At 39.3% G+C, this 115,343-nt stretch carries 101 protein-coding genes, 1 tRNA gene and 3 pseudogenes (1 of these 105 running past the window's edge); 60 read left to right on the forward strand and 45 right to left on the reverse strand.

What is annotated here, in order from left to right:
* Positions 1-1,630 precede the first annotated feature (1,630 nt).
* Positions 1,631-2,059: a hypothetical protein gene (locus SJ312_RS11585; protein ID WP_165119629.1), complete on the forward strand. Its 429-nt coding sequence runs from the start codon at positions 1,631-1,633 to the stop codon at positions 2,057-2,059.
* 266 nt (positions 2,060-2,325) lie between these two features.
* Here SJ312_RS11585 and actP read toward each other — a convergent pair whose 3' ends face one another.
* From actP to acs, 3 genes are all read right to left on the reverse strand, one after another.
* Positions 2,326-3,975 (reverse strand): cation/acetate symporter ActP, encoded by a 1,650-nt coding sequence (gene actP, locus SJ312_RS11590; RefSeq protein ID WP_004263246.1) that lies wholly within the window; start codon positions 3,973-3,975, stop codon positions 2,326-2,328.
* Positions 3,972-4,283: a DUF485 domain-containing protein gene (locus SJ312_RS11595; protein WP_004263244.1), complete on the reverse strand. Its 312-nt coding sequence runs from the start codon at positions 4,281-4,283 to the stop codon at positions 3,972-3,974. The genes actP and SJ312_RS11595 overlap by 4 nt, the downstream gene beginning before the upstream one ends.
* Positions 4,284-4,478: 195 nt before the next feature.
* Complete coding sequence (acs, locus tag SJ312_RS11600; protein WP_096863473.1) at positions 4,479-6,434, reverse strand: acetate--CoA ligase; 1,956 nt, start codon at positions 6,432-6,434, stop codon at positions 4,479-4,481.
* A gap of 417 nt (positions 6,435-6,851) precedes the next feature.
* On the opposite strand from acs, the gene sodA reads away from it, so the two are divergent.
* From sodA to SJ312_RS11625, 5 genes are all read left to right on the forward strand, one after another.
* A complete protein-coding gene (sodA, locus tag SJ312_RS11605; protein ID WP_004906628.1) occupies positions 6,852-7,478 on the forward strand; it encodes a superoxide dismutase [Mn] in 627 nt (208 codons plus the stop codon).
* A gap of 194 nt (positions 7,479-7,672) precedes the next feature.
* Positions 7,673-9,379 (forward strand): Hsp70 family protein, encoded by a 1,707-nt coding sequence (locus SJ312_RS11610; protein WP_036958621.1) that lies wholly within the window; start codon positions 7,673-7,675, stop codon positions 9,377-9,379.
* Positions 9,379-10,797, forward strand: coding sequence for a J domain-containing protein (locus SJ312_RS11615; RefSeq protein WP_319867777.1), 1,419 nt, complete (start codon positions 9,379-9,381; stop codon positions 10,795-10,797). The genes SJ312_RS11610 and SJ312_RS11615 overlap by 1 nt, the downstream gene beginning before the upstream one ends.
* A 55-nt stretch (positions 10,798-10,852) precedes the next feature.
* Positions 10,853-11,530, forward strand: a complete 678-nt coding sequence (gene yiiM / locus SJ312_RS11620; protein ID WP_110592749.1) for a 6-hydroxyaminopurine reductase — start codon at positions 10,853-10,855, stop codon at positions 11,528-11,530.
* 284 nt (positions 11,531-11,814) lie between these two features.
* Entirely contained in the window at positions 11,815-12,720 is a 906-nt protein-coding gene (locus tag SJ312_RS11625) for a LysR substrate-binding domain-containing protein (RefSeq protein ID WP_110592748.1), read from the forward strand.
* A gap of 44 nt (positions 12,721-12,764) precedes the next feature.
* On the opposite strand, the gene SJ312_RS11630 is transcribed toward SJ312_RS11625, so the two are convergent.
* The gene (locus SJ312_RS11630) at positions 12,765-13,640 is read right to left on the reverse strand and encodes a pirin family protein (RefSeq protein WP_004263218.1); all 876 of its coding nucleotides are present in this window, start codon (positions 13,638-13,640) and stop codon (positions 12,765-12,767) included.
* Positions 13,641-13,906: 266 nt separating this feature from the next.
* On the opposite strand from SJ312_RS11630, the gene SJ312_RS11635 reads away from it, so the two are divergent.
* Positions 13,907-14,584: a hydrolase gene (locus SJ312_RS11635; RefSeq protein ID WP_004906617.1), complete on the forward strand. Its 678-nt coding sequence runs from the start codon at positions 13,907-13,909 to the stop codon at positions 14,582-14,584.
* Positions 14,585-14,679: 95 nt separating this feature from the next.
* Here the strand turns inward: SJ312_RS11635 and trpS are convergent, their stop codons facing one another.
* From trpS to SJ312_RS11690, 11 genes are all read right to left on the reverse strand, one after another.
* On the reverse strand, positions 14,680-15,720 hold the full coding sequence (gene trpS / locus SJ312_RS11640) for a tryptophan--tRNA ligase (protein WP_004263211.1): 1,041 nt from the start codon (positions 15,718-15,720) through the stop codon (positions 14,680-14,682).
* Positions 15,721-15,736: 16 nt separating this feature from the next.
* Positions 15,737-16,429: a phosphoglycolate phosphatase gene (locus SJ312_RS11645; protein WP_140171897.1), complete on the reverse strand. Its 693-nt coding sequence runs from the start codon at positions 16,427-16,429 to the stop codon at positions 15,737-15,739.
* On the reverse strand, positions 16,426-17,100 hold the full coding sequence (gene rpe, locus SJ312_RS11650; RefSeq protein WP_004263207.1) for a ribulose-phosphate 3-epimerase: 675 nt from the start codon (positions 17,098-17,100) through the stop codon (positions 16,426-16,428). The genes SJ312_RS11645 and rpe overlap by 4 nt, the downstream gene beginning before the upstream one ends.
* 15 nt (positions 17,101-17,115) lie before the next feature.
* The gene (gene dam, locus SJ312_RS11655; protein WP_004263205.1) at positions 17,116-18,018 is read right to left on the reverse strand and encodes an adenine-specific DNA-methyltransferase; all 903 of its coding nucleotides are present in this window, start codon (positions 18,016-18,018) and stop codon (positions 17,116-17,118) included.
* Positions 18,019-18,100: 82 nt separating this feature from the next.
* The gene (locus SJ312_RS11660; RefSeq protein WP_096863477.1) at positions 18,101-19,006 is read right to left on the reverse strand and encodes an SPOR domain-containing protein; all 906 of its coding nucleotides are present in this window, start codon (positions 19,004-19,006) and stop codon (positions 18,101-18,103) included.
* 261 nt (positions 19,007-19,267) lie between these two features.
* Complete coding sequence (aroB, locus tag SJ312_RS11665) at positions 19,268-20,356, reverse strand: 3-dehydroquinate synthase (protein ID WP_004263201.1); 1,089 nt, start codon at positions 20,354-20,356, stop codon at positions 19,268-19,270.
* A gap of 45 nt (positions 20,357-20,401) precedes the next feature.
* The gene (gene aroK, locus SJ312_RS11670) at positions 20,402-20,923 is read right to left on the reverse strand and encodes a shikimate kinase AroK (protein WP_004263200.1); all 522 of its coding nucleotides are present in this window, start codon (positions 20,921-20,923) and stop codon (positions 20,402-20,404) included.
* Between the two features lie 507 nt (positions 20,924-21,430).
* On the reverse strand, positions 21,431-22,495 hold the full coding sequence (locus SJ312_RS11675; RefSeq protein ID WP_405029951.1) for a transporter: 1,065 nt from the start codon (positions 22,493-22,495) through the stop codon (positions 21,431-21,433).
* A complete protein-coding gene (locus SJ312_RS11680) occupies positions 22,488-23,036 on the reverse strand; it encodes a hypothetical protein (RefSeq protein ID WP_110592746.1) in 549 nt (182 codons plus the stop codon). The genes SJ312_RS11675 and SJ312_RS11680 overlap by 8 nt, the downstream gene beginning before the upstream one ends.
* The gene (locus tag SJ312_RS11685) at positions 23,029-23,574 is read right to left on the reverse strand and encodes a PilN domain-containing protein (RefSeq protein ID WP_153673303.1); all 546 of its coding nucleotides are present in this window, start codon (positions 23,572-23,574) and stop codon (positions 23,029-23,031) included. The genes SJ312_RS11680 and SJ312_RS11685 overlap by 8 nt, the downstream gene beginning before the upstream one ends.
* A 3-nt stretch (positions 23,575-23,577) precedes the next feature.
* Positions 23,578-24,408, reverse strand: coding sequence for a hypothetical protein (locus SJ312_RS11690; RefSeq protein WP_036958620.1), 831 nt, complete (start codon positions 24,406-24,408; stop codon positions 23,578-23,580).
* Positions 24,409-24,524: 116 nt separating this feature from the next.
* On the opposite strand from SJ312_RS11690, the gene mrcA reads away from it, so the two are divergent.
* Positions 24,525-27,041, forward strand: a complete 2,517-nt coding sequence (gene mrcA, locus SJ312_RS11695) for a peptidoglycan glycosyltransferase/peptidoglycan DD-transpeptidase MrcA (RefSeq protein ID WP_110592744.1) — start codon at positions 24,525-24,527, stop codon at positions 27,039-27,041.
* Between the two features lie 156 nt (positions 27,042-27,197).
* Here the strand turns inward: mrcA and nudE are convergent, their stop codons facing one another.
* Positions 27,198-27,749: an ADP compounds hydrolase NudE gene (gene nudE / locus SJ312_RS11700; protein ID WP_094962884.1), complete on the reverse strand. Its 552-nt coding sequence runs from the start codon at positions 27,747-27,749 to the stop codon at positions 27,198-27,200.
* A 325-nt stretch (positions 27,750-28,074) separates the two neighbouring features.
* On the opposite strand from nudE, the gene SJ312_RS11705 reads away from it, so the two are divergent.
* From SJ312_RS11705 to pckA, 4 genes are all read left to right on the forward strand, one after another.
* Positions 28,075-30,168, forward strand: coding sequence for an IgaA/UmoB family intracellular growth attenuator (locus SJ312_RS11705; RefSeq protein ID WP_110592743.1), 2,094 nt, complete (start codon positions 28,075-28,077; stop codon positions 30,166-30,168).
* A 64-nt stretch (positions 30,169-30,232) separates the two neighbouring features.
* The gene (hslR, locus tag SJ312_RS11710; RefSeq protein ID WP_004263168.1) at positions 30,233-30,643 is read left to right on the forward strand and encodes a ribosome-associated heat shock protein Hsp15; all 411 of its coding nucleotides are present in this window, start codon (positions 30,233-30,235) and stop codon (positions 30,641-30,643) included.
* A gap of 39 nt (positions 30,644-30,682) precedes the next feature.
* Positions 30,683-31,555: an Hsp33 family molecular chaperone HslO gene (gene hslO, locus SJ312_RS11715; RefSeq protein WP_004263166.1), complete on the forward strand. Its 873-nt coding sequence runs from the start codon at positions 30,683-30,685 to the stop codon at positions 31,553-31,555.
* A 203-nt stretch (positions 31,556-31,758) separates the two neighbouring features.
* Entirely contained in the window at positions 31,759-33,378 is a 1,620-nt protein-coding gene (gene pckA, locus SJ312_RS11720; protein WP_004263163.1) for a phosphoenolpyruvate carboxykinase (ATP), read from the forward strand.
* Between the two features lie 67 nt (positions 33,379-33,445).
* On the opposite strand, the gene SJ312_RS11725 is transcribed toward pckA, so the two are convergent.
* Both SJ312_RS11725 and SJ312_RS11730 read right to left on the reverse strand, forming a co-directional pair.
* Positions 33,446-34,144 (reverse strand): pirin family protein, encoded by a 699-nt coding sequence (locus SJ312_RS11725; RefSeq protein WP_272574802.1) that lies wholly within the window; start codon positions 34,142-34,144, stop codon positions 33,446-33,448.
* Between the two features lie 478 nt (positions 34,145-34,622).
* The gene (locus SJ312_RS11730) at positions 34,623-35,831 is read right to left on the reverse strand and encodes an NAD(P)/FAD-dependent oxidoreductase (RefSeq protein ID WP_110592742.1); all 1,209 of its coding nucleotides are present in this window, start codon (positions 35,829-35,831) and stop codon (positions 34,623-34,625) included.
* A gap of 375 nt (positions 35,832-36,206) precedes the next feature.
* Here SJ312_RS11730 and pitA point away from each other — a divergent pair, with 375 nt between their 5' ends.
* On the forward strand, positions 36,207-37,697 hold the full coding sequence (pitA, locus tag SJ312_RS11735) for an inorganic phosphate transporter PitA (RefSeq protein WP_004263157.1): 1,491 nt from the start codon (positions 36,207-36,209) through the stop codon (positions 37,695-37,697).
* 132 nt (positions 37,698-37,829) lie between these two features.
* Here the strand turns inward: pitA and uspB are convergent, their stop codons facing one another.
* A complete protein-coding gene (uspB, locus tag SJ312_RS11740; protein WP_004263154.1) occupies positions 37,830-38,165 on the reverse strand; it encodes a universal stress protein UspB in 336 nt (111 codons plus the stop codon).
* Between the two features lie 450 nt (positions 38,166-38,615).
* Here uspB and uspA point away from each other — a divergent pair, with 450 nt between their 5' ends.
* Together uspA and gdhA are read left to right on the forward strand one after the other, a co-directional pair.
* Positions 38,616-39,050 carry a universal stress protein UspA gene (gene uspA, locus SJ312_RS11745; RefSeq protein WP_004263149.1) on the forward strand — a complete coding sequence of 145 codons (435 nt, stop codon included), beginning with the start codon at positions 38,616-38,618 and terminating at the stop codon, positions 39,048-39,050.
* Between the two features lie 266 nt (positions 39,051-39,316).
* Complete coding sequence (gene gdhA, locus SJ312_RS11750; RefSeq protein ID WP_004263145.1) at positions 39,317-40,651, forward strand: NADP-specific glutamate dehydrogenase; 1,335 nt, start codon at positions 39,317-39,319, stop codon at positions 40,649-40,651.
* 83 nt (positions 40,652-40,734) lie between these two features.
* Here the strand turns inward: gdhA and rsmJ are convergent, their stop codons facing one another.
* The gene (gene rsmJ, locus SJ312_RS11755) at positions 40,735-41,505 is read right to left on the reverse strand and encodes a 16S rRNA (guanine(1516)-N(2))-methyltransferase RsmJ (RefSeq protein WP_094962881.1); all 771 of its coding nucleotides are present in this window, start codon (positions 41,503-41,505) and stop codon (positions 40,735-40,737) included.
* Positions 41,498-43,540 carry an oligopeptidase A gene (gene prlC, locus SJ312_RS11760; RefSeq protein ID WP_136135269.1) on the reverse strand — a complete coding sequence of 681 codons (2,043 nt, stop codon included), beginning with the start codon at positions 43,538-43,540 and terminating at the stop codon, positions 41,498-41,500. The genes rsmJ and prlC overlap by 8 nt, the downstream gene beginning before the upstream one ends.
* A gap of 309 nt (positions 43,541-43,849) precedes the next feature.
* On the opposite strand from prlC, the gene SJ312_RS11765 reads away from it, so the two are divergent.
* Both SJ312_RS11765 and rhuM (SJ312_RS11770) read left to right on the forward strand, forming a co-directional pair.
* Positions 43,850-43,944 (forward strand) — tRNA-Sec (locus SJ312_RS11765).
* 164 nt (positions 43,945-44,108) lie between these two features.
* A pseudogene (rhuM, locus tag SJ312_RS11770) lies at positions 44,109-44,372 on the forward strand (RhuM family protein); the annotation flags it as partial.
* 68 nt (positions 44,373-44,440) lie between these two features.
* Here rhuM (SJ312_RS11770) and SJ312_RS11775 read toward each other — a convergent pair.
* On the reverse strand, positions 44,441-45,337 hold the full coding sequence (locus SJ312_RS11775) for a LysR family transcriptional regulator (protein WP_096863483.1): 897 nt from the start codon (positions 45,335-45,337) through the stop codon (positions 44,441-44,443).
* Positions 45,338-45,448: 111 nt separating this feature from the next.
* On the opposite strand from SJ312_RS11775, the gene SJ312_RS11780 reads away from it, so the two are divergent.
* The 3 genes and pseudogenes from SJ312_RS11780 to rhuM (SJ312_RS11790) all read left to right on the forward strand — a co-directional run.
* The gene (locus SJ312_RS11780) at positions 45,449-46,651 is read left to right on the forward strand and encodes an MFS transporter (protein ID WP_319867787.1); all 1,203 of its coding nucleotides are present in this window, start codon (positions 45,449-45,451) and stop codon (positions 46,649-46,651) included.
* Between the two features lie 67 nt (positions 46,652-46,718).
* A complete protein-coding gene (locus SJ312_RS11785) occupies positions 46,719-47,834 on the forward strand; it encodes an alpha/beta hydrolase (protein WP_413776559.1) in 1,116 nt (371 codons plus the stop codon).
* Between the two features lie 32 nt (positions 47,835-47,866).
* Positions 47,867-47,983: pseudogene (gene rhuM, locus SJ312_RS11790) on the forward strand (RhuM family protein); the annotation flags it as partial.
* A gap of 95 nt (positions 47,984-48,078) precedes the next feature.
* Here rhuM (SJ312_RS11790) and SJ312_RS11795 read toward each other — a convergent pair.
* On the reverse strand, positions 48,079-48,441 hold the full coding sequence (locus SJ312_RS11795) for a YibL family ribosome-associated protein (protein ID WP_112308019.1): 363 nt from the start codon (positions 48,439-48,441) through the stop codon (positions 48,079-48,081).
* 338 nt (positions 48,442-48,779) lie between these two features.
* Here SJ312_RS11795 and SJ312_RS11800 point away from each other — a divergent pair, with 338 nt between their 5' ends.
* The 10 genes from SJ312_RS11800 to SJ312_RS11845 all read left to right on the forward strand — a co-directional run bounded on the left by SJ312_RS11800 (position 48,780) and on the right by SJ312_RS11845 (position 58,334).
* Positions 48,780-49,337, forward strand: a complete 558-nt coding sequence (locus SJ312_RS11800) for a tyrosine-type DNA invertase (RefSeq protein ID WP_187710670.1) — start codon at positions 48,780-48,782, stop codon at positions 49,335-49,337.
* Positions 49,338-50,278: 941 nt separating this feature from the next.
* Positions 50,279-50,668 (forward strand): helix-turn-helix domain-containing protein, encoded by a 390-nt coding sequence (locus SJ312_RS11805; protein ID WP_004263121.1) that lies wholly within the window; start codon positions 50,279-50,281, stop codon positions 50,666-50,668.
* Positions 50,669-50,750: 82 nt separating this feature from the next.
* Positions 50,751-51,314, forward strand: coding sequence for a fimbrial protein (locus tag SJ312_RS11810; protein WP_094960889.1), 564 nt, complete (start codon positions 50,751-50,753; stop codon positions 51,312-51,314).
* 66 nt (positions 51,315-51,380) lie between these two features.
* On the forward strand, positions 51,381-51,926 hold the full coding sequence (locus SJ312_RS11815; RefSeq protein ID WP_232062925.1) for a fimbrial protein: 546 nt from the start codon (positions 51,381-51,383) through the stop codon (positions 51,924-51,926).
* Between the two features lie 29 nt (positions 51,927-51,955).
* Positions 51,956-54,487 (forward strand): outer membrane usher protein, encoded by a 2,532-nt coding sequence (locus SJ312_RS11820; protein ID WP_136134154.1) that lies wholly within the window; start codon positions 51,956-51,958, stop codon positions 54,485-54,487.
* Positions 54,488-54,500: 13 nt separating this feature from the next.
* The gene (locus SJ312_RS11825; RefSeq protein ID WP_110592737.1) at positions 54,501-55,250 is read left to right on the forward strand and encodes a fimbria/pilus periplasmic chaperone; all 750 of its coding nucleotides are present in this window, start codon (positions 54,501-54,503) and stop codon (positions 55,248-55,250) included.
* A gap of 8 nt (positions 55,251-55,258) precedes the next feature.
* Complete coding sequence (locus SJ312_RS11830) at positions 55,259-55,876, forward strand: fimbrial protein (RefSeq protein ID WP_110592736.1); 618 nt, start codon at positions 55,259-55,261, stop codon at positions 55,874-55,876.
* Between the two features lie 39 nt (positions 55,877-55,915).
* The gene (locus SJ312_RS11835; RefSeq protein WP_094960885.1) at positions 55,916-56,482 is read left to right on the forward strand and encodes a fimbrial protein; all 567 of its coding nucleotides are present in this window, start codon (positions 55,916-55,918) and stop codon (positions 56,480-56,482) included.
* A 13-nt stretch (positions 56,483-56,495) separates the two neighbouring features.
* Positions 56,496-57,497: a fimbrial protein gene (locus tag SJ312_RS11840; protein WP_228677335.1), complete on the forward strand. Its 1,002-nt coding sequence runs from the start codon at positions 56,496-56,498 to the stop codon at positions 57,495-57,497.
* A gap of 297 nt (positions 57,498-57,794) precedes the next feature.
* On the forward strand, positions 57,795-58,334 hold the full coding sequence (locus SJ312_RS11845; RefSeq protein ID WP_096863489.1) for a DUF2058 domain-containing protein: 540 nt from the start codon (positions 57,795-57,797) through the stop codon (positions 58,332-58,334).
* A 32-nt stretch (positions 58,335-58,366) separates the two neighbouring features.
* Here SJ312_RS11845 and SJ312_RS11850 read toward each other — a convergent pair whose 3' ends face one another.
* Positions 58,367-59,065, reverse strand: coding sequence for an RluA family pseudouridine synthase (locus tag SJ312_RS11850; RefSeq protein ID WP_272574803.1), 699 nt, complete (start codon positions 59,063-59,065; stop codon positions 58,367-58,369).
* 182 nt (positions 59,066-59,247) lie between these two features.
* Here SJ312_RS11850 and SJ312_RS11855 point away from each other — a divergent pair, with 182 nt between their 5' ends.
* The 4 genes from SJ312_RS11855 to SJ312_RS11870 all read left to right on the forward strand — a co-directional run bounded on the left by SJ312_RS11855 (position 59,248) and on the right by SJ312_RS11870 (position 63,716).
* Entirely contained in the window at positions 59,248-59,730 is a 483-nt protein-coding gene (locus SJ312_RS11855; RefSeq protein WP_004263097.1) for a cold-shock protein, read from the forward strand.
* A gap of 110 nt (positions 59,731-59,840) precedes the next feature.
* Entirely contained in the window at positions 59,841-60,581 is a 741-nt protein-coding gene (locus tag SJ312_RS11860) for a MurR/RpiR family transcriptional regulator (protein WP_094960882.1), read from the forward strand.
* Between the two features lie 193 nt (positions 60,582-60,774).
* The gene (locus SJ312_RS11865) at positions 60,775-62,331 is read left to right on the forward strand and encodes a PTS transporter subunit EIIC (protein ID WP_153673297.1); all 1,557 of its coding nucleotides are present in this window, start codon (positions 60,775-60,777) and stop codon (positions 62,329-62,331) included.
* A 14-nt stretch (positions 62,332-62,345) separates the two neighbouring features.
* Positions 62,346-63,716, forward strand: a complete 1,371-nt coding sequence (locus SJ312_RS11870) for an adenylosuccinate lyase family protein (protein ID WP_110592733.1) — start codon at positions 62,346-62,348, stop codon at positions 63,714-63,716.
* Positions 63,717-63,786: 70 nt separating this feature from the next.
* Here the strand turns inward: SJ312_RS11870 and ytfE are convergent, their stop codons facing one another.
* Positions 63,787-64,449 carry an iron-sulfur cluster repair protein YtfE gene (ytfE, locus tag SJ312_RS11875; RefSeq protein ID WP_110592732.1) on the reverse strand — a complete coding sequence of 221 codons (663 nt, stop codon included), beginning with the start codon at positions 64,447-64,449 and terminating at the stop codon, positions 63,787-63,789.
* Between the two features lie 62 nt (positions 64,450-64,511).
* Positions 64,512-65,705, reverse strand: a pseudogene (gene norV, locus SJ312_RS11880) (anaerobic nitric oxide reductase flavorubredoxin); the annotation flags it as partial.
* A 181-nt stretch (positions 65,706-65,886) separates the two neighbouring features.
* Between norV and norR the strand changes: the two are divergent.
* Positions 65,887-67,401 (forward strand): nitric oxide reductase transcriptional regulator NorR, encoded by a 1,515-nt coding sequence (gene norR / locus SJ312_RS11885; RefSeq protein ID WP_096863493.1) that lies wholly within the window; start codon positions 65,887-65,889, stop codon positions 67,399-67,401.
* Between the two features lie 50 nt (positions 67,402-67,451).
* Here norR and SJ312_RS11890 read toward each other — a convergent pair whose 3' ends face one another.
* Positions 67,452-69,272, reverse strand: coding sequence for an FUSC family protein (locus tag SJ312_RS11890; protein ID WP_004263075.1), 1,821 nt, complete (start codon positions 69,270-69,272; stop codon positions 67,452-67,454).
* A 108-nt stretch (positions 69,273-69,380) separates the two neighbouring features.
* Between SJ312_RS11890 and SJ312_RS11895 the strand changes: the two genes are divergently transcribed.
* A complete protein-coding gene (locus tag SJ312_RS11895; RefSeq protein ID WP_004263073.1) occupies positions 69,381-69,842 on the forward strand; it encodes a MarR family winged helix-turn-helix transcriptional regulator in 462 nt (153 codons plus the stop codon).
* A gap of 117 nt (positions 69,843-69,959) precedes the next feature.
* Here SJ312_RS11895 and SJ312_RS11900 read toward each other — a convergent pair whose 3' ends face one another.
* The 9 genes from SJ312_RS11900 to SJ312_RS11940 all read right to left on the reverse strand — a co-directional run bounded on the left by SJ312_RS11900 (position 69,960) and on the right by SJ312_RS11940 (position 75,479).
* On the reverse strand, positions 69,960-70,406 hold the full coding sequence (locus SJ312_RS11900) for a YbaY family lipoprotein (RefSeq protein WP_004263072.1): 447 nt from the start codon (positions 70,404-70,406) through the stop codon (positions 69,960-69,962).
* Positions 70,407-70,432: 26 nt separating this feature from the next.
* Positions 70,433-70,861 (reverse strand): winged helix-turn-helix domain-containing protein, encoded by a 429-nt coding sequence (locus SJ312_RS11905; RefSeq protein ID WP_036958633.1) that lies wholly within the window; start codon positions 70,859-70,861, stop codon positions 70,433-70,435.
* A 318-nt stretch (positions 70,862-71,179) separates the two neighbouring features.
* Positions 71,180-71,659: a hypothetical protein gene (locus SJ312_RS11910; protein WP_110592730.1), complete on the reverse strand. Its 480-nt coding sequence runs from the start codon at positions 71,657-71,659 to the stop codon at positions 71,180-71,182.
* Complete coding sequence (locus SJ312_RS11915) at positions 71,649-72,299, reverse strand: hypothetical protein (protein ID WP_187710665.1); 651 nt, start codon at positions 72,297-72,299, stop codon at positions 71,649-71,651. The genes SJ312_RS11910 and SJ312_RS11915 overlap by 11 nt, the downstream gene beginning before the upstream one ends.
* A complete protein-coding gene (locus SJ312_RS11920; protein WP_110592728.1) occupies positions 72,271-72,828 on the reverse strand; it encodes a hypothetical protein in 558 nt (185 codons plus the stop codon). The genes SJ312_RS11915 and SJ312_RS11920 overlap by 29 nt, the downstream gene beginning before the upstream one ends.
* Positions 72,812-73,561 carry a type III secretion system inner membrane ring lipoprotein SctJ gene (sctJ, locus tag SJ312_RS11925; RefSeq protein WP_187710664.1) on the reverse strand — a complete coding sequence of 250 codons (750 nt, stop codon included), beginning with the start codon at positions 73,559-73,561 and terminating at the stop codon, positions 72,812-72,814. Before sctJ ends, SJ312_RS11920 begins: the two co-directional genes overlap by 17 nt.
* 3 nt (positions 73,562-73,564) lie before the next feature.
* Positions 73,565-73,861 carry a type III secretion system inner rod subunit SctI gene (sctI, locus tag SJ312_RS11930; RefSeq protein ID WP_165879127.1) on the reverse strand — a complete coding sequence of 99 codons (297 nt, stop codon included), beginning with the start codon at positions 73,859-73,861 and terminating at the stop codon, positions 73,565-73,567.
* Positions 73,862-73,914: 53 nt separating this feature from the next.
* On the reverse strand, positions 73,915-74,223 hold the full coding sequence (locus tag SJ312_RS11935; RefSeq protein WP_110592727.1) for an EscF/YscF/HrpA family type III secretion system needle major subunit: 309 nt from the start codon (positions 74,221-74,223) through the stop codon (positions 73,915-73,917).
* 47 nt (positions 74,224-74,270) lie between these two features.
* On the reverse strand, positions 74,271-75,479 hold the full coding sequence (locus SJ312_RS11940; RefSeq protein ID WP_319867800.1) for a PrgH/EprH family type III secretion apparatus protein: 1,209 nt from the start codon (positions 75,477-75,479) through the stop codon (positions 74,271-74,273).
* A 226-nt stretch (positions 75,480-75,705) separates the two neighbouring features.
* On the opposite strand from SJ312_RS11940, the gene SJ312_RS11945 reads away from it, so the two are divergent.
* The 22 genes from SJ312_RS11945 to SJ312_RS12050 all read left to right on the forward strand — a co-directional run bounded on the left by SJ312_RS11945 (position 75,706) and on the right by SJ312_RS12050 (position 99,938).
* The gene (locus SJ312_RS11945) at positions 75,706-76,485 is read left to right on the forward strand and encodes a helix-turn-helix domain-containing protein (protein ID WP_004263035.1); all 780 of its coding nucleotides are present in this window, start codon (positions 75,706-75,708) and stop codon (positions 76,483-76,485) included.
* Positions 76,475-78,178 (forward strand): type III secretion system outer membrane ring subunit SctC, encoded by a 1,704-nt coding sequence (sctC, locus tag SJ312_RS11950; protein WP_319867803.1) that lies wholly within the window; start codon positions 76,475-76,477, stop codon positions 78,176-78,178. Before SJ312_RS11945 ends, sctC begins: the two co-directional genes overlap by 11 nt.
* Positions 78,169-79,269 carry a type III secretion system gatekeeper subunit SctW gene (sctW, locus tag SJ312_RS11955; RefSeq protein WP_110592724.1) on the forward strand — a complete coding sequence of 367 codons (1,101 nt, stop codon included), beginning with the start codon at positions 78,169-78,171 and terminating at the stop codon, positions 79,267-79,269. The genes sctC and sctW overlap by 10 nt, the downstream gene beginning before the upstream one ends.
* Before the next feature lie 21 nt (positions 79,270-79,290).
* Complete coding sequence (locus SJ312_RS11960) at positions 79,291-81,357, forward strand: EscV/YscV/HrcV family type III secretion system export apparatus protein (RefSeq protein ID WP_153673289.1); 2,067 nt, start codon at positions 79,291-79,293, stop codon at positions 81,355-81,357.
* A 95-nt stretch (positions 81,358-81,452) separates the two neighbouring features.
* Positions 81,453-81,857, forward strand: a complete 405-nt coding sequence (locus SJ312_RS11965) for a type III secretion system protein (RefSeq protein ID WP_110592722.1) — start codon at positions 81,453-81,455, stop codon at positions 81,855-81,857.
* Between the two features lie 6 nt (positions 81,858-81,863).
* On the forward strand, positions 81,864-83,156 hold the full coding sequence (gene sctN / locus SJ312_RS11970; RefSeq protein WP_110592721.1) for a type III secretion system ATPase SctN: 1,293 nt from the start codon (positions 81,864-81,866) through the stop codon (positions 83,154-83,156).
* Positions 83,156-83,611, forward strand: a complete 456-nt coding sequence (locus tag SJ312_RS11975) for a hypothetical protein (protein ID WP_047756416.1) — start codon at positions 83,156-83,158, stop codon at positions 83,609-83,611. The genes sctN and SJ312_RS11975 overlap by 1 nt, the downstream gene beginning before the upstream one ends.
* A complete protein-coding gene (locus tag SJ312_RS11980) occupies positions 83,583-85,367 on the forward strand; it encodes a hypothetical protein (RefSeq protein ID WP_319867805.1) in 1,785 nt (594 codons plus the stop codon). The genes SJ312_RS11975 and SJ312_RS11980 overlap by 29 nt, the downstream gene beginning before the upstream one ends.
* A 2-nt stretch (positions 85,368-85,369) precedes the next feature.
* Positions 85,370-86,302, forward strand: a complete 933-nt coding sequence (locus SJ312_RS11985) for a FliM/FliN family flagellar motor switch protein (protein ID WP_110592719.1) — start codon at positions 85,370-85,372, stop codon at positions 86,300-86,302.
* Between the two features lie 10 nt (positions 86,303-86,312).
* Complete coding sequence (locus tag SJ312_RS11990; protein ID WP_172412213.1) at positions 86,313-86,969, forward strand: EscR/YscR/HrcR family type III secretion system export apparatus protein; 657 nt, start codon at positions 86,313-86,315, stop codon at positions 86,967-86,969.
* 13 nt (positions 86,970-86,982) lie between these two features.
* Positions 86,983-87,255, forward strand: a complete 273-nt coding sequence (gene sctS, locus SJ312_RS11995) for a type III secretion system export apparatus subunit SctS (protein WP_004262998.1) — start codon at positions 86,983-86,985, stop codon at positions 87,253-87,255.
* A complete protein-coding gene (sctT, locus tag SJ312_RS12000) occupies positions 87,252-88,046 on the forward strand; it encodes a type III secretion system export apparatus subunit SctT (RefSeq protein ID WP_153673286.1) in 795 nt (264 codons plus the stop codon). Before sctS ends, sctT begins: the two co-directional genes overlap by 4 nt.
* Positions 88,047-88,066: 20 nt before the next feature.
* On the forward strand, positions 88,067-89,173 hold the full coding sequence (locus SJ312_RS12005; protein WP_187710659.1) for an EscU/YscU/HrcU family type III secretion system export apparatus switch protein: 1,107 nt from the start codon (positions 88,067-88,069) through the stop codon (positions 89,171-89,173).
* A 111-nt stretch (positions 89,174-89,284) separates the two neighbouring features.
* Entirely contained in the window at positions 89,285-89,806 is a 522-nt protein-coding gene (gene sicA / locus SJ312_RS12010) for a type III secretion system translocator chaperone SicA (RefSeq protein ID WP_110592716.1), read from the forward strand.
* Positions 89,807-89,816: 10 nt separating this feature from the next.
* Positions 89,817-91,718, forward strand: a complete 1,902-nt coding sequence (sctE, locus tag SJ312_RS12015; protein ID WP_153673284.1) for a type III secretion system translocon subunit SctE — start codon at positions 89,817-89,819, stop codon at positions 91,716-91,718.
* A 20-nt stretch (positions 91,719-91,738) separates the two neighbouring features.
* Entirely contained in the window at positions 91,739-93,067 is a 1,329-nt protein-coding gene (locus tag SJ312_RS12020) for a type III secretion target, IpaC/SipC family protein (protein WP_110592714.1), read from the forward strand.
* Positions 93,068-93,070: 3 nt separating this feature from the next.
* Entirely contained in the window at positions 93,071-94,216 is a 1,146-nt protein-coding gene (locus tag SJ312_RS12025) for a hypothetical protein (RefSeq protein ID WP_319867809.1), read from the forward strand.
* Positions 94,217-94,288: 72 nt separating this feature from the next.
* Positions 94,289-95,989, forward strand: coding sequence for a hypothetical protein (locus SJ312_RS12030; protein WP_165879121.1), 1,701 nt, complete (start codon positions 94,289-94,291; stop codon positions 95,987-95,989).
* 3 nt (positions 95,990-95,992) lie between these two features.
* Positions 95,993-96,244, forward strand: coding sequence for an acyl carrier protein (locus SJ312_RS12035; RefSeq protein WP_110592711.1), 252 nt, complete (start codon positions 95,993-95,995; stop codon positions 96,242-96,244).
* A 231-nt stretch (positions 96,245-96,475) separates the two neighbouring features.
* A complete protein-coding gene (locus SJ312_RS12040; RefSeq protein WP_153673281.1) occupies positions 96,476-97,861 on the forward strand; it encodes an MFS transporter in 1,386 nt (461 codons plus the stop codon).
* A 76-nt stretch (positions 97,862-97,937) separates the two neighbouring features.
* Positions 97,938-98,939, forward strand: coding sequence for a LacI family DNA-binding transcriptional regulator (locus tag SJ312_RS12045; protein ID WP_109912339.1), 1,002 nt, complete (start codon positions 97,938-97,940; stop codon positions 98,937-98,939).
* A gap of 24 nt (positions 98,940-98,963) precedes the next feature.
* Positions 98,964-99,938: a nucleoside hydrolase gene (locus SJ312_RS12050; protein WP_110592708.1), complete on the forward strand. Its 975-nt coding sequence runs from the start codon at positions 98,964-98,966 to the stop codon at positions 99,936-99,938.
* 40 nt (positions 99,939-99,978) lie between these two features.
* On the opposite strand, the gene SJ312_RS12055 is transcribed toward SJ312_RS12050, so the two are convergent.
* The 7 genes from SJ312_RS12055 to SJ312_RS12085 all read right to left on the reverse strand — a co-directional run bounded on the left by SJ312_RS12055 (position 99,979) and on the right by SJ312_RS12085 (position 108,879).
* Positions 99,979-101,367: an amidohydrolase family protein gene (locus SJ312_RS12055; RefSeq protein ID WP_165879120.1), complete on the reverse strand. Its 1,389-nt coding sequence runs from the start codon at positions 101,365-101,367 to the stop codon at positions 99,979-99,981.
* Positions 101,368-101,508: 141 nt separating this feature from the next.
* On the reverse strand, positions 101,509-102,459 hold the full coding sequence (locus tag SJ312_RS12060) for a carbamate kinase family protein (RefSeq protein WP_004262965.1): 951 nt from the start codon (positions 102,457-102,459) through the stop codon (positions 101,509-101,511).
* A gap of 76 nt (positions 102,460-102,535) precedes the next feature.
* The gene (locus tag SJ312_RS12065; RefSeq protein ID WP_110592707.1) at positions 102,536-104,098 is read right to left on the reverse strand and encodes a xanthine permease; all 1,563 of its coding nucleotides are present in this window, start codon (positions 104,096-104,098) and stop codon (positions 102,536-102,538) included.
* 261 nt (positions 104,099-104,359) lie between these two features.
* Positions 104,360-105,775, reverse strand: coding sequence for a DUF1116 domain-containing protein (locus SJ312_RS12070; protein ID WP_110592706.1), 1,416 nt, complete (start codon positions 105,773-105,775; stop codon positions 104,360-104,362).
* Positions 105,775-107,325, reverse strand: coding sequence for an acyl-CoA synthetase FdrA (fdrA, locus tag SJ312_RS12075; RefSeq protein ID WP_004262956.1), 1,551 nt, complete (start codon positions 107,323-107,325; stop codon positions 105,775-105,777). Before fdrA ends, SJ312_RS12070 begins: the two co-directional genes overlap by 1 nt.
* Positions 107,315-108,238, reverse strand: coding sequence for a DUF2877 domain-containing protein (locus tag SJ312_RS12080; RefSeq protein WP_165879119.1), 924 nt, complete (start codon positions 108,236-108,238; stop codon positions 107,315-107,317). The genes fdrA and SJ312_RS12080 overlap by 11 nt, the downstream gene beginning before the upstream one ends.
* Before the next feature lie 35 nt (positions 108,239-108,273).
* Positions 108,274-108,879 carry an ankyrin repeat domain-containing protein gene (locus SJ312_RS12085; RefSeq protein WP_036958612.1) on the reverse strand — a complete coding sequence of 202 codons (606 nt, stop codon included), beginning with the start codon at positions 108,877-108,879 and terminating at the stop codon, positions 108,274-108,276.
* Positions 108,880-109,480: 601 nt separating this feature from the next.
* Between SJ312_RS12085 and SJ312_RS12090 the strand changes: the two genes are divergently transcribed.
* The gene (locus SJ312_RS12090) at positions 109,481-110,413 is read left to right on the forward strand and encodes a LysR substrate-binding domain-containing protein (protein WP_319867815.1); all 933 of its coding nucleotides are present in this window, start codon (positions 109,481-109,483) and stop codon (positions 110,411-110,413) included.
* Between the two features lie 2 nt (positions 110,414-110,415).
* On the opposite strand, the gene SJ312_RS12095 is transcribed toward SJ312_RS12090, so the two are convergent.
* Positions 110,416-111,273, reverse strand: coding sequence for an alpha/beta hydrolase (locus SJ312_RS12095; RefSeq protein WP_319867817.1), 858 nt, complete (start codon positions 111,271-111,273; stop codon positions 110,416-110,418).
* A 61-nt stretch (positions 111,274-111,334) separates the two neighbouring features.
* The gene (locus SJ312_RS12100; RefSeq protein ID WP_110592703.1) at positions 111,335-113,389 is read right to left on the reverse strand and encodes a TonB-dependent receptor domain-containing protein; all 2,055 of its coding nucleotides are present in this window, start codon (positions 113,387-113,389) and stop codon (positions 111,335-111,337) included.
* Positions 113,390-114,284: 895 nt separating this feature from the next.
* Between SJ312_RS12100 and emrA the strand changes: the two genes are divergently transcribed.
* Positions 114,285-115,343 carry the 5' portion of a multidrug efflux MFS transporter periplasmic adaptor subunit EmrA gene (emrA, locus tag SJ312_RS12105; protein ID WP_004262941.1) on the forward strand. 114 nt of this gene lie beyond the right edge of the window, so only the first 1,059 of its 1,173 coding nucleotides appear in the window; its start codon is at positions 114,285-114,287; the stop codon falls past the right edge of the window.

Here is a 115,343-nt window from a genome sequence, read left to right on the forward strand (position 1 = left end):
TGTTTAGGGTAGTGAAATTTTAATAAAATCAAATAAATATTGTGGATTGGATGCTTGCCCATCACGGTGATGAATGACATCGCTTGAATCAAAGATATCAGTAACAACTCACCTCTTTTTTGACCGGGACGAGGTGGGTAGGAGGAAAAACTCAATTCCTTGTATTTAAATGATGGATGCGATTAATAAACATAAAGTAGTCAGTAACAACTCACTTGTTGAAGGAGACGGTGGCTGTTGGTGAAGGTGTGATAACAGGGGTAGGAGAAGTAATGGAGGGGGAGCGGTTGTATTGGTGCGCTGAATGGATATTGTGAATGCAAAGTAGTGAGTAACAGCTCACAGATTATTTAGGGTAGCGAAATTTTAATAAAATCAAATAAATATTGTGGGTTGGGTGTTTCCCCATCACGGTGATGAATGACATCGCTTGAGCCAAAGTAGTCAGTAACAACTCACTTGTTGAAGGAGACGGTGGCTGTTGGTGAAGGTGTGATAACAGGGGTAGGAGAAGTAATGGAGGGGAAGCGGTTGTATTGGTGCGCTGAATGGATATTGTGGATGCAAAGTAGTGAGTAACAGCTCACAGGTTGTTTAGGGTAGCGGAATTTTAAGAATATCACGAGAGTACTGTGGATTGGATGTTTGTCCATCACGGTGATGAATGACACCGCTTGAGTCAAAGTAGTCAGTAACAACTCACTTGTTGAAGGAGACGGTGGCTGTTGGTGAAGGTGGGATAACAGGGGGTAGGAGAAGTAATGGAGGGGGAGCGGTTGTATTGGTGTAATGAATGGATATATTAAATGCAAAGTAGTAAGTAACAACTCACCTCTCTTTTTAGCCGTATAGAGAATGGGTGAGGAGGGTAGGAGGAAAACTCAATTCCCTGTATTTAAGTGATAAATGTGATTAAGAAACATAAAGTAGCAAGTAAAAGCTCATAAATTGTGATGACAAAGAATATATATTTAGTGATGACTATATTTCAGGTTTCGTAATTATTGTATTGGGATATTGAGATGGTAAATGTAATTGAAGGGGGTAAAATAGTAAATAACAGCTTTACAGCAAAGGTAGTAGAGGTAGGTTAGATAAGTTTATATCTCCGAGTGCAATTGCTGTGTGATTTGACTCTCTGGTTGATAGATAATCTATGATCTATTAAAAATAATAATGACTTAATGAAACTATCTGACGGGATTACTCTTAACTTATCCTATAATGTTTATAGTTTTAATGGTTTTTATGGTGTTAATTAAGTAACGCAAGTAAGTCATTATTTGAACAATAAATTCATTAATATCAATAGATAAAAATAAAATAACCAATTTTACTCATAAATAAATTAACTATTTTGTTTGCATATTTTTAATGAATAAGCGCACTATTGTTTATTTTTTTATATAAAAATTGTTAAATTGATGTTTCAATTTCTTACATTTATACTGTGTTAGGTAGTTAATGGTATATCTAGCTATCACGTTACCGATGAAGTTTGCTTATAAGTGAAATTTTCAAAGGAAAGAAACTTACATCCAGATATGAAAGATAGGCCAGCTAAGCAAGTTATACCTTTTAATGAATGGTATTTCGTGTAAACAATATTTGTATAGCAAAGGTGGGTCAGATGAATAAATCAAAAAGCGCTAATCATCGAATTTTCGACCAAATTATTTCTGTAAATAAACAGAAAGAAAATGAATTTAATAATGGGCAAGACGGTGCAACGATTCTTTCTTTATTAGTGATGTTTTTTGTTCCTTTTTTACTGTTAAATACAGTGAGAAATACCCTTGGCATTGACTATAGCTTTGTCACTGTCATTGGAATGCTCGCTATCAGTGGGTTGATTACAGTAGTGCTGTATAAAAAATTAAAACTAGGTTCCCAATTCGCAGATAAAAATATTGTATTAGGCCAGTTACTTTCTCGTTATACGCCGAAAAACAAGCAAGAATTTAAAAAATTACAAGAAGAAAGAAAAACAAGTTCAGCAGAGTTTTATTCATTAGTAGAAAATTGGGTTGATGTAGAAAGACAACACTATGCAAGATAGTATCGAATAACGAAAACAAAAATAAGTTCTTCAATATTATTAATATCCTTCTTTTCTCTACGTAGAAAGAAGGATTTTTTTTATATAAAACTTCTGATAATAAGAGTTAAATATACTATCAACTCCTTTATGTGATTTTATTTATCATATTGATTTATAAGATAATATAAAGAGAAATAATGATGAAACTAAAAGAGGTTTAAATAAACTATTAATAAAAAACGGCTCGATACACTGAGCCGTTTGGTGTGGCAATAAAGTTAGGTTTAGTGTGATTTACCCTGCTCAATACCGAGTCCAATTTGTGAACGAACAAATTGCTCTTTAAAGCGCTCTCTTTCCATTTTTCCTTGTTCTGAATTATCTGTTACAGAGAATAGCCATGAAGCAACAAATGCAACAATCATGGAGAAGAAGGCTGGGTACTCATATGGATAGATTGGTTTTTCATGGTGAAGAATACTGACCCAGATGGTTGGTCCTAAAATCATTAAAACAACAGCAGTAATTAGCCCTAACCAACCGCCAGCCAATGCACCGCGAGTTGTCAGCTTACGCCAGTACATCGACAGTAAAATGATTGGGAAGTTACAACTAGCCGCAATAGAGAATGCTAAGCCAACCATAAAGGCAATGTTTTGTTTTTCAAACAAAATACCGAGGCCAATTGCAACAAAACCTAAGATAACAACGGTAATTTTAGAGACACGTAATTCATCTTTTTCATCCGCTTTACCATTTTTCATTGCCATCGCATACAGGTCATGGGAAACCGCGGAGGCGCCTGCTAAGGTTAAACCAGCAACAACAGCAAGGATAGTGGCGAATGCAACTGCAGAAATAAAGCCTAAGAAGAAATTGCCACCGACGGCATCTGCAAGGTGAACAGCAGCCATGTTTGTTCCACCGATAAGTGCTCCAGTAGCATCTTTAAATGCAGGATTGGAACTGACTAGAACGATGGCACCAAAACCAATAATAAAGGTTAAGATGTAAAAGTAACCGATAAATCCAGTGGCATAGAACACACTTTTACGAGCTTCTTTAGCGTCACTAACGGTGAAGAATCGCATAATAATGTGAGGGAGGCCAGCGGTACCAAACATCAATGCAAGACCAAGGGATAAGGCGGATATTGGGTCGGAAACCAGTCCTCCTGGGCTCATAATGGCAATACCATTTTTATGAACTTCAACGGCTTCTTTAAATAAGGTATTAAAGTTAAAGCCAACATGCTTCATAACCATAACGGCCATGAATGTTGCACCCGCTAATAACAAGATGGCTTTAATAATTTGCACCCAAGTTGTGGCTAACATTCCACCAAATAGGACATATAGCACCATCAATATACCCACAATAACAACCGCGACGTGGTAATTGAGACCAAATAACAATTCAATTAATTTACCCGCACCAACCATTTGAGCAATAAGATACAGTGCAACAACAACCAGAGAGCCAACCGCAGATAGAATACGAATTGGTCTTTGTTTTAATCGATAAGAAGCAACATCAGCGAAGGTATAGCGACCTAAATTACGTAAGCGCTCGGCAATTAAGAATAGAATGATCGGCCAGCCAATTAAGAAGCCAATCGAGTAGATTAAGCCATCATAGCCAGAGGTATAAACCAGAGCAGAGATCCCTAAGAAGGAGGCAGCCGACATAAAGTCACCCGCGATAGCCATCCCGTTTTGGAAACCGGTAATTTTCCCGCCCGCAGTGTAGTAATCAGAGCGAGAACGCGTTCTTTTTGACGCCCAGTAGGTAATATATAAAGTGAAGCCGACAAACAGTAAGAACATCACAATCGCCTGAATATTTACAGGCTGGCGTTCAACATCCCCTGTCAATGCATCAGAAAACGCCATTGATGAGGTAAAAAAGAGAATGAGTGAGAGCAATATTTTCATTTTTCTACCTCTTTTAAAATTTCTGCCGTTAAGCGGTCATATTCACCGTTGGCTCGGATGACGTAAAGCCCAGTGAGTACAAACGAAATGACGATTAGCCCTACACCAACAGGGATCCCTCTTGTTATGTATGAACCTTCGGATATTGGTGTTCCAAGCCAGCTTGGGTCAAAAGCGATAAGAAAAATAAAACCCACATACAGCACGAGCGTTATTGCAGATAACAACCATGAAAAGCGACTACGTTTCCTAACCAGTTCTTGAAAGCGAGGGTTATCCTCTACCTTTTCGTAAGCAGTAGCATTCATCAGAGTTCTCCTCTGTTATACTCGTCATACTTCAAGTTGCAGCTTTGTTGACTGCACTCACTCACACGAGTCACATACTTATGTATGCTCCTCGTGTTTCGTTCGCTTGTCGCCTAGCTGCACCTCGAATTATTTAGAGTAAACCATCTTGTTGGGATGTATGTAAGGCCGCCTCTATGAGTTGGCCTTTTGGCGTTATGACATACTCATAGACTGTTTTTCTTCGAGTAGTTTTTCGACAACACCTGGATCAGCCAGAGTGGAGGTATCTCCGAAATTACTGGTGTCTCCTGATGCAATTTTTCGTAGGATGCGACGCATGATTTTACCGGAACGGGTTTTGGGTAGTGAATCCGTCCAGTGAAGTACATCCGGGGTGGCAATAGGGCCGATTTCCTTACGAACCCAGTTGCGAACTTCGGTGTATAGCTCTGGTGATGGCTCAACCCCAGATATTAATGTGACATAAGCATAGATTGCTTGGCCTTTAATATTATGAGGAATACCGACCACGGCAGCTTCAGCCACTTTCGGATGTGCAACGAGCGCTGATTCTATTTCTGCGGTACCTAAACGGTGGCCCGAAATATTCAGTACATCGTCAACACGGCCAGTGATCCAGTAATAACCATCTTCATCACGACGAGCACCATCACCACTAAAGTACATGCCTTTAAAGGTTGAGAAATAGGTTTGCTCGAAGCGTTCGTGATCGCCGAATAAGGTTCGGGCTTGGCCCGGCCATGAATCAACAATCACTAAGTTACCTTCTGTGGCGCCTTCGATAGGTTCACCAAGGTTATCGACTAATGCAGGGCGAACACCAAAGAATGGCAATGTTGCAGACCCTGGCTTTAACATGGTTGCCCCTGGAAGTGGTGTGATCATGAAACCACCTGTTTCGGTTTGCCACCATGTATCGACAACAGGGCAGCGGCTGTTACCAATTTTTTTATAGAACCATTCCCAAGCTTCAGGGTTAATGGGTTCCCCCACGGAGCCGAGAATTCGTAATGAGCTGCGATCTGTACCTTCAATGGCTTTATCGCCTTCGGCCATTAATGCGCGGATAGCCGTTGGGGCAGTATAAAGGATATTGACTTGGTGTTTATCAACCACTTGGCTCATTCGGTTAACTGCTGGGTAATTAGGTACCCCTTCGAACATTAATGTTTTAGCGCCATTGGATAATGGCCCATATAACAAATAGCTATGGCCTGTTACCCAGCCTACATCTGCAGTACACCAATAGACTTCACCTGGATGGTAGTCGAAGGTGTATTTAAATGTCAGTGTGGCATAGACTAAATAACCGCCAGTGGTATGCAGAACGCCTTTCGGTTTACCTGTAGAGCCTGAGGTATATAGGATGAACAGCGGGTCTTCTGCGTTGATTTCTTCTGGAGGGCAATCTGCACTGACGCCTTTGATGACGTCGTGCCACCAGAGATCACGGCCTTCTATCCAGCTCGGCGCGTTGCCTGTGCGTTGGTAAACAATCACATTAGAAACCGTTGTGACTTGTGGGTTGGCGAGTGCGTCATCCACATTTTTCTTTAATGGAATTGCGCGGCCAGCACGTAAGCCTTCATCTGCAGTGATGATGAGCTTCGCTTTACAGTCGATAACGCGACCAGAGACCGCCTCAGGGGAGAAACCAGCAAAAATGACCGTATGTATAGCACCAATACGAGCACAAGCTAGCATCGCGACAGCAGCTTCGACAACCATCGGCATGTAAATGGCGACGACATCACCTTTACGGATCCCTTGTTGTTTTAGGACATTAGCAAACTGACAAACATCATGGTGCAGTTCGCGGTAAGTGACATTTTTTGACGATGAAGGGTCATCGCCTTCCCAAATAATCGCAGTTTGGTCGCCTTTTTCAGCCAGATGGCGATCCAAACAGTTAGCACTTAAATTTAATGTACCGTCTTCAAACCAGCGGATATCGATGTGCCCGGGGTCAAAAGAGGTGTTTTTAACACGAGTGTACGGTTTAATCCAATCAACGATTTTTCCTTTTTCGCCCCAAAATCCTTCAGGGTCTTGAATCGAGCGTTGGTACTCATCGTTATACTGTTGTTCGTTTATCAGGGCATTTTTTGCAATTTCAGCAGGAACGGGATGTTTAGTTATTTGAGTCATATTATTATCTCCTTGCAGATGTTAATACTATGTCAAAAAATGGTTAACTAAAGCACGATTTTTAAATTTGTTTTTCTTTTGCGCGGAAGATCACGTATTAATTGTAATGAGATTTGCAGGATTATCATTTGATGCTAAATATCAAATTGATATATAAATCTAAAAATATAATAAAAGGTAGATTTAAAGAAAAATAAATGGCGGGGTTGTTGGTATTAGTTACTGAATAAACAAGTTCTCATAGCGAATATAAATATCCATACATTTCTCATGGGTTTGATAATGATTTTCATTAACAGTAAAATAACTATAATAGATAGTTATTCACAAGGTGCGAAGTTACGCAAGTGTTTACCCTATGAGCCTTGTGGTAAAAATGAGAAACATAGCGGTATTTACGTCACTGGAGACAATAATATGAGTTATACATTACCTGCTTTACCTTATGCTTATGATGCGTTGGAACCACATTTTGACAAGCAAACCATGGAAATCCACCATACTAAGCACCATCAAACCTATGTGACTAACACCAATACAGCGTTAGAAAAACTACCTGAATTAGCAGGTTTAGATATCGATGTTCTGATTCAAAAATTAGACCAAATTCCTGCTGATCAACGTACGTTTGTTCGTAACAACGCAGGTGGCCACTCAAACCATAGTCTGTTCTGGAAAGGTTTGAAATTAGGTACTGAATTAAAAGGCGAATTAAAAGCTGCGATTGAGCGTGATTTCGGTAGCGTTGATGCATTCAAAGAACTGTTTGAAAAAGCAGCTGCAACCCGTTTCGGTTCTGGTTGGGCATGGCTGGTTCTGAAAGATGACGGTAAATTAGCTGTAGTTTCAACAGCGAACCAAGACAGCCCATTAATGGGTGAGGCTATTTCAGGCGTATCTGGTTACCCAATCATCGGTTTAGACGTATGGGAACACGCTTATTATCTGAAATTCCAAAACCGCCGTCCTGATTATATTAAAGCATTCTGGTCAGTTGTGAACTGGGATGAAGCAGCAGCACGTTTTGCAGCGAAAGCTAAATAATCTTATAAGATAACGTAATTTGCTATAAGCGCAGCGTTAATGCTGCGCTTTTTTTATGCCTACAATTTGATATCGATTCCAAAACTTTACTTTTTATTATTAAATAAAACTCATTATCATTTAAAATGTTGGTTATTAATTTATTTCAATAATGATATGGATTTAATTTTTTGATAAATAAGGAATAAATCAAAATGGATTGTTTGGCAACACACTTAGTAATGGGGATTGACCTTGGGACAAGTAACAGTGCGGTAAGTTTGTGGTTAGATGGCAAATCAGTCCTAATTCCTAATCTACAAGGAAACGTTCTAACGCCTTCTGTGGTTGGTTTAGATGATGAAGGCCAGATTATCGTAGGACAAGCTGCTCATGAACGTTTACAAAGTCATCCTAATATAACTAAAGCGAGTTTCAAACGTTATATGGGAACCGATGCCACTATAACACTAGGTAAGCTTGTATTTCGTGCTGAAGAAGTCTCCGCTTTGTTGCTACGTCAACTTAAAGATGATGTTGAAGCATGGTTAGGTTATGCCGTCAAAGACGCCATAATTACAGTTCCTGCTTATTTTAATGACGTCCAGCGCCGCGCAGTTAAAACAGCGGGGCAGCTTGCTGGGTTGAATGTTGTAAGGTTATTAAATGAGCCAACAGCCGCTTCACTTGCTTTTGGGTTACTCGAAAATAAAGAACATAAATACCTCACATTTGACCTAGGAGGGGGCACGTTTGACGTATCGATCATCGATATGTTTGAAGGCGTTATCGAAGTTTGTGCTAGTAGTGGTGATGTACGCTTAGGCGGTGATGATTTTCGTGAAGTGATTTATCAGTGGATGTTGAAAAAGTACCCCGAATTACACAAAGATCAGTTTCTGATACGGCCTGAATTATTGAAATTGGCGGAACATCTCAAGTTAGCCTTGAGCCAAGCACCAGAATGCTATGTTTCTATGCATTGGAATGAGTCAGATTTTGAATGGAAAATGACAGAACAAGAGCTAGCTACTTGTTGTCAGCCTTTATTAGCTCGCCTTCAACAACCTATTTTACAGGCATTGCATGACTCCCGTTTTTCGCTTAATGATCTTGACGATATATTGCTAGTGGGAGGGGCGACACGTATGCCTCTCGTTAGACAAACCGTAGCTCGTCTTTTCGGGCGATTTCCACGGCATGATTTAAATCCTGATGAGGCAGTTGCTTTAGGGGCTGGTGTCCAAGCAGGTATGGTAATGGCAGATTGCGCTTTGGATGATATCGTTTTAACCGATGTCATGCCATTTTCATTGGGGGTTGATACCACGAAACAGCATGGTGAGCGTTTTGAATTTGGTTACTATCTTCCTATTATCGAACGCAATAATTTCTTGCCTATCAGTAAAATGCAGGAGCTAAGTACAATTGTAGATAACCAAGAGCATATTTTACTCAAGGTATATCAAGGTGAAGCTCGCCTAGTCAAAGATAATGTTTTCCTTGGGGAATTAAAGATAGATATTCCTCCACGACCAGCCGGGGAAGTGACGATTGAAGTTAGGTTTACTTACACGGTTGATGGTTTACTTGAAGTTGAGTGTCATTATCAAGGTAGCCCTAAGGTTTATCGGTTATTGATTGAAAAGGTACCTGGCCAAATGAGTGAGACACAAATTTCAGCCAGCTTGGCAAAAATTGCAGGGTTAAAGCAGCATCCAAGGGATATGCCTGAAAATAGAGAATTGTTAGCCCGTTGTTCTCAATTATATGAATTCTTGCTCGGTGATGACAGACTTTGGGTCGATAAGATAACAACTGAGTTTGAGATAGCGTTAAATAGCCAAGATTTACGCTTGATCGCAACATTTCGCCAGCAAGTTGTTCAATTTTTGAAACGATATGAAAGGGATTTGCATTAATGGATATGTGGCAAATATTGGGAATTCCGTTCACTCATGATGAAAAAGAAATCCGTAGGGCTTATGCAAAGCAACTCAAAAAATATCGACCCGATACTCATCCAAAAGAGTATCAGCAGCTAAGAGAAGCATTTGAAAATGCAAAAAACGTATCCTCTTATCAAGTGAGTTCTCAGCCTGAAGTTGCTTCTGAAGACGAAAGTTATGGTGAAGCCGTATTATTAAATGACCACACCGGGTATCAAGATATTTATTTTTCTGATTGGTTATCAAATACATTTGTAGCAGATGAGCCTTTACCTGCTATAGCAGTGGCTGAAACTGTTTATACTCAAGATGAAATTGATACTGTCGCGAGCCTGATTGTGGAAAATGAAAGAAAAGGGAAGGCCGCGCTATCTTTTCTTTGGGCTCATGTGATGGAAAAAGGCAATTTACACATTTTTGCTCAGTTTCATAAGGATTTTGCCAAAGCATTATCACAACAGCAGGGCTTAATGGAATCGACCGTAGATTGTGCTTCTGAATTATTGAATTGGCAGTTAAATGATTATAATTCAGACAGTGTGGTTCCAATGTTTATTCAAGAAGGTATTCAAAATCAATTACGTAAAACTGCTGTTGAACGTGCATGGCAAGATTGCGAAATTGAAGCATCACATAAGTACTCGATCTCAGCATTTACAATGCAATTTTTAATTGGAAAGCAGGCAGAAGTGACTGGGTGGATGCGGTTAGTACCTGGGGTGCTGGATTTGTTGATGAAGCAATATCAGCAGTTGATACAAAATTACCCAGAGCTTGCAGATCGAGTTAATCCAGCAGTGGCCGCTTTTTTCAGTCAACCTAGAGTATGTTTTTCTCTTTCTCATTTATTTCTTCTTATGTTTTGGGGAAGTATATTTTGTATTGCGGCACCGTCTCCGGATATCGATAATCGGGTTATTATCGCAGTTGCGATGATTTTTATTTTCTATTTATATCTTAGTGATGCGTTATTATTTTTCTTTTTAAATAAAAATAAAGACACTTCTGGTGCTATATTTTTATTATTGGATTTCCTATTTTCGATAATGGTGCTGACAGGGATATATGTATTCATTATGTCTGTCATTGCTGACGTAGTGAATATTACAATTAAAGGTGGTGATAATCAGGTGGGAACTATCATGTTTAGCGGTATGTTCTTGTTAATGATCATCTGGCAAATAGTACCAAAGACAAAAGGGATACCAAAATTGAGGTTACCAGGGATAACCGTATCGCGTATTCTTGGGTTTCCATGGATATTTTTAAAGTGGTTTAATTCTTGGTGGATTACGCTCACTTGGGGGCTATTGATATATATTATTTTAGAGCTGACATTGATAGGAGCCCTGCTAAAAATTAGTGAGGTTATTAACCATGGGTTATGGTAACTTGAACACAGTAACAGTTATTTCATCCTATGTGAGTATTAAGGTGTGATCTTGCATGAAAGTATCTCCCCAAGTTTTTATCGGTAAAGTCCAAGCAACCCAGTTTTGTGGGCACAGCGCTATTCATAAGCAAGCTGCCGATGGGTTATTGATGTTAGGGCAATTGGGACTTGATGGCGATGAACAAGCTGAAAAACGCTTCCATGGCGGGCCTGATAGAGCACTTTGCCATTATCCTCGTGAACATTATGATTTCTGGGTAAATGCCTATCCTGATTTAGCCGATTTATTTGTTGCCTCTGCATTTGGGGAAAATATATCAACATTGGGTATGAGTGAAGAAAACGTATTTATTGGGGATATTTTTGCATGGGGTGATGCGCGTATTCAGGTCACTCAGCCTCGGTCCCCTTGTTATAAGCTCAATGGGTTAACGGGAATTGAAAATTTTGCACAAATGATGCAAGACAATGGGCGCTGTGGTTGGCTGTACCGTGTCATTAAAACAGGCAATGTTAGTGAAAATACGCCATTAACATTATTGAGCCGTAATAGTGATATTTCAGTACAAGAAGCGATTATGATTGCATTTCACGCCCCTTATGATGAAGAGCTGTATCAGCGGCTTTTAAGTGCTGCAGGGCTATCCGCAAGTTGGAGCTTAACCATGCAGAACCGTTTAGATAACCACCGAATTGAAGAGTTTAAGCACCGGTTGTTTGGTAAGCGTTAATATAAAGCAATGTGCTTATGGTAAAGAGAGTATTTGGCCATAAGCACTTGCTAGCAATATAACGCCTAAGTCTTAGGCATTTGTTGTATAAACTGTTGGTACCACGGGATATTCGCCATTAATTCGAGATGTGTTCCCTGAGCAATAATTTTTCCTTTCTCCATATACACAACATGGTCTTGTTTTGTTTGCAGGCCTTAAGTGGCAGTATTCATTTTTAAAGCGCTTTTTTAGGGTTTTTAGTAAGACGGTGATATTGCGATTGGGAATGTTGGGAGGATGAGATGCAATATGATTTAAATGATCTCTACTATTTTGTGAAAGTTGTCGAATATGGTGGGTTTTCACAAGCGGGTTTGGCTCTAGGGATCCCTAAATCTAAATTAAGTCGTCGCATTGCAGATTTAGAAAAAAAACTTAATGTTTCATTGATTTACCGTTCTACCCGCCAGTTTCATGTCACGGAAGTGGGACAAGTTTTTTATCAGCAGTGTAAAAATGTAGTTGATGAAGCTGAAGTTGCTCACGAATTGATTTGTTCCGTTCAGTCACACCCGAAAGGAACGATCAAACTATCGTGTCCAGTTGCACTATTACAAGTATATCTCAATGAATTACTTGTAGATTTTATGATGAAATATCCTGATATCGATATCCAAATCTTAGCGGTTAACCGCCCTGTTGATGTCATTAGTGAAGGGTTAGATTTAGCTATTCGTGTACGTTCATTGCCCTTAGATGATTCAGGCTTAATGATGAAAGTGCTAGGGTATTCACGGCGTATATTAGTGGCTAGCCCACAATTATTCGCAGAGCAGGATGAACTCATAGAACCAGAAAAGCTGGTGGATTACCCGATGTTAGCGAATACAGAGCATTCACAAAATTACACATTAACCCTCAAAAACAGTGACGACCTTAGCTTTACGCAGCATTTTACCCCTAAGTTAGCGACAACAGATATCTTAACGTTATACCGCGCGGCACTAAAAGGTGTCGGGATCGCAAGGCTACCTTATGGTGTGGTAGAAAAAGACATTGAATCAGGGAATTTGATAGAGGTATTACCGCAATGGCAGTTTCCTGAAGATATCATTCATGCAGTATATCCATCACGTAAAGGGTTGTTGCCGTCAATCCAATTACTGTTAAATTATTTAGCAGATAATATTTCGCCGTCAGTGAAATAAATTTCCCCGATAGCGCATTAGGCTATCAGGGAAATATTCGTCATTTATTGTGTTTCAGGAATGCGGCCAAATTTCCCACTGTTGAAATCATTTATGGCTTCATTGATTTCTTGAACAGTATTCATCACAAAGGGGCCGTAGCCAACAACTGGCTCATTAATGGGATCACCACTGAGTAACAGCACTAAGGCATCTTCTGTGGCTTCTAACAGAATATTGCTGTCTGTATCGTCGAGGATCATCAGTTCCCCTTCGTTTAAAGCAGAACGGCCATCAACAAATATTGAACCACGTAGCATGACTAAACCGACATGGCGTCCCGCTTTAGTTGGGATACCCACAGTTTTACCTTTGTTAAGCTGCAAATCCCATACATCCAATGGACTAAAGGTTTGTGCTGCACCCTTATTGCCCAAATAGTCACCGGCAATCACTCGCAATGTACCTGCATCATTGGGTAATGCGACTTTTGGCATGCTTTGGCTTTCTAACAGCTGGTAGCCGGGGGCCGCTGATTTGTCTTTTGCTGGCAAATTGACCCACAGTTGCACCATATCAAGTGTGCCACCTTTTTTCATAAAGGCATCAGACTGATACTCTTGATGCAAAATACCCGATGCTGCAGTCATCCACTGAACATCACCTGGGCCTATCACACCACCTTCACCCGTAGAGTCATGGTGGGCGACTTCGCCATCATACACAATCGTGACTGTTTCAAACCCACGGTGTGGGTGCTCTCCAACGCCTCTGTTTGCTGAATTTGAGCTTGGGAAATCAAAAGGCCCCGCTCTGTCGAGCAAAAGGAATGGGTTGAGGTATTTCCCATGATCGTTATAGCTAAACATTGAACGGACAGGGAAGCCGTCTCCTACCCAATGGCTACGAGGAGATTGATAGATACCAATAATTTTTTTCATGGTTTTGCTCCTAAAATTGTTTTGATGACTGAATAATAAAGGAGCAAATCATTTGGCAGTAGTGGCAAAAATAGGTTTCATTGTTGCAGTGATAGAACAATAAAATAAAGTCTAATTATTCTATTTATAGAACAGTGTTTATCAAAAACTGGACTACTCAGCTTTAAATCGATGAATTAATCTAAATAACACGAAAACGGAGCGGATATCGTTCTATTTTTAAATCAAAAATAGGTTTCATATTTTATCGATTGAGAGGTTTCATCATGAGTAGCCCTGCTAATTTTAATGGTCAACGTCCTGCTATCAACCCAGAAGATGCGGTGATGTTATTAATCGATCACCAGAGTGGTTTATTTCAAACTGTAGGTGATATGCCAATGACGGAATTACGTGCTCGCGCCGCTGTTCTGGCTAAAATGGCTTCCCTAGCTAAAATTCCAGTAATAACAACTGCTTCTGTACCTCAAGGCCCAAATGGCCCGTTGATACCAGAAATTCATCAAAATGCACCACATGCACAATATATTGCACGCCGTGGCGAAATTAATGCATGGGATAACCCTGAGTTTGTGGCAGCGGTAAAAGCAACAGGTAAAAAACAATTAATTATTGCAGGAACCATTACCAGTGTTTGTATGGCTTTCCCTGCGATTAGTGCGGTGATGGATGGTTATCAAGTATTTGTGGTCATTGATGCATCAGGCACCTACAGCAAAATGGCGCAAGAAATTACCTTAGCGCGAGTGGTGCAAGCGGGTGTCGTTCCAATGGATACTGCGGCTGTTGCTTCAGAATTACAAGGGACTTGGAACCGTGAAGATGCGGCGGAGTGGGCAATGGCTTACACGCAAATTTTCCCTGCCTATCAATTATTAATTGAAAGCTACAGCAAGGCGCAAGATGTTCTGAAAAATAATGAACAATTAGATTCAGAGCGTTAAGGTGAAATAAACAGCATCAATGAATTAATTGGTGAAAATTGATTAGAGTAAAAATGGGGAAGAACCCCATTTTTACTGAGTTAATACAATGATTGTTACTGAGGGCGTTTAACAAAACCAATAGCTTCGTAAACTTTATCTAACGTTTCTTGTGCGCGAGCAGCGGCTTTGGTTGCGCCTTCATCCATAATTTGGTTTAGCAGCGCTTCATCATTACGGAATTCATGATAACGAGTTTGAAGTGTGGTTAACATACCGGAAACGGCTTCTGCCACGGCCCCTTTAAGATGACCGTACATTTGCCCTTCAAATTCGGCTTCAAGTTCAGCAATTTTCTTACCTGTCACACCCGACATGATATCTAATAAGTTAGAAACCCCTGGTTTGTTTTCTAAATCATAACGAATACGAGGTGGCTCTTCGGAGTCAGTCATTGCGCGTTTGATTTTTTTCACGACAGATTTCGGGTCTTCTAATAAGGCGATAACGTTGTTACGGTTATCATCGGACTTAGACATTTTCTTGGTTGGATCTTGCAGAGCCATAACACGGGCACCACCACCAGTCGGAATGAATGGATCGGGTACAGTGAAAATATCACCATAAATGGCATTGAAGCGTTGAGCAATATCACGGCTCAATTCAAGGTGTTGTTTCTGGTCAATACCAACAGGTACTTGATTCGTTTGATAAATCAAAATATCTGCTGCCATTAGTACTGGGTAATCAAAGAGTCCCGCATTGATATTTTCAGCGTGACGGGCAGATTTATCTTTAAACTGAGTCATACGGCTCAACTCACCGAAATAGGTGTAGCAGTTAAGCGCCCAGCTCAGTTGAGCGTGTTGTGGTACGTGTGACTGCACAAAAATGGTGCTTTTTTTCGGGTCAATACCACATGCTAAATAGAGCGCAAGTGTATCGAGGGTTCTTTTACGCAGTTCAACAGGGTCTTGGCGAACGGTGATGGCGTGCTGGTCAACGATACAGTAAATGCAGTCGTAGTCATCTTGCATTTGTACCCACTGACGTAATGCACCCATGTAGTTACCGATGGTTAATTCACCGGAAGGCTGTGCGCCGCTGAATACGATTGGTTTTTGGGGTTGCTTTAATTTTTCAGTGGGAGTGCTCATTTAGTTATGTCCTTGCTTATTTTATTTCAGATAACCCGATTGCAGGTAATAAATCAGAAAAATGTGTTAATACACAGTTCGGTTCACTCAGTGCAATAGATTCACCATAGTTATAACCGTAGGTCAGACCGACACACGGGCATTCAGCGCTTTTCGCTGCAATAATATCATTACGAGAATCGCCGACAAAAAGCAATTCTTCTTTACGTAAACCGAATGTTCCCATCGTTAGGTAGAGGGGAGCAGGATGCGGTTTTAAAGCTTTGACGTCATCGCTACCCAAGACTAGAGAAAAGTAGTGTTCAATACCTAATTTCTTTAATAATGGCGCAATAAATGGGGTCGCTTTATTAGTAACAATCCCCATAGGTAAGCCATGTTTTGCTAATTGCTCTAAAGTGTCTTTTACTCCAGGAAACAGTTGGCTGCCTGTTGTGACGGACGTTGCATAGAATTTATCAAAACTGGCTCGAGCTTTTTTTTGTCGCTCAGGTGTGATTTCGGCACCCGCCCATGAAAGTGCGCGTTCAACTAACACATCAACACCATTGCCTACCCAAATAGAAACGCGTTCTTTACCTGCAGGGGCAAAATTAAATTCTTTGAGCATGTTGTCGATGGCTTCAGCTAAGCCAGCTGCACTGTCTACGAGTGTGCCGTCTAAATCGAAAGCGATCGCTTTGATATTCTCTAATACCACTTCAGTCATTGAGATACCTTTTGTAATTCGTTACGCATCGCGTCGATGACGGTTTTATAGTCCGGTTGGTCGAAAATAGCAGAACCCGCAACGAAGGTATCGGCACCTGCCGCTGCAATCTCTGCGATATTATTCACTTTGACACCGCCGTCGACTTCCAAACGAATATCATAGCCACTTTCATCAATTAATTTACGGACTTGGCGCAATTTATTGAGTGTTTGTGGAATAAACGATTGGCCTCCAAAACCTGGGTTCACAGACATGAGTAGGATCATATCGACTTTATCCATGACGTAATCAAGGTAGCTAAGTGGTGTTGCTGGGTTAAATACTAACCCCGCGGTACAGCCATGTTCGCGAATTAACTGTAGTGAGCGGTCAACATGTTCGCTGGCTTCAGGATGGAAACTAATATGAGTTGCACCGGCCTTAGCAAAATCTGGGATAATACGGTCAACTGGCTTCACCATTAAATGAACATCGATAGGTGCAGTAATTCCGTAGTCTCGCAGTGCTTTACATATAGGTGCGCCAAACGTTAAGTTGGGTACGTAGTGGTTGTCCATAACGTCAAAATGCACAATATCGGCACCAGCTGCAAGAACATTGGCGGTATCTTCGCCTAAACGTGCAAAGTCAGCAGATAAAATAGATGGGGCAATGAGAAAGTTTTTCATTATTGTCTCCGATTATTAATCGTTATCTGAGAGCCATTCATCGCTAGGTACAAGGCGCTGCGTTTTTTTCTTATCCGTTTTTCTAGGAGAAAGGCTATTAGGTATACCCGGATATAATGCCAGTAACTCATTGACTTTTGTCCGGTTTAATATATTTCTACTAATGGTGCGACGTACTTTTACAATATGCAATTGAGCTTGATAATACCACTCTCTCGTCATCGGGGTATCATGATTTGAGATCAAGACAGGAATTTTACTTTCTGTTGATAACTTTTGAGCCAAAATAGCTAAGTTTTGTTGTTCGAGCGAATTAAATGCATTCGTGTGATACGCCGTGAAGTTAGCTGTATCTGATAAAGGTGCATATGGTGGGTCACAGTAGACAACAGATCCCTCTTTTGCGTTGAGCAAAGTTTCACCATAATGCTGAGTCATAAACGTGGCATTTTGTGATTTTTCAGCAAACCACAGTAATTCTTCTTTAGGAAAATAGGGTTTTTTATAGCGGCCAAAAGGAACGTTAAATTCACCTCGAGAATTATAGCGGCATAACCCATTATAGCAGTGGCGGTTTAAGTATAAAAAAAGGACACTGCGTTTCTCAGTATCGGTCGATTGGTTAAAGGCTTCACGCATTAAATAATATTGTTCGGAAGTATTATATTCAGGTGTGAAGATTTGCTGGGCTTCTTCAATAAAAGCATCAGCGCGGTCTTTAACCGTATTGTAGAGGTTGATGAGGTCACTGTTGATATCTGCCAGTATGTATGAATCATAACTGGTGTTTAAAAACACTGACCCAGCACCAACAAAAGGCTCAATTAAGCAATCACCTTGTGGAAGGTGTTTTTTGATTTCTTCCACAAGGGGGTATTTACCCCCAGCCCATTTTAAAAAAGCGCGTTTTTTTTTCATGCCGTCTTATTATTACAATCGTTTAGAGTAACTGCATTTATACTCTGTCAGGACAACATAATGCGCCCGGGGAAAAACGTTGTTATTTTTGATCCTGTTTGACTTGTTTCATATTTCTAACCCACGGTTTTTTCGCTTGTACTGCAGCAGGTAAGGTCCCTATTGCATTTTTTGCGTCGGTCACTGAACTATAATTTCCGTGAATAAGAACATACCAAGTTTGCCCATTACGTATGGTTTTATAAACTTTGTAATTGGCCAATTTGTTTTCTTTTGCGAAAGCTTCCAGTGTATCAGAGCGGCTTGCACTGCTGAGTTGCAATGTGTAGCTACCTGCTGGTGCAGACATGATATTGCTACCTTGGCTACTTGCCGTTGATTTTGCTGGCTGTTTAGTTTGCACAGGGTGTTTTGGCTCAACGGGTTTTACAGGTGTTTTTTCTGGCGTTACTGGTTTGACTACGGGTTGTTGTTCCACAGGTTTAACGGTTGGTGGCGTTAACGGTGTCGTATTTTGTGGCTGGCTAGTGCCTGGCACAGAAACTTGGCCTTGGTTTAAGGCATCAACTACATCGCCAGGTATTTCGATTCGCTCACCCAGACCATTTGGTTGAGTTTGAGGTTCGCCTTGGGTTGGCGTTGGCGTAATTTGTGAACCAGTGATTTCTTGCGGTTGCCCTGATAGCGTTTGACCTTGTGAATTTGTCAACGATGAGGAACCCGATAAATCGATATTCTGTGAATTATTGGCACCCGTTGTTTGTTGCTTTTCATGCTCTGTAGGGGCTTTCAGCGCTGAGCTGATAGCAATAATGAGCAGCAATAAGACCAGTACACCCACACCAATCATAATATGTTGACGTGAAAGTGCAATTTTAGGTTTTGCAGCAGATGATGATTGGCGTGAGCGCCCTGTCGGTCTATCTGATGTATCAGGCCTAAGATCATTTTGACCTTGAGACTGGTTATCTGGTTTAAATTCGTCCATTTTCCTCTCCCGAATAAAATTTGCCTATAGTAGAGATAAAATGTCTCTTATCAGTACAACCTCTAACGACCAAGCAGGACATCACTGCTTATTTAAAGCATATATCCTTTCGTAATACCACGCTAGCCAAAGTGGTATTGATAATACGCTTTTTCAGAGTTTCGTATATAGGCGTAGGCACACCGTATAATTTAACGACTTTAGTGAACATCTACCAGTAACATTTTAAAACGCCAGTAAAAATTCAGCTTTTTCTTCGTTTTATGACATACAGGATGATATTGCCGCAATGACAGTCTGCGTATCAACATCTGAACGCATTTCCGAATGGCCGATAGTGGTAGGCAAAATTAAATGCAGTTTTCCACCCATCACTTTTTTATCTCGCATCATATGTGGGAGATAATCATCGGGCTTCATTTGTGAAGGGCCTTTGACGGGAAGTGATGCACGCTCTAAAAGTGTGACCACCCGCTGAGTTTGTTCAGGAGTAAATTGACCAAGTAATTCTGCTGTTTTTGCTGCCATAACCATGCCAGCCGCGACAGCTTCACCATGTAACCAGACGCCATAGCCCATATGCGCTTCGATAGCATGACCAAAGGTATGACCTAAGTTCAATAATGCGCGTAACCCACTGGTTTCTTTTTCATCCGCAGCAACCACTTGTGCTTTTAGTTCACAACAACGGCGAATACAGTAAGCCATCGCTTGGTCATCAAGAGAGACGAGGGCATCAATATTCTCTTCTAGCCAGCTAAAAAATTCACTATCGAGGATAATGCCATATTTAATGACTTCTGCTAAGCCGGAGGCAAGTTCTCTTGGTGGGAGAGTTTTTAAGCAGTTGAGATCAACCACAACAGAAGCGGGCTGATAAAATGCGCCGATCATATTTTTCCCTAGTGGGTGATTGACGGCGGTTTTACCACCGACAGAAGAGTCCACTTGAGATAATAAGGTCGTAGGTACTTGAATAAAACGTACTCCACGCTGATAGCTTGCTGCTGCGAAACCTGTTAGGTCACCAATGACGCCCCCACCAAGAGCGATGAGGGTGGTGTCACGGTTATGGTGTTTTTCAAGTAATGCGGTAAATACATCATTCATGATGAATAATGATTTGTATTGTTCACCATCCGGTAGAATGATGGTATCAACTTTTACGCCTGAAGTTTCAAGGGCATTCTTTATCTTATCGAGATAAATAGGGGCAAGAGTTTCATTTGTCACGATCATTGCTCGTTGACCCGCAGTTAATGGCTCAAATGCCCCGGTTTGTTGATATAAGCCGGGTGCAATATTGATTGGATAGCTACGTTCGCCTAGAGTGACGGTGACTTTTTCCATCTTGCTTTACCTTGAGTTCATTTTTGAAAATAACACCATGAACAATTAGTTTTTTTCTAATAGTTCAATGATTTGGTTGGCAACAACTTTTGCACTTTGCTCATCAGTATGAATGGTAATATCAGCAATTTCTTCATACATAGGATTACGTTCGTCAGCCAGTTTCTCAAGAACCTCACGTGCGGGTTCGTCAACTTGTAGCAGTGGACGTTTTTTGTCACGTTGTGTACGAGATAATTGTTTCTCAATTGTGGTCTCAAGATAAACAACGACACCGCGAGCGGATAGACGATTACGGGTCTCTTTGGACTTAACAGAGCCACCACCTGTTGCTAATACAATGCCTTGTTTCTCTGTAAGCTCATTGATGATTTTTTCTTCGCGATCGCGAAAGCCTTCTTCACCTTCAAGGTCGAATACCCAACCTACATCTGCGCCAGTGCGTTTTTCTATCTCGTGATCAGAGTCGAAAAACTCCATATTAAGCTGTTGAGCCAACTGACGGCCAATAGTACTTTTGCCAGCACCCATTGGTCCAACCAGAAAGATATTGCGTTTCTCTGCCATGTTTTTTGGTATTACTACGATTATTCGTTAATGATTACCCGCCCCGCCAATCAGATTAGCGGCGGGACCTAAACTGAAACCTCATAAGTGATGATGTGAGATCAGATAAGAAAATTATCTCAATACATCAACCTGAATTGCAACTATATAAATATGGCACTAAGCAAGCAAAGTGCCATATTTAAAATTACAGGTTTCGATACTTGAGCCGTCTATGTTGTCTAATGCCTTGTTTATCATGCTTTTTAACAGTTTCTAGCTATTGGTATCAGCAAGTTATTTCTGTTAAGAATAGAGCAACATTAATTGTGGCTGTTTTATAAGCGACTGACAGCTTGTTCTTTAATCTACGGATAGTTAGAACACTCAATGGATAACCTTGTATGCTAAAACGACGCCAGCGTCAAATTTATCCGGTAGGTTTATGCCATAAAAAATATTTTTTTTTGTCATCTTTGACTTATTGTGTATTCAACTATTTGAAGTATATGCGTTATTTTTTCCATGTTAAATATTGATAAGTTTTGGTGTTATAAAAACAATAAGGACACGCTTATCTGTATGCTCTGCCGTATTTGTGAATAATGTACCTAGAAAAGGGATATGAGATAAAAAGGGTAAGCCCATCTCTGTTTTTTCTTGTTTTTGCTGAAAAATTCCCCCAAGGATAAGGGTTTCATTATTTTTGATGGTTACGTTAGTTGCGATTTCTTGTTTATTGATGGCTAAGTGATGATGTTGGCTGCTAGTGAGTGCAGTATCGGGTGAGTTATGACTAATTTTAAGGTTTAACTCAATTTTTTCATCACGCACAATCGAGGGGGTAACATCCATACCCAGAACAGCATCTTTAAATTGTACGTGTGTTTTCTTGTCATTACTGGTGACATAGGGGATCTCTGTACCTTGCTGAATACTTGCGGGTTGTTGATGCGAAGCAACTAAACGAGGACTCGCAATAATAGAAAGCAGATTTTCTTTTTCTAATGCTTTCAGTTTCATTTCAAGTAAACCATCACCAAGACTAAGAACATTGAAGGCAAATTGTCCTGATATTGAAGAGTAACGATTGTAGCGATATAAGTGATTAGCGTTTAGATTTCCACCTGTCATCATTCCCCATTCTAAGCCCAACTCCTGTAATGCAGTTCGGCTGCTACTAATGATATGTGCAGTGATCTGTACTTGTTTATTTGGCTTATCTTGATGTTTTATCCATTCATCAATCAGTGCTAATCGATCTGGATCCTCTTTAATAATGAGGCTGTTTGTCGTGATATCGTGATGGATAGAGGCATTTTTTGATAATAACGAAGTATCTGGATGTTCTAATAGATGACGAACCTCTTGGACATTGGTTGAGATTAATTTAAATATCTTTTGGGTTAATGATGTTTTACTTGGCGTTACCTGCGCTACTGCTGTTTCCGGGGTAGGCTGGTTTTCTGTTACTAAGGGAGGTATCAGTGGTGCAAAGGGATCTCTAACCTCTTCGGCAGAGATTAAAAATGAAGATAAAAAGAAGAGTCCCCCAGCAATCAGCATGAGGATGTTAGTTCGTGAGCTATTCATTGCGGTTTTCATCCTTGATAGCGAGAGTGTCGTTGAACAATGAAAATGAGATGGAGGTGATGATAATTCCTTGTTTTAAATATATTTTTATGTCATGAAAATGCCATCTCTGGGTTTGAGGAAGGGTAAGAAGCTGTTCTATAACGTGATAAATAGGAATGAAGTGGCCTTGAAACTCCATAAAATAGGTATTGGTATCTGTTGGTTGCAATTGATTAAGTGTCACAGATGAATGTGAGAGCAAGGTATTTAACTGTGTCAGTAATTCAAGAGGCGCTTCTTTAATATCAACGGATTGCTTTAGTGATTGAGCTTGTTTTTCAAGTTGTTGTAACGAAGGTGAGTGATAGAGAGCTTTCTTTTCTCTTGTAATTGCTTCAATTAAATTCAGGTTCTCAATGGTTAATTCCATGATCTGATTTTGATTTTTTTTCCAGTATAAAAAATACCCCGCAGTGATACAAAGCACAATTAAGAACCAAACAGGTAGGGTTTGTTGCCAAAATGGGCGATACCAAAAAGAATGTATGGACTCATTCATCGAGCACTCCTTGATATTTGGCTGTGAGGTGTAAACGGTTTAATTGATTCACTCGGCTGATTTTTTTCAATTGAATATCACTCAAACCTGGGTGATTTTTAAGTTGTAAGCCAAGCGAATTGATATCTTGAAAATCATAACTGTTAGCTTTGATCTCTATTTTGTTATTCATTAACTGTAGATTTGTTAGCCAACTTTTGGGTGGAGTTAGAGTTGGAAGGTTTTGTAGTAACTTAAGTAAAAATTGGTTATTTACTATGATGCTATCTATCTTTCTTTTTTTGCTCATTAAGCTATTAATCTGTGTTTGTTGAGTCGCGATTTGCAATACTAATTGTTGTATCTGTTCATATTGTAGTTGGTTATTGTGCTTTCTATTTTTTATGTCTTTCATTTCAATTTGTTGAAAAATAAATAAAAAAACACACGCTATAATCACTGAGCAGCAAACCACAGAACAAAAGAGTAAAAACTCTCGTATCTTCTTTTTTATTTGCTGTTGGCGCCAAGGGAGAAAGTTAACTTGGTATATTTCCATCAATTAAATATCTCCATGACGTAAAGCAAGACCGGCAGCAATCACAAAATCCCCCAGTAACTGTGGTAATTTAATATTATGCTGTTGAAAAGCTTGGCGTAATTCCCAGTGGTGAGCTACCTCATCAGTACGAGAAATCTGTTCATGATCTGTAATGAGGTAAATAGGTGAGGCTTTTTCTTGATCAATAAAGGGCAGCAAGTGGGAAAGTGTCGGTATATCGGTATCTTGTAAATGGTTATAATTAGCTGGTTGGCTAATTGGCCCTGACCAAAGCCATTCACCTTGTCGATAATGAATAACCCAGCATTCATCGGGTAAACCCGCGTTTCTTGCCACATAACGTAAAGCTATGGGGGCGACATCAATAGCAAGCAGATTGAACCCGCTTTCTGTAAATAGATTTTGCCAAAAAGTAATATCTGACTGGCGGGCCCCATTAAAATAAACCTGTTGTTTGATGACGCGATAGTCGATAACCAGCTCTTGGGCGTGCATAGAAAAACGTTTTTCAGCTTGAGATTGTAAATACCACCCTAATTCTGGTTGTGGCAATTTGATTTCACTGGGTAATGAAATTTGTTGTTTTATTGTACGGACAGCGGGTAATGCGAAGGATACGGAACACTTTTTAGGTAATTTCTGACGCCATTGTAATAAAATATTCAGTAAAATTTGATATTGTTCATGGCTAGAATTATCAGTTAGCTCGAATGGTAATTGTTGTTGCCAACATTCACATAAATGCCAGTATTGTCTGCGCCGCTTTGCAGCGACTAGCTGTATTCTATCTCGATAGAGGTCGATCCCAATGTTCCATTTTGATGTATACATAGTTAATTTCCTTATCATTAACAAATAAATTACGATTTCTATTGTGCTGTATAAGCTTTATACTGTGTGTTAGTGATATCTAAACCCTCTTGTTAGCCGAGCATGGGAATTTTCCGGTGAAGTTCGTAAAATATTTTTTTATTCTTGTTTTCTGTTGCATTTTTTTGGGAACCGCCTCGATTTATGGCATGTATAAATATGTGGAAGGTGAGTTACCTGATGTAGCAACAATGAAAGACATTCGTCTGCAAATTCCAATGCAGGTATACAGTGCGGATAACGAATTGATTGCCCAATATGGGGAAAAGCGTCGTATTCCTTTACCTCTGGCAGAAATTCCTCCTTTAATGATCAAAGCGTTTATCGCCACTGAAGATAGCCGTTTTTATGAGCACCATGGGATTGACCCTATTGGTATTTTCCGTGCGGTTACCGTAATGGCGTCTTCTGGCCATGCATCTCAAGGGGCCAGTACAATCACTCAGCAGCTCGCGAGAAATTTTTATTTAAGCCCTGAAAAAACCCTCATGCGTAAAGCTAAAGAGGCATTTTTGGCTATTCGCATTGAGCAGCTTTTTACTAAAGATGAAATTATGGAGTTGTACCTGAATAAAATTTATTTAGGTAACCGTGCTTATGGCGTCGGAGCAGCTGCGTACGTTTATTTTGGTAAGACAGTGGATGAGTTGACGCTTAGTGAAATTGCGATGATTGCAGGTTTACCAAAAGCACCTTCTACATTTAACCCTCTGTACTCTTATGACCGTGCGGTAAGTCGTCGTAATGTGGTTCTTTCTCGCATGTTTGAGGAGAAATACATTACTCAAGACCAGTATGAACAAGCAAAAAATGAAAAAATAGTTGCTTCGTATCATGCGCCGAAAATTGATTTTTCTGCGCCGTATTTAGCCGAAATGGCGCGTCAAACCTTGTTTGATAAATATGGTGAAGATGCGTATACCGATGGGTATAAAGTCTACACTACGGTGATCCGTAAAGATCAGGAAGCTGCAACAACCGCAGTCCGTAATAATTTGATCGACTACGATACTCGCCACGGTTATCGCGGTCCTGCCGAGGTTTTATGGAAACAGAATGAAACGGCTTGGACAGCAGAGCAGATAGTCGAAAAATTGAAAAAAATGCCGGTTTATGGGCCTTTAATGCCTGCAGTTGTGACATCTGCAACAGCTTCAGAAGCGCAAGTGATGTTAGCTGATGGTTCGCAAATTCCTATTACAATGACCGGTGTGCGTTGGGCGCGTAAATTTATTTCAGATACTCAACAAGGTGCCGCGCCAAGAGCTGTAAATGCAGTCATGCAAGTGGGTGAGCAAATTTGGATTCGAAAAGTTAAAGATAACTGGTGGTTAGGGCAAGTACCTGATGCGAATGCGGCATTTGTTGCTTTAAATCCAAATGATGGGGCGATTATTGCGCTAGTAGGTGGGTTTGACTTCAATATGAGTGAGTTTAACCGAGTCACCCAATCATTACGCCAAGTTGGTTCGAATATTAAACCTTTCCTATATACAGCGGCAATGGATAAAGGCCTGACATTATCATCATTACTTAATGATGTACCAATTAGCCGTTGGGATGCAGGTGCAGGTTCTGATTGGCGCCCTAAGAATTCACCTCCTCGCTATGATGGGCCTATTCGTTTACGTCAAGGTTTAGGCCAATCAAAAAACGTTGTGATGGTTCGTGCGATGAGAGCCATGGGGGTGGATTATGCGGCTGATTATCTGACTCGCTTTGGTTTTCCAGCGGAAAATATTAACCGCACTGAGGCGTTAGCGCTAGGTGCGCCATCATTCACACCAATGCAAATGGTTCGTGGATATGCTGTCATGTCCAATGGTGGGTATTTGATTGACCCATACTACATTTCGAAGATCGAAAATCATAATGATGAGGTTATTTTCGAAGCCAACCCTAAAATAGCATGCCCTGATTGCACGAATATTCCGGTAATTTATGGTGATACGGAACGCACTATTGTGAGCAACGGTATTGATGATGAGTCTACCGAAGAAGTGACACAATCAGGCGATAATACCGTCATAAAAGAGCCAACAATGGAATTAACGACGGCAGCTAACTTAGACGGGAACTCTGGTGACCAATATGCACCTCATGTAATTAATACCCCACTTGCATTCTTAATTAGGGATGCGATGATGACCAATATTTATGGCGAGCCTGGTTGGTCAGGTACAGGTTGGCGTGCAGCGAGAGACTTAGGTGGTCGCCGTGATATTGGTGGGAAAACAGGGACAACTAACAGCTCTAAGGATGCTTGGTTCTCTGGCTATGGCCCAGATGTTGTTGCTTCTGCATGGATTGGTTTCGATGATAATAGGCGAACATTAGGTCGTGGTGAAGCCGGGGCTAAAAGTGCACAACCCATGTGGAACGACTTTATGAAGTCTATTTTGGCAGGGGTACCAGTGAAAACAATGAAACCGCCTAAAGGTGTTATTTCGGTCTCCATTGATAGCAGAACAGGTAAATTAGGTTCCTCCCGTCGTGAGTATTTTATTGAAGGAACTGAACCGAAAGAACATGCGGTACAAGAGGTAGGTACGACAATTTCTACGGAAGGCGGGGCCAGCCAAGAGCTATTTTAAAATTATTGTTGGTTAAATACCTATAATTAGCACCCCATTGTTGGTTTAAAACATGGGGTGTTTTCTATAGAGACGTTTAATATATCAGTAGGTTATATACCTATATTAATGATTAGTTATAGAAATAACATACAGCAGATGTAATGTTAAGTGTTATTACCTAACACTTTTTAGGTAACGTTCTAGATAGAAAAGTGCGCTAATATTCCGAGCTTCGTTGAAATCAGGGTGTTCCAGTAATTCCATCATTCGAGATATTGGCCATAGCTCTTGTTGTAGAGGTTCAGGCTCATCTCCTTTGAGTTTTTCCCTGTATAAGTCTTGAGCGATAAGAATATTCATTTTACTTGAAAAGTATGATGGCGACATCGTCAGTTTGGCGAGCTGAACCATGTGATTAGCGCCATAACCAATTTCTTCTTTGAGTTCACGCTGGGCTGCTTCAATGGCAATTTCACCGGGGTCGATAGCACCTTTGGGAAAGCCTAATTCATAGCTTTCAATCCCGACAGCGTATTCGCGAATGAGGATGAGGTTATCACCCATGATAGGAACAATAAGAACCGCTTCGCGTTTTGCGGGCCGCATTCTTTCATAGACTCGTTTTTCACCATTACTAAATTCGAGGTCAACTGATTGAATGCTGAATAATTTTGATTGAGCAACATCTTGAATATTCAAGATTTTAGGTTTTTTTAACTCTGTCATAACGATTTCCGAACAGGATGAGTGAAATCTATTGCTAAAAGCATATTTCATTGATTTACGAGACGCGTTTTACCTAGCACTGCCCGTATTTCGAAATCATCATACAACTATGACCTATATCAAAATAAAATGATAGATATTATCGAGTAGATAAAATGCTGTTAGTATAATTGACTCAAACAAATAATACGGGTAAACAAATAAAACATTTTTTACAAGGTGTTGTAATTTAAAATAAAAACTACAAATAGAATAGGAATCGGCTTATTTTTAGGAAGTGTGAGGGCTGATATGCTTTTCTTATTCATTTTTCATTGGGGAAACAATGCTGAACCATGTCATTATAACGGCTATAATTGTTATTAGCCTGACTATAATGGCTTCCTTCCTATATTTTAGGCGGGGGCGGCATTCTGGCGTCTATCAAATACCTTCTGTAGCGTCACCATCATTTAGGAAAATGATTGATTCAGATTACCAAACCATCTCCCAGTATTTAAATTATTGCGCTGCTATATCAACAAATACATCTCAGCATCCATGGCAAATCAAAAAAAACTCAATCATAGCGACAGTTTGCCATTCATTGACACGTTTTAACTTACGCCAAGAGCAAGGAAATAGTTGGCGCTATTTTATTGATACAATTGAGGTTCAGCTCCCTTCACAGCTTGAGCCTTTTTTGCAACGCCAAAATGTTATGGAAATAGTGGAAACAGACCACTTGCCGTTAATTATTTCAATGAATAGCCATTCTCTGAAAGATTTCAGTAGTGAATGGCAAACGGGTATGCCTATCGATTCAACATGGCCTGATGCGGCAATTCAAGAACGTGGCCAGCATAGTATTGAGCGATTGAAAGTTCGTAAAGAGACGAATGAAGAACATCGGTTACACCATTCTACAGGTTGGCTTGGTGCTGCGATTATCTGCCTGAGTTTTTTATTTGGTTATTTAACCCTTGTTTCGATTCCTTTATTACAGGAATCGGGATTAGTGATCACAACGATTACGTTTATTATTGGGTTACTTATTCTCTTTCGCTCTAGGATGTTCCCCCGACAATATCAAGATATTCAATGTATTCATGGCCAACCAAAGCGCTGGGAACTCTATGGCGAACTGGATAAAAAATATTCCACCAATACGTCTATTGCTGGTATTGACTTGCACTACCCTAATCATTGGACGAATTATTTAAAATACGAAGAAAACCAAGCTGTTAATATTGATTTTTATACGACGGGTGAGGTGGTTAGGCACGGTAAGTATCTTTCTTTGCATGAAGAAGAGCGTTATTACCCTTACAAACGGTTTAAAAAGAATGTATTGATGTTAGTTGGGGCTTTATTAACGATGACCCTGATATTTGCATATCAACCGATAGATTTGCCAATAAAACTGGGTTTTGCGTGGCTCGGTGGCACAGAGAAAATCAAGGCTGAGAGCCCTAATGAGCTCGCTTCCCGTCAGCTCAAAGTTGGGGATACATTAGTTGCCCAAGGAAAAGGGATGTGTTACCGCTCACCGAATTTGAATAAAGAAAACCAAGCTCAATTTGTGCCGTTTGATTGCTCTGGTATTTATTGGAATGATGTTAGTTTACAGACTGAACCTCAATCAGAGGTTGTTGAACACTCAATATCATTGCTTGATACCGTCAAAAGCCAATTGCATCCAGATAAAAACTCGACAGGAGTTAACCCAAGATTACAGCGGGATATTATGAAATCAGGGATGAATATTATCTTTGATTTTTCGGCTATCATCATGGGGACAGAGCAACTGTGCCATAATTCTGATAACTGCCTAAAATTAAAAAATGCACTGACTAACCTAGGGAGTACAGATGATTGGCCTTCTTTAGTAAAGAAAGCGTCTACGGGAAAACTAAAAGGGGCTCATGTTTTATTGCGTGCTGGTAGCGCTGAGGCCTTGGAAAACATCGTGGAAGACACCATATATGATTTTATCAGGACAGAAATAGATAGAGAAGTGCGCAAAATTAATAGTCCGCCTCCTGGTGGTGTTTTATTAATTAGTGATGAAAACAAGCCTTTAGTTGATTCGATACAGGGAGCTTCTTTTAATGAGCTATCGCCATTACAGCGTTGGCAAGAGTTGCAAAGGTTATCAAATCTTCTGATCAATACACCGTTCAATATTGAAGGTGTAATTACGGATTTATCAGTAGATGCCAATGGGACATTGCAAATTGTGTTGCATGAAGAACCCAATGAAAAAGTGGTATCTCAGTATATATGTAGTGCGCTTTTTATCCTATTTTTGTTGGTGTGTGCGTTGTTAAATGGTTCGTTGATTGTGCTACGTGTTTTGAATAATAAGAAGCGTTTGCGTAATATCACAGAATATTATGATAAATGCTTTGAGGCTAATCCCCCTTCCTATCGTCGATAGCATCATCCCGGAAGTAGAGGGAGCCTCTTCTTAGTTTGATTCAGACTTATGTTGAGGAGGCCCCATGAATCAATCCATTATAGAACCTGTTCGCCTTGATAAGTGGCTGTGGGCTGCGCGATTTTATAAAACACGTGCGGTCGCCCGTGAAATGATTGAAGGCGGCAAAGTCCATTACAATGGGCAAAGAACTAAGCCAGGGAAAATTGTTGAGCTGCATGGAATCGTTAAGCTTCGGCAAGGTAATGATGAACGAACGGTTGAAATCATGCAAATCAGTAGCCAGCGCAAAGGTGCACCGGAAGCTCAGTTGCTGTACTGTGAAACGATAGAAAGTATTAATCAACGCGAGAAAATGGCACAAGCGCGTAAGATGAATGCACTGACGATGCCACATCCAGAGCGACGCCCGGATAAGAAAGAACGGCGTACCCTGTTAAAGTTTAAACAAACAAATTCTCATGAGTCGTCTTAATGACGGCCTGAGCAACAGCCCGAGCAATAGAGAGATATTATGGCAAACCAAGACTTACTCCACCGTTTTTTATTTGAACAACATTCCGTTCGTGGAGAAATGATCAGTGTTGATGAAACCTTTGAACATATTTTAGAAAACCATGACTACCCAACAGCGGTAAAAGGGTTGTTGGGTGAGTTACTTGTTGCTACCAGTTTATTGACGGCAACGTTGAAGTTCGATGGCGATATTACTGTGCAAATTCAAGGTGATGGGCCTGTTAATTTGGCGGTTATCAACGGTAATAATTTACAACAGATGCGTGGTGTTGCACGTGTCGATGGCCCAGTTGTGGCGGGTAGCACTCTCAAGCAAATGATTGGTAACGGTTTTATGGTTATTACCATCACACCGAACCAAGGTGAACGTTATCAAGGGATTGTGGCTATTGAAGGGGATTCTATCGAAGAAAGCATTGATGCCTATTTCCGCCAATCAGAGCAATTACCAACCCGTTTATTTATCCGTGTGGGTGAAGTAGATGGGAAACCAAGTGCAGGTGGTATGTTATTGCAAGTTTTGCCAGCAGCAAATGAAACAAGCCATGACTTTTTTGACCACTTAGTGCAACTGACTGCCACGATTAAAGGCCAAGAGCTGAGCACATTGGATGTGAAAGAGGTTTTACATCGTCTTTATCATGAAGAAGATGTCACTTTATATGACCCTCAATCTGTCGAGTTTCGTTGTACTTGTTCAAGGGAGCGTTGCGAAAGTACGTTAGCCACCTTACCTAAGGAAGATGTTATCGATATTTTGCACAAAGATGGGAAAATTGATATGGAATGTGAATTTTGTGGCTCACATTATGTATTTATTGAATCCGATCTTCAGGGGTTAAATAATGAGCTAAATCAGCAACTTCACTGATACGATTTAGCAACCTAATTATGTGACAAGGGTGCAATTCTGCACCTTTTTCTTATAATTTTAAAGCATTATTACGTGCTCTAAGTCTCATTATGAATTAAAAAAAATCATACATTTTCAATTCTTTGATAGCAATCGCTGTTAATTAGTCGTAAAGAATTATGATCATCCGCAGATTAGTTATGTTTACCAGGAGCAATATAATGAGCGCTAAAAGCATTACCCTGAAGGAACTTGAAAAGTACGGTATTCATGATGTAACTGAAGTGGTTTATAACCCAAGTTACGAGCTATTATTCACGGAAGAAACTAAGCCTGGACTTGAAGGTTATGAGCGTGGAACAGTAACCACTTTAGGAGCTGTTGCGGTTGATACAGGTATCTTTACTGGTCGTTCACCAAAAGATAAATATATTGTACGTGATGACGTGACTCGCGATACAGTTTGGTGGGCAGACCAAGGTAAAGGTAAAAATGACAACAAACCTATGTCACAAGAAGTTTGGGCGGATCTCAAACATTTAGTGACTGAACAACTGTCAGGTAAACGTTTGTTTATCATTGATGCATTCTGTGGTGCGAATGCTGACACTCGTCTAAAAGTACGTTTTATCACCGAAGTTGCATGGCAGGCGCATTTCGTTAAAAACATGTTCATTCGGCCATCTGATGAAGAATTAGTGGGTTTCGAACCTGATTTCATCGTCATGAATGGCGCAAAATGTACTAACCCGAATTGGAAAGCACAAGGTTTGAATTCAGAAAACTTTGTTGCGTTCAACTTAACCGAACGCATGCAACTGATCGGCGGCTCTTGGTATGGCGGCGAAATGAAGAAAGGTATGTTCTCTATGATGAACTACCTGCTGCCATTAAAAGGCATTGCATCTATGCACTGTTCTGCTAACGTCGGCGAAAAAGGTGATGTAGCCATTTTCTTTGGTTTATCTGGAACAGGTAAAACCACACTCTCTACCGATCCAAAACGTAAGTTAATTGGTGACGATGAACACGGTTGGGATGATGACGGCGTATTCAACTTTGAAGGTGGTTGCTACGCAAAAACTATCAACTTATCTAAAGAAGCTGAGCCAGACATCTATGGCGCTATCAAACGTGATGCGTTATTGGAAAACGTGATGGTGTTGGCAGATGGTTCAGTTGATTTCAATGATGGTTCAAAAACAGAAAACACCCGTGTTTCTTACCCAATCTACCACATTGAAAATATTGTAAAACCTGTTTCTAAAGCGGGCCATGCAACAAAAGTTATCTTCTTAACCGCAGATGCATTTGGTGTGTTACCTCCTGTTTCTCGTTTAACGCCTGAGCAAACGCAGTACCACTTCCTATCAGGCTTTACCGCGAAATTAGCAGGTACAGAGCGTGGTGTCACGGAACCAACTCCAACCTTCTCCGCTTGCTTTGGTGCGGCATTCTTATCACTGCACCCAACACAATACGCTGAAGTATTAGTTAAACGTATGGAAGCAGCGGGCGCGAAAGCTTACTTAGTGAATACAGGCTGGAACGGTACAGGTAAACGTATTTCCATCAAAGATACACGTGCCATCATTGACGCTATTTTAAGTGGTGACATCGAAAAAGCAGACATGATTAAACTGCCAGTGTTCGATTTAGAAATCCCAACAGCATTACCGGGTGTGGATACCAATATCCTTGACCCACGTAATACTTATGCAGACAAAGCACAGTGGGATGAAAAAGCGCAAGACTTAGCGGAACGTTTCGTGAACAACTTTGATAAGTACACGGACACCCCAGCAGGCGCTGCACTGGTGAAAGCAGGGCCAAAACTGTAATTGGTTTTGTGAATCAATAAATAATAAAGGCTCTACCAAAGTAGAGCCTTTTTTGTTGTGAAAATGATTATTCTGCTGATGGTAAGTCAAACAACAGGATTTCACTATCTTCACTTGCTTTGATGGTGAGCGCTGTTTCTTGCCAAATGGCTAAACCATCGCTGGTGGTTGCTTTTTGGCCATTCACTTCAACATTCCCTTTAACGATCTGGATCCACACGACACGTTTATCAGCGATAGCATGGGGGTGTGTTTCATTAGCAGGTAATGCCCAGCGCCACAGTTCCATATCTTGATAAATTTTTAAGGAGCCATCACGTGCATCCGGTGATAGCACCAATTGCTTACCGTCTTTGGAGTCGAACCGTTTTTGCTCATAACGTGGCTCAATGCCTGTTCTTTCAGGAATGATCCAAATTTGGTACAGATGTAGCTCTTCTTCATTGCTTGGGTTGTACTCAGAGTGACGAATACCCGTACCCGCACTCATTATTTGAAATTCACCCGCAGGGATTTGCTCCATATTGCCCATGCTGTCTTTATGTTCCACAGTACCATTGAGCACGTAGGTTAATATTTCCATATCTTTATGGGGATGTGTTCCAAACCCTTGGCCAGCAGCAATAAAGTCTTCGTTAATCACTCTCAGCGCAGAAAAGCCCATAAATTGCTCATCATAGTAGCTAGAGAATGAAAAAGTATGCCAACTGTCGAGCCATCCATGGTTTGCATGACCACGTTCGTTCGCTTTGCGTAAATAGATCATCGTGTTCTCTCCTGTACGGATTTCAACCTTGGTTGAACTCGCTCTAAATGTATTGATGACAGTTTAACCAATTTATACACAGAGAAAAGTAGCTCCCATTAACCATAGGATCCAAAAAATTTGAATAAGATATAAGGTGATTGCAGAGAATGTGGTGTGAATAAAAAAATAGCCAGCGCAAGGCTGGCTAAAGTAAACACTGGAAGCAATGTGAGCAATGTCGTACTCCCTGCAAAGGGTGACTAAGTAACCCTGTTGAGGAAGTGATGATAATGATAATAGTTATCACTATCGTTTGTAAAGCATTATTTTTAACCAAAATAATATATCTTATAATTAAAACTGCAATTATATGATTTATATGAAATTAAATATTAACCATTATTTTTCAATGGATTAAGATTATTTGGCCATAAATAAAGGCCGATAACTTTAACAGAGCAATCCTGTTAAGAGTCTGGTTAAGGCCGAGTGTTTTTTAGTCGTTTTTTGCAAAAGGGAGAGGTAAGCTTTCCGCGCATGCAGCCGCGGAGCTCCATGCCCATTGGAAATTGTAACCTCCGAGCCAGCCGGTCACATCCATCACTTCACCAATAAAATACAGGTCTGGTACTTTAAGTGATTGCATGGTTTTAGATGATATTTCGTGAGTATCAACGCCACCCAATGTCACTTCGGCGGTACGGTAACCTTCCGTTCCATTAGGTTGCACCTGCCATTGGTGTAAGGTGGTGTGTAACGCTTCAATTTGAGGATGATTAAGCTGTTTTAGAGCAAACTCAGGGATTTGTCCTTGGGCTTGTAATACCTCAATTAGCCGTTTTGGTAATAATTTAGCTAAGGTATTTTTCAATGATTGATTTGGGTGCTGTTGTCTCTCTGAAACGATAAAATCATTGACGGAGATATCTGGAAGTAAGTTAATACTCACGTACTCGCCAGGGTTCCAGTAGCTGGATATTTGTAAAATAGCTGGACCAGAAAGCCCTCGATGGGTAAATAAAATATTTTCTTTAAATACGGTGCCGCTTGCCGCTGTTACCGTTGCAGGGACAGAGATACCTGAAAGTACCTGTAAGGTTTCTAAAAGGGGTTTATGTAAGGTGAAGGGCACCAGTGCTGCTCGTGTTGGAATAATAGTATGCCCAAACTGTTCCGCAAGACGATAGCCAAAAGGGGTCGCACCTAAACCTGGCATAGATAGGCCGCCTGTTGCAACGACAAGTGAGTGGGTACTTACTTGAGAGCCGTTGATCGTGACTAAAAAACCATTATCTGCTTTGTCAACGGCAGTCACCTCACTGCGTAACTTGATAGTGATATTAGGTAGATTACACTCACTTTGCAGCATATTGACGATATCTTGTGCACTATTATCACAAAAAAGCTGCCCTAAGGTTTTTTCATGATAGGGAATATTATATTTGGCCACTAAGGCAATAAAATCCCACTGTGTATAGCGAGCAAGTGCTGACTTACAAAAGTGTGGGTTTGTTGAAATGTAATTGCTGTGTTCTGCATACATATTAGTGAAATTGCAGCGCCCGCCACCGGACATCAATATTTTTCTGCCTAATTTTTTCCCGTTATCAACCACTAGCGTCTTCAAACCGCGTTTGCCAGAGTGTGAGGCACAGAATAAACCCGCTGCACCAGCACCTAAAATAATAACGTCGAAATTTTTCACAATAAGTGTCTCTATATATGTTTGATTTTAAGCGTAATTACATTGATAACTGGGATATTTTACGTCATCTCATCGGGATTGTAATGTAAAGCTTTGAGGAAGAACTGATGAAAACTATACAGGACGTATTATAATTAGAAAAATTCGTCTAAAAAAAGCAAACAACGATTATTTTCTGGAAATATCGTTAAAAAGTTTCAAAAATTCAGAATAAGTTTGATTGCTTTAACGTATTGAAAAATATGGAGTAATTGCTATGAGGTGCTTTTTTGATGGGTAGTTAAATCAAAAAAAGGTTAGATTTTGCTTCCACCGCCAGCGTTTGTCACTGATAATGCGCCGCGTTCATGTCCAACATATAATGGCTTAACGTCTATGCTACATCTTTTTACAGGTTTAGAATTTCATACAGGTCTATTATTAGTTCTGGCACTGTTATTTGTGCTGATCTATGAGGCTATAAATGGCTTCCATGACACCGCTAACGCGGTAGCAACGGTTATTTATACCAGAGCAATGCGGGCTCAGTTCGCAGTTGTCATGGCAGGGGTTTTTAACTTTTTTGGTGTCTTGCTGGGAGGGTTGAGCGTTGCATATGCCATTGTCCATCTCTTACCAACAGACCTCTTGCTTAATGTGAGCTCAGCTCACGGCCTTGCAATGGTTTTTTCATTGCTCTTGGCTGCAATTATTTGGAACCTTGGAACTTGGTACTTCGGTATCCCAGCTTCCAGTTCACACACACTGATCGGGGCAATAATCGGGGTGGGTTTAACCAACGCGATTGTGACTGATTCGTCTGTTGTTGATGCCTTGAATATACCGAAAATGATCAGTATTTTCATGTCATTAATTTTGTCTCCCGCTATCGGTTTCGTGATTGCCGGTTTGATGATTTTCTTTTTGCGCCGTTATTGGAGTGGCACAAAGAAACGTCGTCGTATTCACTTAACACCAGCGGAACGTGAGAAAAAAGATGGTAAGCGTAAGCCACCATTCTGGACCCGTACTGCATTGATTTTGTCAGCAGTTGGGGTCAGTTTCTCCCATGGTGCGAACGATGGCCAGAAAGGCATCGGTCTTATCATGCTGGTGTTAATTGGTGTTGCTCCAGCAGGTTTCGTTATGAATATGAATTCTAACGGTTATGACATCGCAAAAACACATGATGCGGTTGTCCACCTGCAACAATACTATGAAACACATAAACCAGCGTTAAACCATGCAATAGAAAATGCCCCGGCCGTTGCAGAAAGTAGTGATGAGCCTGGCGGTGAATTCCATTGTGATAGCACGCGTACTAGCGCTATTTTAAATCAAGCGCAAAAGATGCTTGATGGCATTCAAAGCTATGAAGAGCTGACGCCAGACCAACGTAACCACGCACGCCGTTTGCTGATGTGTATCTCTGATACTGCGAATGCGGTTGCGAAATTGCCAGAAACCAGTTCGAAAGATGCCAGCTTACTGAAAAAACTCAGTAATGATTTGCTGTATACCGTTGAATATGCGCCACTGTGGATCATTATTGCGGTTGCTTTAGCATTATCATTAGGCACCATGTTTGGTTGGCAGCGTGTTGCTGTGACCATTGGTGAGAAAATTGGTAAGAAAGGCATGACTTATGCGCAAGGTGTATCTGCCCAGGTGACTGCAGCAGTTTCTATCGGTGTGGCAAGTTATACTGGTATGCCAGTTTCAACAACGCAGGTTTTATCTTCTGCGGTTGCGGGGACGATGGTTGTCGATGGTGGTGGTGTACAAACAAAAACCATTAAAAGCATTGCATTAGCATGGTTATTGACTTTACCGGTGTCCATTGTGTTATCGGGCGGTTTGTACTGGCTATCGCTGTTGTTTATCTAGTCGCACTAATTTTGGCTTCATACATGAGTATGGAGCCTTTAACAGTTACATGAACACAGTAATCTACATATATAAAATAGTGATGATCGGAAGGTCATCACTATTTTCTCGCTAGCAAGTTACTAATCACAATTAACCTGTTATCAATAAATAGGCTAAGCTCACGACAACAAGAATACTGAGTCTGCTTATCATCATGAATTGCTTACGGATCCGCTCACAACGCAAAATAACTTCTGGGTCGTAATGTTCCAGATATTGTTTATTATTTATGTATCGAACTAACCGCAGTTGTTTGTTCAGTTGGCCGTGTGTAGTAAAAAAACCATTACCATCAACGGATTGATAAAGCAGGGGATCTGAATCCCTTAGAATAGACAATAAAACACGAACGGAAGAAAAGTACCGCATCATATTTAAGATGCACAAAATGCATAATGCCCAAAATAATGCAATCATACTGAACATAATCCTCTCCTTAGAACCTAGCTCAAGCTCACAGCAATTGTCGCAAAGGAAATACAGCAGAAAAATTGTACTTATACTCAGTTATTTTATTGTAGGATAAATTACTGTTTAAAAAAAGTGCAGTTAGCGCAAATTTGTGATGACCTCTTGTTTCTATTGAAGAAAATAAATCTGAGTTACTGAACTTTATTATCACAGTTTGCTGTGCAACTTTGTTGCATTTCTAAACTAAAGAGTCGCCATAACTCGAATTTTTTAGGGCAATATATTAATATTGAATGAATGATGTTATTGTTTTATAAAATGTTATATGAAGTGATGATTTTAAGGTTAATCTGCTTAGATGTGATCAAAGCAACACTTAATAATCACAATTAGCAGGTATAGTATTCATAAAGATGTGGTGAAGGCATAACCACCAGATAATCAGCATTCGGAAGGAGTTTACTTATGGCTTACAAACATATTCTCGTTGCGGTAGATTTATCACCTGAAAGTAAAGTATTACTGGATAAGGCTGTCTCTATGGCAAAACCTTACGGGGCCAAAGTATCTATGATCCATGTTGATGTTAACTATTCAGACCTCTATACCGGTCTTATTGATGTCAATCTTGGTGACATGCAGCAACGTATTACTGATGAAACACGTAATGCTCTGAAGGATTTGTCTGCGGGCGCAGGTTATGAAATCCAAGAAACACTCAGTGGTAGTGGCGACCTAGGCCAAGTACTTGTGGACGCGATTAAGAAATACAATATGGATTTAGTGGTCTGTGGGCATCACCAAGATTTCTGGAGCAAGCTGATGTCATCTGCTCGCCAGTTAATCAATACTGTTCATGTGGATATGTTGATTGTGCCACTAAATGATGATGAAGAATAATCCATATCACTCAATTTGAAATATTATTCACTGAAAACGCTTGTTTATGCAGGCGTTTTTTTTGTTTCAAAATATGTATTTTGAGGGAGTTATTGGCAGGTCAAGCAATTTATTTTGCTATAGAGTGAAAAAAAACCTTGAATTTAGAATACAAACTAATGATATATTCAATAGGCAAACACAAATCAACCTCACATTTCCTAAAAATAATGATAAGAAAGAGTGAGGCACATCACAACAACTACATGTTAAAAAGGAAGACATAGATGACACAATCACTATCTTCGTTCTTGGAGTCTGTCCAAAAAAGAGACCCTTCTCAACCTGAATTTCTACAAGCCGTGCGTGAAGTATTCACTTCCCTTTGGCCGTTCTTAGAGCAAAATGCTAAGTATCGTGACCAAGCATTACTTGAACGTTTTGTTGAACCTGAGCGTGTAATTCAATTTCGAGTATGTTGGGTAGACGACCAAGGTAAAGTTCAAGTTAACCGTGCATGGCGTGTGCAATTTAGCTCTGCAATCGGCCCATTCAAAGGTGGTATGCGTTTTCACCCATCTGTGAATTTATCTATCCTGAAATTCTTAGGCTTTGAACAAACACTGAAAAATGCTTTGACCACATTGCCTATGGGTGGTGGTAAAGGTGGCTCTGACTTTGATCCTAAAGGTAAAAGTCATGGTGAAGTGATGCGTTTCTGCCAAGCATTGATGACAGAACTCTATCGCCATATTGGTTCAAATACTGACGTCCCAGCAGGGGATATTGGTGTTGGTGGCCGTGAAGTGGGCTTTATGACAGGTATGATGAAAAAGCTGTCTAATGATACTTCTTGTGTATTTACCGGTAAAGGATTGTCTTTTGGTGGTAGTTTAATTCGCCCTGAAGCAACCGGTTACGGTTTGGTTTACTTCACAAATGCGATGCTAAAACGTCATGGCCTAGGTTTCGAAGGGATGCGTGTCGCGGTTTCTGGTTCTGGTAACGTTGCGCAGTACACCATTGAAAAATGCATGGAGCTAGGTGCCAAAGTGGTTACAGCTTCCGATTCAAGCGGTACTGTAGTTGATGAAGACGGCTTTACAACAGAAAAACTCGCACGTTTGGAAGAAATCAAAAACAACTATGGTCGTATTGAAGAATATGCAAAAGAGTTTGGCTTAACTTACTTAGCGGGTCAGCAACCATGGAATGTTCCTGTCGATATCGCTCTGCCATGTGCAACACAAAATGAGCTGGATGTTGATGCAGCAAAAGTGTTAATCAAAAATGGCGTTAAAGCGGTCGCTGAAGGGGCTAATATGCCAACGACTATTCCTGCAACTGAGCTGTTCCTTGAAGCAGGAGTGCTGTTTGCGCCAGGTAAAGCGGCTAACGCAGGTGGTGTGGCAACCTCAGGTCTTGAGATGGCTCAAAATGCGGCTCGTCTAGGTTGGAAAGCAGAGAAAGTTGACGCCCGTCTGCATCACATCATGTTGGATATTCACCAGCACTGTGTGGAGTTCGGTGGTGAAGAGAAACAAACTAACTATGTTCAAGGCGCTAACATCGCGGGCTTCGTAAAAGTCGCAGATGCAATGCTTGGGCAGGGTGTGTTGTAATCCTCTGACCTCAAAACGTACGCGAAAGGGCGGCTGTATCATACTGATAAATTCACCTGTACATACGCCCTTCGCCGTTACGTTTATTCGCTATTTTTAATGCATGGATAGATATCAAATCGATGGTTTTTAGTGGTAACCGCTGATGGCGCTTTTTGTCCCGCAAGGGGCTCCGCGTAGTCAGGGCGCTTAACAACCACTCTACGTTTAGCCAAAGCAATCGCAGGGGCTAATAATGAATCTGCATCATCATCTGCTCCCACCAATGACTGAAATACTCGCATTTCTTTCTTCACTAAAGCACTTTTTTGCCGATGAGGGTACATCGGATCAAGATAGATAACATCAGGGGCATGGGTTATCTCACTCAGTGCTGTAATACTGGATGCATGAATCAATGACATTCGCTCTTGTAACCATGGGCCAATTTCTGCATCTTGGTAGCCTCGTTGTAAACCATCATCCAATAGAGCAGCAACCACAGGGTGGCGCTCCAACATACGGACATGGCAACCGAGAGCGGCTAGAACAAAGGCATCACGCCCTAGGCCAGCAGTGGCATCAATGACATCGGGAAGATAATCTTTTTTGATCCCGACGGCTTTGGCAACAGCTTCACCGCGACCTCCACCAAATTTGCGACGATGGGCCATCGCCCCAGAGACGAAATCAACAAAAATCCCACCTAATTTAGGCTCATCTAGTTTGCGCAGTTGTAAGTTTTCAGGCGTAAGTACAACCGCCATAATGGCATCAGGGGTATGAGAAAGTTGCCATTTTTCAGAAAGTTGAGAAAGAGTGCCGGGATCGGCACCCTCTTCGCAGATCAATTGGATCTCAATACGATTAGCCATGAATACCATAGCTCTTCAACATGGCATCTAATTCTGGTTTGCGACCACGGAAGCGTTCAAACAGCGCCATTGGCTCTTCTGAGCCACCACGACTTAAGATATTGTCGAGGAAAGACTGACCTGTTTGACGGTTAAAGATGCCTTCTTCACTGAAACGTGAGTATGCATCTGCCGCAAGCACATCTGCCCATAAGTAGCTGTAATAGCCAGCTGCATAGCCACCTGCGAAAATATGGCTAAAAGCATGTGGAAAGCGCGACCATTTTGGTGAAGGAACCACAGCGACTTTATCTTTAATCGCATATAGCGTTGGCATGACTTGCGCACCTTTGGCTGGGTCATACTCAGCATGTAAGGTGAAATCAAACAGGCCAAACTCTAACTGGCGCAGAACAAACATGGCTGATTGGTAGTTCTTTGCTGCTAACATGCTATTAAGCATTTCTGTTGGTAATGGTTCGCCTGTCTCATAATGGCCGGAAATAAATTCGAGGGCTTCAGGCTCCCAGCACCAGTTTTCCATAAACTGACTTGGTAACTCGACAGCATCCCATGGTACACCGTTAATCCCTGCGACATCTGCAACATCAATTTGCGTTAACATATGATGTAAGCCGTGACCAAATTCGTGGAATAAGGTAGTGACTTCATTATGAGTAAACAGTGCGGGCTTATCGCCAAGTGGTTTATTGAAGTTACAGGTTAAATAGGCTACAGGATTTTGTAATGAGCCGTCTTTATGCACCATACGGCCAACACAATCGTCCATCCAAGCTCCACCGCGTTTATGTTCGCGAGCATAGAGGTCTAGGTAGAAGCTGCCGCGTAAGGTATTGGTTTCATCATAGAGTTCAAAGAAACGCACATCTTTATGCCATGTTTCTACATCATTGCGTTCTTTGGCAGTTAAACCATAAATGCGATGAACAACTTCGAACAAGCCATTCAGGACGCGTTGTTCAGGGAAATATGGGCGCAATTGTTCATCATTTAATGAGAATTTATGCTGTTTTTGTTTTTCGCTGTAATAGGCTAAATCCCAAGATTCAAGCGTATCGACACCATAATGTTCTTTAGCAAAAGCCGTCAGTTCAGCCAGTTCATTTTCCCCTTGCTGATGAGCACGGTCAGCTAAATCATTGAGGAAATTCAGCACTTGTTCTGGTGATTCGGCCATTTTGGTCGCTAGGGATTTTTCTGCGTAGTTTTTAAAACCTAATAATTGCGCTAGCTCGTGGCGTAAAGCCATCAGTTCATCAATTAATTCGCTGTTATCCCATTTACCCGCATTTGGGCCTTGGTCAGACGCACGGGTGCTATATGCATGGCTCATTTCACGACGTAATTCTGCGTTATCAGCATAGGTCATAACAGGTAAATAGCTTGGCATATCGAGAGTGAGTAAGTAGCCTTCTTCACCTTTTGATTCAGCCATGGCTTTTGCTGCAGCAATAGCGCTTTCTGGCATACCCGCTAATTCTTTTTCGTCTTTAATGAGCTTACTCCACCCCATGGTCGCATCAAGGACGTTATTGCTAAACTTAGACGCTATCTCCGACAAACGTGCCACAATTTCACCATAACGTTGCTGTTTTTCAGCAGGTAAGCCAATACCGGATAACTCAAAATCGCGTAAGGTATTTTCGATAGACTTACGTTGAGCTTGGCTAAGGGAATTAAATTCAGCCCCTTCTTTTAATGATTTATATGCTTGATATAAAGGCTCATGCTGCCCCATCCAGGTACTGAATTCAGACAGTAATGGTAAACATTTTTCATACTCTTCGCGCAGTTCCGGGCTGTTTTTCACGGAATGTAAATGACTCACTGGCGACCAAACACGAGACAGCTTATCACTGGCTTCTTCTAAAGGTTGGCACAGGTTGTCCCAAGTGTATTGATCTGTTGCACTCAACAGGTTTTCTACTGTTTGGCGATATTCATTGAGTACGTGTTGGACCGCGGGAAAAATATCCGCAGGCTCTATAGTAGAAAAACGGGGTAGTGCGGAATCGGCTAATAATGAATTTGTCATAAAACATCCTGTGATTGCAGGCTTGTGCTCGTAGGCCAAGGCTTACTGTGTTGACAATAAAAGTTAAATGGCGAACTTATACCCAAATAGGATAAATGTTATGGGTGATAGAACCAGCACGCCATTGCGAATATAAGAAAGTATATGGGGGCAGATGTACAAACCTCAATATCAATCTAACGTTTTTTCTTATTAACGCTTATCAATAAATGGGGTTTTTGTTGGTTTTTATCAATAAAGGCAATAGTTGTAGTTTCAATGCTTTGGAAAATAATGAATTCAGTCTATAATCACTTTCCAATCTATAGAGGAAGATCGTCGTCTCCGGTGAGGCGGCTGGATTTCAAATCCAGTTGGGGCTGCCAGCAGTCCCGGGCAGGTTCGACTCCTGTGATCTTCCGCCAAACGCAGTTTCTGAATTTCTCTCAAAGTCTATATTTTCCTTTTAAATCAACAAGATTAATCACTTCGAAGTCTGTCTGATTCTCCCCTTGTTTACTGGTTTATACCCCTGTTTGGGGGCATAATTTTTCCCTATTTTTTGGATGCCCCCACAATGAAGCTCAAAGCCAGTCAGCTGGATATGGGCTTAACCAGCTATAAATTTGATGAGGTGTATAAAACCGATGTCACGATCGCGAAGAACTATCTTCGAGAAAATGAACTGAAAGAATTAAACCGTATCGTCAATATGTGGTTAGATTTTGCAGAAGACCAAGCACTGCGTCGTAAGCAAGTTTTTTTACAGGATTGGGATACAAAGCTGGATCAGTTTTTAAGTTTTAATGACCGTGAAGTTTTGCAATGTGCTGGTGGGATTAGTAAAAAAGCCTACTACTAAAAAACCAATCTGGGGGTATTAATGGGGGCACTGCTATTTATCCAACTCACCAAATGCGACTACTTTGTTCGATACCGTATCGCTTCTACAAAAGCCATAAAAGCGGGTGAGGACTGTCGACGGTTTGGGTAATACAGGTGAAAACCTTCAAAGTAAGGGCTATAATCGATTAATACAGCCTGTAACTTCCCCTTGGCAATATAAGGCTCGGCTAAATGTTCTGGAATATAGGCTATTCCCATTCCGTCCAGCGCTGCATTTAACTGGTGCAGTGTACTATTGAAAACGAGTTGCCCATCCACCTTTATACTTGTTGTATGATCATTTTGTTTAAATTCCCACGCATAAATAGCCCCCGCAGCACGATGGCGAATATTGATGCATTGATGTTCAGATAAGTCGTTAGGAAATAAAGGTTTAGGGTGCTGTTTAAAATAGTCCGGTGAAGCGACTGCAATTAAGCGCCAATCTGGCCCAATGCGAACTGCTATCATGTCTTTATTGATATCATCGCCAATTCGAATTCCTGCATCGAAACGTTCTTCAACAATGTTTGTAAAACCATAGTCCACATATATTTCTATTGTGATATCAGGGTATTTTTGTAAAAAATTATTCAATATTGGTCGAATATAAATTTCGATTTGGTCATCGGTACAACTTAAGCGAATAGTCCCTCTAGGGCTGTCTCTTAACTCACTTAATGCATTAAGTTCAATATCAATCTGTTCAAATAATGGTCGGATGGCATTCATTAGCTGTGCGCCAGCCTCTGTTACTGAAACATTTCGGGTTGTTCTTGCTAGAAGTCGAATCCCTAAGCGTTCTTCCAAAAGTCGTATTGTATGGCTTAATGCCGAAGGCGTCACACCAAGTCTTGCAGCCGCTTTTGTAAAACTTTGCTCTTGAGCAACGATAAGAAAAGCGTGCAAGTCATTCATTTTACCTTTCATCATTAATGAATTTTTCTCACAAGTTCATGAAGATTATACCCACTAATTAAATTATTACCTGTATGCCATGATGATGTCCATTAAATATCGTAGGTACATAGGCGAATATAATCGATGGATAATGCCATTTTTCAAGAGCGAAATTTTCCTGAAAGAGCGAACTGGAGTGCAGTTTTTGCCATGACGCTATGTGTTTTTGTATTGATAGCTTCAGAATTTATGCCTGTGAGTTTGTTAACGCCGTTAGCGCTTGATTTTCAGGTAACTGAAGGAATGGCGGGACAAGGTATTACTATCTCAGGAATATTTGCTGTCATAACGAGCTTATTTATTTCTGCACTTACTCGTAATTTAAATCGTAAAGCCTTATTGCTGGGGCTTACGTTCTTAATGGGGGCGTCAGGCGCGATGATTGCTTTAGCCACCAATTATTATACTTATATGGTTGGTCGTGCGCTAATCGGTATTGTTGTAGGCGGTTTTTGGTCTATGTCTGCTGCGATAGCAATGCGCCTTGTGCCGATAGATCAAGTTCCTAAGGCACTGGCTATTTTCAATAGCGGCAATGCGCTAGCAACGGTTATTGCTGCACCTTTAGGAGCTTATCTGGGCTCAACTATTGGATGGAGAGGGGCATTTTTAGGCTTGGTACCTATCGCGATTGCAACTATTTTGTGGTTGTGGGTGAGTTTACCCTCAATGCCAACTGATCCGAACAGTCATCAAAATACGCCTCAGATTTTCAGTATTTTTAGCTTCTTTAAATATCGCGTTATCACACTGGGTATGCTTGCTATCGGGTTATTTTTTATGGGGCAGTTTACCTTATTTACCTATGTGCGTCCTTTCCTTGAGACCGTCGTAAAAGTCGATATCTCGATGGTGACATTTAGTTTGTTACTTATTGGTATTACGGGATTTATCGGAACTCTACTGATTAATCGTGTATTAAAAATAGGGTTCTATCAAACATTAATCGCCATTCCACTATTGATGGCCAGTATTGCGGTATCACTTATTTTCTTTGGCTATTCCAGTCTTACTTCCATCGTATTATTGAGTATTTGGGGTTTTATCGCGACTGCGGCGCCTGTTGGTTGGTGGAGTTGGATACCTCGAATATTTTCAAATAGTGCAGAAGCAGGAGGGGGATTGATGGTTGCTGTGATCCAACTTTCCATTGCCTGCGGCGCTTCGGTGGGAGGCATAATATTTGATTTGATGGGCTATGAAAGTACCTTTGCAATCAGTACGTTATTTCTTGTAGTCGCAGCAATACTTGTTCAATGCACAGCAAAGGCTGAAAAGGAAACATAACCCATGGGCTGGAATATCACCAAAACAAGCAGTGATAGAGCTTTTCCAAAGAAATGACTAAAAGAGGATGTACATTATGGATCATGAACGTAGAGATTTATTGAAATTAACGGGGGCAAGTATTGCTGTTGCAGGTATGGCATCGATAATTACAGCGCCAGTATTAGCGCAACCAAATACAAATTTCAGTGAGCTATGGGATAAAACCTTTGTAAAAAGTGATAAGGTTGAACATAAAAAAGTCACATTCAAAAATCGTTATGGTTTAGCCTTAGTCGGAGATTTATATCAACCTAAACATAGCAATGGGTTATTTGCTGCAATTGTATTGAGTGGTCCATTTGGCGCAGTAAAAGAGCAGTCTTCGGGGTTGTATGCACAAACATTAGCAGAGCGTGGTTTTATTACTCTAGCATTTGATCCCTCTTTTACTGGAGAAAGTGAGGGTGAGCCTCGAAATGTTGCTTCTGCGGATATCAATACGGAAGACTTTAGTGCTGCTGTCGATTTTTTAGGGCTACAGCCAAATGTGGATCGCGAGCGTATTGGTGCGTTAGCTATCTGCGGATTAAGTGGTATGGCTTTAACTGCAGCGAGTAGCGATTCACGTATTAAAGCCGTAGCAACAGCATCAATGTACGATATGTCTCGCAGTATTAGCCGCGGATACCAAGATAGTTACACCATTGAAGAACGACATAAAGTGATTGATTATCTTAGCCAGCAGCGCTGGAAAGATGCAAAAAACGGACACTATGCTTTAGGTTACCATGAGGTGCCATTCGATGAAGATGGCAATATTATCGAGGGACAACGTGTTTTACCGGAGACTCTGCCAGAGAATGCACCGCCTGTATTAGCCGCATTTTTTGATTATTACCGTACTCCTCGAGGTTTTCATCCCCGTTCAATTAATTCAACAACCGCGTGGACAGCAACAACGCCTATATCTTTTTTTAATTTTCCTATGCATACCAATATTGAAATGATATCACCAAGACCAATTTTGCTGATTGCAGGGGAAAATGCACATTCTCGTTATTATTCTGAAGATGTGTACAAAGTAGCTTCAGATCCTAAAGAACTCTTGATTATTCCAAATGCTGATCATGTTGATTTATATGATAATCTAAGCAAGATCCCTTTCGATAAACTCACTGTTTTCTTTCAACAGAATTTATAAATATAGTAGCACATTATTTTTAGTAAAATAATGTGCTTGCTGTCAGTTACTGCGTTACATCTGTTGGTGGCACTCAATTTCGCCAGTAGGCAACGCAAACGCTAGAACGGTATCTGATCAAAGGGTTTGTGATGGATGATGAGCGGCTGAATTACTTACTAGCGGTTCATAACTATAAAAAGTGTATTAAGAACCTCCCAGTATTCGTTGGGCATTACAGATTTTAGTTGGGTTGACTTTCTAACTAGAAATCAGCCTTAGAAAAACCGGTCATAACATCCAGTTCCATTTCGCGGCCTAATGCCGTCATTGGATGGACAATGGTCAAGCCTCGCACGGATTTTTTCAGCTTGCCAAGGTCGGCTTGTTCTTTCTTAGTGATGGGACGCTTGAACGGCATATCTACTAGTTTTTGCGCTTCTTTGCTTAGTTTTTTGTTACGCTCCGCCTTCAGACGAGCGATTTCAATTTCCAGTGTCGCTTTTTCTTTCTCTAGTTCTGCGTGTTTTTCTACTTCACTCGTCAGTTGCATACTTGCCATCTGGCGACGAATAAGATCTAAACGGTCGCTAAGAAGCTTAATTTGTGCTTTTTCGATTTCTTTCATTATATTAATTAACCGTGAATAAATTTCTTGCCGGCAAGTATACACTATTCTAGATAAGGGGGGAAAAGGGATACAGGCTAATACCCATGTGAGGCTACCTTTATTGTTCATCATTCATGGAATGAAAACAACATAACTACCTTATAAATCAATTTCCATTCAACTATTCATCATATTTCGTCTTTTGTATCCTAGTAACATCATGATTAAGTTGTTGCATTTCGGTATCATCACTGACCTTTCTGACATATTATATTTAATTTTCTGAAAAATTATTATTTTTAGTTGATTTATCGTTGGTATATAGCGAAATATAATGAGGTATAGATGAGATCATAATGACTAAACGTAAATTTATTACACGTACAGAAGTTAATTCTTTATTGGATGCTACAAAGCAAGGTCGCTATCCTAATCGAGACTATTGCTTGTTATTAATGAGCTTTTTGCATGGATTAAGAGTTAGTGAGCTCACTCATATCACAATGTCTGATATTGATTTGGTGCAGAAAGTGATATTTGTTAGGAGACTAAAAGGAGGGCTGTCTACCGTACAGCCTATAATTCCCGAAGAGTTTAATGCGATTGAAAAATGGTTAGTTGAAAGAGATTCTTGGAAAACAGCAGGGTCAGATTGTTTATTTATTTCACAAAAGGGAAGCCAAATCTCTCGTTATCAAATTTATCGCTTATTTGAGCAGTATGGCAAAATAGCAGGGCTTCCTGTAAAGCTTCATCCTCATATGCTAAGGCATGCATGCGGCTATGCTTTAGCTGATTTGGGTAGGGACACTCGGTTAATCCAAGACTATTTAGGGCATCGAAATATCGCCCATACTGTAATTTATACTGCTAGTAATGAAAAAAGATTTAGTGGTATTTGGTCGAATCAATAAGTAATTTAATGAGTTGTGTCAATATAAAGCTAGCACTAAACATAATAATATGAACTAAACACCAAGAATACCTCAGTTATTTAGGTAATTGATTTTATAAAACTGAGGTATTCTTATGCATATTAAGGGTAGTAATTATTTTTAAAGCCATAAACAACATACTCAAGTAATTTATTTTCCAGCCTTTAAAAATAAGATTAGTTTATAATTTTATTTATTCTTTTTTTTTGAATCATCATAATTTAATTACTCTAATTGCGAGTATTGATGGTTCGCTTTCTCAGTTAACTAATTATTATCATATTTCAATCATTTTTTTTACAGTAATAGTCTATTTTTGACTATCAAATAAAGTTATTCTGTGAAAGGTCACCATATAAGTGAAATCATTTAGATGATAAGTTCATATTTTTGGTTTTTGTGAGTTAAAAACATCTTATTGATGATTTAAAACACATTAATTTAATATACAATAAAAAAATTAATTAATTATCAATAACAATCAATCGGATAAAATAAAATATCTATAAAAATCAATTCGTAACGCAACATAATAAATCAAAATGTTCAAATTACCTAATAAGTATAATTATCAGACTAACTAAAATCAAATAGCATAAAACTCTGTTGCAGCAATGCATTTTAGAGGTAATTATCAATTAATGTAAAAATTTGTCATTAACAACAAAAAGTTATCTTTCATTATTTTTTTTGCAATAAAACTCACCAGTTAAATCATCTGACTTTTCTAGTTTAAGGTATAAATTAAAGATTTTAATTCTGACGATTCTTATATATAAAACAATTTACCTAAAACTCATTTAACGCAACATTTTGATTTATTTTGTTGCGTTTTTTTTGCATTTCAAAAAATAAATTGTTCACTTTATGAGTGGTTCTGATTGTTTTGCCTCATTACACAAGGCTTTAATTGGTGAGATATGAAAAGTAATAAATTAAAGACCAGTATAGATAGCTTTCAGAAAATACTAACTGAACAAATTGGCATGGAATTATCGCATCTTAGAAAAGAGAAAGGGCTTAGTGGTAGTGATCTAGCTAAAAAATTAAAGATATCACAACAACAAATATCTCGTTATGAAAGAGGAATATGTAGCATTAACTGTGGAATGCTATTTTCAATTTTATTTTATCTAGAAATTAGCCCGAGTGCATTTTTTGAAAGTGTATCATTGAAAATAAATGAAAAAAATCCTAGTGCTAATTCATTTATTCATAATAGTGAATGTTTATCCGATGAAAAGGATAACTACCATTATATTTTTAATCGACAAACAGAAATTATTTTAAATTCTTTATACAGCAAATAGTTATTTTAAAAATAATAAATTCTAACTATGCCCTACATCATGTTGGGTAATCATCACGTTGTTATATATAAATGAGGTTCAAATGAAAAAAGTATTTTTAGCCGCACTAGTTTCTGCCGCTATTGCATCTCCAGCACTCGCTGATCAAGGGCATGGTAAAGTCACATTTAAAGGTGAAATCATCGATGCACCTTGCTCAATTAGTTCAGATTCTATTGACCAAACAGTATGGTTAGGCCAAATCGCTAACTCTGTTTTAGCGAATGGCGGTACTTCTAGCGCGAAGCAATTCAATATTGAATTGGAAGACTGTGTATTCCCGAAAGATGCAGATGATAAAGTGTACAACGATAAAGTGAGTATCACATTCTCTGGTTCTAGCGCTGCTTTCAATTCTAAATTACTCGGTGTAACAGGCTTAGATGCAACAGACCCAACTATTGCTGGCAACGTGGGTATTCAATTAACGGATACTAATGGCGCAGCGTTAGATATGGGAGTTGCAACAGCTCAAGAACATCAATTACAAGCGGGTGATAATACATTACGTTATAGCGCTTATGTACAAGGTGCAAACGTTGCGGTTGATAAAATTCCATTAGGTAAATTCGAAGGCGTAACTAACTTTACCTTAACTTATAACTAATTGATTAGTTTAAGAGGAATACCTTTGTGTTCCTCTATTAATCACCAAATTAAGTCAGAGGTTAAAGTGAAAGGATTTATCTATTTGCGAAGCAAAGTATCTTCCCTATTTCTTCTAACATTATTTCTTTCGCCACAAATGGCTGCATCATCTCATGGGTGGGGTAAAGTCACGATGAATGGCGAAATAGTCGATACTGCCTGCGCAATAGATATTGGGTCTAGGGATCAGACCATTAATATGGGGGTACTTCCAACAAGCTATATTCGTGAAGTTGGGAAAGGCCCCATAAAAGAATTCAATATTAAGCTCATTGATTGTCGTTGGGAAAAATATTCGAAAGATAATAACGAATGGAATTCACTCGAAGTCACTTTTGATGGTCCATCAGAAGGTGATTTTTTCACACTCTCGGGTGAAGCAAAAGGAGTGCAATTGGCATTGCATGATATATCGGGATATTCCATTACACCAGGAAAGCCATTACCTGCATTAGGAATTACGCCAGGGACAATGATCCTTAAATATCAAATGCAATTAGTCACCAATTATCATCCTGTTAAAGCGGGTAATTACCAAACCTTATTAAGGTTCAAGGTCGATTATTATTAATTCTAAGAAATTATATTGGTGTTTTAGGGATGTTTTTTATGTTTTTTAAACAACACAAAATAAATATAATAACGACAACGATAATGATTACATTTGGGTCATTATCCGCTCAGTTATATGCTGCCGATACCATACAATTTAATACGGCATTATTTGATTTAGAAGACAAAAAAAACATTGATGTTAAGCAATTCTCACGTGCAGGCTATATTATGCCTGGTATTTATCCCCTCAAAGTACAAGTAAATAAAGAAACTTTACCCGAGCAACGGTTTTCATTCTATGCGCCAGAAAACGACCCTGAAGATAGCCTCGTTTGTATCACACCAGAACAAGTCCAGCAGCTAGGACTAACAGCCAGTTCGTTGAAGCAAATTACGTGGTGGCATAATAATGAGTGTCTTGATTTACGCAGTTTGCCCGGCTTTCAAGCACGGGGGGATTTATCTGACTCAACGTTGTATCTGAGTATACCTCAAGCCTACCTTGAATATAGAACAGCTAACTGGGATCCGCCTTCTCTGTGGGATGAAGGAATTTCAGGGGTTATTTTAGACTACAATATAAACGCAAGAGCGAATAAGCCTCATGATAATAATAGCAACTATAATGTGACAGCAAATGGTGTCGCAGGTGTGAACCTTGGTGCATGGCGCTTTAGGGGAGATTGGCAGGGGCGTGCTCAACGAGAAACTGGCTCGGATAGTAAAAATGAGCATGACTTTCAATGGAGCCGACTATACGCCTATAAAGCGTTAACCAGCATTAAAGCGAAATTGACCTTGGGCGAGGACTATTTTAACACTGATTTATTCGATAGTTTTCGATTTACAGGTGTTGGCTTACGCTCTGATATCTTAATGTTACCACCTAATTTACGTGGGTATGCACCTGAAATAACGGGTGTTGCGACGACAAATGCGACGGTGATTGTTAGCCAACAAGGGCGGATTATTTATCAAGAACAAGTCGCTGCGGGTCCTTTCCGTATCCAAAATTTAAGTGATGCGACGACGGGAAAACTGGATGTTCGAATCGAAGAGCAGGATGGTTCAGTTCAAGAATATCAGGTTGAAACAGCCAATATCCCTTATTTAACTCGACCAGGTAGTATTCGATATAAATTAGCGATGGGTCGCCCAACGGATATGGATCATCATGTTAATGGAGATACATTTGCGAGTGGTGAAATGTCGTGGGGTGTCACTAATGGTTGGTCATTGCTTGCAGGCTCATTAAATAGTCAAGACTATAATGCATTCAACGTGGGTGTCGGTCGTGACTTATTGGCATTTGGTGCCTTATCTTTCGATATTACGCATTCTATTGCAAATATTCCTAATGATAAAAAACTCACAGGTAATTCTTATCGAATAAACTATTCAAAACGTTTTGATGACTATGATAGCCAAGTACAGTTCGCAGGTTACCGATTCTCAGAACGCAGTTTTATGACTGTAACCGATTTTTTAACGGCTAAAGACTCAGGTGAGCGTCAAGGTAGTAATAAAGAAATGTATGTGATTTCTTTAAATAAAAACTTTAGGGAATCGAGAATTACAGCTTATTTAAACTACTCGCACCAAACCTATTGGGATAAGCCAGAAAGTAATCGCTACAATTTAATGGTGACAAAAACCTTAGATTGGGGAAGCCTGAAGAATATTAATATTTCGTTATCGGCCTATCGCAATAAATATAACGAAACAAATGATGATGGCCTGTATATTTCAGCTTCAATGCCTTGGGGAAATGGTGCAAATATTGGCTATTCATTGCAAGCAACACGGGATGATACCGTTAATCGAGCAACCTATTATGACAAATTGTCAGATAGAACCAATTATCAAGTCAGTGCAGGTTCGACCAACAAAGGTGGAACCGCAAGTACCTATATTACCCATTATGGTGATAATACTAAGTTAACTGCGAATGCCAGCTATATTCATAATAATTACACATCATTTGGGGTAGGGGCACAAGGCGGATTTACCATGACTTTAAATGGTGCGGATGCTCACCGAGTTTCAAATATTGGCGGAACTCGTTTGCTGATCGACACTGATGGTGTGGCTAAAATTCCCGTATCAGACCGAGGGATCCCTATTGCATCAAATGCATTTGGTAAAGTGATTGTCCCTGACTTAAATAGCTACTACCGTAGTAAAGTTAAAGTCGATTTAAATGCATTACCGAATAATGCCGAAGTAACGGATTCTATTGTTCAAGCGACATTAACAGAAGGCGCGATTGGCTATCGCAAATTTAATGTACTGTCTGGTGAAAAGATGATGCTTTCAATGCGTATGTCTGACGGTTCTGCACCGCCATTTGGTGCCCAGATCACGAATCTGAAAGGAAAAGAAACGGGAATAGTTACTGATAATGGATATGCCTATGTTAGTGGTATCAACCCAAATGAAGTCATGATTATTCATTGGGGTGGGGAAGCACAATGTGAAATTAATTTTCCTGAAAACTTAGAAACAATTAACCAAGGATTATTCATTCCTTGTAAACCATTATCAAATAAACGTAATGAAGCAGATAATAATCTGTAAATGAGTGATTGCTATGAAAAAATTAACTAATTTATATATCAGTACTATTTTATTAAGCAGTTTAGTTAGCGGAAGCGCATTCTCGGCAATTGCTTTAGATAGAACCCGAGTTATTTTTAATGGTGATCAAAAAAGCGTTTCAATTACTATTACTAATAAAAATAACCAGCTACCTTATTTGGCCCAAGGGTGGGTTGAAAATATTCAAGGGGTAAAAATTACTTCACCGTTTGCTGTATTACCTCCGGTGCAGAGAGTTGAACCCGAAAAATCAAGCCAAGTCCGTATTGAGGCGCTTCCTGAAATTAGTCAGTTACCTCAGGATAGAGAAAGTGTTTATTACTTTAATTTAAGGGAGATCCCGCCAAAAAGTGATAAACCGAATGTTTTGCAATTAGCGTTACAAAGCAAAATTAAATTATTTTATCGCCCTAAAAGTATCATGCTAAGCGAAACAGAAATGCTGAATAATCCTTGGCAAGAAAAAACACAGCTTATTAAGCAAGGCGACCAATATATCATTAAAAACCCAACCCCCTTTTATATCACGATTATTGGTGCTGCTGAGCGAAAAGATTCACCAGTAAATCAGAGTTTTAAGGCGGTTATGGTTGCACCATTTAGTGAAGAAAAATTAGGGGTTTCAAGTTCTACTGTGGGGGCAAACCCGGTATTGACCTATATAAATGACTATGGCGGTAGGCCGAAACTTCAATTTAAATGTCACGCAAATACATGTCAGGTTGTTCCTGAAAATAAATAGAGAGGAAAATGATGATTAATCAAAAAAGCTTTTCCTTACTCTTTGGATTGTCTCTCATATTTAATTCAGCTGTGATATATGCGGAATCAAATAATGCCTTTTATAACACAACAGGTAATTGGGATGTTGAAGGTGCAAATGGTAAAATTTTCGTTTATGGCTCATTAACGGAGAGTGCATGCCATTTATCGATGGATTCTGCATTTCAATCCGTTGATTTAGGAAATATTGAAACTGCATCATTAAAAACAATTGGCGCCCAAGGCCACAAGATACCGATCAACATCGAGTTATTGGATTGTATCGAAACTCCAACAGTTCTGAGAAACAATAAATCAGGTAATGCTACATGGAGTATTTCTCAGCCAGGTATGAAAATTAGGTTTATCACGCCAGTTGTCCCTTTTAGGCCGAACATAGCGAGAGTTGAAGGTGTGAATGGGCTTGGATTGCAGATAACTAATCCTAAAGGAAAAGAAATTGCTTTTGGTGAGTATAGTGAACCTGAGCTTATTTCTACGGGGCAAAATATTTTAACTTATTATGTAGCTCCCGTAAGAATTGCAGAGAAGTTACAGGCTGGAGCTTATCGAAGTGTTATTTCTTTTCAAATAACGTATGAATAATCTTAATAGATTGTCTGATATAGCATTGAAGGTATTTATATGAATAACTTAAATTTCAATTTTTATAAATTTAAAAAAATAATACTCTCCATGCTATTAAGTTTGTTATTTTTTTCGTTACAGAGTCATGCAAAAAATGGTCAAATTGGTGAAATTAAGATACGAGGCCAGCTTGTCGCTGAAGCTTGTACAGTAAGGCCCGGTGATGAAAATATCATTGTGGACTTTGGTACTATCGTTAATAAGTACCTCTATATTAATCAAAAAACGCCAATTGAAAATTTTAATATTCATTTAGATGACTGTGATAATAGTATCTTTAGAACGGTGACCGTTAAGTTTACAGGAAACGAAAATATCAATTTACCAGGCCTTCTTGCATTAGATTCTGGCAGCATGGCTTCGGGCATCGGAATTGAAATCTTAGAATATAGCGGTAAAAAAATTCCCATTAATAGTACGACGCCTGCATACAATTTAGAGAATGGTACAAATATTTTAAGTTTTAATGCGAATGTGCAAGGGGAACCCGATGCAATAAAAAATAAAAGTATTGCGTTTGGCCATTTTACTGCAACCGCTATTTTTAGTTTAATTTATGATTAAGGTATCAGTAACAATGAAGATATTAATATTACTTCTCGCAACCTTATTATTTTCCCCAACTATTTTTGCGTTCCAGTGTAAAACTAATGGAGGGCAGGAAGTTGGCGGGGGAACACAAAGTATTTATGATGTTCCTCTCGATAATGATATTTTTGCTGTACCAAATCGTATAAATGAATTTGCGGATGTGAGTGATTTTATGACCTGCCGTAATGAAGCCCCCAGTGCTTATGTTGATTATTTAAATGTGACTGGTGCTGACCTTGGTCCAACATTTAAGAATAACCCAGAATTAAAAGCGGGTGTGGTCGTACGTGGCGCTTATTATTTAGCACCATTTAGTGGTAAAGAAATTCAAGTATTTCGTTTAACTACAGCTAGTGAACCTTTACAAATTAAATTATATTTGCAGGTAAATGTTAAACCAACGCCATCAGTCTTGGTAAGAAAAGGCGATTTGCTGATGACATTAGATCTCCATAAATATGCGACATTTGTAAATAGTAATCAGCATATTGACCATGCTTATTTTAAATGGAATTTCTATGCAGGTAATGACGTAGTTGTTGGAACGGGTACGTGTGATATCAATGATAACCAAATCATCATTGTTGATTTTGAAACAGTAAATGCATCGGGTATTTCAACGGTGGGAAGTGCAAGCCGTTTTCAACGTAACGCAGAAATCACTTATAGTTGTGAAGATAATAACCTGACGGCGCCAATAAAGATGATTATTAGCGGAGAAACTTCGACTTTCTCATCTGATGCTTTACTTGTTAGAACAGGAGATATTGGTAGTCAAGGTTCTATTATGTCTGGATTAGGTGTTGAGGTTTATCATCAAGGGCAAAGAGTTTCCCCTATGAATGGGCATTTCGATTCAAAAATAGAAAATGGGCATGGTAGAGATACATTAATGTTCACGCTAGTTAAAAAACCTAATTTATCGCCAAATGAATTGATAGAAGGCCAGTTTAGTTCAGCCGCTACCATTATTATGTCCACTCCGTAGCTATTGAAATAGAGAGGTTTTTATATGGATGAAAGCCTCCATTTTTTTCTCGTCAGCTCTCTATGGTTACTGAGCAAATCGTGTTTATAACAAAATCACAATATATCGATGATTTTTTTATAAACATATTTTGGATTAGACAAAATAAGTTAAACACACCAAATTTTGAATTATCATCGCTAGCATCTTTTCTTAAATAACATCACATAATTTCTCTATCAATAAAGCTCAAAGCCTATCAGGTCTCAGTCGCTACAGGTATAATCACATAATTATCCGATAGATTTAGAGGCGAAGATGGCGAAACTCACCTTACAAGAGCAAATGCTAAAAGCAGGATTAGTTACTAGTAAGAAAATGGCAAAAGTGCAAAGAACGGCTAAAAAATCACGTGTTCAGGCGCGTGAAGCAAGGGAAGCCGTAGAAGAAAATAAAAAAGCACAGCTTGAGCGTGACAAACAATTGAGTGAGCAGCATAAACAAATGGTGCAATCCAAAGAGTTTAAAGCGCAAGTTAAACAACTTATTGAAATGAATAAAGTTGATATTTCAAAGGGAGATATTAGTTTTAATTTCACAGATAACAACGTTATCAAGCAAGTTGTTGTAGACAAAATAACACAAACGCAACTGATCAGTGGGCGTCTGGCGATTGCACGTTTAACGATTGATAACAGTGATGTTAACGAGTATGTGATTATTCCAGCAAGCGTAGCGGATAAAATAACGCAAAGAGATGCGGATAGTATCGTACTCAACAATGCACTTAGCCAAGAAGAACAGGATGAAGATGACCCGTATGCGGACTTTAAGATCCCTGACGACCTGATGTGGTAATACTCGTCAAATTTTAAGTCGTATCTTTGGCGTTAAAACGGGCTGGCGCTAAACATTTTAACGTTCTTCTGACTCGCAGGGTGAACAAAATGCAATTCGCTAGCGTGCAAAAGTAAACGTGGAGTCTGCTCAGTCCCTTGTAATAATCGCCCACCATATAGGTCGCAGCCTAATATAGGGTAACCTAATTTTTGGCAATGGATGCGTAGCTGGTGGGTACGCCCTGTTTCAGGTATTAATTGGACTCGGGTTACTGGGAGCAATGTGCCATTATCTAATGGGTGATACAGACGCTCAATCACTTGGTAGTGGGAGCGGGCTGGTTTGCCATTCACCTCGCAAAGCGACATGCGGGGAAACTGTGCAGGGTCTTTTGCTATTGCCGCATCAATGACCCCCTCATCATTAGCTAAGTGGCCACAAAGTAGAGCTTGGTATATTTTAATGACGGAGCGTTGGCTAAATTGCTGGCTTAGAGCTGCATTGATGGCTTTATTGCGAGCAACCACCATTAACCCAGATGTGCCAAAATCGAGACGGTGAACAAGAGTACAGTCTGGGAATATTTGTACTAATCGGTGATGGACGGAGTCTAAGTTTTGTGGGTTTTTTCCAGAAAGGCTGAGTAGGCCACTTGGCTTATTAATAAGAACTAGATGCTCATCCTGATAGATAATTTCTATCTCATCGTGACAGGGCGGGGCAATAAAGGTGTCGATGATTTCAGTCATTAGCCTTTCCAGCAAAAAATGGTGGTTGATAATAACCAATTTTTAGTAGGCAGGCGAACGCTGTCACTTGCATCACGTAAATTTATCACTCAGACTAAAAGCAAAGCCGTAGTCTGCACACGCATTGTGCTCTATACTGCGTGTTGTAAAAACTGAGTCAATAAAAGATTAATTAGGCGGTAATGGCAATGAATGGAACGATCACAACATGGTTCGAAGATAAAGGTTTTGGATTTATCAAAGATGAGAATGGCGATAATCGTTATTTTCATGTGGTTAAGGTTGCCAACCCAGATTTGATTAAAAAAAATGCCGCAGTTACTTTCGAACCGACGACAAATAATAAAGGGTTATCTGCTTTTGCGGTCAAAGTCATACCTGAAAGTAAATATATTTATATCGCAGGAGAACGGATTAAGATTACATCAATTAAATCCTATCGTGTTTATTCAGTAGAAGTACCTGCAGATACGCGTATCGATAAAGAAAATACCGTGTTATCAATTGGCGCATTAATGAATAGTATCAAACCAAAATCAGATAAACCTGGTCAAATGCGTTCATTGAAAAAATTAGAAATTAGTACGTTACATGGGACATCATTAACATTTTCGGAAGATGAAATTGATATCGATGAGGCTGTGAAACAACTTAAGTTTAAGTGATTTCTTGTCCAGTAAACAGCGCCACTCTTGAGTGCTGTTTACTTGTTTATTACTTTATTCTTATACAATAGAGTCACTTGAAAGCTAGCTAGGCTCATCGGGGAGGGGATATGTTAGATTTCTTAAAAAATTACGATAATTTAACCATTAGCGAAAAAAAAGTCTTAAAATACCTGACTGATAATATTACAGATATCCCTTACTTAAATATTAATGAACTAGTTGCTAAAACCTTTGTTTCTAAAACAGTTATTATTAATTTGTCGCAAAAATTAGGGTTTAGTGGATTTAAAGAACTTAAGTTTCAGATTAATAATTATATTTTAACAAAAAATAAAACTGAAAAAATCACACCTTCGTCTTATAAAAAACAACTTGAAAAAAATATTAATAAAAGTTTTACATTAATTAACGAAGAGCAAATTAGCGATTGCGCTAAAATACTACATAAATCGAGAAATATTTTTATTGTTGCCAGAGGGACAAGTAAGGCTGTTGGCTATTATCTTGAACACTTACTATTTGCGTTAGGTTTACACTGTTTTTTCATTAATGACTACAATTTATCTGATTCTTTCACTCGATTAGTCAGCAAAGATGACACCGTCATTTTTATCTCACTATCAGGGGGAACCAAAAAAATTATTGAAACAGCAAAAATTGTGCAATTAAAAGGGGCAAATATCATTAGTATGACCGCCTTTAATACTAATGAACTAACTACTTATACTGATAACACTCTGTTTTGTTTTGCCGATAACTTTGATACTAAAAGAGATGACACAAAATCCAGAATTGGCTTTTTTATTTTAGTTGATTTACTTATCAATGAATTAGAAAATCTACTTTAAATTTTCTTTTTTATTTTCTAAGAAAACTTCACTCGTCTTTCATTCTTGTCTTTGGTAGATAGTTTTTATTAATATGACCTAGGTCATTAGTTATGACCTAAGATAACTTTTAAAACCGTGACATCATTTCTTTTATAATCCCCCCAAGCTAGTATGCCTTTAATTCTAATAATAGAAGTCATAAGGAAACAGTATGGCCAGAAAAAAGTTTGGTGAATCTATTCAACGCTTTGGGAGAACATTACTCCTTCCGATAGGTGTTTTAGCACCTATTGGTATGATATTGGGTATCAGTGGTGCATTAGTGCAAACTTATATGATTGCACGTTTTCCTTTTCTCGGAAATGAAACTGTTAATGCATTACTTGTCAGCATTCGTTCAATCGCGGGTGTTATTTTTGATAATATTCCCCTACTGTTTGCTATGGGGGTGGCCTATGGTATGAGCCATCGAGATAAGGGGATCGCCGTCTTTGCATCGGTTGTCGGCTACTTATCGCTGATCATCACCATGAATATTTGGCTAGTGCTTACTGGTAAGCTTGCAGACCCTGCAATGATGGGGCAAGTAGGGCAAATTAAAGTTCTTGGTATACAAACTTTAAATATCAGTGCCGCAGGAGGGATTATTACTGGTTTGATTGCCGCTTGGGCGACTGATAAGTTCTATAACCTTGAATTGCCAACCGCATTTGCTTTCTTTTCTGGTAAAAAATCCGTTTCTATTATTATGATCGGTTTAATGATTGGAGTGGGTGCGTTATTACCGTTTATTTGGGAAGTATTAGTCCAAGGTTTGATGAAACTCTCTGCGGTATTTTTAAGTCCTGTAGGGCCATTTTTTACCGCGGGTGGTGAACGTTTATTTATTCCATTTGGTTTACACCATGTATGGAACGTTTTATTTAGATTTACTGAGGCGGGTGGTACTTATGTTATTGACGGACAAACCTTTGTTGGTGTTGTTCCTGCATTAACTGAGGTGCTATTTAACCAAGGCCCAGATAGTGAATATTGGTCGATGATGCCAAGTTTGACTCGCTTTATGGCGCAGCAACAAATGCTAGTCACACTATTCCTATTCCCTGCAATTGCTCTTGCTATTTACAAAACATCGAAGAAAGAAAACCGCGCAGAAGTGAAATCCATGCTGGTTACCATGGTATTAACAGCCATGCTTGGTAACGTCACGGAGCCACTCGAATTTACCTTCGTATTTATTGCGCCATTACTGTACTTAATTTACGCCATTATTGTCGGTATCGGTGCGGTGTTGCTTTCATTCGCTGAGGTCGGTATCGGTTATATTCGTGGAACCGTCTTTGATTTTACTATTTTTGGTCTACTGTACGAACACACTAACTGGATCTTCTTGGTTATTATCGGTAGCTGTTTAGCCGTCGTCACTTACTTTATTTTCTACTGGGCAATTATTAAATTTGATATTAAAACTCCTGGTCGTGAAGAATCGAGTAATCTGAAAAATACCTTAATTAAAGAAAAACGATATGGCGAAATCGCAGAAATTTTAATCCAAGCATTAGGTGGAAAACAAAATATTCGTAACGTAGATAACTGTATTACTCGTATGCGTATTGATGTTGGAGAAGTGAACCAAATAGATAAAGATTTAATGTTGGAATCAGGATGTACCGCATTCTTCTTTCCATCGGCAAACCACGTCCATGTCGTGTATGGACCAAAGGTTGAGTTTGTTCGCAATGCTGTTGATGAAGCAATGAAGAAATAAAGAAAGGATACGAAATGAGAGCATTATACGATTCTAAAAGTAAAACTATTGATGACCGTGGAATTAAAGACTTATTGTCTGATGAAGCAAAATATTCTACTTGGTTAATGTTTGAATCCATGCTGGCCCAAGCTCAAGCGGAACTGGGATTTATTCCACAATCAGCGGCAGATGAAATTAAAGAAAAGGCTGTTATCGAAAATATCGATTTTGAAGAAATGAGCCGTATTTACCAAAAAATAGGCCATGGCTTTGTACCTTTCTTGAAAGTTTTAGTGAATGCTTGCTCTGAGGAAAGTGGTAAATATATCCATTATGGAATTACCACGCAAAATATTCAGCAAAGTTCACAGCTCTATATGATGAAAACCGTACATTATAAATTTATGTTGTTACTCGGTGAAATCATCGAAAACTTAGCCGATTTGGCCGAAAGAACCAAACATATGGTGATGCCGGGAAGAACTCATGGGCGTCATGCGATCCCTATCACCTATGGCTATAAAGTTTCGGTGTGGATCAGCGATTTTATTGATTGCTACCAACGTATGAAAGAGTGTGAAAAACGGGTTTTCACTATCATGATGGGTGGTGCTGTTGGTGCATTTAACTCAATGCCTGATGTTGGTATAGCGGTACAAAAACGTGTCGCTGAGCTGGTGGGTATGGAAGCCATGGAAGTACCATCCAGAAACTTAAGTACGCATAAGCTTGAATATATGGCAAATTTAGCGTTAATGGCCAATATTTGTCATAAAATCGGTGAAGAAGTTTATAGCACAACGTTAGAAGAAATTGCAGAGGTTTCAGAAGGCTTTACTAAAGGAACAGTGGGCAGTAGTACTATGCCGCATAAAATAAACCCAAAACTTGCTAAGGGAATTATTGCTAACTCACAGAAATTATATTCTTTACCGAGTGTTGGTATGTATTCTGCGGTAAGGCCTTATGAAGGTGATAGTAGCTCTTATATGTTATTTGATGGGTTAATTGAAGAAGCTTTGGAATTAACCACGGAAATTTTACTAAGAACTGAAGAGCTTTCTAGGACGATTGTGCCACATGAAGAGAGAATGCTTCATAATGTTTTGAGAAACAAAGGGCTGGATAATACTGAGTATGTCATGATGAAGATGGCGGAAAAATTAGGCAAAGATAAAGCTCACTCCCTTCTGTATGAAGAAGCAATTAAAACTGCGGCGGATGGGGAAGATTTTTATACTAATTTGACCAAAAATAGTGTGATATCAGCAGCATTCAGTAATGAAGAAATTAAAGCAATGCTTGACCCGAGATCTTATATCGGGTTATCTGTTGAAATTGCAGAAAAAGAAGCAAAACGTGGATTAGTCGTTTCGCAAGAAATTAAGCAACAGTACAAATAGGTATTTTTAGTATCTACTAAAAATGTTTAAAACAAGGGGCCGTCTATTATATCGATAGCCCCTTACTTATTTATTCGCCAGCGAGTGCTCTTGGGAATAATAAGTTATTTTCTAGGTTAATGTGATTCATTAAATCATCAATCAGTTCATTGATACCATTATACAACACACGCCAGGTAGTACAGGCTTCTGGTGGCGGTGTGACATTATTGGTAATACCTTTAATTGCTTCTAAGATATCACCAGCATCATCATGTTCTTGTTCCATGACACTAATTGGACCTGCTGCGTTTCTGCCCATTCCGTTTTTTATCATAGGGAATAAAACGCGTTCTTCTTTCATCATATGGCTAGCTAGTTCTTCCAGTAATGCTTCTAAGTATTTTGATAAACCTTTTGGCACGCTTGGCTTATTTATATGAACGCGTTCAACTTTTTGTGCCTGTAGTATTAGTTCAGGTAATTGTTCTCTGTGCCTATCATGATAGCGAACAATGATAAAATCGATAATCTCACTGAGTGGGGCTTTGCGCCAATCCTGTTCTAACGTTTCTGTGGCTAATTTAGCTAATTGGCTTTCTAATAGCTCAATATCTAACTTTAATTTTTCTGCGCTGCGACTCAGCGTCTGTTTGCCACCACAACAGTAATCCATATTATATTGGCGAAATAAAGAAGAAGCTCTAGGAATGGATAATGCGAGCTGTCCGAGTGTTTTATCTCTAAATTGCATATGAGGTATCCTTTAAAAAATCATAAAATTCTGATGCTACTTTGTTATTTAATTTATGCAGGTAATGCCCATTGGCGAGCAATATTACGCCCATATTCACGGCAGTCATCTAATGTTTTTGTGTCTGGTTTCCATTTTGCTTTTAAAGATAATGCGGTATCAAAACCGGCATCCATCAAACGTGTTTGAACACGGTCAACGGCGCCGCCATTCCAACCAAAACTACCGAAAGCAGCGGCTTTTTTATTTAAAAAACGTAAGCCTGTAATTTCTTCAAGCATACCTGCTATTTTAGGCATCATGACATTATTCATGGTTGAGGTACCGACCAGTGCCGCTTTGGAGCGAAAAACATGAGTAATAATGTCGTTTTTATCACTGCGTGCAACGTTAAATATTTTAACCGCGACATTAGGGTCGGCTTCATTGATGCCTTGAGCGATTGCATCCGCCATTAAACGAGTATTATTTGACATGGTATCGTAGAAAATAGTGATACGATCTTCTTGATAATCTGCTGCCCATTTCAAATACAATTCAATGATTTGATTTGGATTATCACGCCATACTACTCCGTGAGATGTCGCTATCATATCGACAGGTAGATTAAAGCCTAAAATTTCATTTATTTTTGGCGTCACTAAGCGGCTAAATGGGGTAAGAATATTGGCGTAGTAACGCTGGCACTGTTCGAATAATTCATTTTGGTCGACTTCGTCATTAAATAATCGCTCATCACAATAGTGCTGCCCGAAAGCATCATTACTAAAAAGTACGGCATCTTCAGTAAAATAAGTCATCATGCTGTCAGGCCAATGTAGCATTGGAGTCTCAATGAAAATCAATTGTTTATTGTTACCTATATTGAGCGTGTCACCTGTTTTAACGATTTTGAAATTCCATTCAGGATGATGGTGATGACCATTTATTGAATCAATGGCATTGGCTGTGCAATAGATCGGGGTATTAGGAATAAAGCTCATTAATTCGGTTAATGCACCTGCGTGATCTTCTTCTGCATGGTTAATGACGATGTAGTCAATATCATTTAAATCAATTTGCGAGCGCAAATTTTGAACAAACTCACGGCTAAATTTATGATCGACAGTATCAATAAGAACATTTTTTTCTTCGCGGATTAAATAGCTATTATAACTACTTCCCTTTAATGTTTTGTATTCGGTTCCATGAAAATCACGTACTTCCCAATCACGCTGACCTACCCAATGGATGTTATTTTTTACATGAATCGCCATATTAATTTTGTCCTGTAGCTTTTAGAGTATAAGAAGACATAATCAATATTCATGCCAATATTTAACATTTTGATTTTTAACTAAATTAAAATAATTTGTTTTAGTTTATAGTCAAAATGACTATGTTAAGTGTTGTCATTATGACTATAATTGTTGTCAAATTGACAATGGGGAATGAATCATGGGTTTTTCTGTCGAGGCACTGGCAAAGATTGCAATCGAATTACAAAGTGGTATGGAGCATTCAGATCGATTTCAGCGTTTGATTACCACGTTAAGGCAATCATTAAGGTGTGATGCATGTGCGTTATTACGTTATGAATCAGGCCAATTTATTCCTTTAGCAATCGATGGGTTAATGGCTGATGTTTTAGGTCGTCGATTCTTTTTGTCAGGGCACCCTCGGCTAGAAGCAATTGCAAGAGCCGGTGATGTAGTTCGTTTTCCTGCTGATAGCCAGCTCCCTGACCCATATGATGGGTTAATTCCTCATCATCAACACCTAAAAGTTCATGCTTGTGTCGGCTTACCCTTGTATGCGGGGCAAAATCTTATTGGTGCATTAACATTAGATGGTATGGAACCTGATCAATTCGATGCATTTAGCAATGAGTCACTGAGGTTAATTGCCGCGTTAGCTGCGGGAGCACTAAATAATGCATTACTTATTGAACAGCTTGAAAAGCAAAATATATTACCGAATAAACCCATACTATTTAAACCTTCTGGAGAAACCGAGATTATTGGTTTATCTCTTCGTATGCAACAATTAAAAAAGGAAATTGATATTGTTGCCGCGTCTGAATTAAATGTTCTGGTCGGCGGAGAAACGGGAACAGGAAAAGAGCTAGTCGTTAAATCTATCCATGAAAAATCCCTTCGAGCAGATCACCCTCTTATTTATTTAAACTGTGCTGCACTGCCTGAGAGTGTGGCGGAAAGTGAATTATTCGGTCATGTTAAAGGTGCCTTTACTGGGGCAATTAGCCACCGTAGTGGTAAATTCGAAATGGCGGATAATGGTACCTTATTTTTAGATGAAATAGGGGAGCTTTCATTAGCGTTACAGGCTAAATTACTGCGAGTATTGCAATATGGCGATATTCAACGTGTTGGTGATGACCGTAGTTTACGCGTTAATGTTCGTATATTGGCGGCAACTAACCGTGATCTACGCGAAGAAGTGTTAGAAGGTCGGTTTAGGGCCGATTTATTTCATCGTTTAAGTGTATTTCCGCTATTTGTTCCCCCATTAAAGGAACGTGGCGAAGATATTATTTTATTAGCGGGGTTCTTCTGTGAACAATATCGCCAGCGTTTTGGCTTATCCAGTGTGGTACTGAGTCCTTCATTACAACGGTATTTACTCAATTATTCATGGCCAGGTAATGTACGTGAATTGGAACATGCGATTCATCGTGCCGTTGTTCTTGCTCGAGCTTCAAGTGATACTGATGAAATTATCTTACAGCCTCAATATTTTACCTTTGATAATAATAAGTATGAGTTTACAGAAACATCACAGAAAGTCTTACCACTAACTAAAAATTTACGTGAGGTAACGGATGATTTTCAGCGTAAAGTCATTTCACAAGTATTAGAACAAAGCCATTATAATTGGTCTGCATGTGCCAGAGAATTGTCTGTCGATATCGCTAATTTACATCGATTAGCTAAACGACTAGGTCTGAAATAAAGTATTAATGCCTGTTTTAGCCGGGGTACTTATAAGAACTTATTTTATTATTAGCAATATTCTTTTTCCATATAGTGTTTTACATATTTCTTAAGCTGTTCAAGTTCTTTATTATCATTTTCGTTACGCTGTAAATGCTGAAATAGTGTGGAAATTTTCTTTAAGTCAAAGCGATTTTGTTGAATGCGTTTTTCAAGCGCAATAAGGGCTCTTTTCTTTGATGCGTGGTGCGCAAATTGCTTATGCAAAATAAGTAGATACAACCAAATACTTTGTCGAGTTATAAAAAAATCAAATATAGGCGGGTGAGGAAGATTTGCTTTTTTTGCTAGCAATAATCCACTAAATAAACGGTGCATGAATTGGGATGTGGAAGGCTTATTGCCCTGAATTAGAGCCGTTACTCCTTGTTTAAATTGCTGCTCAGAGAGATAGATTAATTGCTGGTAACGCTTGGTCGGGTTGGTTGGATAAATCCATGCGAAAGCAGCCATTGCAACTAATGGGCCTGAAACTATCGCAATGGCATTACCGATACTTTGAGGGAGTGAAAGAGAAAAAGGATAGCTCGGTTGGAGCAAAATTAAAGAAACCATAATGTAATCAAAAGCAATTAAAATTAGGCGGTTATGGGAAAAAATGATAACGCCACTAATAATCACTGGAATAATGAAAAAGGTCATCTGCCATGATGAAGAGGCAAAAGGCCATAAGTACCATGTGCAGATTAACGCTGTAATAGCGCCAAACAATTGCCCAGTAAAAATATTTTTCATAAACCTAGCGGGGTAATCGAGGGATGCGAATAGAGCCAACATCACTGAAAGACCGAGAGTAAGATAAGCCAGTACTTGCCACTGTGTCCACAACCATAACAAACCAACTGCAGCGATAGTCATAAAAGAACGAGCAAAGGCGTGCCACGCTGAAATTTTATCTTGATGAAGCTTCAGTTTATCCACTTTTTCAAAGTGTTTCGCTGATTTACCAAAAATAGCATAGTAAAGTGGGATCAATAGTGTTTTCAGTACTCCAGCGGGGCATAATGATAAAATATGTTTCCATTGAGTCTCAGTTGGCTCTAGTGCAGGAAAATAAAAAGGTGCAATAGATTGATATTTATCTAAGTGTAATAATATTTGGCTTTGAAACATGAGTTTTTGACGCGCTTTAGCAACTTGTTTGCGGTGATAACGCCAGCCAATACGATGAGTCTCTAAAATTTCGTCATAGCTAGCCATGGTTTGCCAAAGATAGTCGATATCGTGTTGCTTAATTGGGTGCTTTTTCTCAAGTGAGTCATGTAGTATTTGGAAGAATAGTGTATCAATTTGATTTTTAAGGGTAATGATATTATCTTGTTCACGCTTAGGGGTAAAAAGGAAATTGAATACTACCGCTGAAAGCACGCCAACCAAAATGGTCCATAGCCGATCCCAAGCGACTATAAATAAGTTATCAGTAATATGAACGCTCAACATACTCACCATCACGGCGGAGTAACCTGCTAAAAATGTGCCATAAGCGACAAAGCCCTTTTGTAATTGGCCGATACCACTGCAAATGCCTAACCAACTCGCTAGCCCAATAATGAAAAGTAACGGGTGAATAAGGTGAAGCTGAATTAAGACGACACCGGCAAGCACACCACAAACTGTTCCAGCAAAACGCCACCAACTTTTTTCCAGTAAATTTTCGCGCCAAGGTTGCGCTGAAGCCCAGACGGTCATGGCTGCCCATTGGGGGTGAACTAACTCTAAATATTGAGCAATAAAGAGCGCAGCAATTGATGCACAAGCGGTAATGGCGGCAAAACGAAAGCGTGCTGGGTTGAATCCCAATGAATTCAGTAAAGTTATTATTTTTGACATAGAATATGAGTAAATTTGGGGTGTTAAAAAAGTATTTAGTTGATAATATCAACTAAAATCAGCGTGATTATTAACTAATTGGTTGATAAAATCAACTAAAGAGGGATTATGCGTACAGAACAGGCTCGAGTATTTGGAGTGATTAGTCGAGCAGCTCACCATTATATGAAATGGATGGGAGAGCCTTATGGTATCAATGCAATTGAGTGTTTGATGATTTTACATATTCATCAATATGATGCATCAACCCTAGAGCAGATTACGAAAGCGATGGTTGTGGATAAATCAGTGACGACTCGAGGTGTGAGCAAATTTTTAGCTAAGGGGTGGGTTGCTAAAACGAATAGCTTAGTCGATAAACGGGTTTATCATGTTTCGTTGACAGCGCTCGGCAAAACGATTGTGAATGAGTTAAATTTTAAACTAGATAAATGGAATGATTATTTAGCGGCGGATTTGCCAGAACAAGAGGCTGATCAGCTATTTAGTGCACTAGAAAGCTTAGCGAAACGAGCTATTGAAAGCTCGGCGGCAGATTTTCCGAGTTTATTAGAAAAACCAAATGAGTGAGGCTCAATAACCAACCTAGCAATGTTATGTATTTAGGACTGGTTTGAGAGCGGGTTATGTAATTCTTCATTAAGAGGAGGAGAATTCTTTAAATTTATTTTGGCGAAATGAACGTTGTTATTGCGAAATAGCGGTCATAGGAAGTAATACTACTTCAGACATATTCTCAGGTATTGGGCTTAGTTTATTACTCATCATGATTAATTCGCCATCTTTTTCAATTCTTGCACTCATTCCTAAGGTATACCGTTTGGATTGAAATTCTTCAGGAAGAGCGACTGTAAATGCGATACTACGTCCTGCACTTTTTGTTTTTAAACTGTAATCCAGATTAGACTTTGCGTTGTTTTCATTTTGTTGTATTGAGGTCAATGAGAGTGTAATTGTGGAATTTTCGGGAATATCATAAGAGTGCGAATAAATATTACCATTAATATTATAAGCGGGAGTATGAGTAAAATAACTCATTAAAGTACTATTACAAGCAGATAGCATGAAGGTTATAAAAAGTATAAATAATAAAAAAAAGTATTTCTTTGAAAAATTTGGGTTAATATTTAGCATTAAATTTTCTCTTTGATGAAATCTGGTTATAGTGATGAACGAATAAACATTCTCTGAAGAAAATATCGTATATAGGTGTAAAGGCTTTTTTTTGTGTCATATTTTGAGAGTGTTGGCATTTCTGATTTCTCTCCTGTATATAAAATACCAATTCGAGGTAAGGTCATAATTAAATTTTCATCGAGATCGACTTTTTTAAAGGATTGTCGTAATTGCCTGACTAGCTTGTAATAACTACTTTCAGTTACGATAGTGCCTCTTTTTTCCCAAATTTCATACATAACTTCTCTTTTACTATTTGTTTTTATTAATAATAATTTAAGCAGACATGATTCATTTTCGGAAAGATTAACGACATTTTTTTCACGGGAAAGTGTGCGTTTGAGTGGGTCATAGACGACATTCCCAGATAAGAGGATCATTGATTCTTTTTCATTATAGTCAATGTTATCCATAAGGTTTTGTACTGTAGGTAAATCGGTCATAATTTATATCTGTCCTGATCATTTATGAATATATTTCAATACAAAAAACGAGACTAGATAAGATGTTATAAAAAATAAAATCGCTTTTTGATATTGAGCTAATGTGTTTTGATAAAGTGAATTTAAACGATATTCAGAGGTTGTATATATCAATTTTTATTTAAATTTTTTATGTTTTTTATATTTTTATAAATAAATAGGCTTAGGGTATTAAAAAAATACACTAAACCTATAAATATTAGTCGATAGATAATAAATTCAAGATGAGGGTAATAGAGGAAATTAATGCTAAATTACTAGTTCATCATCCTCATCGTCGCTACCCTCTAAATTAATATTAGTCATATTATGACGAAGTTGGTTGCTAAGAGGGGCGCTCATCAAACTGATAGACATATAATGGTTGAGTGAACGATTAAATTTTTTATTTAGTGATACTAGCTCTGGGTCATTCGATGATTGTAATGCTTGGCTAACACCGGCGATAAAGTTTTGTTTTTCATCTTTACCCAATGCAATCATAGTTTTAAATACATGAGAGAAGAATATTTTGTCATCTCCCTTTGATTTAAGCTCATCAATAAAGTTGTTAACTTTATTTTTTTCTATAGGGGATAAATCTATTTTTTCGCTGTATTGATACTTATTTGTGGTCTCCATATTTTTCTCCTGCCATATTGAGGTCATTTTACTTTGAATATTTTCTGCATGAATTTGAGAACCGTTATATTGAGGATTGATAACCTTAGTTTGTAGATTAGTCTGCATATTTGTGTTCTTCCGGTATTGAATTTATTGTTGTTATCAAGTTTTGATAGGCATTTTTATGCATTTTTAAAATTTGGCATTGTGTCGGAACAGAAAATACATGAGGAAAAATATTTTTAGAGGCAATGACAGGGGAAAAGTAGGTGATTCTATTATCGACTTCTAAGGCAATTGTATTATCAGCCGTGGTTGAAAACTTCATATCAGAACCACCTATCGTAATACGAGTTTGCATTTTTTCAGGTAAGTGTAATGTTGTATTGGTTGTTTTTGCACATTGCCTCTCAAAATAGGTTGCAACCGTCTCTTGTAGATGGTTATCACCAAAAATATCATTCAATATTTTCATCAGCTGTTCTTTGCTTTGACTGATATTTTCTTGGTATTGAATTTCACTGGTTTCTACCGTATGAATAAAATCAGTTAATAATTGTTTAATTCCATCGTTATAGCCTTGTTGATAAGCGGTTTGGTAGATAGCTTCTTGCTGTTGTTTTGCTTGTTTGTATAGCTCACTCGCCTTTTTTTGAGCTTGTTGAGTGATAATTGTGTGGTATCTATCGGCACTCAATGCTTGGTATTTGATCAAAACTTTTTCAGACATCGTCTGTTTAACATTTGGGGGTGTTTTCTCTGACATATCGACATGTTTCTTCAATAGTATTCCAAGGTAGCATCGTTTTTACGGATGACGGTATAAGTTGCTGAGTTTCAAGACTGAACATATATTTTGCCCGAAGGGTGTAAGTGGTGCCAAAGGGAGCTAAACACATTAATAACTGTTGTGCTCCAAGGGCAGTTAGTACCTGTGGTGACGTCGTGGGTTGATTTTCCGACTGCCAAAGTGAGCGGCTTAAGCGTGTATGTAATACACGGTATTTGGAAAGTTCAACCCACCAAGGGAGTGGTTCGGCGTGTAGTAGAACCCCTAAGCCTAACGCTACCTCCGGTAGTAAAGCCCAATGTTCAGATAATACTTTTGGCAATAAGGGAGTTTTCTCATTGGGTAAAGGCAATGAGTATTGATGAATCAATTGCTGATTGTGTTTACGTTGCAGTAAAGGTGGAAAGTCGTTATATCCGACCCCATTAAATTCACTATGGAAATAGCAACCTGGCGCGAGTAAAATATTTCCTTGTTCAATTAGTAGGTTAGTCAGCGTTGCCATCAACAGGTTTCTCCATCAGATGAGTTGCTGATTTTTTGTTACTTAGCTGGCGCCACAGTAATAGTAAAATAGCAAATAGAATGATAATTGCTGCGATAATTGAGCTGATTATAATTGGATTGAATGTATTTTCTGGTTCAGATTTAATTTGGTATTGTAATGGTGGCCGGTTGACGACGACGACTGAGACATTATCGTAATTTGCTTCAGCAAAACTGTTCGTTAGAAACAGTTTAATTTTATGCATCATCATCTGAGGATCTTCACTTCCGGAATAAGTAACTAAGCTAGACACATTTTGTATTTGCTTGGTCGGATTATTGCCATTTAATGGGTAGCTGACATGCACTCGAGCATTAATAATGTCGGGGATGGTGAGCAGTGATTGTTCAAGCCGTTGTTCGATTAAAGAAAGTAAACGGGTACGTTCTGCTTGTGGTGATGCCACCAAAGAATCTCCAGGGAATGCTTGAATAATTTCTATTGGCTCTTTTGATGGTAAGTTATATTGGCGCAATAAATCTACCGCGATAACAAAATCACTAGGTTGAACACGAATGGAATCCCCGTTTTTATTATCTTGTTTACGCGTAGCCTCAACACCATGCTCTTGCAGTATGGCCAACACTTCATTACTTTGCCTTTGGCTTAACTGACTGAGTAATAATTGGTTATCACAGCCCGCTAAGAAGCTAATAAATCCAATCAAGATAAACTTCTTTAAAATATTCATGGTTTACTGTGCTTTTAAGACGGCATCAATTGCAGAGACGCTTTTATGTGTCAATGTGCTAATCATACTCATTGTCAGGCTATAATTGCCGACACGATTTTGAAATTGCAGTAGTTGGGCTGGGTTACTTGGGTCAATATTATTGACATTCTCAGTTAAGGCTTTCCGTTCTTGACTGACGGTTGCTGTGTATTCAGCAAATAGCTTTTTGACCTTGTCTTCAATCGGAAGAGATGGTGAGAGAACTGATGTGGTCTCTGTTGGGGCAGTGAGTAGTAAATGTGGTGTAATAGCTAACATAAATAATTATCCTAAATAAAATAGAGCATTATAATTAATAATGCTCTTTAAAATTAAACGTTACGAATAATGGCTTGGTCAGTATCTTTAATGGATTTCATAAAATTACTCTGCAATTGGCGTGCCATATTATAGTTACCACTCATAGCGGTGATTTTTGCCAACACTAGTGGGTTATCGACTTCTAAATTGGTGCTAGCAAGTAAGGTGTTTAATTCATCGCCAAATTTTGTAGCTTTAGCACTAATACTTGCCGAGGTACGATAGATCATACCCAGATTATTTTGACCTGTTCCCTCGGTTTCTAATTTAGAGCTGCCCCAACGGCCACTAGTATCTAAACCTAGAATTACATCTGACATTTTATTTCCTCTTTATTTTTAAAATCATATTAATTAAATTTTTTAAGTTAAAAACTGATTGAATTAAAAAACCAATGGTTATTACCTAATAGAATATAACCATTTGCATTGGTGACAAATGATTTTCCTTCGAGCTTGTTATTTGCAAGGGAAATAGAAAATTGAATGTGATTTTCCCCCCATTGTTTGTAAAATGAATTTGTGAAATTAATTAGTGAAGCCGTCTGGTCGTCATTTAAGCTGTCTTTTATTATAAATATGACTTTATTATCTTTAGTGATTTTACGCCATTGAACATTACTTTCTGTTAATCCTAACTCTGCTTTTTGTAATAATTCACCAAGGTTAACCTGTTTTATATCACTCTTAATATAACAACTGAAATAGCTAGATAATATTTTGTCTATTTTATTGTTTACATTAATGGATGTATTGTCATCTATCGCTGTTATTTTTGGGTTACATGGATTACTAAGCTCTATCTTTAATGTATCTGGAAATACGTCAATAATCTTATTTTCAATTTCATTTTCGAGTTTATTTATTATTTTAATTGAAAACTTTTCATTATATTTAGCTTTGACTAGGCGTTGCATACTCCAGTCGGCATCTCTTTGGGTTTTAACTAAAATGAGGCTTTCGTCATTTGCACTTTGAGTTACAGTAATAGGGTCGTGGTTGCCTTGAAGTATGCGCTCTAGTGTTTTTACTTTTTTCTCAGCACTTTGTTCTGGAATATACTGGAAAGTAACGTAAGTAATAAATATTGAAAATAAAGTAAAGAAAAAGACCAGCATAGTTTGTTTATTAAAAATACTTGGTTTTTCCTTGGTTGACTTTTTTATTTTAGCTTTAAAGGCAGGTAACGGGTTTTCCATTTCCGAGCTCAATGCGTCTTCAAACGTTTGGGCGCTTTGCCAATCAGTATCTTGCATTTTTATTGCGATAGGAAATATATCAGCCAAAAGCAATTGCTGAAGAACGATAGGAATTTCAGTACTTAGTCCACTATCATTTAGTCGAATTGCCAAACCACTTTCAGTTGATTGACTTGCCGTAACAATTGAAAACTCACATGCAATACCATTACTAGGGATCTGGTAAGTTGTAAACCCATCATCATTGATGTCAGTTTTGTAATCTAAGCCGTTACCAATGATAATAAGATTATTATCTGTATTAACCATTAATTCTTGGCCAGTCATTGGGCCACTAGCAATTTTTATTATGCATGTTTGGCTATTTGTGTTACTCATAAAAATAATCTCATGGAATTAATTTCATTTTAGTTATGTATTATTGGGGCTCGTTATTGGCTGAAAGTAAAACAAGAAATATTTTTTTTGTCAGTTGAATTGTTCTTATTCATTTTTACTTTTAATTTGGAATGGAAAGTGTGAAGGATTCCAGAGTATTCCCTTGAGGATTTTTCATCTATCGCTCATTCTGTATACACTAAATTACGTTAATAAGGCCTATAAAATGTCAAACAAAGATATTGCTACATTATTAGAAAGTAGGGGCTGTTGCTTTTCTTTGCAGGATAAATTGGTCTTGGCTATACCTAATAAGAATTTAACGCCTTTTTCTTATAAATCTCTATATTCAAATTTAAATATTTCGATAGAAAGTCAGGCTATATTTATTTGCCAAGAAAATGAATGGGAGTCGATAGATAAATCAAACTGGAATTTATATTCAATGGATTTATCAGAATTAGTTGAAATTTTAGCAGTTATTGACACCGCGACAGGGCAAGCATTTCTCGCTAAAAAAGAGAAAAAAAATATCGATGAAAATAGTCAAAGCGAATTTATTGTATTGGTTGAAAAATTCCCATTAACTATTTCGATTAAAAATATAGTGATTGATTTAATTATTAGAAATCATCCTATATTTGATAGTTGGTGCGAAGTATTAAGGCGATATGAAGCCTACGGTATGATGCGATTCATTCTTACTTCCGCTCAAGATGATAAGAATGCCAATATTAATCAGCTATGTGCACGTTATGGTATATCAGCTTCTTATTTTAGGCAGCTTTATCGAGAAAACTTTAATAAAACGGCAAAACGAAAAATTATGAGTGTGCGTATGGCTAATGCCATTCTACAGCTAATTGAAAGTGATGATTCAATATTAGATGTAGGTCTGGAAGCGGGTTATTGTTCAGCATCTCATTTTACTAATGATATTAAAAAAGAGTTAGGCCTAACGCCATCAGAAATTAGGCATATTGGAGCAACACTATATGAGCAGTAAAAAAAATCAAGTGTTTGGGTTAACACTCTTTTTACTGAGTATGAGTTTTTATTCGGCACAAGCAGAAATTATTGTTGCAGAGCCCGTTACGCAGTCAAAAAACCACGATACATTCGTCGCAAATAATATTGCGGTGGGTAAGGTGTTTGATGCGGTCGCAGAGCGTCTAAATAAACCAATTATTCTCAGTAAATTAGCTGCTCAAAAAAAAGTAACCGGTAATTTTAATTTGGCCCATGCAGATGAAATGTTTAAAGCATTATCTCGACGAATTGCGCTAGTGTGGTACGACGATGGTGCAAGTATTTATGTTTATGATAATAGTGAAATGCGTAGCGAAATTATTCCCACGAATAATGTCAGTAGCAATCAGCTACTTAATTATATTCAACGAAATGGCATCTATGATTCACGTTTCCCGGTACGTTCACAAGAGGGGGAAAGACTATTATTTGTCTCTGGCCCGCCTCTATATATTGAATTAATTAAAGCGGCTTCTTTATACCTTGCAGAGCAAATTAGGAAAGAGGAATTATCCAGTGGTGAAGTTGCGATTATTCCGTTAAAACACGCCTCAGTAACAGATAGAAGTTATTCATTACGTGGACAAAATATCACAATCCCTGGTTTGCTGAATGTCATTAATAACCTATTTAAAAATGGCACCACAATCGATGAAACATTAATTATTCAACCTCCATCTGTAGCGATTAACTCAACAGGAGATTCAATCGATGAATTAATGGATGCGCCAATTGGGGACTCATCATCTTCTACGATTAAGCCCCAGTTGATAACAAGAAAGCCTTCTAACAGTGCTTTTTCTCTAGTGGCGCATCCTGACAGTAATAGTTTGATTGTTAAAGGCAGCCAAGAGCAAATTCGTTATGTTCGTCAACTTGTGAATACATTGGATATGCGTCGTCGCCAAGTGGAGCTGTCATTATGGATTATCGATATTACTCGTTCTGAATTAGATAATTTAGGTGTCAATTGGGAAGTTGGCACATTTAATACGGGAACGGGATCAGTATCTTTTAATCGCAGTACATTATCGAACAGCCAGCAATTTCTATTACAGATTGATGCATTGAATAAGACGGGTAATGGGCACATAGTTTCTCGGCCAGTGCTATTAACCCAAGAAAACATTCCTGCTTTATTTGATAACAACACTAGTTTTTACGCCAAATTACAAGGTGAACGTATTGCGACTCTTGAGCAAGTCACATATGGCACCATGGTGAGTGTGATGCCGCGTATTTCCGCAGGTAATAACGTTGAAATGGAAGTCAATATTGAAGATGGTGCAGAAAACCGCGATAGCATGGGTAAAACATCCAGCGTAGAAGGGCTACCAGCCGTTAATCGAACCAGTATTAACACCGTTGCGCGTATTGCAAAAGACAGTAGTTTACTTATTGGTGGTTATACGCGTGAACAATATGTTGAAAATGAAAGCAAAATTCCTTTTTTAGGCGATCTTCCTTATGTGGGAGGGTTATTTAGCCATTCATCTACGAATCAGCAAAAGATGGTGCGTTTATTTTTAATCCAACCGCGTTTATTGGATGAAAATGAAGGTTGGGATGGGCGACAATTTTCCGAAAAAACGCGGATTACCAACCATGACAGTCAGTTACACGGTACGGTTCAATTTCTTCAACAATACATGAGTGAGTCATGGCAATAACACCACTGAGCTTTAATACCCGCTTTTCGGTTAATACTCAAAACAAAAGTCGTGCACCAGTGAGTAGCAGTAGTGACGACTCCGATGAAGTTGCTCGTGGCGCAGGTGTCATTGATAGCTCTAGTGAATATGCATCGATGTCGATGCTAGCGGCAAGTCATGTGCGCCGAGGAAGTTCTAAAAAGGGCAGCGAAGAAGACTGGTTGCAATTTTCTGAACGCATTTTAGATAAAGATGCGGATGACAAAGTGTTACATATAGAAGGGTTACTTAATAAGCAGTTAATGACCCCGAAACAGTTACGAGAATTTTTATTGCAATTTTTTACTGATCCTAGTGACTTATTAATGCTTCTTGCAGCATTACTTAATCGAAAAAAATTAAAAAAAGAACAAATTGATAACCTTGAAGCTTTAGCGGAATTACTGCAAGCAGAAGACACTGAACGGAGCGCTCAAGCAGGCATTAATGTTGCACTCATTGCAAAGGCATTTGCAAAAAAATTACATTTCAGTGCTGGGAATTTACGTACATTATATCGTGAATTTATTAGTTATGACGGGCCGATTGTTTATTTATATGAGCAATGGGTTGAGGAAATGGAAATCCAAGAGCGTGAAAATATGATGCGTTATCTTGGTCGGGCGCTTGCTTGTGATTTACAGGCGTTGCCATTAGGCGATCTAAATATCACTGCGTTCGGTAGTTTTTTTAGCCGTGTTGGCCGGCTCCGAGAATTGCAATCATTAGACTATGTATTTTGTCAGCAATTCTTTCAATCCGGGTTTTTTCGCCACAATGGAAAATCAAATCAATCAAAGCTTGAAAAAGAGTTAAGCCAATTATTTACCCGAGGGATACGTAATCACGTTGGCTTTGAAGAAGTGGTCATCACTTTTATTAATAACATATTGAACATAATGAGCTCCGATATTCGAGGCCAATTTTTACAATTACTCTTACTGGCGTTTTCTATCATTCCAGTTGCTGTATTTCCTTCATTGGAAGCACGAGAGGAACTCATTGATCAATTAAAGAAACTCATGGACCAAGTTATGGTGAAAGAGCCGTTTTTACACCGACATTCGTAGTTTGATAGGAAAAGTAATTTCATGAAAAATATAACCGGATTTTTATTACAAATCCGTAATCGACCAGAGCTAATGGTATTAGTTATCATGGTTATGGTTATTGCGATGTTGATTATTCCATTACCCACAATATTGGTCGATTTATTGATTGGCTTAAATATTATGATCTCAGTACTTATTTTTATGAGCTCTTTTTATATTACTCGGGTACTGAATTTTCAGTCATTTCCATCTATCTTGCTAATTAGTACGTTATTTCGACTTGCTTTATCAATTAGTACCAGCCGTCTAATTTTATTAGAAGCAGATGCAGGGGATATTATCGCAACGTTTGGTGAATTTGTTATTCAAGATAACTTAGTTGTTGGTATGGTGGTATTTGCGATAGTCACCATTGTACAGTTTATTGTCATCACTAAAGGTTCTGAACGTATTGCTGAAGTGGCTGCACGCTTTTCCCTTGATGCGATGCCGGGTAAACAAATGAGTATCGATGCTGATTTACGTGCGGGGGTGATTGATGAGGCGACAGTTAAAGAGAAGCGTGGCGACCTTGAAAAAGAGAGCCAATTATTTGGGTCTTTCGATGGTGCGATGAAATTTATTAAAGGGGATGCGATAGCGGGTATTGTCATCATTTTTGTTAATTTAATTGGCGGGATATCTGTTGGCACAGCTCAACAGGGAATGGATGTTTCAACTGCACTAAATACGTTTTCTTTATTAACGATTGGTGATGGTTTAGTCGCCCAAATCCCTGCACTACTCATTTCCATCAGTGCGGGTTTTATTGTCACTCGAGTAGGCGGTAATGATAAGAACTTAGGTGAAAACATTGTTTCGGAATTATTTGCAAATGATTTTACGATTTTAATCACAGCATTAATTGTACTTTCAATGGGGTTTTTACCTGGTTTTCCAACGATTATATTTTTACTGTTATCAGGGCTTCTTCTTGGATTATTTGCTTTCCGATATTTTAAAAAACAAAAAAACAAGCAAAAAATAGTTAAAGGTGAAGCAGAAACGATTAATTCAGATGTGACGGAAGGTGAAACACAAAGAGAAATCAGTGATATTGAAGAAGAATATATTCCAGAAACATTACCGATTATCATATCTGTTAACCAAAAATATAAAGAACATTTAGAAGATAATAGATTTTTGTCTAGAATGAAAAAAGATATTTTTATTCGATATGGATATAGGATCCCAGATATTGCTGTCAACTACTCACCGATTATTCCTGAAAATAAAATGGTGATACTCATTAATGAAATTAAAGCAGGGGAATATGATATCTATTTTCATGGGTATCGCTTACTGACTGTTAATGATGAACCTGAATATCTAGGTATGGCATTGACAAAGTTTACGGATGAATATGGCTCAGTGAGCACGTGGTTTGAGAAAAATGACTTATCTAGTATTGAACAACTCGGTTTAATGGTTCGTGATGATGTAACAGAAGCGATTGATTGTGCCAGCACCTTATTACTGCGATTTATTAATGAATTTTTTGGTATTCAAGAAACGAAAAACTTACTCGATGATCTTGAAAGAAAATACCCTGAATTATTAAAAGAGTGTTATAGACATACGACAGTACAAAAAGTCACTGAAGTTTTTCAACGTTTATTAATGGAAAAGATTTCAGTTCGTAATATGAAATTGATTATTGAAACCTTAGTGCAGTGGGTGCCAAAAGAAAAAGATAGTTTAATGTTAGTTGAGCACGTCAGAAGTTCAATGGCACGTTATATTTCATCCTGTTTCTCTGTGGATGGGCGTTTGAATGTCCTCATGATTAACTCAGGGCTAGAAGACACGATACGTCAAGGGATTAGGCAGGCTTCCGGTGGAGTGTACTTACATCTTGAACCTGAAAAAACCAATGAGTTGATACAGGCTGCAGAACTTGCTTTAGAAAATAGTTATTTGTCAGTTAGGGATGTGAATGTTTTAGTACCGGTTGATATTCGTCGTTTTGTCAAAAAAATCTTAGAAGGCCGCTTCCCAGAATTAGAAGTGCTTTCTTTTAATGAAGTTTCTGAAATGGTGAAGGTTAATGTAGTTAAAACCATATAGTCAAAAATTGGCTTTATTAACAAATAAAGCGACTGAATTCAATATAACTAAAAATATTGGATGATTAAAATATATTTAAAATATGAGGAGTATCAATGAAATATAGATTTATAGAAGTGTTAAATGAGTATTTAAATTCTATGGGACGTAGTGACCTAGTTAACTCTCAGCTGGATTGCCACTCTAATGTCCAATTAGAAATGAATGAGTTCTCTGCGATTAATATCGATTTATCAACGGATGATATCATTATTTGGTGTCAATTAGTAGATTGCAATTACAGTCATTTAGATTTAGTTAGTGCTACTTTATTGAAATCATTATTAGAATACCCGCCAAATAATTTTTATCCGGGGCAACCGGCATTGAATCTTGTGGATAATGCCTATGTTCTTTCTGCAGTTTTAAAAGAATCAGCGTTAAATGATATGCAATTATTTGCAGATAGTTTTGAAGAGTTCTTTGAGCGTGCAAATGAGCTTAGCGCTCAGCTATCGTAATTCATTATGAAGTTATTTGATTTCTGCGCGCATCCTGCGCGCATTCATGGATGCCTAATAGAAGCGCCTTTACACGGTGTTTTTATTGGTGAAATTTGTTTTATTGAGCGTTCTCTTATGCAGCCCGACATTATTGCGAAAGCGCAGGTTGTTGGTTTTAAAGAAGGGCTCACGGTATTGAGTTTAATAGGTCGCACACAAGGTTTAACGCGAGAAGTGGTTATTCGCCCGAGTGGCTACCCATTTGTATTTGAAGTTGGCGAATATTTAGCGGGTAAAATTTTTAATGCGGCAGGAGAACAAGTTGGTGCGTTGAGTGAAGACCTTGCTGAGCCAATGTTGCTCAATACAAAATTATTACGTATTGATAGCCCTCCGGTGAGCGTGACACAAAGGCGGCCGGTTTCTGAGCCGATGGTCACAGGGGTACGTGCAATTGATAGCCTACTAACATGTGGCTTAGGGCAGCGTATTGGTATTTTTGCCGCCGCAGGTAGTGGTAAAACTTCATTAATGAACATGATCATCAACCACGCTCATGCGGATATTCATGTCGTTGCTTTAATTGGTGAGCGAGGCCGAGAAGTTATTGAATTTATTGAGGAGTTGAAAGAGTCGCCTCATGCGGCACAGACGATATTAATTTATGCAACTTCAGACAGCCCACCGATTGAGCGGTGTAATGCTGCGTTGCTTGCGACTACGATTGCTGAATATTTTCGTGACTGTGGTCGTAATGTATTGCTGTACGTTGATTCCATGACCCGATATGCGAGAGCATTGCGAGATGTGGCTTTAGCTACCGGAGAACTGCCGGCTAGACGCGGTTATCCTGCCTCTGTTTTTGAACAGCTTCCTATGTTGTTGGAGCGTCCAGGGCAATTAAAGCATGGCTCGATTACTGCTTTTTATACGGTGTTATTAGAAAGTGAAGAAGAAGCTGACCCGATTGGTGATGAGATTCGCTCCATTCTAGATGGTCATATTTATTTAAGCCACAAATTAGCGGGACGTGGGCATTACCCAGCGATTGATATCTTACACAGTATTAGCCGCGTATTCCAAAAGGTAACGACTCCAGAGCATCGCCGGTGCGCAATTGATCTACGTGACATGATCTCAAGGCTTGAACAAATTCAGCTTTACCTTGAACTCGGTGAATATCAACGTGGTGAAAGCCATGAAAATGATCGAGCTTTAGATAAAAAAGAGCAAATTGAAGCTTTCTTAAAACAAGCCATGGATGAGCCAATGAGTTTCGACAATATATTAAGCAATCTCAATGAATTGGCATCTTAATGATTTCTAACTTGCTGGCTTTAACGGAGAGACGTTTTGACCGGACATTACAAGAACAATCGCAATTAAATTCAATAATAAAGCAACAGCAACAGCAATGCAGGGATATTCGCCAGCGTATTTTAGTTCTATCAACACAAACTGCATCTTATGAAAAATCAGAAGAATTAAGCCGAACTGCTTTTTGGGAAAGGCAGCGATTAAAGGCAGCGGTTCTAGCGGAAATAGCTCAACTTGAATTTCAAATAGAAACTCTAGCAGCCGAAATATCAAAAAATAAAATACTACAGTCTGAAATTGCTAAACGAATATTCATATTACGTAATAAATGCGAGAAATTCAGAAATTATCTCAAGCAACAACGTATAGCCAGAAGGTTAAAATCAGAGCTGCAGCAACAAAATGAAATTGAGGAGTTATTCGTACATGTCAGCAATAAAAACGAGCTCAAATGAAAAAGTACCCTGTGTAGCTATCGACAGAGAAGCAATATCATCAACATATAACACCACTGAATTTAGCCACCAAAATATAACTCCAAAAATGGCAAAAGTAGTGAATGACAAAAATATGATGCATCTATTCGGCCATAAAAATAAAAGTCAGCCAAAGGATATATCTGCTTTTCTATCCGTATCCCTTCCTTTTATGCAAAAAATATCGCAATTGAGCGACTTAGCGAAGGGGTTTATTACATGGAAAGACAATGTATATATTGGTGAAGGTATCCAAATAGCCGGAGAAAATAAAGAATTAAAGGCCAAAGCGATTGAGCCGCTAATAAATAATTATATATTTACGGAAAGTTGTATACCTGTTGTTCATCATTTTCAGGATAACTTACCAAAGACTCATCAGGTCAATATTACGAATAAATTGATGGTGGATAATCAGCCAGATATGAATCTATTGGCTGATTTGACGACTACTGGGAAAGTCGAAACCATCCCTGAATTAATTGAGAATAATGAGAATACTAACTTTATTATTAGCACCCCAGCCGCTGACCTAGTTGATATACTAAATAAACCGGTCGTTGATAATAATCTGTCAGAGAGTCCGGATATTCACGTTGAACAAAATATTGCTGACGAAGATGAGATCCCGTTGTTCAACTCTATGATGGCCAGCTTTCCATTACCGAATATCCCACAGCGAGTAAGGGGAAAAGCTAACGATAATTCAGTTCCATACGGGGAAAATAAACCGCAATTAAGTGAGAAGAATCAGCTCAATATGGAAAGTCCACTGGCAAATTTGGCGCTTAGGAGTACTTTAGAACCGACATCAAAAGAGTTGAAACCAGAGGTTAAAACGGGGAAACAGTATATTAGATCTTCAGTCAAAGTAGAGCTTGAGCCCGCTATCCAAAGGAAAATAGTTGGAGAACAATCCAAGCCAGTTAATATTCGACAAATTGATTCACTCGATACCATTTTGTTAAATACATATCCACGAAAAAATAACCCAGCAAAAGATGACTCACTAAGAAATCCCCCTTCTCTTCTGGGAATGCAGTTAGCTACCCATCATTTGCATGACCAACAGGGCACCCATCAAGGTATTAAAGAGAACACCCATCAAGGTATTAAAGAGAGCACCTATCAAGGTATTAAAGAGAACATCCATCATCATGTTGTTGGGCAGCTTGAACTTGCTTTTACAAAAAATGAGCCACCTACACAGCCAGTTACCTCACTGAGAAATTCTTATCTATATGATAATAAAAGTATTTTATTATCTGAAAATGAGACAAATAATCTCCCTGATAAAGTGCAAGAGACGACAATTTCTGCACAAATCTCACCTGCAGAAGATATGAGCCCACCTAGCAATATGATAGCAACGACTGCGAATGAGGTTATGCGGGTGTCTGTGCCACTACAAGCCACACAGCAAAAGCCAGAGATGCACAAAATGCCAGAGCTAGTGGAAATCCCCCCATTTTTAGGTGAAAACCAACAGCAGAAAACTGCAGAACGTAGTTTCACTTATACCTTTAACCAGTGGCAAAGTAGCCCATCAGTGACGTTTGAATTGGCCTCTAAAGGAGAGTTCGTTGCCTCAACAGCGAGTCCAGAAGTTCAATTGGCATTAAATGAGAATAAGCATTTATTGGCTCATGAAACGAGTGTGCATATTCGACGTGAAGATGAACGTCAGCAGCATCGAAACCGACAGCAGCATGACCAACAGCAAGAAGAAGATTAATTATGTTGAAGATTCGACGGATCAGCTCTCAAGAAAAACAACTTAAAATTTGGCAGCAATATTATTTAGTTAATCCACAAATAAAGCTAGCTAACCGCAGTATTGGTTATTTTCAATTATCACTAGTGAGTGAAACACAGAAAATAAATGCATTCGTTGTTGTTGAAAGTTGGTGTCATTATCGTTGGCCTGAACTGGTTCATTATGCATGGAGTTCATTATCAAACAGCCAGCTATGTGAATTGTTTGCTTCTGAATATATTGGAATTACATTTTTCTCCCAGAATTTCCGTTGTGAATCTGTCGAGATAGTTGATGATATGCGTATTAATTACCAGCCATGGCTAATTGTTAAAGAAGCTAGCCTCGGGGAAGTATTATTAGCAGAACCAATAGAAAGCCTCGAAAAAAAGCAGGGAACTAATCAGATATTCGACCATTTAAAACTGCGAGCGGATTGGATATTAGGGTATAGCTATATTAGTGCCAAACTTTTGCAAACTATAGAATTACGTGATGTGCTGAGTATCCAACAATTACAGTTAAATATGTCTGTGGCAGGACAGGTATTAGCTCGATTTCAAAAGCAAGATGAAGGACTACTTATGATTGAAGAATTAGTGGCGCCAGAGAGTGAAGAGGAATTCGTATTTCCTGAAGAAGATGAAATGCAAGAAATTGTACGCCCCTTTAATATAAAAGAAATGAATATTAAATTAACCTTTGTTTTAGGTCATAGTGATATTACGGTCGATGAGCTTTCAAAAATGGAGCCCGGTTATATTTATTCTATTGGTGAAAATAAAGAACGTGAAGTTAAAGTCTATGCTAATAAGCAACTTATTGCAGAAGGGGAGCTTATTTATATTGGCAATAGTGATGAATTAGGTTTGGAAATCACACATGTTGTCAGTTTGGGTGATAAAAGAGTTTAATATGCCAACGATACCTGATGGGATCCCATTATTAGCGATTATCGCATTCTCGACATTATTGCCATTTGTTATTGCTGCAGGCACCTGCTATTTAAAAATATCTATTGTATTAATTATGGTACGCAACGCGATGGGCGTTCAACAAGTTCCTTCTACTATGGTATTAAATGGTATTGCATTGTTACTTTCTATTTTCGTTATGATGCCTGTTTTACAGGATGTGAATAATCATATGCGACAAGAACAGGTTGATTTTAGTAATGCCGAATCAATCGATAGTTTTGTTGAAAATGGGCTGGGGGGATATAAAGCGTATTTGAAAAAATATTCAGATCCACAACTAGTGACGTTCTTTGAGTCAATACAACAAGGTCGAAGTGAAGAAGAAGTGACTGCTGATGAAGGCGAAGCTACATTATTTTCTTTATTACCTGCTTATGCATTAAGTGAAATAAAATCAGCTTTTGAAATTGGTTTTTATATCTATTTACCTTTTGTTGTAGTTGATTTAGTTATTTCCAGCATTTTATTGGCACTGGGTATGATGATGATGAGCCCAGTAACAATTTCGATTCCAGTTAAATTAATTCTATTTGTTGCAATTGATGGCTGGTCACTGATTTCTAAGGGGTTAGTGATGCAATACATTGAATTAGCACAGCATTAAAGCGAATGATACTATGGATCAAATCGTTTATTTAAGTAATAAAACGATGCTATTAATCGTTATATTATCTGCAATACCAGTAATAGTGGCTACTGCAGTAGGATTATTGGTAGGGTTACTACAAACTGTCACGCAACTTCAAGAGCAAACATTACCTTTTGGTATTAAATTATTAGCTGTTTTTGGCTCACTTTTTATGATCTCTGGTTGGTTATCCGATAAGGTAATGAATTTCGCATTAGAAACCTTAAGCGCTGCTATCCCTGCTATCGGGTTATTCGGATGAATCAGGAAATACTATCGCTGATGTCCTCGCTCTATTTTATCTTTCAAGAAGGATTGATAAAAATAGCGTTAGCTTGGTTGAGAATTGCACCAGTGATGTTTTTATTACCTTTTTTAAGTAACAAATTACTTAATGGTGGGATTATTAAAAACTGTGTGGTGGCTTATATTGCATTAGGTTTATGGCCTTTTTTTTCATCCTATGAAATACAATGGGATGAAATTAATTTTGTTGATGTATTTATTTATGAAATTTCGATTGGACTCGTATTAGCACTGATGTTAGCGTTGCCTTTTATGATAGCCAATATTGTTGGCGAATTAATTGATGCGCAGCGTGGCGAGACGATTAGTAGTATTGTTGACCCTGCGAGTGGAACCGAAGCTTCGGAGCTTGCTGTATTATTAAACCATATTACGTGTATGATATTCTTAGCACAAAATGGAATGTATCAACTTGCTAATCTATTCGCACAGAGCTATCAGTTATTACCCTTTGCCCATGGATTTACGTCATTTAATAGCCTTCCTTTGGGGGAATGGTTAAATAAAATGGTCGTCAGTGGAGTTGTTTTAACTGCCCCAATATTAGTGACATTATTTATTACAGAGGTTGCCTTAGGGCTATATTCCCGTTTTTGCCCTCAATTAAATGCATTTTCATTATCTTTAGCAATAAAATCAATCATCGCTTTCTGTGTCTTTTTATTTTATTTCCATAATGAGGTCCCAGAGATATTAGTCAATATGATTTCAATTTCACCATTGCGAGACATATTCCTTTCTTCTTGATTTTATGGATGTAAATAAATATGGCTGAAAAAACAGAAAAACCTACTGATAAAAAAATTAGAGACTCAGCTAAAAAAGGGCAAAGTTTTAAGAGTAAAGATAGCGTTGCGGCAATTGTATTAGTCGTAAGTGCATTTGTTATTGAAGGCGTATCTAGTTTATATGAACTGGGTGGGTTAATGCGAAAAATATTTTTATCTCCAACGGAGATAAAAATTGATGCACTACTTTGGCAATTCTTCACGATATTTTTAAGTATTGTTTTACCTGTTCTATTTACTTGTTTTTTATCCGGTACAATTATTTCTTTATTACAAAGTCGATTTAGATTGGCCAGTGAAGCAATAAAGCTTGATTTTACTAAGTTAAATCCTATTGCAGGGTTTAAAAAAATATTTTCATTGAATTCATTGAAAGAGTTAATTAAGGCGATTTTGTATTTAATTGTTTTTATTATATCAACATTAGTCTTTTTTATTGTTTGGCGTAAAGATATTTTTATGCTCTACCGAACAATGATTAATGGGATGATTAGCCAATGGGTTAGTTTGTGCGTAACATTTATTGTCGTCTTTCTTGCAGTTGCTCTTATTATTATCTTGGTTGACGCAATAGCTGAATTCTTTTTGTATATTAAAAACTTAAAAATGGAAAAGCAAGAGGTTAAAAAGGAATACAAAGATAATGAAGGTGATCCTCATATCAAAAGTGCACGTCGAGGAATGCATCAGGAATTACTGTCTGAAGAGGTTAAATCAAATGTTCGTAATTCAACATTTGTAATGGCAAATCCAACGCATATTGCATTGCTTATTTATTATGATTCGAATATTGCACCATTACCCTTTTTATTCTCTAAAAGTAAAGGCGCACAAGCAAAAGCAATTATTAAATACGCGGAACAACAAGGTGTTCCCGTTATTAGGGATATCGTTTTAGCAAGGCAAATATGGCGGTCATATAAAAATGATAGTTTTATCGATGAAAAAGGACTAGAGGATGTTATGCAAATAATATCATGGTTAATCCGTATAGAATTAGTAAAAATGGGAGTCGATATTGATAAAGCATTAGAGAAAATATCAGAGAACGAGGCATATTTGAAAAATAATAGCGAATTTAATTAATAATTTATTTATTACTTAAATCGTTTTTTTAAAGAAAGAACTAAATCGGTTAATTATGATGCAAGCATAAAGTATATGTTATGCGTTGCATATCAACAATAAGGTAAATATATGAATAATGCGGAAACAGAGAGTTTTCAACAATCTGATATGGAAGAATTACTTGACAATATTACAACTGCACTAATGGATGGTGCAACTTATAAAGATATTCACGGGATCCCACAAAGTACAATGGATGGCATTTATTCCTATGCATACGAATTCTATCAACAAGGTAAATTAAAAGAAGCAGAAACTTTTTTCCGATTTTTAAGTATTTATGATTTCTATAATACAGATTATGTGATGGGACTTGCTGCTGTCTATCAATTAACGAAACGGTATGACAAAGCAACTGAATTATATGCTCTCGCATTTGTATTGGCAAAAAATGATTACCGCCCACTATTCCATGCAGGACAGTGCAATTTAATGATGAAAAAAAGCAGTGCTGCAATTCATTGTTTTGAAAGCGTTGTAAAAAGCAGTACAGATATTGATTTAAAAAATAAATCTCAAGCTTATTTAGCCGCATTAGAAAAAAAACTAGAAAAGACAAATTTAGAAAATAAAAATCCTAATATAACGTAGAGAAAATTATATGGTTCAAATTATCAATTCAAGTAATGAACGAATAAATAATATTCATACATTTCTACAAGGCAGTAATCCTATTGGATTAGGGGATGAGTGCATCAAGTCGGTATTAGCTTTAGAAATGGCGTGTGAAGAATTAACGTCAACAGAGCAGATGAAACGCAGCCGTATTGAAAATGCACCACAATTACCTGCACCTAAAAATAATTTATCCGTTATGTTCAAGGCAGCCGCGGCAAAAGAAGAAAAATTATTCCTAAAAGAAGAGGGGTTTAATGCGGCTTCAGTACTTGTTGGTAGCCTTACGGCATTACGCCAGTTATTACATGAAGGGAATATTAGTGAGCTAGCTAATCGCCTCCAATTGTTAAATATAGAATCAAATACACTTCGAGAAAAAGGAAATGATTTATTAAGTTCTTTTACAAGTAATACGGACAAGGCCAGTGCACTTAATAACGAAGCTAATGCTTTAATACAAGAGCGTGCCGAAAGTAAAGAGCGTTTAGCGAATCTCAAGTCTTTGAAGGGTGGAAACCAAGAGAAAATTAAGGCAGAAAATACAAAAATTACAAATTTAGGCACCAAAATCGATAACTTGCTTGAGTCGGCTGGTAATTATGCGAAAAGTGCAGGTGAGGATGCAAAAAAACTCAATCAATTTGTAGAAACAGCGCCACGACGAGTCGAGATTGATGGTGAAAAATGGGAAAACACGCTGGCACTGCTTACGATGTTAACCGCTCAACTTAAAAAGGCGATGAATGAAGATTCGATTCGCAATATGAAAGAGCAAGAAGCCGTGATGGCAACAGTCAATGAAGCTTCTCGCAAAGATTCAGATAAAAAAGCCAAAGAGGCGGAAGAAGCACAGCGTAAAGCTGATGAAGCGAACAAAGCGGCCTCTTGTGCGAGTAAAATTTTTAGCTATGTGATGCTTGCTGTGTCTGTTGTCGCCACTGTTGCGACTTTTGGCGCCGCTGCACCACTAACGCTTGCAGTTGCTGCTATCGGTATTGCTATCTCAGTGGCTGATATCGTTTTGGAAGAAACGGGACAAAGTAGCCTTATGCAGATGCTAGCGGCTGAAATTTCTAGTGTTGTTACCGACATGCTGATGACTTTTGGTGTCTCAGAGGAAAAAGCGAAACAAATTGGCAGTATTGTTGGAATGATTTTGGCGGCAATCGCATTTCTAGCGCTTTCATTAGCTTCTATGTCATCTTTTGCGAAAAACATCGGCAATATTGCCAGTAACTCAGTAAAAACGCTTGCTAAAAACGCAGGAACATTATTGAAAAGCATTATTAAATCGATGCCAAATAGTTTAATGAATGCCTTAGGTAATATCGCGAATGGAGCCGGTAAGGTAGGAAAATCGGCGGATAATATGGTGGTGCTCACTAAATTTAACAAGTTGGCCGATAGTATTGATGACTTACAGCAAGCAGTAAAAACTACCACTAAGGTAGCGAGAAAAGCTGATGACATAAAAGACACCGTGAAAGCGGCCGATAAAGCGGCAGACCAAGCAGACAATATTACGGATATCACCAAAACCTCAGATAAAGCCGTAAACACGGCTAAAACGCAAAGCGTTGCAGTGGCTCGCCTTGAAGTGGGTATGAAGGGGACTGGAGCGACATTGATGGTTGCGAATACGGCAACAACCGGAGGGCTAAATTTGCATGCCGCGGGGCAAATTCGAGATATGAAAGAAATGCTTGCAGATATGATGCTTAACAGTGAAACCATTCAAGCGTTGGATGAGTTATTAAAAAATCTACTGAAGTCCATGTCTCAAAACTATGAGAAATTTGAGGAAATGTTTAGCGGAATGCTGGCGTCATTAAATCAATCAGGTCAAACGAAAGTCAATATGCTGAAAACAGCCCGCTTTGCGTAGTTAATATAGGAATTTATCAAATGAGTCTTAATATTCAATCAGAATCAAATAAGCCAGTTTTATTTCATAAGCCTGTCAGTTTTAGTAGCGTTTCCCCGACAATTAACAGTAATACAAAAACAGTAGCCATTCCTTTACTGCAAAGCGTGCATTTAAATGATGTGCATGCAATGGCGTCAGGGGCTGAGATGGTGATGGATAAGCCATTATTAAAAATGGTTCAATTTTCAATGCATGATGACCAGATGCTAGCGGACATTTCTGCGTTAACGAATTCCGATAAATTAGCCACATTGGATGATCTTCATACTTTTCGAACACTGACACCAGAAAATATTCGACAGGCAATTGGCAAGGTATTAGAAGAAGAAAAAAGTCATATTGAACAATTAGTTGGAGATGCTCAGCTTCCAGATGAAGCCGATTTAAAACAAATGTCTCAAGCTGTTCAATTATTGATTGCCAGCAGTTTCTTCAAAGATTCGCCTTCTAGGCAGGTTGAAGGTGGTAATAAAGGTCAAGAGCCTATTGATGGCATTAAAAACAACACGTTTGTTGGAATTATTAGTAATGACTTACTGGTGGAGTTGTCGAAAATTATTCGCAAAGTGATGGCAGAGATAAACATTTCAGATCGTCGTATTAGTGCGGAGTTTCTGCAATTAAATGCCAAAATGGTACAAGCTTCTGCGGATTCAACGATTCGTGAAGGTAAAGAAACCTTTAAAGGGGCTATGATGGGCTTTTTTACGGCTCTTGCAATTACAGCTGCTGGCGGAGCCTTCCAAGCAAGAGGGCTGCGCCAGCAACAGCAATCGATAAAACATAACTTGATACCAGGCAATAAAAATATCAGTGGTGCTAGTAAGTTATCGGGGTTAAATGGAAATACAGAGAGCGTCTCAACGAAGCCGAATACATTGAGTCTGGCGGGTAAAGATGGCTCAACAGTGACGCTGGGTAATCAAGCTTCACAAAGTCAAAAAAACCTTTCAAATCAAAGGATTGAAGAGGCTGGTAAACGTACAAGAGATTTGGGTGCCTCACAGCATGAGAAGCACGACCAAATCATGAATAAAACTCGTGTGCAAATGGGGGTGGCAGAGCAAGCTTCTCGAATGTCAGACAATGCGGGTCAACTCGCGACGGCGTCAAATCAAGTCAATGTGAAATCGGCGGAAGCGGATAAAATGATTGAACAATCCGTTGCGGATACTGCACGTTCAGTTTATTCAGATAAAGACAAGCAAATCGATAAGAGCCAGGACCTTGCGAAACAAATGCAAGAACATTTACGTGAAATTCGTGAAGGTAGCCTAAGAACAATGCAAAGTATGGTGAGAGGCTAAAGAATGGATATTACATCTCCTTCTCGTCTAGACAACATTTCTCATTTTTCGCCGCAGGCGACATCAACAGAGCAACCACACCTCCCCCTTTTTGGGGGGGGGATTACTTTTGATGAGTCACTTATGCCTCACCAACAAGTGCTGGATGTGTTCCGACAAATGCAATATAGCGTACCGGAGGGGGTTTATCAGCAACGACCACAAAATGATTCCCCTGAAAATATACAGCTTAGGGCAAGAATGTTGGTACGTGAAAATAAGAGCGCAAATGATGCTTATGAGGAGGCTAAAGCATTAAGAGCCACGAGAAGAACGGAGACTCTCGAAGATGGCCGCTCGCATATTAATAGGCTGACTGATTTGATTGATAATATTCATACGGATTATCAAAAAAAATACGGTGAATTAGTTAAGGCGTCAACTCAATATATGCAAGATATGAACACGCTAGCCAGTAAGCTGTCTCGTCATATGAAAGCCGGGGATGATGGCAAGATAAAATTTGCCAAAGAGCATGTAATGAGTGATATGGATAGCATTGTGTCGAAATACTCTGGTACGAGTATGAAGATTGAGGTTCTTGGTGAAACAGAAGAGGTAAAAAAATTACAAAAACAAATAAAGGAGATGGGAGACCTGCTTGTGATTGGAATGAAAGGTAAATTAAGTGAGTATAATGAGCTACATGCTAAAGTAGCAAATATAAAAAAATCACTTAATTTAAAAAGTTATGGTGATTATTATGGCGATTGGAGCCCCAATCTCTATAAGGCCAAACCGCTAATGGAGATTAAAGGCGGTACAAAAGAATACGAGTTCTGGGGAAAAAAATTGACAGACCAAGGGTTCGTGATAAAACAGAGTAATGGAAAACTGTGTATTTACCCTGATTTAAAGCCAGTCAAAGAGATGTTTCATGCGATTAATCACTCATCCGGCGCATGGAATGATGGTAGTGACATTATGTCTCAAGAGTTTCAAAGTTTACAAACAGCGATAGATAGCCAAAAAAATGCGATTAATAGCTCCGTATCTCGTTTATTAGAAACCTTTCGACAAGATAATAGTCACTTTGAAACTTTAACTCAGTTACTTATTCAATTATATAAAGACTTACAACAATATAATAATGGCTATGTCAATATGTAATAGATGAATATCGGTTTTTTTCGTAGGATAAATAGTTTTAGAAATATTATTATATATTAATAAGGTGAAGGGATGGGGAAAATTAACACGACATCAGCTGTAAATAATGCATTACCAGTATCCAAAAAAAATGATCGGCCAATATCATTTTCAAATGATATAAATTCAGTTAATAACGTAGGCCAGGAAGTTCATTTTCCTTTAAAAGAACAGGCTATTGATAAAACATTTAATCTTTCAGGTAATGCTGAGGATTTACACTCGAACAACCAAAAGTTACAGGCGAATATAATTGAATCGCTATTAATTGAAAATAAATCTAGTATCAGTTTGGAAATGATAACCAAAACCCTGAATTTGGGGCATGCTGGTAGTCTTCAAGGGCAAAAATTGCAGTATCAACCTGAAAATGCACTCATTGTTTTAACGCTATTGACTCCGGATGAAATTAAAGGGTCAAAGGTATTAGACTGCGCTGCAGAATTAATTAAGCAAGTTAATAAAAGTAATAGTGATAAAGATCTTAAGCAAGTGCTTAAATCATCGCAAAAAGCGCTTGAAGCAGAGCTTTTTGATAATATCTTGAGCGATAAAAATATTGATGAACTTAACCAACGCTTTACTGATAAATATGTTTATCCTGCAATTAAAGAAAAATTAAGACCTTTTTTATCTGAAAAAACCATCGAAGAGTTACCGATAGATAAATTATTCGATGCATCTCTTCAAAAAACAAAAGAAGAGTTAATTATAGAAGCAAAAAAACAGCTGATAAAACATAAAGCTGATAAATCAGTTGATAGACTTTTGCAGGTACATAATATATTTTCAGCGTTGGAACAACAAATCGAAATTATGGGGCAGTTGAGTATTTCTATAAATACGGATATTAAGACTGAAAATGTGATAACACCATGCTCCGAGAAAAATGTTAAGCCAGAAGATAGTGTGGATGGTGGCACGAGTTCTGTTATATCACCTAATAGTTCGGCTTCAACTCCTTATAAATCTGATGTGATACTAAAAGAACTGGTTGCTGTGAATAACGACGGAACAAAAACGAGCCAGTTTGAAAATAAAACAGTAGATAGCCGAACACCCGAGTCAGTTCAAAAAAATAGCCCCGAAGAGGGTGACAATAAGCCCAGTATACTTAGGTTTAAAAGCACGTTAGATATTCCTCAAGTTAATAATAATCCACAGGTGGCATTAGCTAGAAACGCAGTGGAAAAGGGGCATTCTTTGGCTGATGAGTTGCGCCAAAGCATTCTGGACGGTTCGCGGGATCCATCTGCACATGCCAGTAGCAAACCATTAGCATCTGCTGAGTCTAAGTTTAGTCCCGATATAAACGCGTTACTTCCTAAACCAATGGTGTCAGCGAGACGCTTCGAATTAGTTGAAGTTACTGACAAGATGACGGGTGAAACGAAAAAAAGTTGGCAAGCTAAAGTTCCGGAAGAAAAAAATATCACCTTATCAGGTCATGGGGCGCTAACCCGTAACCAAGCTGATAAAGAACGTTATGCGAGTGGGCCGATAGCGTCAAGTACGGAAAAAATGGGGATCCCCAATAATACCAATACATTCAGTAGCAGCTTTAAATCTACAGAAATTGTTGATGAAGTAACAGGAGAAAAGAGGATAACGTGGCAGTTATCTGATGCGAAAACAAGCCAATCAGTCACGTTAACGGAGATGGGGGCGTTAACCCGTAATCAAGCAGATAAAGAACGCTATAACGATAATACTACCCGTTCTGAAAAAGGTTAAGAAATGACAGCACAGAATTTAATTCAGCAACAATGGGTAGAAAATAAAATTAAGGAAATCCGGACTTATTCAGGAATAACGGAATCTTTTACCATGGACTCAGCCCTAATAAGAGATTTGCATATTGATTCTTTGGAAATGTTAGAGTTGATAGCAGCCATTGAGCAATATACTAAAGTCCCTATTCAGGATGAAATTTGGATGAAATGGTATAATTTACAGGATATTGTCGAGTATCTATTGTGTGTCAAATAAAAACAGAAAGCCATGGTATTTATTCGAGCATGGCTTTTGTTTATTTATTTCCTATCGTGTTATTTCAGTCATCTAAAATTCATATTTTTGTCATCAAGTGATAACGCTCACAAAATAGCATACCCTCGTTTGCTTAATTCTACGCGCGTAGACTATCCTTTAAGTAAATAAAAAACGCCAGTTAGATTTTTTGATTAATAGGCTTCGCGCCAACACCAAGGGTTTATCACTATGGCTACACAATTAAATATCGAGGCGAGTCAACAAGCCGCGCAAGAACGGTTAAGTACGCCAGAAGGAAAAAAAGATTTCCGTCGGGCGATTTTTTCTTGTTGGTTAGGCACAACCATGGAATATGCGGATTTTGCTCTCTATGGTTTAGCAGCAGGTATTATTTTCGGTGATGTTTTCTTCCCTGATGCAACGCCTATTATGGCGCTGTTATCCAGTTTTGCAGCCTATTCAGTCGGGTTTATCGCACGTCCAATAGGTGCGTTATTTTTTGGTTGGCTAGGTGATAAACATGGCCGAAAAATGGTTATGGTCATCACGATTGCATTGATGGGGCTATCGACTACATTAATTGGTGCAATACCCAGCCATGCACAAATTGGTGTTTGGGCACCTGTTTGTTTGGTGATCCTAAGGTTTGCTCAAGGGCTAGGAGCGGGGGCTGAACTATCCGGTGGTACTGTGATGTTGGGGGAATATGCGCCAGTAAAACGCCGTGGTTTAGTTTCTTCGATTATTGCATTAGGCTCCAACAGTGGAACATTACTGGCCTCAATGATTTGGCTGATAGTGTTACAAATGGACAAAGAAAGTTTGATGTCATGGGGATGGCGGATCCCTTTCCTTGGCAGTATTTTGATTGCATTGGCGGCATTATTTATTCGTCAACATATGCGTGAGACGCCAGTTTTTGAGCGGCAAAAAGAGCAACTTGCTGAAGAACGCCGCCTCGCATTGGAATCTGATGCTGTCGCTCACCCTGTAGATAACCGTTCATTTTGGCAAAAAACGCGGGCATTTTGGACCATGGTCGGGTTGCGTATTGGTGAAAATGGGCCATCTTATCTTGCTCAAGGCTTTATTATCGGTTATGTCACCAAAATATTGTTAGTGGATAAATCTGTGCCAACAACGGCGGTTTTAATTGCTTCAATCCTTGGTTTTGCCATCATTCCATTTGCAGGGTGGTTATCAGATAAATTTGGGCGCCGTATTGTTTATCGTTGGTTCTGTTTCCTATTGATGCTGTATGCCGTACCCGCGTTTATGTTATTAGACTCTCGCGAACCGATGATCGTTATCCCGACGATAGTGGTTGGAATGGGGTTAGCATCACTGGGCATTTTCGGGGTACAAGCGGCTTGGGGCGTAGAATTATTTGGCGTGCGTAATCGCTATACTAAAATGGCCTTTGCTAAAGAACTCGGCTCTATTTTATCCGGAGGTACAGCTCCATTAGTGGCATCTGCACTGTTGTCTTGGACAGGTCAGTGGTGGCCAATTGCCGTTTATTTTATTGCAATGGCATGTATTGGTTTAGTGACCACATTCTTTGCACCGGAAACGCGAGGCCGTGACCTAAATCTGCCAGAAGATGCGATATAAGTAAGCATGGCTGTATATAAAAGTCAGAGTGGCTGCTATTCTTTGGCAAAGTCATGTTAGAAAAAGGAATTGCTGGGTGTCAGATACAAATGACCGTAAAGTGACGCGGGTAGATGTTGCCCGCGAAGCCGGAACCTCGGTTGCGGTAGTCAGTTATGTGATTAACAATGGCCCTCGTCCTGTTGCAGAGGCAACGCGGCAAAAGGTGTTAGCAGCAATCAAAAAAACGGGGTATCGGCCAAATGGTATTGCAAAAGCCCTAGCTTCGGGGAGCACGCAAACCTATGGGTTAGTGATCCCCGATATCTCTAACCCGTTTTTAGCCTCTATTGCTCATGCCTTGCAGCGAGAAGCGTTTAAATATGGGCATGTTTTGTTGCTGGGTGATGCGGGGGATTCTCGGGTTCGTGAAAAAGAACTGATTAATAACCTTTTGTTAAGACAAGTTGAAGGCCTCATTTATACCAGTGTTGACCGGCATCCCTATGTTGATTTAATTCAGTCATCAGGCACGCCTTGTGTGATGCTTGATAGGATTGAAGCCACAGAAGGGATCAGTACCATTCAAGTGAATGAGAAGCTCGCAGCCTATAAAATTACTCGTCATCTCATTAAGCATGGCTATCAAAATATTGGCATTATTTGCGGCCCAAATGAGATGCTCAATACCCAAGACCGCTTAAATGGTTGGAAAGCTGCACTCACAGAAGCTGACTTAACGATACAACAAAAATGGATTTTATCAGGGGAATATACCCGCGTTTGGGGCTACCAGGCTATCTATCAGATGCGGGAAGAGGGGTTCCCTGAAGCTATTTTTGCCACGAATGAATTGCAAGCTTTTGGCTGTTTAAAAGCCTTAGCAGAATTAAAATTACGCGTACCGGAAGACATTGCACTGGTGTGTTTTAACGGTACCGTGCAATCAGAATATACCGTTCCAACTCTCACAACTGTTCGCCAGCCTGTTGATAAAATAGCGCAAAGAGCGATACAAATTTTACAAAATTGGCCATCTAAAGAAGCCATCTGTGAAGTGGAATTTGAATTACAAATCGGGCACTCATGTGGGTGCTGATTATTTATTGTTTCAGGGAAATTTATGCGAGTGATTATAGATTGCGACCCCGGTAATGGGGTCGTTGGTGCGAATGTTGATGATGGCCTAGCACTTGCACTGGCTATCGCTGCACCTGAAATCAAATTGGAAATGATCACCACTGTTTCGGGTAATACACCTAGCGAAATTGGCTTTGACGTTGCCAGCCATTTAGTTCATTCACTGGGTGAAAATATTCCTGTTTATCGTGGTGCATCGTCAGCCTTGGTTGAAACTAGCGCGGCATGGCGTGAACTACTCGATAACGGCGCTGAACGAGCGCAACTTACGCACCTATGGGACGGTCTTCCACCCATACCCAGTTTACCGAAGTCTATCCCAGAAGCCGCGTTACGTATTGGTGAATTAGTTTGCCAAAACCCGAAACAAATCACGATTATTGCCATTGGCCCATTAACCAATATCGCAATAGCAATGCAGCTGTTTCCTGACATGGCTCAAAACGTGGCGGAGATAGTGATCATGGGGGCGGTTTTTAACGTGCCGGGGTACTTGAAAGACACTAATTTTGGCATCGACCCTGAAGCGGCCTACGCGGTGCTTAATAGTGGAGCAAATCTGACTTTAGTGCCAATGGATGTCACCGTACAAACGCAAATGGTGCATGAGGATCTTGATAAGCTTGCTCAAATTGGTACACCACTGAGCCGTTTTCTTGTGGCAACAATGCGACCGTGGATGGACTATTCACGTGCGACTCGTCATTTAGCAGGGTGTTGGATACATGATGTGTTAACCGTGGCATGGTTATTGGATAAGAGTCTGGTGACTTATGATAAAAAGCACGTAGGTATTGAGCTACAGGGAGCGCTGCGCGGTAAAAGCTTTTGTTATGACGCACTGCGCCTACGGGTCGGAGTTCCTGAACCAAAAACAAAGCCAATTACTGTGCTGCAATCCGTAGATAACTCAGGTTTATTAGATTTAATCTTTAATACGCTCAAACTGAAAAAATAACGTGGCAAGAATAGCGTCTATAGACGCTATTCTTTTATCACTATGAAGCGGACTTTGGCATCATTCCGTGGGCTAAATGGCCTTTATGGAAGCTCGCGAACCTTGGTGAGATCCGTGCGACTGCTTCGGCAGAACAAGATGCATCAAGCAGCACAAAGCTGGCATCATCCCCTTTAGCTGGCCACACTTGTTGGCCTTTTTCATCTAACGGTAGAATATTGCCTGTTGCGATGGCCAGTGAACGGGATAGCGATAGCTCATCAGGGCGAGTATAAAGCTGCGCGTATAAATTGGCTTTTTCTAGCATATCGCCTAGGCCAAAGGGCGACCAATGGTCAATCACACTATCCGTTCCGGTCATCACAAATACCCCATTTTTATTTAGGGTTTTCAGTGGCATATGCAGTGTGCCAATTGGAACAGTTGAAGCAATGGTGATTTGCTGCTCAGCCAACTGTTTTGCCGTTTTTTCCGCTTGTTCAGGGGTGAGTGTTGCCAGTGCAAAGGCATGGCTGATGGTCACTTTACCGCGTAAGCTGCGGTTTTCATCCACCGTTTTAATCATATAATTGATAGCGGCAACGCCTGCAGGGCTCGTTTCATGCAGATGAATATCCACGCCTTTGTTGTAGTCCAATGCAATTTGGAACATCGAATCGAGAGACTTTTCCATCGCGCTATCTACATTGGTTGGGTCTAAACCGCCAACGTAATGAGCGCCCGCTTGCATGGCTTCACGCATTAAACCCTCTGACTTGGAATGTAATAAACCATGTTGCGGAAAGGCGACAATTTCGCAAGTTAGGTCTTGTTGGTGTTCACCAAGCACTTTTTGTAAGGCTTCTAAATTTTTTAAACCGGAAACGGGTTCGATATTACAATGGCTACGAGCAATGGTCGATCCTTGGGATTGGATCAGTGCGATCAGCGCATTCGCTCTTTCTTCCGTGAAAGGTTGTAATTCAGGTAGCAATTTTTGCTCTAACGCGATCATATCCATAATGGTTTTGCCTTCACGTGACTGTGGCGCTTGCCATGGCCCGCCATAGAAAGTTTTATCAAGGTGGATATGCATGTCACGAAAGGCCGGTAGCATCAGTCTGCCTTGCGCACTATAGGCATTTAATGTGCCATCAGCATGCTGTTTATTCGGTAAAACGGCTGCAATTTTACCGTCCCGGATTTCTACAGTGTGTAATGCGGTTTGGGTGCCGACGACCGTTGAATCTTGGTAATTAAAGCCAGTTTCGAGTAATACGTCATCGAGGTAATAATGTTTATCCGTAATACTGGACTGGCCTGCTTTTTGGCTAGTTTGGTCTTGAGCGGAGGCAAAGCCCGATACCGCGCCGAATAAAGTGCAAGCGGCTGCGACTTTAGCGCTGGTGGAAAGGAACTCTCTTCTGCCTGATGATTTTTCTGCTTTCATAGAAACTCCTAGTGATATCCATTTACTGTCGAATTTCCTGTTTTTAAGCGACACTTACCCACTCAGATCGTCATCAAACGATCTGAGGAATATTGCGGTTTGCGACTAACAAAAAATTCGCATGATCCAGATTATAGAAACTTACCCTTGAACAATATGGGTTCCCGTTTCACCGCGTAAGGCTTCTGGTAGCTTTTCAGGGGTGGTGATGATCACACGTTTACCGCCATTAGCAATAAACGATAGGCTAGCTTCAATCTTCGGTAACATGCTACCCGCTGGGAAATGGCCTTCTTCCATGTAGCGTTGCATGTCGCTAGTGCTGGTTTCGCCAAGTGCTTTTTGTTCAGGTTTGCCGAAGTGAATACACACTTTTTCGACACCTGTGGTGATAATTAAAATATCGGCATTGAGCTCTTTCGCCAGTAAAGTTGTTGAGAGGTCTTTATCAATCACCGCGTCAACACTTTTGTAGCCACCATTGCCGTTATCAATGACTGGAATACCGCCACCACCTGCAGCAACCACCACATAATTGTGTTCTGTTAAAGTGCGGATCGCTTGTGATTCAATCACACGTTTTGGTTCGGGGGAGGCCACCACACGGCGGTAACCGCGACCAGAGTCTTCAACAAAATGCCAGTTAGGGTTTTCTTGCTGTAATTGCTGAGCTTGTTGCTCAGTAAAAAATGCCCCAATCGGCTTGGTTGGCGCGCTAAAGTTTGGGTCGTTTTTATCGACTTCAACTTGTGTCACTACCGTAATTGCTTGGCGGTTATGGCGTTTTGCTAAGACGTTAGTCAAAGCTTGTTGAACTAAATAGCCAATTCCACCTTGAGTATCTGCCACACAGTTAGCCAGCGGTGTTAAAGGTAAACCTTCGGTTTCGTGTGCAATTTCTGCACGGCGCAAATCTAATCCAACTTGAGGTCCATTTCCATGGGTCAAAACAATGTTGTAATTACCTTCAAGCATGTCACTAATATGATGTGCGACTTCTTGAACGGCTTTTTCTTGAGCTTCGATAGACTGGCTGTTGTTATCTTTGATAATACTGTTGCCCCCGATGGCAACAACCACGAGTTCTTTCATTGTTAATGTTTCCTGAGACAGAGATTTAGCTGATAGTAGGTGTACAGCGCACACCTACTATAAAAGGTTGGCTTAGTTACACTGACTTACTGAGTTTCTCAGATTTTTCAGCTTGTTGTTCTTCCACCGATTTCCGGCTATCTAAAAAGTGTTTGAGTACAAATAAAGCTGCCATCATGAGGTATGCGTAAACAAACATCAAGGTTGAACCAGTAGCAATTCCGACCGCTGGGGAGTGAATAATTCCGAAGAATACTAATATTGCTCCCGCTGCAGCAGCAATGGCTCCACGCAGTGGTTGGTTGAGGATAGCAAAGATAGCAATACAGCCCCATAACATACTGGCTAACGGCGCACCGTTACCTAAATGAACTAGACCTTGGTAATAAACACCTTTGTGTAGCAAGGTTTCAACACCAATTGCACTCGCAGAGGTGCCCGCCGCGCCCATGACACTATTAACCATCGTCAATGCCCAGTTAGCAATCCATGGGAATAGACAGATAAAGATAACGGGAACTTCAATTTTTGGCGTTTCTCGCACAACTTGGTTGGCGGTGACGACACCGATAAACACCAGTATTGGCACGATAGCGGTCATTGGAATGATAGCTAACATAAAGGCACCGATACCGAATAATGGGACGATAAACATAGTGATACCGGATGCTAGGGTATAACCTACGCTAGCGCCCATGGCTTTCCAACCCGCATGGCCGACGTAAACAGTGACAGGGAATGGGTTACCCATAAAACAGCCAACTGTAGACGATAAACCGTTAGCTAACATGACCTTACGAGTATTATATTCATCACCTGCAGCATGCGCACTTTCAATATTTTCAAGGTCGAAGATATAGTTTGCTAAGCCAAGTGGTACCGCAGACGCTAAGTAAGGCAGAGCGTGTGGCAGGCCTTGGAAGAAGCTATCAATATGGATGCCCGGCGGGTTGAAACCAAATGACGCCATTGAGTCTTTGATTGCTTCCGCACTTTGCAAGCCAGAAACCCATGCCAATACCGTACCGGCAATTAGCAGCAATAAGCCAGTTGGGATGCGAGCAAAAATCGGTTTTTTACCAAACCAGTTAATGAAAATTAATAACAGCACAATGAATGAAACCGTTGGTGCTTCAAACGCTTGCAGCATCGGGTTCATCGCTAGTAACAGTAATCCTAAACCGGACAAACAGGATAACAGTACGGTGCGTGGGATCATCTTACGGATGGTTTCACCTAAGAAAGAACCACCGACGAGGATCATTGATTCGACAAAACACCAAACTAGCGCAATTTGGATCGCAAATTCAGCATTCTGTGTTGTTTGGTAGACAGGCATGATGACTAAGAACGTCACCGTAAAGATAGAAGGCGCACTCGGCCCTGATGGTAAAGCGGTGACATCATTGCGTCCAGTTTGCTTTATCATTTGCTGGCCAAAGTAAGCATAGCTCACGCTGGCAAGTAAAACAGCGAAACCAAAGGCTGGTGCGATACGGCCGTAAACAATTTCTGATGGGATGCCGACAACGAAAATCAAGAGACCCATCATGGTGAGTAGGTTGGTTAGGTTATTGGTCATTAAGCCAAAGTAGGCGGCCAAATCCCCACGTTTCCATTTTATTTTTAATATACTCATTTTAAGTGTTCCCCTGTGTACCCTTGTATACCCGTCATACTTTGAACCGCAGCGTTGTTGGCTGCATTCACTTGTCCTAGTCACATACCTATATATGCTCCTAGGGTCTCGTTTACTTGCCGCCTAGCTGCAATTCAAATTATTTAGGGTATGTTCCTATATTTTGAGTTACAGCACTGTTTTTCAAATAAAATCAATCAGGGTATTCGTTCTATTTTTATTGCCCGACTTTAGTCGGGCGTTATTTTTTCTTACTGGAAACTAAGCGTATTTTTGTGCGTAGGCCAACATCGCTTTTTCAAAGCAATCAAACGGCGGGTGAACAATACCTGCCCCAATCATACCGATGCCCGCATCTTTATGGGCAATGGCTGTGTTGATAACAGGTAAAATACCACTGGCTGAAACCTTCGTAATATCAATAGCTGTAGGGATACCCATAAAGCCCAGTAATGGAATAGTCACGTTCGGGTTCTCACCTAAGGTGATTTCACGCATTTGGCGAGAGAAATCGACCGCTTCTTCTACCGTACCGCCAACGAGTGCCACAATAGCTGGCGCTGTTGCCATAGCAAAACCGCCAATACCGTAGGTTTCTGTGATTGCGGAGTCACCGATATCTAAACCAGAGTCTTCAGGTTTGTAGCCTGCAAACATTGGGCCGATAACTTGCTGAGAAGGCCCTGTGAACCATTGACCTGGTAGTCCACTAATGCGTAAACCAAATTCATAGCCATTACGCGCCATGGTCGTGACAACAGTGCTGTATTCGATACCGTGAGCCGCATCCATTGATGCTTTACACATCGCCATCCACGTTGGGCCGGAGAAGTAATCGCTGCTTGCAACAAAATCAAATACTTCTTTTTGCTGGGCGACAGAGAAATCAGTTTGAATGATCCCTGTTGTAAGCGCTTGAATCAGTAAGGTTGTCCCTGCATTGTTGCGGTTATGGCACTCATCGCCCATATGCAGTGCTTGAGCAAGCATCAAACGCAGGTCGATTTCACCAACGATTTTCATTGCGTCGCGCAGCATTGGGCCTAATACATCACGCATCCAATTTAAACGGTCTATTACACTTTGGTCATTGGCACCCATGCGCAGGATTTTCGCCATTTGCTCACTGAGGTTAGTGAATGCACGGTTGCCATAGGTTTTATTTTCAACGATATGCATAAACATCGATGCTGAAGTGACACCAGCCATCGAACCTACACAATCGTGTTCATGGCAAGGGGAGAAAATGATATCTCCCGAGGCCGCAACACGTTCTGCATCGGCTAAGTCTTTCGCTAAGCCTTCAAAAACCAGCGCTCCCGTCACCGCACCTTTCATAGCGCCACACATATCTTTCCAAGCAACCGGTGGGCCTGCGTGTAGGATAGTATTTTTGGTCATGCCCGGAACCACATTAATCGCTTGGTCGTAACCGATTAACACAGGTTGAGATTGAATAATGCGCTCAAGCGCTTGGGCATTGGCGGCCGCAATTTTTTCTTGTAGTGCGGCATCACCTTCAATTTGGTCGAGGGCGCGGATAACCGCAACGTTGCCTTGTCCGGGAGGAGTCCAGTTTAAATGCGTAACTGGAACATGTTGTTTTTTTAGGTCATCACTGAACATTTCGATGCCAACATTGATGACATTTAATGGCTGCTTAAATAATGAAGTCATTATGCTTTCTCCCCTTTCCATACAAACTCACGCCCTAATAAACCAGTATTGGTGCTGCTACTTGCCCAGATAACGCCGGCATCTGTTAGCATTTTGACCTGCGCATCCATCGACGGTGTGTCTTGGTCAGTACCCAGCACATAGCCTAAAATTTCTAATTCACGCCCATCTTGTTTGGCAATATTCTTCGCTTCTTTAATTGCGTCGATCATCACGCCTACTGGGTCTTCGTGAGAACCAAAGCCCAAAACGAAGTCCATCATAATGACGCCAACTTCAGGGTCGCGAGCCTCTTGTAATAAGCGTTCAATGCGGTTGGTAGGGTCGATCATTGGGTGCGGTTTACCGTTGGTAAAGTCGTCATCACCAAAGTCGAGGAAAGTGTGCGCAATACTTTTGTTTAGGTCTTTTAAGCGATAATCAGGGTTTGGCTGAATATTGCTGTAAACATCATCGTATTTTTCCAATGCCGCAAACATGGCTTCATCACATAGCGTTCCACCACAGAATAAGCCACGAATATATTTCTGCTCAGGTTTCAGTTTTGCTCTGACTTCGTCAATAAGTGGTAAATTAAGAGGGTGTAAATCTAAATCTTCTTTGCGAATACCGGTTAATAGAACGGCTTTCAGTGCGGCTTCTTTGGTGCCCTGAGCAAAGGTTAGACCGGGTTTGTCTTCTGGTAGTGGTTGGCTACCTAAGAAACACACAACAACCGGTTTGTGGCATTTTTCCGCTTGTTCTAACACTTTTTTCGCAACGTTAGGAGCTGGTGGCTTAGAGATCAATGCGATAACTTGGGTTTCATCATCCGCATCGAGCATTTTCAGGGCGTCAATCATCATGATACCGCCAATTTTCTCGCTTAAATCGCGACCACCAGTACCAATTAATTGGGAAACCCCTGCGCCAAATTCGTGAATACGGACGCTAAGTTCTTGGCTACCCGTACCGGATGCACCGATGATGCCAATGCTGCCACGGCGAACGCTATTACCAAAGCACAGCGCGGTTCCGTTGATAATGGCAGTTCCACAGTCAGGGCCCATCATCAGTAAGCCTTTTTTGCTAGCCAGCTGTTTAAGTGCGAGTTCATCTTCAATGGAGACGTTATCGGAAAATAGCATGACATTGAGGTCATTTTCTAACGCAATGCGTGCTTCACGGGCAGCAAACTGACCATTTACTGAAATGACGGCAAGGTTGGCATCTGGGATATGTGTTTTCGCTGAATTAATGGTGGCGTATTTGGCTTCATGCTGCCCGCCGCCTTGATTTTTCTTATTAAATAAATCTTCGATAGCAATTAATGTGGCTTCGTTAGCTTCATCACTTGGGCCTTTAATGACAATCATTAAATCGCCATTTTTAGCCTCTTCTAATTCAGGTGTTAGTAAACCTAAATTACGTAAAACACCTTTGTTCATCTCTGTTGCCATTGCGACGAACGCTTGCTCAACATTGTCGAGTTGATTGGCTTTTGTCGAAATAGACATCAGTGATACGGAATCAAAATAGGTATTCTTTTTTATGACAACTTTAGTCGACATAGTTTTCTCCGAAATAATGGGTGATATACAGGGCATCTCGCAAGCCAAATAGCATGTCGCTGCCAGAACTCGACCCGATATTTAAAATCTCTAAAAATTGTGGATAAATATTTGTTTCTTTCGCATCAACTAATGATTGAATTAATTGCTGCATATTTTCGCGATATTCTCGGTTTAATGCTTTTTCTAATGTGATGGCACTGATAGGTGTCGTCTGGCTTAAGCTTTGGGTTATTCCTTGATAAAACTCAGGGTAAAAAGTGGCAGCCGGGTGACCGGTTAATAATAAAAATGCCATTAACCCAACTAAGTAATCATCTCCTGAAGGTGTTAGCCCGATACCTAATCCAACAAACTGGCGGATCACATAAATAATATTTTCTTTATTTTTCTTAATTATTGACTCAATCAATTCAGAGCGTAATTGAACCAATTGCTCTGTCATAGAGAGATAAAAAAAGTTATCTCCCTGATATTTAAATAGAGAATTTTTATTTTCAGTTAAGATTAAATCCAAATTACTTATTTGTTCTTCGATATATAATAAATAATTTGATTTCTTCAGTTCGTTATCACTAAAGTTGATAACTGGTTTCCGCCATTCTTTACATAAAGAAAATGATATTAAATAATGACTACCAATCAATATTTCTTTATTTGATAAATTAATAGTCTCTCCTTCTTTAATATCGAAAAGAGAAAAGTCTTTATTGATTAATCGGCAACTATTTGGTGCATTATCTAATTGAGAACAAAGCAAAGTATAAAGTACATTATCAATAGAAAAGTTAATGGCTTTATTAAATACTTGTTCTACCGTTCCTTGGGGTTGTGGCTGATTTAACAGATTGAGAAAATGTGTATCAGCCGTTAGCCCGTATAACCTTTGCCGATGAGATATGGATGCGTTCACATGCCTCCTTATCCTATTTAGAGTCTATGATTTCGCTAGGCTCCAGCTGCAATCAGTAACTCAGCAATCTCGTTATAGCCTTTTTCACGAGCTAGCTCTAATGGTTTTTTACCATATTTATCAGTCATGTGAGGGTTTGCGCCATGGTCTAATAGCAATTTAACGATTTGCTGCTGTTTTTCGCCACCGTCGTTGAGTACGATAGCTTCTAATAGTGGTGTCCAACCTACAAAGTTGGTGTGGTTGACATTAATATCGGTTTTTTCAAGTAATTCACGAACAATTTCTACATGGCCTTTTTCACTAGCAGGTGTAATTCCCACACCACCAAAACGGGTCAATAAATCTAAATTTGGTTTTGCAGGCAAGACAATACGCAATAAAGTGAGGTCATTATTAAGGCAACTTAATAAGAAAGGGTTAAAACACGTTTGGTCTTGTTTATTAATATCCGCCCCTGCATTAATCAGAAAAGAAACACATTCATAATGTTTATTTAGGCTGGCATTGACGATAGCTGTACGGCCCTGACGGTTGGTGGTATTAATATCCACACCTTTTTCAAGACAACTTTTTAATATTTCTAATTGTCCTTGTTCAGCGGCGGTTAAAAAATCGTGAGCGAGAGTACTAGCGGTCATCATTTTCCCCTTAGGTTGGTTTTTATTACCAACATAGATAAAGACAATTTAAAGGTGACTTCGAATATATAATGATTAGAGCATAGCAATTGTCATTAATAAAAAGAATCCGTTTAAATTTAATTCATCAATGAGGCGTTTGATTGTTGAATTAAATTCAATAATCCGGCTTTTTTGTGCGTGTGAGCATTATTTTTAATCGTTATTTGATAGTTTATGGCCATTTTTTGACCCGAATTGTGTGATTTTCTTTGTTAATTAAAATCGAAAATCATGATTTACTCAGTTCTGTGATAGACATCAAATTGAAAGTTTTTAATTTGTTAAATTTGTAATTTTATTGATCGCAATAGTATCGAATGTTAATACTTGGTTTGCCTATTTAATTCAATAATATTAGGTATTTCGAATATTAATAGTTACTTTAAAGGTGTGGTTTTTACTTGGCGAAAATGCATATCAAATTTAATCTATTCCAGTTGTTAATAATTCTGTTAAGCTATAAAAATGTGCTCGAAAAATAATCTGATTTTTACGTTATTGAATTTTATTCACATAAAAATATGATTTGTCTAAATTTTAAACATTTTTGGCGGTGGGTATGAACTCAATTTTTACGGAAGAAAACTTACTGACTTACACAACAGCGGCGAAGTTTGCGAGTTTTAGTAAAGCAGCGGAAGAATTAGGCGTGACCACCTCCGCGGTGAGTTATACCATCAAACGTATCGAAACCTATTTAGATGTGGCGTTATTTATTCGTAATACCCGTAATATTGAACTCACCGAAGCCGGTTATTATTTTTACCGCAAAGCAACCGACTTGCTTAATAATTTCCATTCCATTCAAAAAAGTATTTATTCTATTGAGCAAGGTATTGAAGCGCGGGTACGTATTTGTATTAATCAGTTATTATATACGCCGTATCATACCGCTAGGTTATTGCAAATATTAAAAAAACAGTTTGCTACCTGCCACATTACAGTGACAACAGAAGTGTACAATGGGGTTTGGGATGCCATTATTAATAACCATGCGGATATTGCGATTGGCGCTCCGGGTACTTTGATGGATGGCGGTGGAATTGACTACACTGAAATTGGTGCGATTCACTGGCAATTTGCTATAGCGGCAACTCACCCTTTGGCGCTGATGCCAGAGCCCATCGCTGAGAGCCAGTTGCGTCTTTATCCAAATATTATGGTAGAGGATACCGCGCATACCATTAATAAGCGGGTGGGTTGGCTACTACATGGGCAAGAGGCAATTCAAGTTCCTGATTTTAATACTAAATGCCAGTGTCAGATACTCGGTGAAGGGATTGGCTTTTTACCCGATTATATGATCAAAGACCATGTTAAACATGGTTTGTTGGTAACAAAACAAATTCAGAACCCACGACAAGATTCCCATATGCTATTAGCCACACAACATTCAGCTACTGGGCTTGTGACGCAGTGGATCCGCAAAGAATTTGGCGAAAAGGGGGTTCTAGCAGAGCTCTACAGCGATCTCCTAAAACCCATCAATTAGTCTTATTGGCTAGCGACATCAAGGGCTTTATCGATAGCATCGGGGATCACAGAACCGTGGTTTTTGCCGTCGAATAACGTAAATTTACAGTACCTTTGGTGGTTTGCAATCTCAGTGCAAACTTGGCGTGTGCTAATCCAACTTTTGCGCGCTTGGTAATTTTGCACTTGTTCGGCGCTCAGTTTGGATAAATCAGGGCTCTCTTCTAAACCACCTAAAGTCACAAACAGGGGGGAACTGGCCTGTTTAGCTGTCAATTTTGCTAAATCCACCATACTTCCTTTGCCCCACCATAATGACGGGCTGGCAGAAACATAAAACTGGAAATCATCCGGCTGTTGTTGGTATGCCATCAAGGTAAATAATCCGCCAAATGAATGGCCAAATAGGGTTTGCTTGCTTTTATCAATAGGAAACCGTTGTTCTGCCCATGGGCGGACTGTGTCAGTTAAATATTGGTATAGCGCAGGGGAGCCGCCCCCTTGTTTAAAATCTTCACCGGCAACGGGTGGGGTATAGTCGTAAGTTCGCCATGCTTTTGGAAAGGCTTCGTCAATGGGGTAACCAATCCCAATAATAATCGGTAGTTTATCCGCTGGCAGCTTTTCAACAGCGCGATTAACGGCTTTAGGATATAAGCCATTGCCATCAAGCATATACAGGACAGGGCGTTGTGCGGTGATATTATAGGGCACTGCACTGTAAATGCGCAGCGCACGGTCACCGTAGGCCATATCCGTTTGTTGGATATCATAAAATTGGCTGACTTGCTCGTCCATACTCGGGATAGTCTGGCTTGGGCGGGAAAATGCGGAACTGGTCATACACAGCAATATGCCACTTAATATGATTTTATTCATTTATTGAGTCTATTTAAGGGTTTTGAGGGTATACCTGAAACAGGCATACCCTCAGAGTTAATTAGAAACTAACGTTAACGTTCGCCCAATAACGGCGTCCGTCTTCAACATCCCAGTTGCCATCAACTTTATCAATTTTAGGTCCTTTTTCATTACCAATATTTAGCACCGCAAAGTTCAGTTTAGTGTTTTTAAATAATTGATAGGTTGCGCCGACATCCATAGTGGTATAGCCACTACGATAGCGAGGCACTTTAGAACCATTACGTTGTGCTGCCCACACCTGTTTTCCTTCATAATGCGCACGTGTGTATAAAGTGAGATCTTCATTGAAGTTCCAATCCAATTTCGCATTAGCAATATGTTTTGGTGTTTTATCCAATGGATAACCTTTTAAGGAAATACCGTTACCTAATTTCTCATCATCACTTTTACGTTCGGAATCGGTGTATGTGTAATTTAGGTTGAGGTTCCAATCCTGTGCGATAGGAATACCTGTTGCAACTTCAACACCTTTGATGTTCGCTTTACCCACATTATCGTAGGTATATAACGTGAGGTTAGGGTGGTTAGGATCGGCTTGATTAAGTGAGTAGCTAGTTAGCTTGTTTTTGAAGTCGGTATTAAAGAACGTTAAGCTCGCATTAAAGCCAGATTCATGGTTATAGGCAATACTGATTTCTTCACTAACACTTTTTTCCGGTTTGAGGTCTGGATTACCGTAGATAATCCCGTTACCACCTTGGGTAGAGGTGCCATAGCCTTTACTGATTTCACGTAATGTAGGTGCACGGAAAGCTGAAGAAACGCCCCCTTTAATGGTGATCTCATCCGTCAGATAATAAACGGCATAACCCCTTGGGTTCCAATGGTTGCCATAAGTTTCGTGGTGATCTAAACGTAGTCCACCGGTTAAGATCAGATCATCCGTTGCGGTAAATTCATTTTCGACAAACAGTGCTGATTGATCGACTGACATACTGGTTTTTTCCATTACGCCTTTTGAGACCAAGGAGCTGTCTTTGAGTTTTGAGTACTGATATTGCCCGCCGACGGTTAAGATGTTGTCCGGCAGGAAAGCCACCACTTTTCCATCAACAACGGTATTGGTGATTTCGGGTACGCGGTCTTCATAACCGCCTTCCCAATGCCCTGTTGTTTGATTACGGTCTTGGGATTTTATTTTACGTTTGGTTTTTTCTTGGTAAACACTGAGTTCAGTATTAAAAGAATCCCACTCACCTTTATAAGTCAGAGCTGCATGGTTGCGGTCATTATGCCACTCTTCTTTGGAATTATATTGCTTGTCCCCACCACGAATTTCATATTCAGATCCAGATTTACCTGGTGTCGATGTTTTCTCTTGGGTGCTACGACCCGCTTCTAATAAGAACGTTTGGTTCTCTTGTGGTGTAAAGGTTAATTTGGCTGTTAAGCTGCGGTTATCACGTTGATGATGACCTTCTAAGATTTTATCTTCCTGACGGTAGTTACCACCACCATACAATTGCAGGCCGAGTTTATCTTGAATTAATGGGCCAGATAGGTAGAAGTTACCGTCGGTTGAATTACCGCTATCACTATTTTCTTGGATAATCGCACCCGTTGTGACGCTACCATGCCATTCATTGGTCACTTTTTTGGTGATGATATTGATAACACCACCCATCGCATCAGAACCATACAGGGAGGACATAGGACCACGGATCACTTCGATGCGTTCAATCGCTTCGACAGGTGGCATAAAGCCCGCTTCAAAACCACCGCTCCCATTTGGACGTGATTCACGGCTGTTTTGACGACGTCCATCGACCAATATCAAAGTATATTCGCCGGGTAAGCCACGGATATTAATATCTTGTTTGTTGGCAGCACCAACGATACTCACCCCTTCCACGTCTTTAACGGCATCGGCGAGGTCACGGACAGGTTTATTTTGTAATTGGTCTGCACTGATCACGGTCACACTAGCAGGAGCATCACGCAGTTGTTGCGAGAAGCCTGACGCACTGACGACCATGGTATCTGTTTTATTGTCTGCTGCTGTAGCGCTAAATGAAGATAAAGCCGCACAAACACCGGCGGCAATAAGGGTGTAGTGATATTGCAAAGTCATAGTTATCCCTAGTAAATATAAATGAGAATGATAATTATATTGTTTGCGAATATTATCACTAAAACATATCAAAAATAAATAATGAGCTAGCTAATTTATGAGCAATATTTGATCTCAGCTAAGAATTTTCACTTACGGTGTTTCCCCCCTTTTACCGTTTTGACCAAGCGTGACGAAAAATTAAGGCTTAACTTTGGTTTATGGTGTTTATCGGTGTGTAAATCTACTCTAGTGCCAACGTTCACTAAAAAAATTTGAGTTATATGAAACATACATTCAAAATTAGCCCGTATCCTTTGGGATATCCTCGTTAACCCAATGAATAATATTAAGTACTGGTAAAGAGATAAAAGCTGCCCGAAAGGCCAGCAATTACCAACGTACTTCGTTACTCTGTTAAGCACCGTATTGAGTTTATTAATGTTGTATTGATGAGGACAAAAATGAAAATCGAGACAATCAGTGGTATTAAAAAGCAAGCGGCAGCCCGTGATCAAAAATGAAAACTCCAAGTTAAGAAAAGCAAGCGGCAGCCCGTGATCAAAAATGAAAACTCCAAGTTAAGAAATCATAAATATAGCCTAATAAATAGGGGCTTCACATCTAAAAAAGAATGTCGATAATTGAATGATTGATTTTTATTACGAGTAAATATTATTTAATATATTTTTAATTTTCACTTTCAATCTAATTAAGAATGATTTTGATTAAATTGATAATAAACATCAATTTAATGCTTGATTTGATTTGCTTTTAATTAGTTGTTTTATATCAATGAATTAATGGTTTTTTGTTGGGATTAATTTGATTGTAAATTATTAGCTATTGCTTTATTACATATAGTTCGTAAATATATAGGAAGAATTAATATTGATTTCAGAACTTGAGAGTTATTATGAGTCAAGATACCCATTCAGAAACACATAATCAAAAAACGACGAATGAAAAACGCAGAACAATATGGATGGTGATAGCCACAATAATTATCATTCTATTATTTGTAGCCTACGGTGCTTATTGGTTTTTAGTTTTACGCTTTCAAGAATATACCGATGATGCCTATGTATCTGGCTTGCAAATCCCGATAGTTGCGCAAACAACGGGTAATGTTACTCAAGTTAACTTTGAAAACACCGACTTGGTAAAGGCGGGTGATGTACTCGTTGTATTAGATAAAACTAACGCCCGCTTAGCATTCGAACAAGCCAAACATGATTTAGCAACAACCGTGCGCAAAACCAAAGAGCTCTATATCAATGGTGATGAATATCAAGCGCAAATTCAAAAAAACCGGGTGACACTTGCGCAAGCTCAAAAAGATTATCAACGTCGTGTGGCTTTAGGCCGCAGCGGTACCATTTCGAAGGAAGACCTACAGCACTCCCAAGAAGCGGTACAACTTGCTCAGGCAGCTCTGGATATTTCTATTCAACAATACAATGCCAACCGTGCATTGTTGCGTAATACAGAGCTCAAAAAACAACCAGCAATTCAGCAAGCGGCTGATAGCGTACGCAGTGCGTGGATAAACTTACAACGTACTGAAATTAAAAGCCCGATGACGGGGTATGTTTCACGGCGGAATGTTCAAGTCGGTTCTCAAGTCAGCCCACAAAGCTCTTTAATGGCCATTGTGCCTGTCCAGCCTGTTTGGGTAGATGCAAACTTCAAAGAAACCCAACTGGAAAAAGTCCGTATTGGGCAACCCGTGACGATTAACAGTGATTTTTACGGAGATGATATCGTTTATAACGGTACCGTTGTCGGGCTTGATATGGGAACCGGCAGTGCTTTCTCATTATTACCCGCCCAAAACGCGACAGGGAACTGGATTAAAGTCGTACAGCGCTTGCCTGTACGTGTTGAATTAGACCCTGAGCAGGTGGCGAAGCACCCATTACGCATTGGGTTATCCATGAATGTCACCATAGATATTAAAGACCAGAATGGCCCT

The sequence above is a fragment of the Providencia sp. CIM-Carb-044 genome (genome assembly GCF_033901115.1).
GTDB classification, from domain to species: Bacteria; Pseudomonadota; Gammaproteobacteria; order Enterobacterales; family Enterobacteriaceae; genus Providencia; species Providencia hangzhouensis.

What these genes read in the sequence shown, in the direction of transcription:
- SJ312_RS11585 (WP_165119629.1), top strand. Translation starts at nt 1,631, where the DNA reads ATGAATAAATCAAAAAGCGCTAATCATCGAATTTTCGACCAAATTATT.
- actP (WP_004263246.1), bottom strand. Translation starts at nt 3,975, where the DNA reads ATGAAAATATTGCTCTCACTCATTCTCTTTTTTACCTCATCAATGGCG.
- SJ312_RS11595 (WP_004263244.1), bottom strand. Translation starts at nt 4,283, where the DNA reads ATGAATGCTACTGCTTACGAAAAGGTAGAGGATAACCCTCGCTTTCAA.
- acs (WP_096863473.1), bottom strand. Translation starts at nt 6,434, where the DNA reads ATGACTCAAATAACTAAACATCCCGTTCCTGCTGAAATTGCAAAAAAT.
- sodA (WP_004906628.1), top strand. Translation starts at nt 6,852, where the DNA reads ATGAGTTATACATTACCTGCTTTACCTTATGCTTATGATGCGTTGGAA.
- SJ312_RS11610 (WP_036958621.1), top strand. Translation starts at nt 7,673, where the DNA reads ATGGATTGTTTGGCAACACACTTAGTAATGGGGATTGACCTTGGGACA.
- SJ312_RS11615 (WP_319867777.1), top strand. Translation starts at nt 9,379, where the DNA reads ATGGATATGTGGCAAATATTGGGAATTCCGTTCACTCATGATGAAAAA.
- yiiM (WP_110592749.1), top strand. Translation starts at nt 10,853, where the DNA reads ATGAAAGTATCTCCCCAAGTTTTTATCGGTAAAGTCCAAGCAACCCAG.
- SJ312_RS11625 (WP_110592748.1), top strand. Translation starts at nt 11,815, where the DNA reads ATGCAATATGATTTAAATGATCTCTACTATTTTGTGAAAGTTGTCGAA.
- SJ312_RS11630 (WP_004263218.1), bottom strand. Translation starts at nt 13,640, where the DNA reads ATGAAAAAAATTATTGGTATCTATCAATCTCCTCGTAGCCATTGGGTA.
- SJ312_RS11635 (WP_004906617.1), top strand. Translation starts at nt 13,907, where the DNA reads ATGAGTAGCCCTGCTAATTTTAATGGTCAACGTCCTGCTATCAACCCA.
- trpS (WP_004263211.1), bottom strand. Translation starts at nt 15,720, where the DNA reads ATGAGCACTCCCACTGAAAAATTAAAGCAACCCCAAAAACCAATCGTA.
- SJ312_RS11645 (WP_140171897.1), bottom strand. Translation starts at nt 16,429, where the DNA reads ATGACTGAAGTGGTATTAGAGAATATCAAAGCGATCGCTTTCGATTTA.
- rpe (WP_004263207.1), bottom strand. Translation starts at nt 17,100, where the DNA reads ATGAAAAACTTTCTCATTGCCCCATCTATTTTATCTGCTGACTTTGCA.
- dam (WP_004263205.1), bottom strand. Translation starts at nt 18,018, where the DNA reads ATGAAAAAAAAACGCGCTTTTTTAAAATGGGCTGGGGGTAAATACCCC.
- SJ312_RS11660 (WP_096863477.1), bottom strand. Translation starts at nt 19,006, where the DNA reads ATGGACGAATTTAAACCAGATAACCAGTCTCAAGGTCAAAATGATCTT.
- aroB (WP_004263201.1), bottom strand. Translation starts at nt 20,356, where the DNA reads ATGGAAAAAGTCACCGTCACTCTAGGCGAACGTAGCTATCCAATCAAT.
- aroK (WP_004263200.1), bottom strand. Translation starts at nt 20,923, where the DNA reads ATGGCAGAGAAACGCAATATCTTTCTGGTTGGACCAATGGGTGCTGGC.
- SJ312_RS11675 (WP_405029951.1), bottom strand. Translation starts at nt 22,495, where the DNA reads ATGAATAGCTCACGAACTAACATCCTCATGCTGATTGCTGGGGGACTC.
- SJ312_RS11680 (WP_110592746.1), bottom strand. Translation starts at nt 23,036, where the DNA reads ATGAATGAGTCCATACATTCTTTTTGGTATCGCCCATTTTGGCAACAA.
- SJ312_RS11685 (WP_153673303.1), bottom strand. Translation starts at nt 23,574, where the DNA reads ATGGAAATATACCAAGTTAACTTTCTCCCTTGGCGCCAACAGCAAATA.
- SJ312_RS11690 (WP_036958620.1), bottom strand. Translation starts at nt 24,408, where the DNA reads ATGTATACATCAAAATGGAACATTGGGATCGACCTCTATCGAGATAGA.
- nudE (WP_094962884.1), bottom strand. Translation starts at nt 27,749, where the DNA reads ATGACAGAGTTAAAAAAACCTAAAATCTTGAATATTCAAGATGTTGCT.
- SJ312_RS11705 (WP_110592743.1), top strand. Translation starts at nt 28,075, where the DNA reads ATGCTGAACCATGTCATTATAACGGCTATAATTGTTATTAGCCTGACT.
- hslR (WP_004263168.1), top strand. Translation starts at nt 30,233, where the DNA reads ATGAATCAATCCATTATAGAACCTGTTCGCCTTGATAAGTGGCTGTGG.
- hslO (WP_004263166.1), top strand. Translation starts at nt 30,683, where the DNA reads ATGGCAAACCAAGACTTACTCCACCGTTTTTTATTTGAACAACATTCC.
- pckA (WP_004263163.1), top strand. Translation starts at nt 31,759, where the DNA reads ATGAGCGCTAAAAGCATTACCCTGAAGGAACTTGAAAAGTACGGTATT.
- SJ312_RS11725 (WP_272574802.1), bottom strand. Translation starts at nt 34,144, where the DNA reads ATGATCTATTTACGCAAAGCGAACGAACGTGGTCATGCAAACCATGGA.
- pitA (WP_004263157.1), top strand. Translation starts at nt 36,207, where the DNA reads ATGCTACATCTTTTTACAGGTTTAGAATTTCATACAGGTCTATTATTA.
- uspB (WP_004263154.1), bottom strand. Translation starts at nt 38,165, where the DNA reads ATGTTCAGTATGATTGCATTATTTTGGGCATTATGCATTTTGTGCATC.
- uspA (WP_004263149.1), top strand. Translation starts at nt 38,616, where the DNA reads ATGGCTTACAAACATATTCTCGTTGCGGTAGATTTATCACCTGAAAGT.
- gdhA (WP_004263145.1), top strand. Translation starts at nt 39,317, where the DNA reads ATGACACAATCACTATCTTCGTTCTTGGAGTCTGTCCAAAAAAGAGAC.
- rsmJ (WP_094962881.1), bottom strand. Translation starts at nt 41,505, where the DNA reads ATGGCTAATCGTATTGAGATCCAATTGATCTGCGAAGAGGGTGCCGAT.
- prlC (WP_136135269.1), bottom strand. Translation starts at nt 43,540, where the DNA reads ATGACAAATTCATTATTAGCCGATTCCGCACTACCCCGTTTTTCTACT.
- SJ312_RS11775 (WP_096863483.1), bottom strand. Translation starts at nt 45,337, where the DNA reads ATGATGAAAGGTAAAATGAATGACTTGCACGCTTTTCTTATCGTTGCT.
- SJ312_RS11780 (WP_319867787.1), top strand. Translation starts at nt 45,449, where the DNA reads ATGGATAATGCCATTTTTCAAGAGCGAAATTTTCCTGAAAGAGCGAAC.
- SJ312_RS11785 (WP_413776559.1), top strand. Translation starts at nt 46,719, where the DNA reads ATGTACATTATGGATCATGAACGTAGAGATTTATTGAAATTAACGGGG.
- SJ312_RS11795 (WP_112308019.1), bottom strand. Translation starts at nt 48,441, where the DNA reads ATGAAAGAAATCGAAAAAGCACAAATTAAGCTTCTTAGCGACCGTTTA.
- SJ312_RS11800 (WP_187710670.1), top strand. Translation starts at nt 48,780, where the DNA reads ATGACTAAACGTAAATTTATTACACGTACAGAAGTTAATTCTTTATTG.
- SJ312_RS11805 (WP_004263121.1), top strand. Translation starts at nt 50,279, where the DNA reads ATGAAAAGTAATAAATTAAAGACCAGTATAGATAGCTTTCAGAAAATA.
- SJ312_RS11810 (WP_094960889.1), top strand. Translation starts at nt 50,751, where the DNA reads ATGAAAAAAGTATTTTTAGCCGCACTAGTTTCTGCCGCTATTGCATCT.
- SJ312_RS11820 (WP_136134154.1), top strand. Translation starts at nt 51,956, where the DNA reads ATGTTTTTTATGTTTTTTAAACAACACAAAATAAATATAATAACGACA.
- SJ312_RS11825 (WP_110592737.1), top strand. Translation starts at nt 54,501, where the DNA reads ATGAAAAAATTAACTAATTTATATATCAGTACTATTTTATTAAGCAGT.
- SJ312_RS11830 (WP_110592736.1), top strand. Translation starts at nt 55,259, where the DNA reads ATGATGATTAATCAAAAAAGCTTTTCCTTACTCTTTGGATTGTCTCTC.
- SJ312_RS11835 (WP_094960885.1), top strand. Translation starts at nt 55,916, where the DNA reads ATGAATAACTTAAATTTCAATTTTTATAAATTTAAAAAAATAATACTC.
- SJ312_RS11840 (WP_228677335.1), top strand. Translation starts at nt 56,496, where the DNA reads ATGAAGATATTAATATTACTTCTCGCAACCTTATTATTTTCCCCAACT.
- SJ312_RS11845 (WP_096863489.1), top strand. Translation starts at nt 57,795, where the DNA reads ATGGCGAAACTCACCTTACAAGAGCAAATGCTAAAAGCAGGATTAGTT.
- SJ312_RS11850 (WP_272574803.1), bottom strand. Translation starts at nt 59,065, where the DNA reads ATGACTGAAATCATCGACACCTTTATTGCCCCGCCCTGTCACGATGAG.
- SJ312_RS11855 (WP_004263097.1), top strand. Translation starts at nt 59,248, where the DNA reads ATGGCAATGAATGGAACGATCACAACATGGTTCGAAGATAAAGGTTTT.
- SJ312_RS11860 (WP_094960882.1), top strand. Translation starts at nt 59,841, where the DNA reads ATGTTAGATTTCTTAAAAAATTACGATAATTTAACCATTAGCGAAAAA.
- SJ312_RS11865 (WP_153673297.1), top strand. Translation starts at nt 60,775, where the DNA reads ATGGCCAGAAAAAAGTTTGGTGAATCTATTCAACGCTTTGGGAGAACA.
- SJ312_RS11870 (WP_110592733.1), top strand. Translation starts at nt 62,346, where the DNA reads ATGAGAGCATTATACGATTCTAAAAGTAAAACTATTGATGACCGTGGA.
- ytfE (WP_110592732.1), bottom strand. Translation starts at nt 64,449, where the DNA reads ATGCAATTTAGAGATAAAACACTCGGACAGCTCGCATTATCCATTCCT.
- norR (WP_096863493.1), top strand. Translation starts at nt 65,887, where the DNA reads ATGGGTTTTTCTGTCGAGGCACTGGCAAAGATTGCAATCGAATTACAA.
- SJ312_RS11890 (WP_004263075.1), bottom strand. Translation starts at nt 69,272, where the DNA reads ATGTCAAAAATAATAACTTTACTGAATTCATTGGGATTCAACCCAGCA.
- SJ312_RS11895 (WP_004263073.1), top strand. Translation starts at nt 69,381, where the DNA reads ATGCGTACAGAACAGGCTCGAGTATTTGGAGTGATTAGTCGAGCAGCT.
- SJ312_RS11900 (WP_004263072.1), bottom strand. Translation starts at nt 70,406, where the DNA reads ATGCTAAATATTAACCCAAATTTTTCAAAGAAATACTTTTTTTTATTA.
- SJ312_RS11905 (WP_036958633.1), bottom strand. Translation starts at nt 70,861, where the DNA reads ATGGATAACATTGACTATAATGAAAAAGAATCAATGATCCTCTTATCT.
- SJ312_RS11910 (WP_110592730.1), bottom strand. Translation starts at nt 71,659, where the DNA reads ATGCAGACTAATCTACAAACTAAGGTTATCAATCCTCAATATAACGGT.
- SJ312_RS11915 (WP_187710665.1), bottom strand. Translation starts at nt 72,299, where the DNA reads ATGTCAGAGAAAACACCCCCAAATGTTAAACAGACGATGTCTGAAAAA.
- SJ312_RS11920 (WP_110592728.1), bottom strand. Translation starts at nt 72,828, where the DNA reads ATGGCAACGCTGACTAACCTACTAATTGAACAAGGAAATATTTTACTC.
- sctJ (WP_187710664.1), bottom strand. Translation starts at nt 73,561, where the DNA reads ATGAATATTTTAAAGAAGTTTATCTTGATTGGATTTATTAGCTTCTTA.
- sctI (WP_165879127.1), bottom strand. Translation starts at nt 73,861, where the DNA reads ATGTTAGCTATTACACCACATTTACTACTCACTGCCCCAACAGAGACC.
- SJ312_RS11935 (WP_110592727.1), bottom strand. Translation starts at nt 74,223, where the DNA reads ATGTCAGATGTAATTCTAGGTTTAGATACTAGTGGCCGTTGGGGCAGC.
- SJ312_RS11940 (WP_319867800.1), bottom strand. Translation starts at nt 75,479, where the DNA reads ATGAGTAACACAAATAGCCAAACATGCATAATAAAAATTGCTAGTGGC.
- SJ312_RS11945 (WP_004263035.1), top strand. Translation starts at nt 75,706, where the DNA reads ATGTCAAACAAAGATATTGCTACATTATTAGAAAGTAGGGGCTGTTGC.
- sctC (WP_319867803.1), top strand. Translation starts at nt 76,475, where the DNA reads ATGAGCAGTAAAAAAAATCAAGTGTTTGGGTTAACACTCTTTTTACTG.
- sctW (WP_110592724.1), top strand. Translation starts at nt 78,169, where the DNA reads ATGGCAATAACACCACTGAGCTTTAATACCCGCTTTTCGGTTAATACT.
- SJ312_RS11960 (WP_153673289.1), top strand. Translation starts at nt 79,291, where the DNA reads ATGAAAAATATAACCGGATTTTTATTACAAATCCGTAATCGACCAGAG.
- SJ312_RS11965 (WP_110592722.1), top strand. Translation starts at nt 81,453, where the DNA reads ATGAAATATAGATTTATAGAAGTGTTAAATGAGTATTTAAATTCTATG.
- sctN (WP_110592721.1), top strand. Translation starts at nt 81,864, where the DNA reads ATGAAGTTATTTGATTTCTGCGCGCATCCTGCGCGCATTCATGGATGC.
- SJ312_RS11975 (WP_047756416.1), top strand. Translation starts at nt 83,156, where the DNA reads ATGATTTCTAACTTGCTGGCTTTAACGGAGAGACGTTTTGACCGGACA.
- SJ312_RS11980 (WP_319867805.1), top strand. Translation starts at nt 83,583, where the DNA reads ATGTCAGCAATAAAAACGAGCTCAAATGAAAAAGTACCCTGTGTAGCT.
- SJ312_RS11985 (WP_110592719.1), top strand. Translation starts at nt 85,370, where the DNA reads ATGTTGAAGATTCGACGGATCAGCTCTCAAGAAAAACAACTTAAAATT.
- sctS (WP_004262998.1), top strand. Translation starts at nt 86,983, where the DNA reads ATGGATCAAATCGTTTATTTAAGTAATAAAACGATGCTATTAATCGTT.
- sctT (WP_153673286.1), top strand. Translation starts at nt 87,252, where the DNA reads ATGAATCAGGAAATACTATCGCTGATGTCCTCGCTCTATTTTATCTTT.
- SJ312_RS12005 (WP_187710659.1), top strand. Translation starts at nt 88,067, where the DNA reads ATGGCTGAAAAAACAGAAAAACCTACTGATAAAAAAATTAGAGACTCA.
- sicA (WP_110592716.1), top strand. Translation starts at nt 89,285, where the DNA reads ATGAATAATGCGGAAACAGAGAGTTTTCAACAATCTGATATGGAAGAA.
- sctE (WP_153673284.1), top strand. Translation starts at nt 89,817, where the DNA reads ATGGTTCAAATTATCAATTCAAGTAATGAACGAATAAATAATATTCAT.
- SJ312_RS12020 (WP_110592714.1), top strand. Translation starts at nt 91,739, where the DNA reads ATGAGTCTTAATATTCAATCAGAATCAAATAAGCCAGTTTTATTTCAT.
- SJ312_RS12025 (WP_319867809.1), top strand. Translation starts at nt 93,071, where the DNA reads ATGGATATTACATCTCCTTCTCGTCTAGACAACATTTCTCATTTTTCG.
- SJ312_RS12030 (WP_165879121.1), top strand. Translation starts at nt 94,289, where the DNA reads ATGGGGAAAATTAACACGACATCAGCTGTAAATAATGCATTACCAGTA.
- SJ312_RS12035 (WP_110592711.1), top strand. Translation starts at nt 95,993, where the DNA reads ATGACAGCACAGAATTTAATTCAGCAACAATGGGTAGAAAATAAAATT.
- SJ312_RS12040 (WP_153673281.1), top strand. Translation starts at nt 96,476, where the DNA reads ATGGCTACACAATTAAATATCGAGGCGAGTCAACAAGCCGCGCAAGAA.
- SJ312_RS12050 (WP_110592708.1), top strand. Translation starts at nt 98,964, where the DNA reads ATGCGAGTGATTATAGATTGCGACCCCGGTAATGGGGTCGTTGGTGCG.
- SJ312_RS12055 (WP_165879120.1), bottom strand. Translation starts at nt 101,367, where the DNA reads ATGAAAGCAGAAAAATCATCAGGCAGAAGAGAGTTCCTTTCCACCAGC.
- SJ312_RS12060 (WP_004262965.1), bottom strand. Translation starts at nt 102,459, where the DNA reads ATGAAAGAACTCGTGGTTGTTGCCATCGGGGGCAACAGTATTATCAAA.
- SJ312_RS12065 (WP_110592707.1), bottom strand. Translation starts at nt 104,098, where the DNA reads ATGAGTATATTAAAAATAAAATGGAAACGTGGGGATTTGGCCGCCTAC.
- SJ312_RS12070 (WP_110592706.1), bottom strand. Translation starts at nt 105,775, where the DNA reads ATGACTTCATTATTTAAGCAGCCATTAAATGTCATCAATGTTGGCATC.
- fdrA (WP_004262956.1), bottom strand. Translation starts at nt 107,325, where the DNA reads ATGTCGACTAAAGTTGTCATAAAAAAGAATACCTATTTTGATTCCGTA.
- SJ312_RS12085 (WP_036958612.1), bottom strand. Translation starts at nt 108,879, where the DNA reads ATGACCGCTAGTACTCTCGCTCACGATTTTTTAACCGCCGCTGAACAA.
- SJ312_RS12090 (WP_319867815.1), top strand. Translation starts at nt 109,481, where the DNA reads ATGAACTCAATTTTTACGGAAGAAAACTTACTGACTTACACAACAGCG.
- SJ312_RS12095 (WP_319867817.1), bottom strand. Translation starts at nt 111,273, where the DNA reads ATGAATAAAATCATATTAAGTGGCATATTGCTGTGTATGACCAGTTCC.
- SJ312_RS12100 (WP_110592703.1), bottom strand. Translation starts at nt 113,389, where the DNA reads ATGACTTTGCAATATCACTACACCCTTATTGCCGCCGGTGTTTGTGCG.